This window comes from Planomicrobium sp. MB-3u-38 (assembly GCF_002836425.1).
Taxonomy (GTDB): domain Bacteria; phylum Bacillota; class Bacilli; order Bacillales_A; family Planococcaceae; genus Planococcus; species Planococcus okeanokoites.
The window spans coordinates 1-115343 of the sequence record NZ_PJBO01000081.1; the positions used below are offsets into that span (position 1 = coordinate 1).

Below are 115343 nucleotides of genomic sequence, written 5' to 3' on the forward strand. Positions count from 1 at the left end.
GGTGTCTATTGGCCGCACCATTTTTTCAATCCGCTCACGCTGTGCTTCGAGGAACGGCGGCAAGCTCAGTTTTTCCCCTAAAGTTTCGTAAGGTTCATCTCCCAGAAAGCCAGGACCGTCTGTCGCCCATTCAAAGAGGATTCCTGGTGCTACTCTTGCGTACAGAGATTCGAAGAAGAAGCGGTCGACATAGCCGGAAGTGCCGAAGCCAGCAGACTGCATATGATCGATCCATTCATTCAGTACTGCGGTATCATGGACGCGGAACGCTGTATGGTGCACCGTGCCGAACCCTTGCTGTCCGGCTGGCAGAATGGCATTGTACTCGACGATGACCTGTGCTCCGTTTCCGCCCTGTCCCATTTCGAACAAATGCAGTGGACCTTCTATGGCGGTTTCGCGCATCATCATCACTTTTTCCAGCACTTCTTTCAAATAATCAAATTGGGCAATCCGGATATGGATCGGTCCCAAGCCAGTGATGGCGAATTCCAGTGGCACAGGACCATTCTGCCACGGCGTACCCGACTCCACTCCTTCGTTCAGTTCATCTGATACCAGCATATATTGCTGGTCGTCAAAATCGGAAAAGGATAAAGTTTTCTTGCCGAACAACCCCTTGATGCCTGTGTGTTTCACTTCATATTTATCAAAACGTTTTACCCAATAATCCAAAGCGTCATCAGTAGGCACGCGGAAAGAGGTCTTATAGATTTCATTCGTTCCGTGAGTTCCTTTAGGAATGCCCGGGAAATCGAAAAACGTCATGTCGGTTCCTGCAGAACCTTTATCGTCGGCAAAGAATAGGTGATAAGTCTGGATGTCATCCTGATTGACAGTTTTCTTCACCAGTCGCATGCCCAATACGTAAGTGAAAAACTCATAATTTTTTTCAGCACTGCTTGTGATAGCTGTTACATGGTGGATTCCTTTTAATTCATTCATAGATTTATCTCTCCTCATATTTTTATACCGGACTGCAGATAATAAAGTTAGCTTCTTAACGCCTGGTAGCCTACTTTTTTCAAGTCGTTTATGATCGCTTCAGTTTCATCCGTATCCAATTCTTCAAACAAGCCATTTACTTTTGTTTCGTGCTCTGGCCAGATCCGTTCCATCAATGCCATTCCTTCTTGGGTCAATTCAGCGTAAGTGACGCGCCGGTCTTCAGAGCACTCGGAACGACGCACATATTTCTTCACTTCCAATTTATCTATAACATAAGTGATGCTGCTGCTGGCGATCAACACTTTTTTGCCGATTGATTGAATCGGCTGTCTGCCCTGATGGTACAGCAATTCAAGAACAGAGAACTCAGTCGGGTTCATGCCGTTATCGGCAGCATCGCTTTTAATGACTTCTTTTATGGCATCTGCCGCGCGAATGATGACGGTAACCGCCTTAAGATTGCGATTGGTGACTTCCACGTTTTTCACCTCTTTTAAATGTAATTCATATATCTTTAATTCGAGATAATCATACCATGTGGTTTTACCGACGTCAACTACATCGCTTGCTCGCAATGTTCGTTTTTATCCTAAAAATATACAAAGCAGCTTCACTTTCACTTCAAGCCGATTCTGTGTATACTTTTAAATAATCATATAGAAAACAAAGTTTTCTAGGGTTCCGCAAGTATCCGCTTGGTCTGGTCCGAGAGAAAACGCACAGCTTGCTGTGACACGGAAGGACAAAAGCCTGGGAGAAACTGTTTATCAGTTGCTCCCAGGCTTTTTTAATTGGAAATGGAGGTCGTTAAATTGAATGTTGAATGGATCAAAGTTTATATTGCCGCTTTTTTTGAAGTTTTTTGGGTGATCGGATTGAAGCACGCGGAAAGTTTTTGGCCATGGACAGGAACAGTTATTGCCATCGTCATCAGCTTCTATCTCATGATCATGGCCGGCAGAAAACTTCCAGTAGGATCGGTTTACGCTGTATTTGTCGGAATGGGCACCGCAGGTACAGTGCTCGCGGATATCATTCTTTTTGGAGAACCGCTCCAATTGCCCAAAATCCTGTTGATAGCTGTTTTGCTGGCTGGAGTCATCGGTTTGAAGCTGATCACTGATGACCATTCTGAAAAAGGAGTTGAATCATAATGGCCTGGCTTTCACTGCTCGCCGCCGGTTTATTCGAAATGGCAGGTGTCGCAATGATTAACAAATGGCATAATGACCGGCAATGGCAAAGCTTTTTATTGCTGCTGTCCGGTTTCGGGCTAAGCTTTGCCTTTTTATCATTTGCCATGGAGACGCTGCCGATGAGTACAGCCTATGCTGTATGGACCGGGATTGGCGCATCGGGTGGCGCGATTCTCGGTATGCTTTTTTATAATGAAGCGAAAGACTGGAAACGGATACTCTTTATTTCAATGGTCCTTGGATCAGCCGTCGGTTTAAAACTTGTATCATAAATTCCAAAGGATCAGAAAAGGAAGGTCGCCATCTCTTCGGGCGCCTTCCTTTTTTTATTTCTTTTAAAATCCACCGGATTGCAACGTTGCATACAGCTCATCAGGCGTCGATGCTCCCACATAATCCAAAGCATTCATACCGTCAGGACCTGTAAGATATGGATCAGCGCCATATTCCATCAGGATCATCGCTGTCTGAGTGTCCTCATACATAATCGCATTGGTCAATGCGGTGGCGTAGTCATCAGCGGTATTGGCATTTGCTCCAGCCTCCAGCAGATAGGCCACGGTATCAGGTTGGCTTGAATACACCGCGTACATCAGTGCGTCAGATCCTTCAGAATCACGAGCCAGGATGTCGTCTCCAGCATCCAGGGCATTGTCGATGCCTGCAAGATCTCCCGCTGAAGCAGCTGACATCAAATCCGTCTGCCCTTCTAATGCATAATCCTCATCATAATAAGGTTCGTCCATGAAACTCGGTTCTGGGAATTCATTGGCAAATTGAGAAAATACAAGCGTGCCCCCAGCCAGCAACAGGATACTGATAAAGTAAACAGCCAGCCCCGCTCCTCCGATCAGCATCATGCCAAAGATGATTTTCCCGTGGTCTGGTGTATAGAGGCGTTCACCACTGCCTTCAAACTGTTGAATCGCTTGAATACGCTTTGGCAGCCGTGGATGAGAAGAAAGCACTTCGCTCAGCCAAACAAAACCATTTGATTCTGTGTGGATCTGTTCACGGTAAGCATCGTCGTTCACTTCCACATACATTTTTTTACCGATGCCAAGAAGTGTCAATGCACGTTTGGCTGCCGGTGCATTTTGTATAAGATATGCTGCATGGCGGTCGCATGTGTATTCACATGAACGGCTGTAAGCCTGACTCAGAAACGGAATAAAGCCGGCTGGCATAAGAAGGATATTTTTCCAGACATGGCGGCGTTTAATGTGCGCCAATTCATGGGCAATGATAAAATCCAATTCCTCTTTCCCTTGTTCTCTTGCCAATTCAAAAACTTCCGAATACAACACCACCATATTTCTTCCGAAAAAGCGTGTCGCAAAAGCATTCAATGCCCCTTCTGATTGAATGACAAAAACGTCCGGCACAGTTTTCAATCCGATTTGTTTGGAAAGTGACTGTACGCTTTCGTAGACATCCGGAAATTGCCGTTCGTGTACGCGGATGCCATTGCCTCGGATAGACCCGAGCATAAGTGCATTCGCAAATAAAAGAAAAGCAAAAATGCCCAATGCAATGGCAATTCCGATCACTGATATGAGAACCAGAACGTAGACAAGAATGCTGAATACTAAACTAATGATGAAATAAGCTGTCTCTCTGTTTGACTGAATAGCTGAATGATTCATCTCTTTCTCCCCTTCAACATGAAATATCTTACATATAATAGCACAATATGCCTAAAAAGAAACTAAAAGTTTGATGAAATGATTTTAGTATAAATAGGGCCGCGCATCATTGGCAACAGCGTCTTATCAATATGGAAAAAGCAATATCCTTCCGATTTTTTGGAAGGATATTGCTTTTCGACTCTCTGTATATAATTGTTTTTCTGTTTTGTCTTTATTTCATCGACGGATAGCAGGATCAATATTCAACAAACTGTAAATCACTCTGCTTAACAAAGATTTTGATCAATTGTCCCACTTCCATATTCTCAGCTTGGTCACGGGTTACCATGCATTCCAGCATTTCGTCTCCAGCTTGCACCAATGCCTGATAAGTCCCTTGATTGAATTTCAGTTTACTCACTTTTCCAGTGAATTGAATGGACGGTCCAGTTGCTTGATTGCCGAAAGTCGCCGGCATCAATGTTTCAGGCCGAAAAATCAGGCAATACCTGCCATCGGCAAGTTCTTGGCCGGTATTGATGCTAATATGCCCGTCATGTGATTCAAAGTTACGGGAATGGACCGTCCCTTCAACAATATTTTTCAGGCCCAGAAAAGAAGCGACCGTTGTACTTTCTGGCCGTTTATATAAATCCACAGGTGTTCCGACTTGGAGGAGTTGTCCCCCGCTCATGATGCCGATGCGGTCGGATAATTCAAAAGCTTCCTGGCGGTCATGAGTGACAAAAAGCACCGTGACACCGAGTTCATGCTGAATCGTGCCCAGCAGTTCCCTCATCTCTTCGCGGAGGCCGGGATCAAGCGCACTGAACGGTTCATCCATCAGCAGCAAGCGGGGCTTGGCAACCAATGCCCTGGCCAATGCTACCCGCTGCTGTTGTCCGCCGCTCAGTTCATCGGGGTATCGGTGTTCAAATCCGCTGAGCCCTGTCATCGCCAGCATGCGCCTTGCTTCAAGAAGACGTTCTTTTTTGTCGATTTTCTGCATTTTCAAACCAAAAGCCGCATTTTCTTCAATCGTCATATGCGGAAACAATAATGGCTGCTGAAAAATCATGGAGAACCTTCTGGCTTCAGGTGCCACTTTTGTAAGATCGTTGTCACCGAACAGGATGTTTCCGGCATCCGCTTCAGTTAAGCCTGCAACGAGCTTGAGCAGCGTCGTTTTACCGCAGCCTGAAGGGCCCAATAATGAGAAGAACTCCCCTTCACGAATAGTGAGGTCGATTGGTCCAAGAGCGAAAGGCGCTTGCTGACCGGTTTTGGACGGTGCAAACTTTTTCTCAATCTGATTGATATGTAGACTTGCCATTTATTCGCCTCCTTCCCCGTTCAATCTGACGCTTTTTTTCTTATATTAATTCTTCAATGCCACGTCCAATGACAATAAAGCCAAAATGGCCATTCCTGCAAACATCAATGAATAAGCCGAACCAATAGCCGGATCCCCGCCGCTGATGAATGGAAACAACAGAATCGGCAGCGTTACAACCTGTCCTGAACCGATGATGAAAGTGATGAGGTATTGGCTTAAGGAAATCAGAATGCTCAAGCTTGCTCCCGCTGCGATGCCAGGCAGCAAATGGGGCAAAACGATATAGTAGAAGCGGAGCAAAGGTCCTGCTCCCAGCATTCGCGCCTGATTTTCCCTCTCCGTTGATAAGGTGCTGTAACTGATCACCACCGCTCGGACCATATAAGGAAGTGTGGGTGATAAATGCGCCAGCACTACACCCAGGATGGTTTCAGTCAGGCCGAACCGCAGGAAAGTCAGATGTATACCCATGACTGCTACAAACGGCGGGATGATAATAGGCGCGAATAGAATAGCCTCCGCCAGCCATTTCCCTCTGAATTGAAAGCGGACCAATGCATTGGCGGCCGGTACCGCAAGGACCACATTCACTATCGTCACAATCAATGCAATCAATAAACTGGTTCCGATGGACTGCCACGTTCCGGCACTGCCGAAAAGGATATAATCCCATGCGCGAAAACTGAAAGACGCTGGAAACAAATCCGGCCATCGCCAACCTGCTGCCAGGCTTGAGAGCAATAACGCGATAAACGGCAACCCGATGATTACAAATCCCAAAAGAAATAAAATTATTTTTAAAGGGGAGATTGTGGTATTCATTATTCCCACCCCTTCATGACATTCCAGCGCTTGTTGAAATAATAGGTGGCCAATCCGAGGCAAATAGTCATCAATGCCAGAATAATATTCACAGCCAAAGCTTCAGGACGGTCTGACAATGAGCCATCTGTATAAAGCTGGAACGAATAGACCGGCAGCATACCCGGATAAGTGACCCCCAGTAAAAAAGGGATTTCAAAAGCGGAAAATGTAAAAACGAAGACGATGAATACCGCAATGATCCAGGATGGCATCATGATAGGCAAGGCAATTTCCCGGATAAAATTCCAGTTTCCTGCCCCGTAGACGCGGGATACCTCACGCCACGATTTTTGGATTCTAGCCAGCACAGGGTACACCATCAGCAAGACGAAAGGGACTTCTTTCCATGTATAGGCAAGTATGATCCCCCAGCCGAACGGATCGTTGACCAGTACGGGAAAGTCCGTCATTTCATCGATCATTCCGACAGACGCCAGCAACTTGGAAATGACACCGCTCTGCGTGAATAACAAGACAATGACATAACCAGCAACCAGATGTGGGATAGTCAAAGGCAGCTGAAACAGGCGGTGCCACAACCTGGAATTTCCAGCTTCCGAATACTGGTTCAGCAGGAAAAGCGCAATTGCCAATAGACCGCCAAGCAGTCCTGTTAATAATGAAGAAATCGCCGCCACCCGTACAGTCAATTCCAGGGAATCCCAAAAGCTGTCTGAAGCCAAAAGATTCGTATAAGCATCCAAGTTCAACTGGCGCTCACCTATCGCTGGAAAATACCCAAGACTTTTCAGCAGACCGTCAAAAAGCCCTCCAAAAAAAAGGAGGACAATCGCGCCGGTGGCTGGAAGCAGCAAAAGGTATGGTTTACTCTTTCGCCACATTTTCCATCCACCCTTTTTCCAATATTTCTATATAATCCGCAGAAAGTTCAGGCAGCCGGTTGTTTTCCAGTTCTTCCAACGGAAGCGTCGCTTCTCCGAGCTCCACATTATTCATCGCCTCTTGCTGTTCAGGCGATAATTTCTCCAGATCCAGCGCTGATAGATCGCCCCAGTTTTCAGGCGATAATTTAGCGGTCTGCGCTTCCGGCGACATCATTTCATTGATGGCCACCATCGCCCCCGCTTTATCGGACGAGTTGAATGGAATGGATAGAAAATGGGTGTTGGACAGTGTGCCCGCATCCAACAGGAAAGTACGGGTAGACTCCGGGAAACGCCCTTTGAGCACTTCGCTGGCGGCAAGGGCGGGATCGTAACTCATCGTCATGGCCACTTCCCCGCTCGCATAAAGCTGGTCCAGTTTTGACAAGCTCTCCGGGTAGGTCTCCCCATTGCGCCATAAATAAGGTTCAATATCATTCAAATAATCCCACATCGGCTCCAATCGCGATTCCAGGTCTTCGATTTGGGCTGCCGGCCGTTCGTATTGTTCGTGTCCGCCGGTTGTTTCATACAGCACATGGCGGATAAAAGCACTGCCGGTAAAGTCAGGTAGCGCCGGGTAGGTGAACTGTCCCCGATTCTCTTCAACCCATTCCGCCAGTTCTTCCATTGATTTCGGCGGAGTCCCGACTTTTTGTTCGTCATGTACGAAAACGAATTGGGCTTTCCCCCATGGCGCCTCAAGGCCATCAACCGGCTCCCCGAAATCGTGGGAAATCTCAGGTGCCTCTGGATTTATGTACGAATTGAAATTAGGCAATTGTCCTGAAAAATCGCCAAACAGGAGTTCATTGTCTTTAGCGGCTTTGAAATTTTCACCGTTGATCCAAATGATATCCATGCTGCCGGCAGTCTTGCCGGCTGTTTTTTCATCGAGCAATTGATTGATGAAATCCTGAGCGTCGCTCACCGGAACCCGTGAAAGTTCTATATCATGCATTTCTTTCAGCCGTGGAGCCACCCAATCGTCCAAATACCGATTGATATTGTCATTTCCGCCCCACATATACATATTCACTTCCTGCCCTTCGGCTTTATCTGTAATTTCTTGCCAGTCGGCGGAGAGGAGATTTTCCCCCTCCCGCTCCGCTTCCTCACTGGACTGCGCCGAGCATGCCGCCAGCGTTAATCCCAGCAGTACAGGCGCTGTCACTTTTCTTATCATCATAGCTGTCACTTCCTAAACCGTTTAGTGAATGTTTACTCGAGTTCATCTTGCCGTTTATCGATCCAGCGCTTCCGGATGTATACAGGGATGATCGTCAGCAGAATAAAAACACTGGCCGCCAGCAGAATCATTCGCGGGCTTCCGCTGCCTGCGCTGCTGCCCAGAAAATTATAGGCGAATGTTCCGGGGATGATGCCGATCAATGTCGCAGATGCGAATGAAACGAAGCGTACTTTAGCAAAAGCTGCGAGGTAACTGATCAGATCAAAATTGATGACTGGAATCAGCCGGAAGATCAATACATACAGGAAACCGTTCTGTTCCATCTGCAATTGGATTTTCGCGGCTTTGCCATCCCACTCCTTCTGGATGATTTTCTTGCCGAGCCCTTTGGCAACCGCGTATGATAGCATTGCTCCACTGACCGCTCCGATGATTGTGTACAAAGTACCCAGCCATACACCGAAAACCAGTCCGCCGGCAAGCGACAGCAGCGATGCGGGGAAAAAGATCAAAGGCCTGACGGTATAAGCGATGATATAGATCACTGGCGCCCAAATGCCGAAAGATTCAATCCACATCCGCAATTGATCCGCATCCATATCAAATACCGAACGGCCCAGCCAGACAGCGACAATAATACCGCTAAGCAACAGCAGCCATTTCAGGAAAGGCAATACCGTTTTTCTGCTCACCGGCGGTTATTATGTGACGCGATGCTTAAATATCTTCTTCTCATCTCTTCATACCGTTTCCGGTTCACGCCAGCGTCCGAAGTACCCACTCTGGAAGCCGAACGGAACTCAATTTGCTGGGCGACATCGTTGAAGTAGAATTCCAGATCATCTTTGAATTTGAACACTTTTGATTTGGCGACTGCGTGTATATAATTATCCTCGTTTTGCATTATTTTGACGCCCTGGTAACCTTTGAGCATACCGATCAGGCATTTTTTTGCTTGCTGTCTGCTGTCGATATACGGGAATGCCTGGACGTATTTACCTTTTGATTTGGTCTGGGAGGACACTGCATTCGGAGTTATGGGCATTTCTTTCAGACGTCCATTCTTCACTCCAAGTTTCGGCTTCACATTGTTTTTGATGGCCATATTGGCAATTCCGATCCCTGCGGCCGCAGCGGCTCCATATATACCGATTTTTTCCGCCGGCAATTCACCGGCTCTTGCTTTATTGAACGTTTTGACCACGGGTTGATTCAAAAGATTATCGACATATACTTTCTTGCCGATCTTCACAAGAACCTCACTGTAAGTCGGATATGGGTGAATGACACCAGACAGTTTCCCCATGTTGATATGAAGGGCTTTGATGGTTTGAATCTGGCTGATGATTTCTCCGGCACGGTCCCCCAGTATGCTGGCGCCCAAAATATAGCCTTTTTTGTCCAATATGATTTTCACGCTGCCGATGCTGCCTTTTTTCGTGTTGGCGCGGTCGATTTCAGCGTAGTCGTGTTCATAGACACGAATATCGTTTCCGTATTTTTCACGTGCTTCTTCTTCCGATAAACCGGATCGGCCAAGTTCGGGATCCGTATACGTGCACCAAGTGAGATTTTCGTAATCGATTTTTTTATTGATCGGCAAAATGGCGTTCTGCGTCGCAGTTATGCCCTGGTAATTTGCCATGTGGGACAGCTGATAAGGTCCTGTAACATCTCCGATGGCATAGATTCCTTTAGCGGCAGTTTCCATATGTTCATCTACATGGATACTTTTCGAATCATACTTCACACCAGCTTTTTCAAGGTCATAGCCTTCTACATTCGCTTTACGTCCAAGTGCCACTAACAGCCCTTCGCTGGTGATTGTTGTTTCCCGGCCTTCTTTTTCGATGGCCAAATCAATCCCGCCGTCTTGCTGCGACGCTTTGACTGCAGTTGCTGATGTATGGATGATCACCCCTTCGTCAATGAGGCGCTGTTGGATCATGAGGACTTGATCCTTTTCATCTTTCGGCAATATCCGTTCGAATTTTTCCACAAGCGTCACTTTGACCCCGAGGCGGTTCAAGGCTTGGCTCAATTCGACCCCTATGGCACCTCCGCCAAGAATGGTCATCGTTTCAGGGAAAGAATCCAAGTTGAAAATGGTTTCATTCGTCAAATAAGAAACTTGATCCAGCCCTTCAATCGGCGGAACCATCGGTGATGAGCCGGTGGAAAGAATGATTTTTTGGGCTTCGATCCGTTCACCTTCCACTTCCACTGCATGTGGCCCGACGAATTTGGCATAGCCGTTGACGAAATCGATGCCGGATTTTTTCAGCACTTCGGGGGATTCACCTGCATAGACTTTTTGGATGACATCCTGGATATCTTTCAGAACGGCTGACGTGTCCACTTGCAGGTCCGGGGTGTATTTTTTCGCATGGTGAACTTCTTCGGCAATGTTGATCAGCGATTTGCTTGGTATGCAGCCGGACCATGTGCATTCTCCGCCCGGCAGATTTTTATCGATCAATACAACTTTTTTCGAAAATCCAGCTGCTGTAAATGCTGCAGTCAGTCCAGCTGCACCTGCTCCGATTATTGCAATATCGTACATTTTTGCCATCTCAACCATTTCCTTTCTTTTCCTGGAATAAATTCAGTTTAGCAATAAAGGCTGAACTTTTGCTCTTATTTACCCTTGGCCACTTTTTCTAGCGGCTCCGGCTTCAAAAGTGAAATTGCGGGTTTGAAGTCAGGAGATATACTATACTGAAATCAACCCGACAATGAAAAGGTGATTCTATGCTTGATACACATGCGCGAAAACATGTTCAGCCTATGGTTGAAAAAACGGCTGATTATTTACTGAAACGCGGCTTGACTGCCGATTCTGTTACCAAAATCGCTTTTATCATCGGATTGTCCACGGGTATTTTCATCTACCTGGACCAGCCATTGATAGCAATAGCCGCCCTATGGCTGTCCGGCTATCTCGATGTCGTAGACGGAACGATGGCCCGAAAAACGAAGCCCTCCGCCTGGGGGACCCTGCTTGACATCAGTTTTGACCGGATGGTGGAAATCAGCGTGATCCTTGGATTGGCATTCCGGTTTCCCGAATCGATGTGGGCATTGCTGCTGTTGAGTGTGTCCATCATAATCGCGATGACTGTTTTTCTTACAGTGGGTGCCTTATCGGATAAGCAGGGCATGAAATCCTTCTATTATCAGGCGGGGTTAGCTGAAAGAACAGAAGGTTTTATTCTGTTTACCCTAATGATTGCCTTTTCAACATATTTAACTGTTATTACTATGATATTTTTGGCGATGCAAATCATTACAATCTTTCAGCGGATGGCCGAAGCCCGCAAAATATTGAAATAGAATGGAGGCGATAAGATGAAAACCCTGGTTTTGGCTGGCGGCGGACATGCCCATCTGCATTGTCTTCAGCAGCTGGCAACTGACTTCCCTTCAAACTGCCGCGTCCTTTTAATTTCCCCATCAAAGCATCAATACTACTCAGGCATGTTTTCCGGATTCACTGAAGACGTCTACAGCGAGGAAGAAATCCGCATCGATTTGAAACGGCTCTGTGAAAAAGTCGGAGCAGAATTTGTAACTGATCAGGTAGTTGCCGTGAATGCAATTGCCAAACAGCTTACCGGTGCCAACGGAGCGGTTTATGACTATGATCTGGTGTCGTTCGATGTCGGTTCCACTTCGGCAGCGCCGTCAGATATGAAACCGTATATAACAGCCATAAAACCGAATTTCCTGTTTCCTGATCAATTGCGACGCATACGTGAAACTGAAACTCCGGCAATAGTGGGCGGCGGTGCATCTGGGGTTGAATTGGCTTTTTCCATCAATGCCTGGAGAAAGCAGCAGCAGTTGCCGGCCAACACACTATTATTCAGTGCAACACCACTCCTTGCAGGATTACATAAACGGATTTCCAAAAAAATTGAATCCATTGCCGGACAGAAAGATTTGTCTTTTTTCACAAATGAATCTGTGGAGACAATTACTCCTGAAGAAATTATCACGAGTTCCGGACAGCTTTTTCCCCAAACCGAAATCCTATGGCTAACAGGGCCTAAAAGTTTCCCGGTCTTCCGGGATTCAGGACTGGACACAGATCACGCAGGATTTCTTCTAGTAAACGAATGTTTGCAGAATGTCAGCTATCCTGAGATTTTCGGTGCAGGCGACTGCATAACGATCCAACGCTATCCGAACTTGCCGAAAAATGGCGTTTACGCGGTAAGACAAGGACCCATCCTCTGGCGTAATCTGAAAAGCCAAATCGCTTCTGTTGGACTGGAGCCATTCATTCCCCAGGAACGTTATGTCTCCATTCTGTCGACAGGAGGCGGAGAAGCTTTTCTGACTTATGGAGATTTTTCTGCCCATGGAAAAGTCCCCTGGCTGCTGAAAAAGCGGATTGACCGAATTTTTATGGAGCAGTACAAAAAGCTTTATGAATAAACCGGCAAATCGAAAAGGTCATTTATGTTAATTCGGCGGGAATTAGGGGTATAGAATGAACAATACACGAACATATTAGAGGAGGAATCTTAATGGACTCAACAATTTGGTGGTGGATTGCGCTCGGAATTCTCGTGGTGGGACTGATTATTGCAATCATCGGAGTAGTATTGTTCATCAAAGGCATGAAGGAACCAATGAAAAAGATAAAAGGTTCAACAGATAATCTGAAAGAACGCGTCGACGGTCTGAATTTGGAGGTCTCCAACCTTACCCACACAACAACCGAACTGAAAGAGGAAATTGCCGTGAAATCAGAAAAAGTCAGCGTCCTTGTCGATGCTGCGAAAGGTACCGTTAATTCTGTGGTTGATATGAACGCGGCTGTGCGAGCCATAACGGACAGAATCGTAACACGCTCTGAACATGATCCGCAGAACAAGCGCCAGGTGAAACGTTTGACGAACACTGCAGACAGCATCATCCATCTGCCTCAGGATCTGCAGACAATCAATCCGGATGCTGAACATGAAAATTACGATACATTATATTTCGGGAAAGTACGCTGACCTCTTTATAAAAGCAACCCTTATAAGGTTGCTTTTTTTCATGTCAAAAGCTGAACATGTATTTAAAGCCGACTCTCCCCCTTCTGGATCCGTGAGCTTACAATAAATAAATCAAATATTTTTGATTTATTCGTTGCGCTGCAAACTGAATAGATATATAATCAATTCATCAAATAATTTTGATCCAATCGGAAGGATGATCGCATTATGAATGTCAGATCTGTTTCAGCTGAAACTGAAAAAGACGCTTTTGAAAACCTCGCTCTCCAATATAAGGCGTTGGCTGATCCAAAACGCCTTGAAATCCTGAATACAATATGCCGGAAGAATTCCGCTTGTGTCTGCGATCTGACAGAAGTATTGGATCTTCCGCAGTCGAAACTGTCTTATCATCTGAAGATTTTATTGAACGCGCGCTTACTGAATAAAGAAACCAAAGGCACCTGGAGCTTCTATTCGATCAATCAGAAAGAGATGAACCGCTTGATTTCAAATCAGATTTGCAACGTCATCACTCCATCCTGTTAAAGGATGGATACTATTTTACTTAATAAATCAAAATAAATTGATTAAGGAGTGTTGAAAATGAAAAAGAGCGATTTACCGGTAGCGATCATTGGCGGCGGACCGGTCGGTTTAGCAGCCGCCGCCCAGCTGGTGGTCAGAGGAGAAAATTTCGTCCTTTTTGAATCCGGTTCAAGTTTAGGTACGAATTTTCTCGATTATGGCCATGTGAAACTGTTCTCTGCATGGCGCTATAACATGGATGCTGCTGCCAAGGAACTGCTATTGAAGAATGGCTTTGCCCTGCCGGATGCAGACACGCTGCCTTTTGCTTCGGAAATTGCAGAGAACTATCTGCAGCCATTGGGACAGTTGCCGGAACTCGCACCTTTTATACATCTGAACAGCCGTGTACACCATATCCAGAAGCGCGGCTTGGATAAAATGCGTGATCAAGGCCGCGAAGCTATGCCGTTTCAGGTTACCGTGGAGAATTCAGGACAATATTTGCACTTTGAAGCTAAAGCAGTCATCGACGCGACAGGAACCTGGCAGCAGCCGAATCCGTTGATCTCCGGTGGATTTTCATCGACTGACGATTCCATCCATACCCGCCTGCCGGACATTTTGGATAATGACCGGCCCGTTTTTGCCGGAAAGAATGTGGCAGTCGTCGGGAGCGGACATTCGGCATTTAACTCGGTACTCGATTTGCTTGAATTGAAAAAAGAATATCCCGGCACTCAGATTACCTGGCTATTGCGCAGAAAAATCAAAAACTCATTGTTTGGCGGAGGCGATACAGATCAACTTGCAGCCAGAGGGGAACTTGGCAGTAAAATGAAACAGAGTGTGACAGCTGGACTGCTTAACATTGAAGAAGAAAGTTTTATCAGTCAAATCTCCCCAAATGCGTTCAATCAATTGCAGCTGACAATTATTCAGGAAGAAAATCAAAGAATCCTTGGACCATTCGATGAAATCATTGCCAATACAGGGTCCCGGCCAGATTTCTCTTTTTTGCGCGAAATTCGGTATCAATCCGACGCTTCTCTTGAAAGTGTCTCGGCCATCGCGCCGCTTATCAATCCGAATATCCATAGCTGCGGTACTGTCAGACCACATGGTGAAAAAGAATTGCGGCAGCCAGAAAAGGATTTTTATATTGTCGGGGCGAAAAGCTATGGCCGGGCTCCCACTTTCCTGTTGGCTACTGGCTACGAACAAGTGAGGTCTATTATCGCCTACCTTACTGGAGATATAGAAGCTTCGGAAAGAGTAGAGCTGTCATTGCCGGAAACTGGCGTCTGCAGTTCCCGCCTTTCAGCATTTAATATTCTTAATAATGCCGATTCAGTGTGCTGCTGAATTACATGAAGAAGGCTCCTGAAAAGGAGTCTTTTTCTCCTTTTATAAGTTTACATAATAAAAATATTATAACATTAGTATTTACTTATATAATATATTTCAGCAGAACTCATAAAAAACGCCTCCCTTAAAGGGAGACGCTTCCGCATTTTCTTATTCTTTATTAGGTACCAGATAAACATCCTGCACTTTTCCGTCAGAAGACTCGTCCAGGACAAATGAACCGTTGGAATAACGGTCTACCGGTTTGAGGTTCGTCGCTGGTAATGTCAGTCGAATATTTTTTGTTGTTTCCAAAATAATTTCTTCATTGCCTGTCACACCATGTACTGCAATGACACGATGCGGATTAGATTTCAATTCACGCAGCATGACGACTCCGCGTTTTGCTCGGCTGCCTGTTTCGAATTCTGTGCTGCGCATCTTTTTGGCTGCTCCCCGCTGCGTTACAACAACAAGATCCTGTCTGACATCTGGATTCAGAAGAACCGCAGACACGGCAAAGTCTTTGTCTTTAAGGTTTACCCCTTTCACCCCGCCTGTACGGAGTCCAGTCAATGGAACTTCATCCAGAGGGAAACGAACGCCATAAGCATGGTTTGTGCCTATGAACAGTTCGGTTTCTTTCGTAACCAAAGCTGCGTAGATCATTGAATCATCTTTTTTCAGATTCATCGTTTTGATTGCCCGTGAATAACGCTGGACCTGATAGTCCTTCAATGCTGACCGTTTTACTTGGCCAAGTTTCGATACTGTAAGTATGCTTGCATCCGCGTCAAAGTTCTCAAACGGATATACCGCAAGTACTGATTCATCGGATTCCAATTGGACAATACTGGATAAATGCTGACCAAGATCTTTCCATTTGATATCAGGCAATTCATTGATTGGCTGGTAGACGAAATTCCCTTTTGTCGTAAAGATCAGGATGGTGTGCTGGGTATTCAGGTTTCCTTCAAACAGCAGATGATCGGATTCCTTCATAGCGAAATCACGTCCATTGGAAGCGGCGTGTGATCTGGTGCTCGTCCGTTTCACATAGCCCTCTTTCGTCACAGTAACTACCACTTCTTCACTTGGAATCATGACTTCACGGGTGATTGTAATTTCCTCGATCTTATCTTCGATAACTGAGCGGCGCGGTTCTGCGAATTGTTTGCGCACACCGGCAAGTTCTTTTTTGATGACATTTTTCAATTTGGTGGCGCTTGTCAAAATGCCCGTCAATTCTTCGATCAATTTCTTAAGCGATGCTTCCTCTTTCTGCAGCTCCGTAATATCCGTATTGGTCAGTCTGTAAAGCTGCAAAGATACAATGGCTTCAGCTTGCGCTTCGGAAAATGAAAATGACTCGATCAAATTGTTCTTTGCATCCCGTTTGTCTTTGGATGCGCGGATGGTTTTAATGACTTTATCCAGAATGGACAAAGCTTTCATCAGACCTTCGACAATATGCATGCGGTCTTTTGCCTTATGCAGATCGAACTCTGAGCGTTTTGTGACAATCTCTTTTTGGTGCGCAATATAGGCATCAAGCAGAGTCTGCAAAGTCATCATCGTCGGGCGCCGTTTGTAGATGGCGACCATATTGAAGTTATAGCTCACCTGCAGATCCGTATTCTTATAGAGATAATTAAGGATTCCTGCAGCCTGGACGTCTTTCTTCAATTCGATGACGATGCGCAGGCCGCTTCTGTCGGATTCATCACGCACTTCTGAAATCCCGTCGAGTTTGCGGTCAAAGCGCTGGTCATCAATTTTTTTGATCATGGTCGCTTTATTGACTTCGAATGGAATTTCAGTGATGACGATCTGTTCCTTGCCACCCTTCAATGGTTCAATAGCCGCTTTGGAACGGACGATGATTTTTCCTTTGCCGGTTTCATATGCTTTTTTGATTCCATCGACGCCCTGGATGATTCCGCCTGTCGGGAAATCCGGCCCTTTGATGACTTTCATCAATTCATCAACAGTTGCCTCCGGATTATCCATCCGCATGAGAACAGCATCCAGCACTTCGTGCAAGGCATGTGGCGGTATATCGGTTGCGTAACCGGCAGAGATACCGGTCGAACCGTTCACCAGTAAATTGGGGAAACGGGCTGGCAATACAGTCGGTTCCATATCGGAATCATCAAAGTTCGGAATGAATTCAACAGTCCGTTTGTCGATATCGCGAAGCAATTCACCTGAAATCGCAGAGAGGCGCGCTTCTGTATAACGCATGGCAGCTGGTGAATCGCCGTCCATGGAACCATTATTACCGTGCATTTCCACAAGCATATGACGAATTTTCCAGTCCTGGCTTAAACGGACCATGGCTTCGTAGACTGAACTGTCACCGTGAGGGTGATAATTCCCGATTACGTTACCGACCGTTTTCGCGGATTTACGGAATGCTTTCTCATTGGTGTTGCCTTCGTGGTACATGGCGTAAAGAATCCGGCGCTGAACGGGTTTCAGCCCGTCACGGGCATCCGGCAATGCGCGGTCCTGGATAATGTATTTACTGTAACGCCCAAACCGATCGCCGATGACTTCTTCTAATGGCAGATCCTGATAACGTTCGATTTGCGTCATACGAGTTCCTCCTCAGCGTGGATCAGGTCGTTCTCCAGAATATTGCTGTCTTCTTCCATTCCAAAGTCGACGTTATTCTCTATCCACTTTCTTCTTGGTTCAACTTTATCGCCCATCAACGTCGTAATGCGGCGTTCTGCTCGGGCTCCGTCTTCAATCGTCACCCGGATCAATGTGCGGGTATCCGGATTCATCGTCGTTTCCCACAATTGGTCGGCATTCATCTCGCCGAGACCTTTATAACGCTGGAGCATATAGCCTTTGCCGACTTTTTTCGTGGACGCCTCAAGGTCCGCTTCGGTCCAGGCATAATCGACGACTTCTTTTTTGCCGATCCCTTTGGAAACCTTGTAAAGCGGTGGCAGCGCGATAAACACTTTGCCCGCTTCAATCAGCGGCTTCATATACCGGTAGAAGAACGTCAAAAGCAATACCTGGATATGCGCTCCGTCCGTATCGGCATCCGTCATGATGATGACTTTATTGTAGGCGATGTCATCTATCGAGAAATCCGATGACACCCCTCCGCCGATTGCGTGGATGATCGTCGAGATTTCTTCGTTTTTCATAATTTCCTCAAGCTTCGCTTTTTCCGTGTTGACGACTTTACCCCGAAGAGGCAAAATGGCCTGGAATGTGCGGTCACGCCCTTGTTTGGCGGATCCTCCGGCAGAGTCACCTTCCACCAGATACAATTCGTTTTTAGCGGCGTTCCGCGATTGCGCGGGTGTCAGTTTGCCGGATAATAACATATCGGACTTCTTGCGTTTTTTGCCGTTCCGCGCATCTTCACGCGCTTTACGGGCAGCTAATCTTGCCTGTGACGCACGGATCGCTTTGCGCACCAGAGATGCACTGAGGTCAGCATTCTCCTCCAGGAAATACATCAACTTCTGTGACACGACAGCATCAACGATACTGCGTGCTTCGCTTGTACCAAGTTTACTCTTTGTCTGCCCTTCAAATTGCAAAAGCCCTTCCGGAATCCGGACAGAAACAATCGCCGCTATCCCTTCCCGGATATCGGAACCTTCCAGATTTTTATCTTTATCTTTCAAGAGGTTGATTTTGCGTGCGTAATCATTGAATACGCGTGTCATCGCCGCTTTAGCGCCGGTTTCATGTGTACCGCCGTCACGTGTGCGGACGTTATTGACGAACGACAGGATCGTTTCAGAATAGCCATCGTTGAACTGGAATGAAAACTCGACTTCCAGTTCCTCCTGCTTGCCTTCGATATAGGCGACCTTGTGCAAAGTATCTTTTTCTTCGTTCAAATATTCAACAAATGCTTCGATGCCCGTTTCAAAGAAAAACTCTTCGTACTGTTCCTCTTCACTTCGTTTATCAGTCAATTCGATTTTCAGGCCTTTTAATAAAAATGCAGACTCACGCAGGCGTTCGCTCAAGGTTTCATAATTATATTTAGTGGCTGAAAAAATTGAAGGATCCGGACGGAAATGGATATTCGTTCCGCTTTCCTTTGTGGAGCCGATCTCTTCAAGCGTCGTTGCTGGCTTTCCGCCATTTTCGAATCGCTGGCGGTATTTCTTGCCGTCCCTGTGAATCGTTACTTCCAGGTACTCGGATAATGCGTTTACAACCGAAGCACCTACGCCGTGCAGGCCGCCGCTTGTTTTATAGCCGCCCTGTCCGAATTTCCCGCCAGCATGAAGGACAGTCAAGATGACTTCAGGCGTCGGTTTCCCGCTGCGGTGCATGCCAGTCGGCATGCCACGCCCATAATCCCGTACGCTGATGCTGTTATCTTCGTGTATGGTAACGCTGATTTTGTCGCCAAAACCAGCTAAAGCTTCATCTACCGAGTTATCGACGATTTCATAGACCAAATGGTGAAGGCCCCGTGTATCCGTCGAACCGATATACATACCAGGCCGTTTTCTGACGGCATCCAAGCCTTCGAGTACCTGGATCGCTTCTTCGTTATATGCCGTATTCTTCGTTTTAGCCATCTAATTCCCTCCAACAAACATCTGTTCGCATATCTCTATCTTTTAATCGTATCGATAAGTCGGGCATCTGTCAATAACCATAGAAAAAGAGCGCCAGGCGCCCTTTTCCTTTAACCGCTTATTTAAGGATGGCGTGTTCGACTTTGATGCAGCGGTCCATAATGACCGTATAGCCTTCTTCTTGTAACCGTTTAAATACTTTGTCATCCACTACATTTAATTGCGTCCAAAAAACAGGGCAATCGATTTCGGTAAATTCTTCAGCCAGCTCTTCTAAAAACTCACTGCGTCTGAAAACATTGACGATGTCCACTGGCTCAGGGACGTCCTTCAGGGACGCATAACTTTTCTCACCCAACACTTCATCGGCAACCGGGTTGACCGGGATGATCCGATAGCCCGCTTTTTGCATCGCCTCAGAAACCATATAGGATGTTCTGTTCGGATTCGGACTGAGACCGACGACAGCGATGGTTTTGGCACTATCCAAAACTTCTTTGATTTCTTCTCTGCTTGGATTATTCAAGAGAATCACCTGTCCTTTTTATTCTATCATACATGATATTCTCGCTGTTTCATAAAAATCCTGCAAGGATTGTTTTAAGATCTTTTCGCGTGTTAAACTTAGAATACCAAATAGAGAGATTAAAAGGAGTCTACAATGGAAATATTGCTACCCGTTTTATTGGCTTATTTACTTGGTTCGATCCCTTCCGCATTATGGATCGGCAAAATTTTCTACAATACCGATGTCCGTACCAAAGGCAGCGGCAACCTTGGCGCAACCAATACATTCCGGGTCCTGGGTTCAACTGCCGGCCTGATCGTCACTGTACTTGATATTTTAAAAGGGACTGCCGCTACGCTTATACCCCTGTATATCGATACGAACATCCATCCACTTGTATTCGGACTGATTGCGGTTGTGGGACATATGTATCCGGTATTCGCCAAATTTAAAGGCGGGAAAGCCGTGGCGACTTCCGGGGGCATTCTGCTCGGCTATCAATGGCCATTGTTCATTGTAGCTGTTGCTGTGCTGCTGCTCGCGCTGAAAATTACGAAAATGGTTTCATTGTCTTCCATGATACTCGCTGTAGTTGCTGTAATTTACGCCATCATTTATGCTGTTAATACAGGAGATTATCCTTTCCTCGCCGTGATTTTGGTTTTGGCGGCATTCATCTTCTATCGCCACCGGGCCAATATCGCTCGTATCCGGGCAGGCACAGAGCCAAAAATCAAGTTTATGTGACCCTAAAGCCGAAAGGACGTGTGCTTGATGGACATTAAAATCAGTGATGATGCTTTCAAATGGTTCCATGATGAAATGGAAGTCTCATCCGGAGAGACCGTTCGATTTTTTGTACGATATGGCGGCTCCGGACTCCAGCCAGGCTTTTCGCTTGGTGTCACGAAAGATCAGCCAAATGAGGCAGCCGTTGAAGTTGAAAATGACGACGTACTTTATTTCATTGAACAGAATGATCTCTGGTATTTCGACGGACACGATTTGACTGTAAGCGTAAATGACGATCTTCAGGAATTGGATTACTCATACGAATAAAGATTAAAAAGCCGGAACGGAAGAATAATTCTTCCATTCCGGCTCTTCTACTTTTTCTCCAACTTAATCAGTTGTTCCAACCTGTCTTCTGCTTCAAGAATTGCCTTTTGGCGGTCGCCAAACAAATCAAAATGCGGGTAATTGCCGCGCAAATCAAGCCATTCAGGCCGCAGCCCATATTGTTTGCCCCATTTTTTCAACTTCTCAAGGTCGCTGCAGCCCACTTTCGTAACCGTGCTGCACCCCGGAAATCGATCATCTACCCAATAATGAGTCAAAAACGCGATGTTCCCTGCATCAACTTCCTGCTTCCAATGGTCTAGCTCCGCCCTTTTAATTCCGAACGCCATGCTCTTCCCTCTTTTTTATTTCTTCATATTTTTCATGCCATTCAGGATAGATTTTCTGCAAAGAAACGGGACGGAAACTATCTTTCTTTACCACTACATGTTCAGATGTGGCTTTTGCTGCCAGTGTGCCGTCTTCGTGCAGGATTTCGTAGCCATATGTGGTTCGCAGGCGGCCGTGTTCTTCAACCCATGTACGGACGGTCGCTTTCTGGCCATAGCGCATCGCTGCTTTATACTGAATCGAAATGTCAGTCACAGGTGACAGATAACCCTGTTTTTCCATTTCCGCGTATGTAAAACCTACATCTTCAATCAGCTTTGTGCGGCCAATCTCGAGCCAGATGATATAGTTCGCATGATAAACGACACCCATCTGGTCTGTTTCCGCATAGCGGATTTCTATTTCTTTTTCACTGATATGCATTCCAGTTTCACCTCTATGTCAGTATACAGAAATTGTTATTGAAATTCTAAGAGAAAGAGATTTGTAAAACGATATTCTGCAAAACAGCTTCGCTTTCCTGGGGGCTTGCGCTGAGCTAACTCGGACTCGGTTCCCTTCGTCCGAGTGGATCTCAGCACTTCGCTCGAAACAGAGTTGGATACCCAACTCTGTTTCTAATCCCCTGGGAGTCTTCGCTGCTTTGCTCCATATCTTAGAAACCCTTCTCGTACTGAAGTTGTTTCGTTTCCATATGCTAACTCGGACCTTCGTCCGAGTGGGTGCTCAACACTATGCTGAGACTGTAGGGATTCTTTGCTGCTTCACTTCAACTCTAAAAGCGGACCTAAGCAAAGGCGCGGCTCAGGACTGGGTGGAGCAATAAGACGAGTGTTCTTCTCGGCTTATTGTGTGAACCCGGTCCATAGCGCCAAAGCGGTATATAAATGTCATTTCTATAATTCAGCGTATATAAAAAGGCTGCCCGAGGGCAGCCTTTTGTTTGTTTCATTTTATTCAGAAATTATACTTAAAGCAATTTGTTGCGAAGCACCATTTGCAGGATACCACCGTGGCGGTAGTAATCTACTTCAACTTCAGAATCGAAGCGTGCAAGGACATCGAACTCAGTCACTTTGCCGTCTTCAGCAGTTGCAGTGACTTTCAGGATGTCGCGTGGTTTCACATCATCCGTCAAGTTGACTGAGATTGATTCGCGGCCAGTAAGACCCAGTGAATCTGCGTTTTGGCCGTTCAGGAATTGAAGCGGCAGAACGCCCATCATGACAAGGTTCGAACGGTGGATACGCTCATAGCTTTCCGCGATGACAGTTTTGATGCCTAATAGGAAGGTACCTTTTGCTGCCCAGTCACGGGAAGAGCCCATGCCGTAGTCTTTGCCAGTCAAGATAGCAAGGCCAGTGCCTTGTTCCTGGTATTTCATGGCTGCATCATAGATAGCCATCGTTTCACCCGTTGGCCAGTAAGTAGTGTAACCGCCAGTCGTGCCTGGAGCTACCTGGTTACGGATGCGGATGTTGGCGAATGTTCCGCGCATCATAACTTCGTGGTTACCGCGACGGGAACCATAAGAGTTAAAGTTGCGGGGTTCAACACCGTTTTCACGCAAGTACTTGCCTGCAGGAGTATCTTTACCGATCGCACCGGCTGGTGAGATGTGGTCAGTTGTAATCGAGTCAGCAAATTTCGCAACAACGCGTAAGTCAGCCAATGGCTGGATCGGCGCTGGTTCTGTCGACATGTTTTCGAAGAACGGCGGGTTTTGGATATAAGTTGAATTGTCGTCGAAATCATAAAGCGCATCGTCATTTGTTTCAATTGCGTTCCATGCTTCGTTCTCGCTGAATACGTGCTCGTATTCTTTACGGAACAATTCAGGTGTAACTGTGTTATGCACAGCTTCCTTGATTTCGCTTGTTGATGGCCAGATATCTTTAAAGAAGACATCATTTCCATCTTTGTCCTGTCCGATTGGATCCACTTCGAAATCGATATCCACTGTTCCAGCAAGAGCATAAGCAACAACCAGCATTGGTGATGCAAGGTAGTTCGCTTTTACCAACGGGTGGATGCGTCCTTCAAAGTTACGGTTGCCGGAAAGTACTGAAGAAACAAGCAAGTCATTGTCCAAAATCGCATCTTCGATTTCCGGAAGCAATGGACCAGAGTTACCGATACATGTCGTACAGCCGTAACCTACAAGGTTGAAGCCGATTTGGTTCATGTAATCCAGTAAACCGGAATCCTGCAAGTAGCCAGTAACTACTTTAGAACCTGGTGCAAGGGAAGTTTTCACGTAAGCAGGTGGAGTCAAGCCTCTTTCAACCGCTTTTTTCGCTACAAGTCCCGCACCAAGCATTACGTATGGGTTTGATGTATTTGTACAAGATGTAATGGCTGCAATTGCCAAAGAACCGGTCTTCATTTCAACGGAACGTCCGTCTTTGAAGTTTACAGTTGCTGTCTTGGCGATTTCAGCTTCATCAAGCGCAAAGCCATGCGGGCCTTCAGGCGCTGTTACAGCTTTGTTGAATTCTGTTTTCATTTGAGACAACGGAATCAAATCCTGTGGACGTTTTGGTCCTGCAAGGTTTGGTTCAATTTCAGAAAGGTTGATTTCAACAAGATCCGTGTAGATCGGGTCTTCATTTTCAACAGTGAAGAACATATCGTTCGCTTTTAAGTATTCTTTCGTGATGGCGATTTGCTCTTCTGTGCGGGCAGTCAGACGCATATAGTTCAATGCTTCTTCATCTACCGGGAAGAATCCGCAAGTAGCGCCGTATTCAGGAGCCATATTGGCAATTGTCGCACGGTCAGCAAGCGGCAATGTTGTAACACCTGTGCCGAAGAACTCGACGAATTTACCTACAACACCTTTTTTACGCAATGTTTCAGTGACTTTAAGCGCCAAATCAGTTGCAGTAGCACCGTTTGGCAATTCTCCAGTCATTTTCACACCGATAACTTCAGGAATCGGGAAATAAGAAGGTTGTCCAAGCATACCGGCTTCCGCCTCGATGCCGCCGACTCCCCATCCAAGAACGCCGATTCCGTTGATCATTGTCGTGTGGGAGTCAGTTCCCACCAATGTATCAGGGAAAGCTTCGAATGTTCCATCAGCGTTTTCAACTGCATGAACAACATTCGCCAGATACTCAAGGTTAACTTGGTGAACGATACCTGTAGCAGGTGGAACTGCGCGGTAATTATCGTAAGCTTTTTGAGCCCAGTTAAGGAATTGGTAACGCTCCGCGTTGCGGTCAAATTCCAGTTCCATGTTGATGCGAAGCGCGTCTTGGGAACCATAGTTATCTACTTGTACGGAGTGGTCAATTACAAGGTCAACCGGAATTTCAGGGTTGATCTTATCTGGATCTCCACCAAGTTTGGACATTGCTGAACGCAACGCTGCCAAGTCGACGACTACTGGTACACCCGTGAAATCCTGCAAAATTACGCGGGAAGGCTTGAATGGAACTTCTGCTTCTTTATTGGCATTTTTGCCCCATTTCGCCAATTCTTCAACGTGCTCATCTTTGATCACATATCCGTCATGCTGGCGCAATACGGATTCCAATAGAACTTTTACTGAGTAAGGAAGGCGTGATACTTTCGCGATTCCTGCTTCTTCAAGTGCAGCCAGACGGTAATAATTATACGTTTTACCATTTAGCTCAAAAGAAGTGCGGCTGTTGTGCAAACTGCTTTTTGCCATGTCGTGTTCCTCCTTTGAATCTTCTGAAAAGGCTTTGAGTAGCTTCTTTTCTCCTATACCATCATAACGAAATCCCAAGCATAAGTAAATTACATTAAAATTATGGAATGTGATAAGTTTTTCTAATAGCTGTTATCGTTTGCCATCCAATTCGCTTAAGGTATTTTCCAGCTGCTTTAAATGTCTTTTTTCATGGAGACCGATAAACGGAAACCACTGGACCAAAGGCACATTGCCGAATACAGGATGCGGCATGGATTTATTTTTCAGCAATTCTTCCGGAGCATTGTCATAGAGTGAATTCAAGTTTGCACGGGAGGAAGCCAATTTTTCTGTCATATCCACAAGTCTGATGAAATCTTCCGATGGTTCTGTATAGGTTGGTGCATCCACTTTTATGGTTCTGCTGACAGTCAGCTGAATCGGCTTTTTCATTGCTTTCTTGCTATTGCCCCGTTCCAGCTCCTTCGAAATATTCCTGGCAATGACATTTTCCATCAACTGCAGATGGTCCAGTATTTGCATGGGCGACCATTTCCCTTCTGCCGGCTTTTCGTTCAGCTTCTCGTCAGATAACCCTTTCACCGCTTTAAAAATATCCTGCCGAATCGCTTCGTTCTTCTCTTTAAACATTTTTTCTCCCCTTTCAGCTTTTGTAGCCAGCGCTATTCTTTCCATACCCTATTATTTCCCTGTCAACGCCAACTTTTTGTTTTGAATTTCCTTTATAATTATGAGCGAATCTTTTTTTCTTGTCGACTTGTTTTGAACTTTATGCTATAGCCTTATGTATCAAAATATTCAAGGAAAATTACTTTTTAAATAACTTCCTGCGATTCCACTTCTCATAATTCCCATGATACTATTCTCTTTTCGCCTACACGAAAGTACGTTCGCTTCAGTGCTGAATGTGGTATAATATTCAGTAAATAAAGACGCAGAGGTGAGCAGAATGCCTTATGGTTACGAAAAATATCGTTTGGAAAACGGCATCAGCCCGAATACTGTGATCCATGAAGTGCAATTGATCCATTCCCTTCTCGCTTTCCTGGCCAAAACTTATAAGAAGTCGGTCGAACCACATGAAATACGGCCGGCCGACATACAAAACTTTCTTCATGAACAACGTAAAACCGGCATCAAAGACAGTACGTTGAACAGAAAAATCATTTTTATACGCCAATGGTTCGATTATATGTGGAGAATCGGCCGGATTCCGGTCGATTTCATGCCGAAATTCAAATACTCGGAGAAACTTGATCTGACCCCGCCGGATATTCACCTTAATTATGCGGAGCTGCTGGCAAAAAAAGACGCGGTCCTTGAAACCGAACAACTTTCCTTGAACGCGAAAATTTTATATATCCTTTACTTGCGAGGTCTTCGGCTTAGGGATATGGCTGCGATCGATATCAGCCATTTCGAAGACAAAGGACATAAATTGACACTATCCTTTGAAAAGAAAGATGGATATATGAGCCGTATCGATTTTACTGGAAAAGAAATTACTGTTCTGCTCGAGGGAATTGAACGGGCCATTTTCAGGGGGACCCCATATCTTCTATCCTCTAAAGTGAATAATGAATTTACGATGTTCCAGATGGGGTCCCTTTCCGACTATACCGAAGCACTTTCCTCATTCATCGGCATGCCGATGCGTTCGGGTGATATCCGGTTTGCATATGTCCATTATCTTTACTCGGAAGAACAGAAAAACCTGGAAGAAATACAGGAAATTTTAGGAGTATCCCTCGATTCGGCTTCCCGGATCCTTAAGGATTCCCTTCAAAGATTAAAAAAATAGAATACCATAGCGAAGAAGCCGGCAAAGGTAAATCCTTTGCCGGCTTCTTCGCTAATGATTGATACTTGTTTTAAACCTGCCTGTCTGCCTAGGAGAAGAAACCGAAATTCAACGCTAAATTGAAGACAATCACCGTGTGGATGATTACAAACCACATCCCTTGTCTGTTCAATTTTTCAATATTTTCGTATTGCATGCGGTTTCACCCTTCCTTTTCTTTATATTATACCGAATATTCAGTCAACTATCAATAGACTTATCTTTCCTATCTGCAGTTCAATATGGTTGAATAGAATAAACTACCGACAGGAGGAATTTACATGAAAAAAGCGTTGCTGGTTGTGGACTACACAGTGGACTTTGTGGCTGATGACGGCAGATTGACTTGCGGTAAACCGGGACAGGCTATCGAAGGAGCTATATGCAAGTTAACAGAAAAATTTTTGGAGAATGATGATTTCATCGTTTTCCCAGTCGATTTACATGAAGAAGGAGATACATTGCATCCTGAGCATAAACTATTTCCTCCCCATAATATCCGTGGAACTGAAGGAAGAAAGTTGTATGGACAATTGAATTCGCTGTACGAAGCAAATAAAGATAAAATACTGTGGATGGATAAAACCCGTTATAGTGCATTTGCCGGAACCAACCTTGAAATACTCCTGCGTGAAAGAAGTATTGAGGAACTTCATATCGTTGGCGTATGCACGGATATTTGCGTCCTTCACACGGCAGTGGATGCTTATAATAAAGGATTTGCTATTGCAATCCATCAGGATGCGGTGGCCAGCTTTGACCCTGAAGGGCATTACTGGGCTTTGAGGCACTTTGCCAATACCTTGGGCGCACAGGTTTTATAAATTTTTCCTAGTCGATGTTTTAAATTTCCCGAATGAGGTTATATCAGTAGTGTAGCAATCATAACTACTAAAAAAGGAGTTGGAACACGATGGGATTCATTTTATTTTTAATCATGGGCGGTATCATCGGTTGGCTAGCAGGACTTATTTTAGGTAAAGATGTACCCGGTGGTATCATCGGCAACATTATCGCAGGTATTATCGGCGCATGGCTGGGAAGCCTGTTGCTTGGAGACTGGGGACCTGAAATTTGGGGCGTATTCATCATCCCTGCATTGATCGGTGCTTTGATCTTAGTATTCGTATTGAGCCTGATCCTTGGTTCAATGGGTAGAAACAGACGCAACCGAGCATAATTTAATCAGTAAAAAAAGAGCGGACACCTTGTCCGCTCTTTTTTAGACTGTCGAGAAACTTCAACCTATTCAATCATTTCGCTGCATATCTTTTAATGTCTCGGACCTAGCGAAGCGATGCAGGAGCACATCTTTGATCTTCACCGGTTGCTGCTACATTTTATATACGTAAAAACAGATGAATATTTTTCTCGGCAAAATAGTTAAACTACTACTTTATAGTAAGTAATTCTGAGATATGGAGCAAAACAGCGAGACTCCCAAGGGAGTAGAAACGGAGATGGGTTTCCAACTCCGTTTCGAGCGAAGTGCTGAGATCCACTCGGACGAAGGGGACCGAGACCGAGTTAGCTCAGTGCAAGCCCCTAGGAAAGCGAAGCTGTTTTGCGCAATATCGATTGCTTGCATCTATCTTTTCTCAATAAGCTGAAAAAGAGCGGACACCTTGTCCGCTCTTTTTTCTATTCAGCAAATTCCTCATTATACAAATTGTAATAATGCAATACGTCTTCTACATATTCATCGCTGTGGTTATACTGGAAAATCGCTTTCTCCAAATCACCATCCGCTGCCCCGTTTTTCGCCAAATAATTTGCTGCGCTGTAAACTGCATCCGTCAGATCATATGGATCAGCCACACCGTCGTCGTTCCCATCTATTCCATATCCCCCGAATGCCTCGATAATCGCCGGATCAGTTTTTTCGTCCTCGGGTATGTCCCCTTCGCCCAGTCCTGAACAGGTCGGATGGCTCCACCCTACAAATGTGCAAGGCATGAACTGCATATGCCCTTCCGCACCGACAGGAGACAATAAGGGATCCATCGTAGAAAATCTTGTTTCCACCCGATGGTGCGCTGCAAGCAAAGTCCATGGGATGCCATATTCTTCCCCAGTTTCTTTATACAAAGGTATATATTCTTCAGGAACTTCCATTTCCCGGAATAAATTCGGCGTTTCCTTTAAAGCAGTCATTACAGTATCGGGATTGAAAAAATAATATACGATTATTAATAACGTCAAACTGACCAAAAGTGCTGGCAATAACGTGATCAGAAATAGAAGTTTCAACATGCCGCCTTTTTTCAGTTTTCTTTTTTTCTTCTTCATTTCTTCACGCCCAACTGCTTATTTTCTCTAGTTTAGCATAAAAAGCTCCTTAGTTCTGTCGCCACAAGTACTATCTTTTCCCGATTTCTTAATGTAAAGTAATATACGGAGGTGAATCAAATGTGGAATGATTTTAAAGCATTTGCTTTAAAAGGCAATGTATTGGATTTAGCGATCGCTGTTGTGATCGGCGCTGCATTCGGTAAGGTCGTGACATCACTGGTGGAAGATTTGATCATGCCTGCAGTTGGAATGCTGCTGGGAGGTTTCAGCATAGCTGACGCAGTGTATAAAGTCGGAGATGCCACGCTTAAATATGGAGCGTTTTTACAGTCTGTTTTGGATTTCCTGATTATATCTTTTTCCATTTTCATGGTCATCCGCCTATTTATGAAGTTCCGGCGCAAAGAAGAGATGCCGGCTGAAGAAGTTGTACCTGAACTGGATAAGAAAGAAGAATTGCTCGTCGAGATTCGGGAATTGCTAAAAAAACAACAGCTTTGATATAAAAAAGACTCATTCCCGGTCGGAAGGAGTCTTTTTTATATCCATTCTATTCGCTTTCATCCAATAACTCTTTTAAATCTTCAACAATTTCTTCGACCGGTACATCTCCATAACCGTCGTAATTATTTGCGACCTCGCCATTTTTATCCATCAGATAAAAACTGGTGCCGTGCACCACCTGATCACTGGAAGGATCTTTTTTGACAAACGATTTGAAGTTATCCTTAGCGTACTCAGCGATATAGTCCTGGGAATAACCGGTCAGAAGATGCCATTTCGATTCATCGGGTACATTGAATTTTTTCAGATAGTCATTCAATACTTCAGGATCATCCACAGCGGGATCCACTGAAAAAGCGACAATTTTATATTGGTCTATTCCCTGTGCAGCCAATTCTTCCTGAATTGACGCCATATTGAAAGTCATGGGTGGACAAACGGTCGTGCAATTAGTGAATACAAAAGTGGACAGCCACGGAGTCCCTTTCAGGTTCTCGAGTGATAGCTCTTCTCCACGCTGGTCGGTGTGCGAAAAATCTTCAATTGCAGAATTGCCGCAAGCTGTCAGCAGCAAGACCAGGCTGACTATCCCGAATGCCATTATTTTTTTCATCATGCCGCCTCCACAAAACATACTGCCTTCATCTTAAATGAAGAAAGCGGTCCAGACAACTCACATCCGGCACTGTTTGTCACGAATTTGTGAAATCACAGCCTGATGGCGATCAACGCTTCATGTATCGCCACAAGCTTGGTTTCAACCCGGTGCATCAGATAAAATGACACAAAAATCGGAAAACCCACTTCCTGGATCAATCGCATCCAATCTTCCATTAGTTTGTCTCCTCTCTGTCAAAAATAAGATAAAAAGCCCTCCATTTCAGGAGGGCTCCAGTTCTTAGACTTCGTAGTCGACGACGTTCCGTTCAACTACCCGTGCACCTTTGGCGATCGCAAATGGCGACCCTTCAACTTCAAAGATATTCTGCGTAATGATGGTCTGCATGCCAGTCGCGAGTTCCAGAGCCGTCAGGTCTTCTCGCGGTTCTTCCACAGACAGCACCACGTCTTTGCCTGCCCCTGTTTCAAATATCAATTCCAATGTTTTAGCCATTCCCTATTCCCCCTTAGTGTAATTATGCGTAGATTGAAAGACTAGACTGCTTTTCCAAATCCATCAGCGGTTTGTTTCCGAATTCCGTCAATACGCGGGCTGATTCGAAAATCCCGGTTGCTGATGCCAGATCGGATACATTGTGGTACGCTTTCACTTTCTTCCTCGGTTTGCCTAATGCATCAAAGCCATTATCAAATGTCAGGCGGATGCTCGCCTTTTTGAAGTTGCTGTTTGCCATTTTGTTTCACCTCCTCTCACCCGCTATATAGACAGTTAAAGCAAAAAGGGATACATTTTTAATGAATTTTTTTTATTTTGCTCTTATAATGGAGATATCGGAAGGTATGAGGTGAATAAAGTGGCGTTAGAAGGTTGGTTTTTATGGTTCATCCTGTTTTGGGTAGTGGTCCTTGTCGGTCTATTTGCGATTGGCGGCTATTTTATGTTCAGGAAATTTTTGAAGTCCATTCCGAAAAAAGACGGATTGTCTGATTTGAATTGGGAAGAATATTATGTCGGCAAAACCATCCATTTATGGGGAGACCGTGAAAAGGAATTATTGAATGAATTGGTGCAGCCTGTACCTGACTTGTTTCGGCCAGTTGCCAAACAAAAGATAGCGGGCAGAATCGGCCAGATTCTATTGGAAGAAAAAGTTTCAAAAATGGAACACGAACATATTATCAGGGGCTATATCCAGGCCACGCCAAAACGCGACCATAAATTTTTGCGTAAAAAGCTGGACGAACTCAATATCGATGTCGCTCCGTATGAAAATTATTTTGAGAAATAAAGAAAAAGAAAAGCGACGGCGCCCGTTAAGCTCTGAAAGGCGTAAGACGATCTGGCGAAGCGGCGTTTTTCCAGCCGCACAGCCAGAGTGGCTTACGACCCGAAGAGCTGGGGCGCCGGAGTCTAGACATAGAAAAGCAGACAAACAAAAACGCAGTACCCATTAACCGGGTACTGCGCTTTTGTTTTTATCTGCAAGTTTTTTAAATTGAACATACATAGCAATCCGCCAAGGAATGATCATTCCGAATGCCAGTATCCAGAACATACCGGCGAGTTCACCGATATCAATCGTAGAGCTGAGAATCACTTTGGCGAGCAACCGGACCAGTAATAATCCGATCAGTATGAAGATGAATGCCTTCGATTGCTTTAAATAGATTTCTCCTTCTTTTTCCTCAAATTTGGATGTCCAGATCAGCACAACCGAAAAAATGATGCCTGCGGCCAGCGCTTCGGCAATTTGTGGAGGCGCAACCCGGAAGAAAGGAAAAATGAACATCAATGCGCCAGTAGACATAAATAAAGGCGGCAATAGAATTTTTTTCACGGAAGCCGGTTTCTTGGCTGAGCGCGACCTTACAAAGATTGCAAAAACCCCCATAAAGACCGCTCCAACAGTTGTTATCGCCAAGTAGACTGCCGGAGGAATCTGATCAAACATTCAATCCCTCCTTAAACTCTTCATATTGTGAAAGCAACCTCTCGAATATGGGACAACTTTCTGTTTTGGCAAACAGCATAAAAAAGGCTGCACTGTTGATTGTTTGCCGGTATTCATTCATGTAATCGATGTTTTTCAATGGTGTCACCTGCTTTGTGATCAATTAGAATCCCTGGAAATCGCCGAAAATCGGACTCAGGATACGGATAAGATAAGTCATTCCATCAAAGAACAGTAAAATTCCGATTGCAATCATGATGAATCCGCCGACTTTCATAATCGTGTTATTATGCTTGCGCAGCCAGCCGAGGCGCGTCACGAAGAATGACAGCACAAAGAACGGAATGGCAAAGCCGAGGACATATGCGAGCATATACCATACACCTGAACCAGGATTCGCTGCAGCCAGCGTATAAATGGCGGCTGTAATGGGCCCGGTACATGGTGTCCACCCCGCGGCAAACGCCAGGCCAATGATGAAAGTTCCAAGAAAACCGGATGGACGGTTCTTAAATGAGAACTTTTTATCTGCCATCAGGAATTTTGGCTGGAACACACCGACGATCATCAGACCGAATATGACAATGAAAATGGCGCCGACCTGGCGGATCAATTCATCATAGCGGACAAACCATTCATAGAAGAATGAAGTACTGAAACCGAGTGCGATAAAAATGGTTGAAAATCCGAGCAGGAAGAAAAGCGTATGGAACATGCCTCTGCGCTGCATGACTTTCTTGTCGTTTTTAATTTCATCAAGCGACATGCCTGTAATATAAGATAAAAATGCCGGATATAAAGGCAAAGTGCATGGTGAAATGAAACTGAGGAATCCTGCACCGAAGGCCAGGAATAGATTAATGTCACTTGCCACTGTTTCCACTCCTTCATTATACTCTCCCCATCTTATCAAATTCAGCAAAAGAAAACTGCCCTTTTGCCTGTGAACTCTTTGTGAATGAGCTTAATGTGACAATGGTAATTATACAGAACCATCTGGTCAAAAGCTGTTTCTTCTATATATAAAGAAAAACAGGAGCGAAGATCATTGGCTTCAATCATATTTGTCGCATATCTTTAATGTTGTGAAACTAGTGAAGCGATTCTGAGATATGGAGCAAAACAGCGAGACTCCCAGGGGATTAGAACCGGAGTTGGAACCCAACTCCGGTTCGAGCGAAGTGCTGAGATCCACTCGGGCGAAGGGGACCGAGGCCGAGTTAGCTAAGAGTTGGCCGTAGCTTGCAAGGCCGGCTCTTTGCGACGAAGCTAGCGCAGCGATGCAGGAGCACGGGTTTTTGCAAGCCCCCAGGAAAGCGAAGCTGTTTTGCGCAATATCGATTGCTAATATTATCTTTTTTCACAAAGGAAAACAGGAAGAAAAAGTTTTTACCTTTCCCTCCTGCCTTTAGCAGAGCCTATATCAATTCCGTCGATCTTTTCGTCTGGCATAAAGAATAATCAAGGTCATAATTGCAAGAATTATCCCCATTAGAATGCGTTGGTCCAATAGAAGATTCATGAAATGAAACATGGATTCTTGTCGGTAATCGGCTCTTAAATATTCGCCTTCCGTTTCCACGGCAATAGTTGCTTCGGAATTTCTTCCCTTAATTGCGTAATAGACAGTGCCAATTGGGTAATAGTTCGAAGCGTTGCCATAATATGCACCTGACATATCATCCGCCATGGTCACGACTCTGCCTATTGGCCCAGCTATCGCACTTTGAGGCAGCGGCTCCTCTTCTGCTACTTCATACAGTCTTCCTTCCCAAACCACAAATGGGTATGCCCATGACAAAGCGTGTGCAGTACTACAAAAGACCAAGACCATCAGCAACGCAAACGGAATGATATTCTTCATAAGCTCCTCCATTGATCAAAATGACTTTTTAATTTCCGACATTCTCCACGATTCCATTTTGCAGCAGATACATTTTATGATAGAGGCCGCGCGCTGCCAACAGCTGCTGGTGGGTACCCTGTTCGACAATTTCCCCTTGGTGCAGCACAAGAATCAGTTCAGCGTCCTGTATCGTGCTCAATCTATGGGCAATCGCAATGGTTGTGCGGCCTTTGCGCATTTTTTCCAGGCTCGTCTGGATGGCGACTTCTGTTTCGGTATCAATATTGGCCGTCGCTTCATCCAGCACCAGAATCTTCGGATCAGCCGCCATTGTTCTGGCAAAAGCCAATAACTGGCGCTGTCCGCTCGAGAATGTAGACCCTCTCTCCGTCACTTTATGATCATAGCCATCCGGTAATTGCGCAATGAATTTATCAGCCTGCACAAATTCAGCGGCTGCCCTGATTTCTGAAAACGGCATATCTTGGTTAAAGAGCCTTATATTGCTTTCAATCGTGCCATAAAACAGGAAGGGATCCTGAAGGACAAGCCCCATTTTTCTCCTTAACTCACTGGCGCGATAATCTTTTACATCCACTCCGTCTATCAGGATATGTCCATTTTCGTAGTCATAGAACCGCATCAGCAAATTGATGATGGAACTTTTTCCGCTCCCCGTATGGCCGACAAGCGCTACCGTCTGTCCGGGCTCGGCAGTAAATGAAATGTTTTTCAAAACTTCCGCCTTGCCGTCATAGGAAAAGCTGACATTCCTGAATTCAATGCGGCCTTCCGCAATTTCAGCTGCCGCTCCTTTTTGGGCAGGCGCTTCGTCTGTTTCATCCAATAAATCGAAGACACGCGACGCAGCCACAATCGCCTGCTGGAAAATGGACAGCCGCTGCATCACCTGGTTGATCGGCTCGAAGAATCTGTCTATATAGGTCACAAATGCATAAATGACGCCTACTTCAATCGTCGAATTGAATGAAGTGATGCCGAAATAGCTGAGCAGCATGATCAATGCGAGTGTGTAAACGAGATCGATCGCGGGACGCAGCAGCAATCCATCGATTTTAATATTGCGTTTACCCGCTTTCCAATGTTTTTCATTGATTTCATTGAATTCGTCCTGCATCCTGCCTTCCTGGCTGAATGCCTGGATCATGCCCATCCCTTGGACAGATTCGGAAATTTTAGCATTCAGCTGACCAAGCCTTTCACGCAGGTCCTGATAGAAAATCGAACTGTATTTACGGTAGATATACATGATCCAGAACAGGATCGGCAGCAGGATCAATGTAATGAGTGCCAGTCGCACATTCAGGAAGAACATTGCGATGTAAACACCGATAATCAGGAATATGCTCTGGATAAAACCGATGAGTACAGTGACGAACATTTCCTTGATCGCTTCTGTGTCATTGGTGACCCTGGAAACGATGCCGCCAGCGGGTGTGCGATCGAAATAGCGCATGCCTAGGCTCTGCACTTTCGAAAAGACATCAATTCGCATCTGCTGAATGATTTTCAAGGCAGCTTCCTGGAATTTCAGCAATTGAAAATAACTGATGATGACGTTTGAAACCTGAATGAATAAGTAGCCAAGCGCCAGGCCGGTTACCGGACCTGTCGGGAAATTACCCGGAGTCAGATAGCCATCGATGAAGCTTTTGATGATCAGCGGTCCGAGTACATCGCCAAGTACTGTCAATATCAGCAGCAACATGGCAACAGAGAGCATCTTTTTATGGGGGATCAAGTAAACGAGCAGGCGTTTGAATACGACCCACTGGTCACTGCCGGTCAGTTCTTTTTGTTTTTCATTCATTGTGTCTCGCCTCCCTGCTCGACGAGTGCTTCAAGTTGCTGCAGCTCATACATTTCATAGTAAATCCCTTTTTTCTTCATCAATTCATCATGAGAACCGATTTCCGCCACTGTACCGGCTTCCATCACTACTATTTGATGGGCGTGCTGGATGGCGCTGAGCCGGTGGGATGTGATGATTGTCGTTTCTCCTGTCCGCGTCCGCTTCAGTGATTCTAAAATCGCTTCTTCCGTTTTCGCGTCAACCGCGGACAACGAATCGTCCAGTATCAGCAATTCAGGCCTCATCATCAATGCACGGGCAATCGAAATCCGCTGCTTTTGTCCACCGGATAACGAAACACCACGTTCGCCGACTACTGTATTATATCCTTCTGTGAAATTCAAAATGTCCTGATGGATATGCGCCAGCTGAGCCGCCTGGTGGATTTCCTCTTCCGTGGCGTCCGGTCTCGCGAATGCGATATTGCCGGCGACTGTTGTCGAAAACAGGAAATGATCCTGCGGCACATAACCGATTGCCTCCCTGAGTTTTTTCTTTTTATAATCGTTGATGGAACGACCGCCAAAAAGAATGTCGCCGCTGTAGTTCTCAAATTCACGCAGCAATAAACGGAGAATGGCAGATTTTCCGGAGCCTGTCTTGCCCACAATCCCCAAAGTTTCTCCCCGCTTCAGCGTAAAACGGACATCCCGGAGAGCTGCCCGGTCATCATCTGTAAATTTAAATTCTTCAAGTTCGAATACGATATTGCCTTCAGGATGAATATCGAGCGCCCCTTTTCGGTCGTCAATATCGACAGGTTCCGCAAGCAATTGCCGGATCCGGTCATATGAAGCCCGTCCCCGCTCCACTATATTGAATAACCATCCAAAAGCCAGCATTGGCCATACCAACAGGCCCAAATAAGCAGTGAATGCAACCAAGTCTCCAATCGACATATCGCCGTTGGTTACAAAGTAAGAACCGAAACCGATCGCGAGAAAATAACAGACGCCGATAATAGCTGAAATTGTCGGATCGAATAAAGAATCCACTCTGGCGACACGGATGTTTTCATCTACTACCCGCTTCGAAAGCGACCGGAAATCTTCAACGTCCTCTTTTTCCTGTCCGAAAGTCTTAATCACTTTCATGCCGGAAATGCTTTCCTGGGTTTTATCATTCAACCCTGAGAAAGCTGCCTGTGCATCGTGGAAACGCAGATGCATCAGACGGCCATAATAATTGGTCATATAAGCCATCAATGGCAATGGGATCAAGACAATCAAAGTCAGTTTCCAATCGATTGTAATGGCCATCGCCGCGATGACAAAACCGCCTGTCGCGATCGAGTCAAACAGCGTCAGGACACCTGCACCGGCAGTCATCTGAACAGCCTGTAAATCATTGGTGGCATGAGCCATCAAGTCCCCAACCCGTCTTTTCTGATAGAACGAAGGAGACATTTGAGTAAAATGGTGAAACAGCTGCCGCCTCAAATTTCGCGCTAAAATGATCGAAGAACCGAAAATCATTAAGCGCCATGCATAACGAAGTACGTACATGACCAATGCAGACGCCGCAAGGACTCCTAGCCATTTCATCAGGTAGGCGGGCGTCAATGTGCCTTTGCTGATTTCATCAACCACAAATCCGATGATGCGCGGCGGCAGTACGCCAAGCAAGGCAACGATCATCAAAAGAAAGATGCCGATAGCGTACTGCTTCTTCCTTTCTTTAAAAAACCAGCTCAATTCCAAAAAAACGCGCATTCCATTCTTCTCCCTGCTGTAATTTAATGTATGTAGTGAACTTTTTAAGTTTATCAAATGTTTCGATAAAATAGGAAGAAGTATTTCGTAAAATGAAATAAATCAGCCTTCCGCTGTAGAATTCGGCAAAAAAGAAACCAAAGCAAAAAATAATTTCTGCTTTGGTTCCTTTTATAGTGAACATTAATTTCATTGATCAACAAGCGTTTTCGCCAATTCCAATTGCTTGCGCACCTGCTCGAATCCGGTGCCGCCCAATGAATTCCGTCGTTCAACAGCCGTACGGGGCTCAAGGGTCATGTAGATATCTTCACCGATCAACGGACTCGCCGCTTTCATATCTTCAAACGGCAGATCTTTCAAATAATATCCTCGTTGGATACAGGTAAACACCAGTTTTCCGGTGACGTCATGTGCTTCCCTGAAAGGCATTCCTTTCGCCGCAAGGTAGTCGGCCAGTTCAGTGGCATTGGAAAAATCTGCGGATACCGCCCCTTCCATGGAATCTGTGCGCACTGTCATCGTGCGGATCATCCCTTCGAAAATCGGCAATGATCCCGTCAAAGTATGAACGGTATCGAACATCCCTTCCTTATCTTCCTGCATATCTTTATTGTATGCCAGCGGCAATCCTTTTAAGGTGGTCAATAATCCAAACAGGTTGCCGTAAACGCGCCCTGTTTTGCCGCGGATCAATTCGGCCATATCAGGATTCTTTTTCTGGGGCATGATGCTCGACCCGGTCGAGAATGCGTCATCCAGCTCGATGAACCGGAATTCTTCACTTGACCATAAAATGATCTCTTCGGCGAAGCGGGACATATGCATCATCAGCATTGAAGCGTTCGACAGGAATTCCACGATGAAATCCCGGTCACTGACTGCGTCGATGCTATTGGCATAGACACCTGCAAAACCAAGATATTCAGCCGCCATTTCGCGGTCGATCGGGAATGTCGTCCCGGACATTGCACCTGCTCCAAGCGGTGAGATATCAATGCGCTTCAAGGATTCACGTAAGCGCTCTTTGTCACGCTGCAGCATCCAGAAATATGTCATCAGATGATGGCCGAATGATATAGGCTGTGCACGCTGAAGATGTGTATAACCTGGAACCACGGTTTCGACATGGCTTTCGGCTTGTTCCACGATGGCCTGCTGAAAATGATCGACAGCTTCAATTATTTCACCGACCCGGTTTTTCAGGTATAGATGCATATCAGTCGCTACCTGATCATTACGGCTTCTCCCTGTATGAAGTTTCCCTCCGACTGGACCGATTTCATCAATCAGGAATTTTTCAAGATTCAAATGGATGTCTTCGTTTGCTGAACTGTATTCTAGTTCACCGGCATCCGCTTTCTGCTTCAATGTTTCCAGTCCGGAAAGGATCAGTGAAGACTCATCCTCCGTCAAGATTCCGCAATTTCCGAGCATTTTTACATGTGCTTTGCTGCCTTCGATATCTTCCATCACCAGTTTTTGGTCAAAACCGATCGAAGCACCGAACTCATCCACCCATTGTTCAGCCGACTTTTGAAAACGGCCGCCCCAGAGCTTGGTCATGATTTCACCTCTTCTTTTACCTGTTCCGTGACAGGCACCGGTTTTTTATTGACCATTGAGTTGACGACTGTCGGAAGACCCCATAATTCGATAAAGCCGACAGCCGACTGGTGATTGAACGTGTCATCCGTTGAGTAAGTCGCCAATTGTTCGCTGTATAATGAATTCGGGGACTTGCGCCCTTCAATGATTGAATGGCCTTTGAATAATTTGACGCGAACTGTCCCATTGACGAACTCCTGTGTTTCTTTCAGGAATGCTTCAAGCGCTGTACGCAGCGGCGAGAACCATAAGCCTTCATAGATAAGTTCCGTCATCTTCTTCTCGATGACCGGTTTGAAATGCGCCATTTCTTTTACCAGCGTGATGTCTTCCAGTTCTTTATGCGCCGCAATCAATGTCATGGCTGCTGGAGCTTCATAGATCTCACGGGATTTGATGCCGACAAGGCGGTTTTCCACATGATCGATCCGTCCGACGCCATGCTTGCCGGCCAAATGGTTCAATTCGAATATCAATTCTTTGAATGTATAGGCGATGCCATCAAGTTTCACCGGTTTTCCTTGCACGAATTCGATTTCGACGATATCCGGCGTGTCCGGTGTGTCTTCCAGTGCGTTGGTCAATTCATAGGCATCTGCAGGCGGTGTCGCCCACGGATCTTCAAGGATTCCGCATTCATTGGCGCGGCCCCATAGATTCATATCGATTGAAAAAGGACTGTCCAAGTTAACCGGAATCGGTACATCATGCTGCTTTGCATAAGCGATTTCTTCATCACGCGACCAACCCCATTGTCTGACAGGAGCCACAACTTCAAGCCCCGGATTAAGGGATTTGATCGATACTTCGAAACGCACCTGGTCGTTGCCTTTTCCTGTGCATCCGTGCGCCACTGCTGTCGCGCCGCATTGTTCAGCGATTTCTACCAGCTTCTTCGAAATCAAGGGACGGGAAAGCGCTGAGACTAGTGGATACTTACCTTCATACAACGTATGCGCCTGCATGGATATTAATGCATAATTATCCGCGAATTCATCTCTGGCATCCACCATATAACTTTCGACCGCTCCAACCTGAAGCGCTTTTTGTTTAATGAATTCAAGATCCTTTCCTTCACCGATGTCCAGGCACACAGCCACGACATCATATCCTTCTGCTTTCAGCCATGGAATAGCCACCGATGTATCAAGTCCGCCAGAATAGGCAAGTACGATTTTTTTATTCAATAGAATAACCACCTTTGTATTTTTATACATTAATTAAAATTAATATACATACAATAACACGCATAAATATTTCATGCAAGTGGTAACGGTTGAAAAATCACATAAAAAAATACGGTGGAACCGGGTTCCACCGTACTGCTTTAACTTGCGTCTTCTGTTTCCGCGTCTTCTTCGTTGCCTTCTGTATATTCATGCGTATCCAGATCGATGCGGACTTCCTGCATTTTGCCGGTATCCATATTATTGAAGAGGAATCCGATTTCGTTATCCCTTACAATCGGCTGCCCCAGTATAAGCAGGCTGGCAAGTTGTTCTTTATTGATATAGGCCTGTAAAGCTTCGGATTGCTTGACTGATTCAGTATCGTTCAGTATTGTGATGCTTTCAGCTTCCGCTTGCAGCGGAAAAGCTTGCTCCAATGGCCCTTTATAATCGATTTCGACTTTCATGCCTGTACGGATGTCACTAAGAACAGCTTCAGTGCTGTCAGAACCATTTCCTGAATCCACTGTGACTTCTTCGTCCACCGCGAAATAGATATTATTGACCAACACTTTATCATTACGGATCTGGGTGATGAACCCGCTTTCCGTCATTTCAACTTGTTCCTGCTCTGCCGCCGTTTCTTCTTTTTCTTCGGTTTCAGCAGGTTTTGCTTCTTCTTCCGAACACGCTGACAAGAATAACATCCCAGCTAATAATAAACCCCATTTTTTCAAATCGATTCATTCCTTTTCCTGTTAATCGTGATGGCATAAACTTAGTTACTGACGCGTTTATTTTACACGCTCAACCGAATAGTTGCAATAAAAACAATTAGCAGTAAATTTAGGCTTCTTTATAATGGAAGATTCCCTGTTCATCCATCCGTTCTGTAATCAGGCCATCCTCAAGCAGATAATCGATTTGTCCGATCGTTTCCGACAAGGTCAACCCCAGTTCTTTCTCGTATGCGCGGGGGAATAACTCCACGGTCAATTCATAGACCGTTTTTTCATCGCCGCCTAGCATCGCGAGAACTTTCATCGCCCGTTCATGCTGCTTAGCAAGGCGTTCAGAAATCAATTTATGGCTGTTCCGCACTTCTTCACCGTGGCCGCTGTAAATGACTTCGACCGGCATTTTCAAAAGCCTTGCCAGCGAAGCGTTATATTGCAGCAGTGATTTTGGTCTGCCCATTGAGGGATCAAGCGGCGGTTCAATCAATGGGTTTGAGGAAACTTTTGCGATTACATGATCGCCGCCGATCATTTCACCGCTCTCTTTATTCCAGAAAGACAGATGGCTCTGGGCGTGCCCTAATGTCTCCATGACTTCCCAGCCGGGATGGCCCGGCAAAACGTCGCCTTCGTTGATCGTCATATCAAGCGGACGGCTGCCCATCAGGCTGAGCGGACGCTTCATGCGCTTGATCCAGAAAAGCTGATCTTCCGGTACTCCCTCTTCTTTCAGGCGTTCAAGATAGAAAGCATCGTGAAAATCAAAAAATGCCTGATCTCTTCTCAACCAGAGGTCGTTATAAGGATGGCCGAATAATTTTGCATTCTCAAAACCATCTATCCAGCCTGCATGATCGGGATGGTGATGTGTCAGAATCACTTGTTCGATATCTTCCGGACCGTAGCCCGCTTCATTTAAACCGTATTTGATCGCTTCCCATGCTTCAGGCGTTTTAGGTCCAGCATCGATGAGAGTCAATGCATCCCCTTTCAGTAGATAGGAATTGACATCCCCGACCGCAAAAGGCGTCGGGATGATGATTCTATGCAGATGGTCATTTATATTCACGATAGATCTCCCCTTAAAAATGAATGAGTATTCATCCATCATACCGCTAAAAACCCATCACGTCACCCCGAATCGCTATTTGACAATCAAAATAGGTGTCCGTATAATTGATATACATATGTGAGCGATGATGAAGATCAGTAAAAAAGGTGACGGTGTAAAGAGAGTGCAGCTGATGCTGAAATGCGCACCTCCCTCTCCCTTTTTGAACCTGCTTTTGAGCTGCCGTGGAAACACGGCCGTAGATCCGCGTTAAGGATATCGAGTGGTGTCTTAATTGACAAAGCTAGGTGGTACCGCGGAAACACAGCGTTTTCGTCCTTGATGAACAGGGATGATTGCGCTTTTTATTTTGAGAAAAGGAAGTGGAGAAAGATGAAAATTGTATGTGTAGGAGCCGGATCAATGGCTGAATCCATGATTCATGGGTGGATCAATAAACGGATTATGAAACCTGAAGAAATTTCGGTGATGAACAGATCGGATTATGAACGCCTGGAATTTTTGCATGACGAATACGGCGTCAATATCGTCGACGAAGACAAGACAGAGTTAAAAGACGCGAATTTCATCTTATTAGCAATGAAACCGAAAGATGTTGCTGCTGCGCTTGCCGGCATCAAAAAGAAATTGACAGGCAATACAGTGATTGTTTCCGTAGCTGCGGGAGTGTCGATTGACACGATCCAGCGCCATGTCGGGAACTTCCCGGTTGCACGGGCGATGCCGAACACCTCGGCTCAAGTCGGAAAATCCGCAACAGGCGTAGCCTGGAGCAAATATGTGACGAAAGAACAGCAGCACGAACTTCGCAATCTGCTATCATCCATCGGCAGCGTGACTGTGGTTGAAGAAGATCAATTGCACGCGCTGACAGGCGTGGCCGGAAGCGGGCCTGCATACCTGTATTACTTCGCGGAAGCGATGCGAGAAGCGGGTGTGGCAAACGGACTGTCGGCTGCAGATTCAAAAAAATTGGTGCGCCAGACTTTCTTAGGTGCAGCCGAGATGATGCAGCAGGAAGATTTTGCGGAATTGCGCCGGAAAGTGACCAGCCCGAACGGTACAACAGCGGCAGGACTGGATTCACTTGCCGAGAATAATTTCAAGGACATCGTGGAGCAATGTGTCAGCGCTGCAGCAGCAAGGTCCCGAGAGCTTGGCAAGGAATTCAAATAATTCTTCCGGTATACTGTAATGTATGTATAGAGGAGGATTATTCATGGCGAAACTTTTTGAACCTTTAACTATAAAAAATGTGACTTTCAAAAACAGGATCGTAATGGCACCCATGTGCATGTATGAAAGCGATGGGGAGGATGGCCGCGTCACTGACTGGCACCGGATCCATTACCCGAGCCGCGCAGTGGGCGGTTCCGGTCTGATCATGCTTGAAGCGACCGCGGTTCAGCCGCAAGGCCGCATTTCTGCCCGCGACCTCGGCATATGGGAAGACTCACATGTTGAGGGGCTGACCGAACTTGTGCGACTGATAAAAATTTCAGGCGCCAAAACCGCCATCCAATTGGCGCATGCCGGGAGAAAAGCGACGGTCGAAGGTGAAATCCAGGCCCCATCACCCCTGCCTTTCAATGAAAATTATAAGACTCCTGTTGAAATGGCAAAGCAGGAAATTAAAGAGACTGTCAATGCCTTTAAACAGGGCGCCATCCGGTCGGATCAAGCCGGCTTTGATGTCATCGAACTGCATGCGGCACACGGATATTTGATCAACGAGTTCCTCTCACCCCTGACAAATAAGCGGACGGATGAATACGGAGGCAGTGCCGAAAACCGGTACCGCTTTCTGCGGGAAATCATTGATGCGGTCAACGAGGTATGGCAGAAACCCCTTTTCGTCAGAATTTCAGCCCACGATTATACAGATGGCGGCATGACTCCTGAGCTGTATATTGAAATGGCGAGCTGGATGAAACAACAAGGCGTGGATCTGATCGATGTCAGCTCCGGCGCTCTGGTGCTTGCCAATATTCCCGTTTATCCAGGTTATCAGGTCAAATTTGCCGAAACAATCCGACAAGGAGCAAATATACCGACCGGCGCAGTCGGCTTGATCACAAGTCCCCTGCAGGCTGAAGAAATCCTTCAGAATGACCGGGCGGATATGGTGTTCCTTGCCCGCGAACTGCTCCGCGACCCTTACTGGCCTTACCGTGCATCCAAAGAGCTTGGAGCTGAAATAGAAGCTCCTGTGCCTTATAAACGGGGATGGGTATAAGTCAGTTGCAAAATAGAGTAGATTTAGTATAATAAGTATATAATGAGTACTATATAAGTAACGCAAAAAACCGAATGCTTTCGCATTCGGCCAGCTGTATGCCGCGATCTTAGAGCGGTTGGCTGGAATTCAAGGCATTAAATAACCGTCATTCCACGCCACATGGGACGGTTATTTTTTTTTATTTGCGACTAAAATCATTGAAATGATCAGGCTCAAGCCGCTGATCGTCAGCCCGATGCTCGTAAAGACCAATCCAAATGATTCATAAACCGTCATATCACCACCCCCTTTCCTTGGGGAATGGCCAAACCGCCCTCATACAGCTGTAACCTCATTTTATCACAAACCGAACGTTTGTTCTATTAATTAACTGAAAATAAATCGAAATATCCATAATAATGAATTATTTTTTATTTGAACTGGGAATAATTCCTACAAATCTCTTTAGCTCATTATATATTTTGCTTTATTCGCATAGTAATCTCTTTTCCATAAAAAAAGAAGTCTTGTGATTTACAAGACTTCCGCATCCGTCACTTATAGTTTTTTCAAACTCCGCTCATGGATCTTCCATTCAAACTCATCGAAATCATGTGCAATAAAGGATTGTTCATGTACATTTCGCATTTCTTTCACCAGCTGCTTTTCGTCTTCCGGCAGGAATCGGGAGCTCATATGATTGACGAGCAGCGTAACGGCATCCGCTTGTTTCGCAGTTTCTGCCGCTTCCTTTATCGTTGAGTGCCCATACTCGCCTGCCAATTTTTCTGTAGTCGCATCAAAAGTGCCTTCGTGGACGAGCACATCCGCATTCCGGCCAAGTTCAATCGCTGCTTGGCAAAATCGGGTATCACCGAGTATGGTGACTATAAAACCCTTTTGTCCTGGTTCTGTGACATCGACACTTTTGATGATGGAACCGTCGTCCAAAGTAACATCTTCCCCGCTTTTCAGTTTTGCCAACAGCGGCCCTTTTGGAACCCCTTTTTCCTTCGCCTGGTCAATCAGCAGTCTCGGCGGCAGCGGTTTTTGTTCGATCCTGAAACCATAGGACGGGATGACATGATCGAGTTTTGCAGTTGTGACCTTCATTGATTCGTCTTCAAAAATGTTCCCCTCCAAGTCCTCAATAAAACGAATCGTATAATTGAGATGCGTTCTGCTGATACGCAGAACACTTTCCACAAACTCTTTTATCCCCGGCGGCCCGTAGATTTCAACCGGTTCATCGCCGCCCTGGAACGACCGGGATCCCAGGAGTCCCGGCAAACCATAAATGTGATCCCCATGAAGATGTGTGATAAAAATCTTCTCGATCTTCCGTGGTTTTAATGTTGTGTGGAGAATCTGGTGCTGCGTCGCCTCCCCGCAATCAAATAGCCAAACAGCCCCCCTCTCCTCCAGGAGTTTTAGCGCTAAAGCCGAAGTATTGCGTTGTTTGGATGGCATGCCCGCTCCTGTCCCCAAAAATAATAATTGCATACATTTCCTACTTTCTTTCGTGATCATCCAGAAAATCTTTGCTGAAACTGGTTTTGGAATCGTAATTACTTTTTTTCGATTTAGTGCCTTTTGATAAAACAGATTTGCCGAATTTTTTTTCCAGCTTGGACATCAGATCAAGAATCGGTTCATCTTTTACATGTTCCTGAAAATTGAACAGCGATAATTGTTCGGTCATTTCACCTTTGTCCACAACATTCGATACCGTCACGCCGACCAGGCGGAGCGGTTCCCCGTTCCAATGCTTCGTAAATAAACTCCAGGCATTACGGTTGATATCATCCGCTTTCCAGACAGTATTCTTTAAAGTCAGACTCCGGGTACGGTTTTGCCAATCGGAACTGCGTGTCTGTATACTGACAGTCGGACCTGCCAATTCTTTGGCTTCAAGCCGGCTGGCCACTTTATCGCTTAATTGCCGAAAAATCTTTTTCAGGTTTTCTTCATCGGTTTCATCGATCGGCAAAGTTGTGGAAGTGCCGACACTTTTCGTGTCATATATCGAATCGGGATCCACTTCACGGCTGTCGATGCCATTAGCGCGAGCTTGCAGCCTGATGCCGTTTTTTCCCATTTTCTCTTTAATAAGTCCTGGATTGGCCGTGGCCAGATCCCCTATTGTCAAAATTCCCAGCCGCTTCAATTTTTCGGCCGTACTATCCCCGATTCCATGCATTTCAATCACCGGCAGCGGCCACAGCATTTTTTGGATATCCCTCTTGCGCAGAATCGTGACACCCATCGGCTTTTTCATATCGGAAGCTGTTTTTGCCAGGAATTTATTCGGTGCAATGCCGATTGAACAAGGCAGATCCAGTTCAGCTTTGATACGCATCTGCAGTTCTTCCGCCAGTCCCGGCGCTGTGCGTTCTTCAAGCAGATCCGTTACATCCAGATAAGCTTCATCTATTGAGACAGGTTCAACCTGAAGTGTATACGAACGAAGAATATCGAACATCGCTTTTGAAGCAGCCCGATAACGCTCAAAATTCGGAGGCAATAGAATCAATTCCGGAAATTTCCTTTTTGCTTCATGGACCTGCATTGTGGTGTAGATGCCATGTGCTCTCGCTTCGTAGGAACAAGTGACAATGATGCCTCGCCTTTCCTTCGGATTACCGGCAATGGCAAGGGCTTTTCCTTTTAATGTGGGGTCATGCGACTGCTCAACAGAGGCATAGAAACTATTCATATCGATATGGAATATTACTCGGCCAGCCATTGCAATCGCTCCAATTGATTTTCTTTTATTTTAACAAAAAAAGAGAGAACATACATCCTGTTCTCTCTTCCTTCTATCCGGATATAATTAAACCCGAGAAGTTTCCTTGATGATTTCGACCAGCATTTCTGCCAGTTTTTCAAGCTCTTCAATCGGCATCCGTTCATTTTTTGTATGGATTTCTTCATATCCGACACAAAGATTGACTGTCGGAATCCCGAAACCATTGAATATATTGGCGTCACTTCCGCCACCGCTTGTTAAAACAGGGGATGGCCGGCCGATTTTTTCGGCAGCGCGTTTCGCAATTTCAACAACAGGTTCATCTTCTTCAAAATGGAAGCCAGGATACATCAATTTCACTTCAGTTTTAGCTGAACAGCCGAAACTTGCAGCAGTATCCTCAAAGACGCTTTCCATATGGGCAGTTTGGGCAGCCAGTTTATCTTCCCGGATTGAGCGAGCTTCCGACAGGATATTCACTTCTTCACAAACGATGTTGGTTGCTTTGCCGCCTTCAAAACGGCCGATGTTTGCAGTTGTTTCATCGTCTATGCGGCCAAGCTTCATGGAAGAGATGGCTTTCGCTGCAATATTGATGGCTGAAACGCCTTTTTCAGGCGCCACACCTGCATGAGCCGTCTTACCATATATGGTCGTCCAAAGTTTTGCCTGGTTCGGAGCCGATGTAACGATGCCCCCGACTTTGCCATCGCTGTCGACCGCGTAGCCGAATTTTGCGAACAGAAGGGAAGAATCGAATTCCTTGGCGCCTGCAAGTCCACTTTCTTCACCCGCTGTTATGACCAATTGGATATCACCGTGTTCGATCTGTTCTTCCTGGATCGAACGTATCATTTCAAATAACGCCGCAATACCGGCTTTGTCGTCTGCGCCAAGAATGGTTGTGCCATCCGAATAGACATAGCCGTCGCGAATTTGCGGTTTAACGCCATTGCCCGGCACTACTGTATCCATATGCACGGTGAAATAGATGGCAGGCACATTCGATGCCGCCCCTCGAAGTGTCGCAACAAGATTGTTGGCTCCGTGGCCATTGCGGAGCGAGGAATCATCTTCTGCAATATGGAAGCCCATTTCTTCCAGTTTCACTTTCAATACTTCAGCAATATGGCCTTCATTTTTCGTTTCAGAATCGATTTGAACCAATTCCAGAAATTCGTTCAACAATCTTTCTTTTTGCATTTGGTCCTCATCCTTTCCTTAAAGCGGCATATTGCCATGTTTTTTCGCCGGTCTTGAGTCTTTCTTATGGCGCATCATTTCCAACGCCTGGATCAGCTTGATGCGCGTCTCGCGCGGATCGATGACATCATCCACCATACCGCGGGCAGCGGCTACATATGGATTCGCGAATTTCACACGGTATTCCTCAATCTTCGCGGCACGCGTCGCTTCCGGATCATCACTAGCGGCAATTTCACGTGCAAAGATGATATTTGCAGCCCCTTGCGGTCCCATTACAGCAATTTCAGCATTCGGCCATGAATAAACCAGATCGGCACCGATCGATTTTGAATTGAGTGCCACGTATGCCCCGCCGTATGCTTTACGTAAAATGACAGTCATTTTAGGCACCGTCGCTTCCGAATAAGCGTACAGGATCTTCGCTCCGTGACGGATGATGCCGCCGTGTTCCTGTTTGATGCCCGGGAAAAATCCGGTAACATCTTCAAAAGTGATCAACGGTATATTGAACGAATCACAGAACCGGATAAAGCGCGCTGCTTTATCTGAAGAATCGATATCCAGTCCACCTGCCATGACTTTCGGCTGGTTGCAGACAAGCCCGACGGTTTCGCCTTTGATGCGCGCAAGGCCAATGACAATATTACGTGCGAATTCCGGCTGAACTTCCATGAAGCTGTCTTTATCAACCACCTGCTCAACGACTTTTCGAACATCATATGGACGGATGGCTTCGTAAGGAACGACGTCAGCAAGATCCGGACGGTAATCGTCATCTTCACCTGTTTCAAGACGTGGCGGCAATTCCTGATTATTTTGAGGCAAATAGGCAATCAAGCGGCGCACCATTTTCAATACTTCTTCTTCCGAATCAGACCGGAAATGGGCGTTGCCGCTGATGGCAGTATGTACTCGTGATCCTCCGAGATCTTCTGATGAAATCTTTTCGCCTGTTACAGTTTCGATCACCTTTGGTCCGGTAATGAACATCTGGCTGGTTTTATCGACCATAAACACAAAATCAGTTATGGCAGGCGAATAGACCGCTCCGCCGGCAGAAGGCCCTAAAATTACTGAAATCTGTGGAATGACCCCCGAATAGATGGAATTGCGATAGAAAATCTTGCCATAACCATCAAGTGACAGGACACCTTCCTGAATACGTGCACCACCTGAATCGTTCAGGCCGATAAACGGTGCGCCATTTTTTGCGGCAAGATCCATGACATTCGCTATTTTCATCGCATGCATTTCACCCAATGCGCCGCCAAAAACAGTGAAATCCTGTGAAAACAGATAGATCGGTCGGCCGTCGACTTTACCGTATCCGGTGACAACGCCTTCACCTGGACCTTCCGCCATATCGAAATCTACTGTACGGTGTTCAACAAATGGGTTCAATTCGACAAAAGACCCTTCGTCAACCAGCAAATCGATGCGCTCACGAGCAGTCAATTTGCCTTTTTCATGCTGCTTGTCAATTCTGTCTTCTCCGCCGCCAAGTTCAATCTTGCGTTTGCGGTCGTATAATTCATTAATTCTTTCATAGATATCCATACTAGACTAACACCCCTTATCTACTGTTTCTGACACAATTCATAAAGCACGCCGTTTGACGATTTAGGATGCATGAAAGCGACTAAAGCTCCGCCTGCTCCTTGTTTTGGCTGTTCATTTAATAAACGGACGCCTTTCTCTTTCAACTCATCCATGCGCTGTTCGATATTTTCGACACCGAAAGCGATGTGGTGGATGCCTTCGCCTTTTTTCTCAAGGAATTTATGGATTGCACTGCTGTCGTCCATCGGTTCCAGCAATTCCAGTTTGATGTTGCCCGCATCGATAAATGCCACACGCACGCGTTCAGATTCGACTTCCTCGATTTTCAATAATGGACAGCCGAGCGTTTCCGTGTAATAGGGAAGAACGTCATCCAGGTTTCGCACGGCGATGCCGATATGATCAACTTTCTTCATCGATTATCCCACCTTCTTTTTGCTTCCTTCTTATTGTACCGATTCGCAGTGAAAAACTCTAGTTGTTGAAGAATATTTGGCGTATAGCGCTTGCCTCTTCAAAATTACAGAGAATTATGTTATTCTACCTACAAGTTCAAATGCACATAAAGGAGATTATCGATTAATGAGAAATCAAACATTCCGCAAAGTCATTGTCTACGCTATGGTTGCCTTGATGCTTCTTTCCAGCTTAATGATGGGATTAAGCTTTGTACTTTAATAAATCCTGAACACAAAAAACGGCCGGGGAGATTACTCCTCGGCCGTCTTCTTGTTTGTAAATCCTCTATAGGATTGTTTGATTTCCAGATAGGCATCCAGTTCTTCGATGACCTGGTATAAAACGGCCATCGACTGGAATTCTTGATGGCTTTCGGGCAGCGGAAGCAGTGAAAATTCCTTCTTCACAACTTCCAGCTTATCAAGGTAATGGTAAGCGGTATTGCCGGCATGGACATGATCCGCCAGATCGTTCAGAAAATCGGCGATCAATTGGGCATGTTTAACAAGGACGGGCAATGTGGATATTTTCGGCAGAATGCGTTCGATGATTTCAAATTGATCCTGGCGCATATCAAAATACCGGTAATATTTATTTTCAAGCCGCGTTACGTGGTTCTCAACATCCTGATATGCCAGAGCTTTTGCTTTTTTCAATAATTCTTCAGTCTGTATCAGTTCTTTGCCATCCCAGTCGCTCTTGCCGTCTTTAAGATATCCAGCCATTTCATGCAGGATCTTCGCGTAAAGCACTTCTGTCTGATAACGGTAATCGTCGAGTTTTTTCTCTATGCTTGGCATGTACATATTGACCAATAACGCTGTACCAAAACCGACTACCATAAGAAGAATTTCATTTAGGATCAGGCTTCCTGTCAAATTACCCACGCTGTAGATATGAAAAATGATGACGGAACTTGATACGAAACCATCTGCAAACCGAAGGCTAACAAGCACCGGTATGAACAATAGAATCATTAAACCGACAACAACGGGATGATAAGCGATTCCTTCCAGAAAAATAGAGGCATAGCCGATTGCTATCAGGCTGGCGATGAATCTGGAAAGAGCTGCACGGATGGAACGCTTCTTTGTCGGCTGAATGCAAAGGATGGTCAGAATGCCTGCAGAAACAAAAAAATCGAGCTGCAGCAATTGCGCCAGTGAAATCGCGATAATGACTCCGACAGCAGTTTTCAATGTACGGTAGCCGATCGACAATCGTTTCATTTTCAGATTCCTCACCCCTTTTTATCCCGGCATAAAAAAACGCCCCTTTTTGAGGGGCATTTTCTTTTTAGATTTCGTTGCAATGCTCTTCAAACAACGCCTGAATATGCGTGATGACCGACATTGGATCATGGCCTTCAATTTCATGGCGTCCGATTTCATCCACCATTTTCCCGTCTTTGACGATTGCAAAAGATGGAGATGACGGCAAATGGTCGTCGCCGAAGATTGCGCGTGCCTGGGCAGTCGCTTCTTTGTCCTGCCCCGCAAAAACCGTGTAAAGGTTATCCGGGCGTTTGTCGTAATGGACCGCGTGAAGTGCTGCAGGTCTAGCGATGCCGCCTGCGCAGCCGCAGACCGAGTTGATCATGACAAGGCTAGTACCAGATTGAGTCAGCGCCTCATTGACTTCTTCAGGTGTTGTCAGTTCTTTATAGCCACCGTCTGTCAATTCTTTGCGGGCTTGTGTTGCTATATCATTCATAAGGAAATTAAAATCCATACTCAACGCTATCACTCCTTCTATTATCTGTAATAATCATAGCAGGTGTCAGCGAGTTCTGCAAAAAAGCTTACTCGAATAATTGATGAATTGCCTGCGCAACTGTAAGTTCTTCATCCAGTATTTGCTGTTCCAATTCCTTGACCATCCTGCGTTTGTCCGGGTCTTCAAAAAACCTGCCATATAATTCATCTGTAATCATCGAACGGAACCAATCCTTGGTCTGGGTTTGCCTGCGTTTATTGAAAATGCCGTTATCTTTGGCAGTCGCCTCGAATTCCTTTGCCATATCCCAGACATCCTGGATTCCATTATTTTCAAGGGAAGAAACAGCGAGAGCCCGTGTTTTCCAGTTTTCGGTCGCCGGCTGCAGGAAATAAAGCATCCCTTTATATTCGCGCACCGTCTTTTCAGCCAAAGGCAGATTTCCGCTGTCGGCTTTATGGACCAGGATGACATCCGCCAGCTCCAGTATCCCTTTTTTCATACCCTGCAACTCATCTCCTGCACCGGTCAGTACAAGCAGCATGAACATGTCCACCATCCCACGCACCAATGTTTCACTCTGACCGACACCTACTGTTTCCACCAAAATGACGTCATAACCAGCAGCTTCACAAAGCAGCATCGTTTCACGTGTTTTTTTATGGACGCCGCCAAGCGTTCCGGCTGTCGGTGATGGACGAATAAAGGCTTTCGGATTTTTGGCAAGTTGCTCCATCCTGGTTTTGTCACCCAGGATGCTGCCGCCAGTAATGGATGAACTTGGGTCTATCGCTAATACTGCTACACGTAAGCCAAAACCGGTGATCATCTCACCGAAGGTTTCGATAAACGTGCTCTTCCCGGCACCCGGCACACCCGTAATACCGATACGAAGACTTTTGCCGGTGAAGGGCAGGAGCCTGTTCAGCAAGGCCTGCCCATCCTTTTTATCGGATGGATTCGAACTTTCCAGCAAGGTGATGGCTTTACCGAGATGCAGACGCGAACCGCTTTTGACACCTTCAGCGATTTCTTCGGTATCCAGCATCTTCTGTTCAGGTTTTTTAAACTTTTTCCGCGGCGCCGGCGCCATGCCATCATGCGCAGCATTCACACCGTCCATGACACGTCTAGAGCCGTTGTCGCGCTCCATCAGTCCGCCACTTCCTCATATCCGAGGCGCACGTAAATTTCTTCGATCACTTTTTGGGCAGCGACGGGAATTACGGTGCCTGGTCCAAAGATGGCACTCGCGCCGTTATTCCGTAAGAATTCATAATCCTGAGCAGGAATTACGCCCCCGACTACAATCAGAATATCTTCACGTCCCAATTTTTGCAGTTCTGCTGCAAGATCCGGCACCAATGTACGGTGTCCTGCCGCGAGAGAACTTACACCGATCACATGGACATCATTTTCAGCCGCCTGCTGGGCAGTTTCCGAAGGAGTCTGGAACAGCGGTCCGATATCCACATCAAAGCCCAGGTCAGCGAAAGCGGTGGCAATAATCTTGGCACCGCGATCATGGCCGTCCTGTCCCATTTTAGCGACCAGGATACGAGGTCTCCGGCCTTCATTTTCAATAAAGTCTTCCGTCATTTCCTTGACGGTTTCAATTTCTTGCTGGTTCGAGAAGTTTGAACTGTATACACCACTCACTGAACGGATCACCGCCTTATGTCTGCCGGATGCGAGTTCGATTGCATCGGAAATTTCACCGAGTGTCGCCCGTTCGCGGGCGGCTCTTACAGCACAATCGAGAATATTTTCTCTTCCTTCTTTAGCTGCGGCTGCGAGTTCGTCGAGTGCCTGTTTCACTCGATCGCTGTCTCTTTTCGCTTTCGCCAATTCAATGCGTTCAATCTGCTTTTTGCGCACCATCGTATTATCGATATTCAAGATATCAATTGGGTCTTCCTGATCCAGACGATAGCGGTTGACGCCGATGATCGACTCTTCACCGGAATCGATCTGCGCCTGCTTTTTCGCTGCAGCTTCTTCAATCCGCATTTTCGGCAGACCTGTTTCAATCGCTTTTGCCATGCCTCCGAGTTCTTCGACTTCTTCTATCAATTCCCATGCCTTATCGGTCAATTGCTTTGTCAGGCTCTCTACATAGAAAGAACCGCCCCATGGATCGATGACATCGGTCATTCCTGTTTCTTCCTGCAGGAACAGCTGCGTATTGCGGGCAATGCGGGCAGAGAAATCTGTCGGCAGCGCTATCGCTTCATCAAGTGCATTGGTGTGAAGCGATTGGGTATGCCCCATTGCGGCAGCATTCGCTTCAAGCAAAGTACGCGTTACATTATTGAAAGGATCCTGTTCGGTCAGACTCCACCCTGAAGTTTGGGAATGCGTGCGCAGCGCCAAGGATTTCGGGTTCTGTGGATCAAACGATTTCATCATTTTGGCCCAGATTTCGCGGGCAGCTCGCATTTTCGCCACTTCCATGAAATAATTCATGCCGATTCCCCAGAAGAACGATAAGCGGGGAGCGAATGAATCGATGCCGATACCAGCTTTCAAACCTGTCCGTACATATTCCAACCCGTCAGCAAGCGTATAGGCCAGTTCAATATCCGCCGTCGCCCCCGCTTCCTGAATGTGGTAGCCGGAAATAGAGATGGAATTGAATTTCGGCATTTTCTTCGACGTGTATTCAAAAATATCGGCAATGATCTTCATCGACATTGCAGGTGGATAAATATACGTATTGCGCACCATATACTCTTTCAAAATGTCATTCTGAATCGTGCCAGCCAATTGGTCTGGAGTGACTCCCTGTTCTTCCGCCGCTACGATGAAAAATGCCATAATCGGCAGAACTGCTCCGTTCATTGTCATGGAAACCGACATTTTATCGAGCGGTATGCCGTCGAACAGAATTTTCATATCTTCAACACTGTCGATTGCCACGCCTGCTTTTCCGACGTCTCCTACTACGCGGGGATGGTCTGAATCGTAACCGCGGTGAGTAGCAAGGTCAAATGCGACGGACAATCCTTTTTGCCCCATCGCCAGATTGCGGCGGTAAAAGGCATTGCTTTCCTCGGCTGTTGAAAATCCAGCATATTGGCGGACAGTCCATGGTCTGGAAGCATACATTGTCGGATACGGTCCACGTATGTAAGGAGCATATCCGGGCAATGTATCTTCGACTCCGGCAGCATCGTCTGGAGAATATGCCGGTTTGATGGTTATTCCTTCATTTGTCAGGAAATCTTCACCTGCAACGGATCCATGTCTATTGGAGGTGAATTTTTTCATATTGACTTTGGAAAAATCGGGTTTGGTCATATTAAAGCGCCTTCTTTCCTAAGTTCAGAATCTGTTCCAGCTTCTCGACTATATTCTGCCCTGAATAGACAGCATCAGATAACGAAGCTGACTTCCAGGTTTCCATCAGTTCCGCCGGGTATTTTCCGGCCACATCAAGTACAGTATTGCTGTTGATAGCAGGAATAACCATCTCCAGTTTTTCCTGAAGCCCACAAAGAACTGCATAATCGATATGGTGATCAGTAAGATAATTGTTAAGTGCCTCGGCATCATCAAGCTCGGGGCTGATTTCCGGTTCAATGCCGCCGACTGCCAATAGACCTTCCACGAAATCGGATTTTGCTTTGACATCTTTTAATGGACCCAGATGGATGATGGCCGTCTTCAATTCCACTTCCCGGCTTCTGGCACGAAGCTTTTCGAACGGTGTCGCCAATCGCTTGGCAGTTATATATTCCAAATGGCTTGCATCTATGGAATGATCTTTTACCGCTTCCTGCGGATTTGCATAGATATTGGTGCCAATCAATGAAATTTTGCGTTCGGCTGCGAGGTTTTTGCGCTCAAGCCATTTCCCTTGGATGTCGTCAGCCAGCCAGCCTGATTTGATTACTTCAGAATAGCCGCCGGCTTCTTCAATCTCAAGGAAGTAATTCCAAGAAGCATCAATATACTCATTTGTAAGGTGTTCGATAAAATACGACCCCGCTGAAGCATCCAGCACACGTGAAGCATGGCTTTCTTCTTTAATGACCAATTGTACATTGCGCGCAATCCTGCGGCTGGAAGGCTGTGACACCGTCAAAAAATCATGCGGATGTACCGTATGGGCATCCGTGCCGCCCAATACTGCTGCAAAACTGGCATTTCCTGCACGCAGCAAATTCACATACGGATCAAGTTTTGAATAGGAACGGACAGAAGTTTCCGTATACACAGGCATGCTCACCGCTTCCTCGCCATAAGCTTCACTGAATGCTTTCCATAGTCCGCGGAATGCGCGAAGTTTAGCAATTTCCTGGAAGAACTGAGTGTCCACAGCAAAACGGACCCACGTCTTCGCGGCCGTTTCCTTATAATTGCCATCTTTAATCGTTTCAGCAAGTATACTCAGAGCCACTCCCAATTCATGGATGATCGTTCCGCCAGCGTGGTGAACTGGAATGGTATCAACCAGACGTGTTCTGACATTCCCCGGGGCGGCAGTTTCTTCTTCTGAGAAAATCACCCCTCTTAATCCGCTGTGCTGTGTTTCCTCGATGAAATCAAAGACCCGCAATATATCCGTATCTTCACTTGTCAATTTAAAATAAAAAGGGTGTTTGATCAAAAGTTCCGCCAATTGCGCGAGTTCCTGGTCAGTCCAGTTGAATTCCTGTGAACTGGTGTAAACCACCATATCATTGCCCTTCAAAAGATCTTCTTTGGTTTTCACCAGAAAATCCGAGGGTGATTCAGAAAGAACTTCCTGCGCTATCAGCCATCCTGCCTCTTTCTTACCATTTCTTACTGCGTCCTGTTGGAAAGCGGGAAGGTCTCCCAAAGTTTCAAGCATCTCTTTCGTATATAAGGGTTCTAATTCAACGCCTTCAATTGTCTGTGTTTTAAGTGTCGGATCGACCGGCTTGCCGCCAATAGCTTTTTCAGCAGCCTGCAGCCAATCTTCGTATGTACGTTTCGGAAATTTTGTTTGTTTCATCGAATCGATCGTCAAAATATTCCCTCCCTTATCTATCTCTTCTCCATTTTACCTGAGAACGCCGGTCTATTAAAGCCAAAAAAGCTTGAAGTCCGGAGACTTCAAGCTTTTTTTTGATTGTCCAGACTCCAGCGGCCCAACTCTTCGGGTCATAAGCCGACTCAGCTGCGCGGTCAGGACCGCTGCGCTGATTCGTCTTATGCCTTTCAGAGCTGAACGGGCGCTTTCGCATTTCTGTTGTCCAGACTCCAGCGGCCCAACTCTTCGGGTCATAAGCCAACTCAGCTGTGCGGTCAGGACCGCTGCACTGATTCGTCTTATGCCTTTCGGAGCTGAACGGGCACTTGCGCATTTCTTAATATACTGAAGTATTTTCTTTTGACATGTTCTCAAGTATTTCTTTGACACGTCCAAGGAATTGGCCGCAAACTAGTCCGTCCAGTACACGGTGGTCAAGAGAAAGACACAGGTTAACCATGTCGCGGGCTGCGATCATGCCGTTATCCATGATCATCGGACGTTTAACAATCGATTCCACTTGGACGATTGCCGCCTGTGGATGGTTGATGATCCCCATCGACTGGACAGAACCGAACGACCCTGTGTTATTGACTGTAAATGTGCCGCCCTGCATTTCAGCTGAACCGAGTTTGCCGGAACGCGCTTTTAAAGCCAGCTCGTTGATTTCCTTGCCGATGCCTTTAACGGATTTTTCATCCGCGTCTTTAATGACTGGAACGAATAAAGCGTTATCTGAAGCAACAGCAATTGAAATATTGATGTCTTTTTTCTGGATGATCTTATCGCCAGCCCACATTGAATTCATCATCGGGAATTCTTTCAACGCCTGGGAGATCGCTTTTACGAAGAAAGCGAAATAAGTGATATTGAATCCTTCTTTTTTCTTGAAATCGCCTTTGATCGAGTCACGGTATTGAACCAGGTTCGTAACGTCGACTTCAATCATCATCCATGCATGCGGAGCTTCGTGTTTGCTCTTCAGCATGTTTGCAGCGATTGCACGGCGAACGCCGGTAACCGGAATTTCAACATCTCCAGGAGCACTTTGGATTGGTGCTGATGGAGCTTTCTGTGCAGGTGCAGATGGAGTTGATGCTGCTGGCTGCTCTTGAGTTGTTTCTTCAGTTTGCTGTGAAGAAGCAGCTGGAGCATCACCAGCTTTTGGAATATTTCCGCTTTCAATAAGAGCCATGATATCTTTACGCGTAATACGTCCTTCATTGCCGGAACCTTCAACCTGAGTCAAATCGATATCATTCTCCTGAGCCAAACGCATGACCGCAGGTGAATAACGAGCTTTTGAACCACTGGCCTTGGCCGGTTGTGAAGAACCTTTTTCGCCTTTCAGGCCTTCTGTCGGTTTTGCGCCGGCAGCTGGCATCTCATTGGCTTTTTCATCTGCAGCCGGTTTCGCTTCTTCCACCGGTTCAGAATCTCCGCCTTCAGTTTCGATTGTGCAGACAATCTCACCAACAGACAGCGTATCACCTTCAGAAGCGACCAGTTCCTTGATCGTCCCAGTAAATGAAGAAGGCACTTCCGCAGTTACTTTATCAGTATTCACTTCAGCAAGTGCATCGTACTTGTTGACGTGGTCGCCGGGAGCAACGAGCCATTTTTCAATCGTTCCTTCAGTGACACTTTCGCCAAGTTGAGGCATTTTGATATTTTCAATAGCCAAAGGGGTTCCTCCTTTATAGTTGTTCTTTTTGAATGTCCGGTGTCCAGACTCCAACCGCCCAGCTCTTCGGGTCATAAGCCAGCCCAGCTGCCGTGCCAAAGAACGCCACTCTGCTGTTCCGTCTTATGCCTGTCAGAGCTTAACGGGCGTTGTCGCTTTTCTTCTGTCCAGACTCCAACCGCCCAGCTCTTCGGGTCATAAGCCAGCCCAGCTGCCGTGCCAAAGAACGCCACTCTGCTGTTCCGTCTTATGCCTGTCAGAGCTTAACGGGCGTTGTCGCTTTTCTTCTGTCCAGACTCCAACCGCCCAGCTCTTCGGGTCATAAGCCAGCCCAGCTGCCGTGGCAAAGAACGCCACTCTGCTGTTCCGTCTTATGCCTGTCAGAGCTTAACGGGCGTTGTCGCTTTTCTTAGTATTCAGCAAGCTCACGCATCGCTTTTTCCACTTTATCCGGGTTGATCATGAAGAATTTCTCCATGGTCGGGGCATATGGCATTGCCGGAACATCAGGTCCTGCAAGACGCATAATTGGCGCATCCAGATCGAACAGGCAGTTTTCGGCAATGATCGCCGCCACTTCACCGATGATGCTTCCTTCTTTATTGTCTTCAGTTACAAGAAGCACTTTACCAGTTTTCTTTGCAGCTTCAATGATAGCTTCTTTATCCAAAGGATAGATGGTGCGGAGGTCAAGGATGTGCGCAGAATAGCCATCTTCAGCAAGACGTTCAGCAGCCTGCAATGCGAAATGGACAGCCAGACCATAAGTGATGACGGTAATGTCTTCACCTTCACGTTTAACATCGGCTTTTCCGATTTCAATCGTGTAATCGTCTTCCGGCACTTCGCCTTTGATAAGGCGGTAAGCACGTTTATGCTCAAAGAACATGACCGGATCTTCATCGCGGATAGCCGCTTTCAAAAGACCTTTTGCGTCGTATGGTGTTGACGGGATGACAATTTTTAAACCGGGCTGGTTGGCGAATACCGCTTCCACTGATTGGGAATGGTAAAGCGCACCGTGGACGCCCCCGCCGAATGGAGCACGGAAAACGATCGGGCATGACCAGTCATTGTTTGAACGGTAACGGATACGTGAAGCCTCGGAAATGATCTGGTTCACCGCAGGCATGATGAAATCGGCAAATTGCATTTCTGCAATCGGACGAAGGCCATACATGGCTGCACCGATTCCTACACCGGCAATAGCGGATTCAGCAAGAGGCGTATCAAGAACGCGGTCTTCGCCGAATTGATCGTAAAGACCGGCAGTCGCTTTGAAGACGCCGCCTTTTTTACCGACATCTTCTCCGAGAACGAATACGTTCTCGTCACGTTCCATCTCTTCTTTCATGGCGAGCGTTATGGCGTCAATATAATTCATTACTGCCATTATTCGTTCCCTCCTTTTTCTGCATAGACATATTTCATTGCATCTTCAGGTGCTGCGTAAGGCGCATTTTCAGCATAGTCAGTTGCTTCGTTTACTACAGCCATGATGCGGTCGTTGATTTCTTTTTCAAGTTCATCATTCAGGATGCCGTTTTCTTTCAGGTAAGCACCGAAAGTAAGGATTGGATCCTGTTCTTTTTGTGCAGCCAGTTCATCTGCTGAACGGTATTGTCTGTGATCATCATCTGATGAGTGGGCAGTCATACGTTCTGAAACAGTTTCGATCAGGCTCGGCCCTTCGCCGCGGCGAGCGCGGTCAGCAGCTTCTTTAACGTGTTTGTATACTTCAATCGGGTCGTTGCCGTCGATTGTAACGCCTGGCATACCGTATCCGATTGCACGATCAGAAACGTTTTTGCTCGCAATTTGACGTTCGAAAGGAACGGATATCGCGTATTTATTGTTTTCCACCATAATGATGACCGGCAATTTATGGACGCCGGCAAAGTTCATGCCTTCATGGAAATCTCCCTGGTTGGATGAACCTTCACCAAGAGTCGTGAAAGTGATGAAATCCTGTTTTTTCATTTTCCCAGCCAAAGCAACGCCGACAGCATGAGGAAGCTGAGTCGTTACTGGCGAAGAGCCTGTCAGGATACGGTTTTTCTTCTGGCCGAAGTGGCCAGGCATTTGGCGGCCGCCTGAGTTCGGGTCTTCCGCTTTCGCAAATGCGGAAAGCATCAAATCTTTTGGCGTCATGCCGAAATGCAGGACTACCCCCATATCGCGGTAATAAGGAGCAATATAATCTTTTTCATTATCAAGTGCGAAAGCTGCGCCTACTTGAGCTGCTTCCTGGCCTTGGCATGAAATTACGAACGGGATTTTACCCGCGCGGTTCAAAAGCCACATACGCTCATCGACACGGCGTGCCATCAGCATCGTTTCATACATTTTCAGTACATCGTCATTCGACAAACCAATTTCTTCGTGTTTAGCTGACATTCAAATTTCCTCCTTTAACTGTGGATTGCTTTGCCGTCAACGGCAAGAGCAGCTTCACCCATGACTTCGGACAAAGTCGGGTGAGGGTGGATCGTATCTGCAATTTCCCATGGAGTTGCATCGAGGACCATTGCCAGACCTGCTTCGGAAATCATATCCGTCACATGCGGTCCAATCATATGGACGCCAAGGACGTCATTTGTTTCTTTATCAGCGATGATTTTGACAAAACCGTCACTTTCACCATAGACGAGCGCTTTTCCGATCGCTTTGAATGAAAATTTGCCGACTTTAACGTCATGGCCTTTTTCTTTTGCCTGCTCTTCAGTAATGCCTACGCTTGCAGCTTCCGGATTAGAATAGATGCACCGGGAAACTTTGTCATAATCGATGGCATGCGGGTTATTGCCTTTAATATGTTCAATAGCGGTGATGCCTTCATGGGATGCAACATGTGCCAATTGAAGACCGCCGATTACGTCGCCGATTGCATAGATATGGGACTCTTTAGTCTGGAAAGTGTTTTTCACTTGAATAAACCCTTTGTCCACAATGATGTCCGTATTTTCGATCCCGATATTTTCAACATTTGCCTGGCGCCCAACGGACACAAGCATTTTTTCAGCAGAGAAGCTTTGGTTTTTACCATTGATTTCTGCTTGGATCGTAACGCCGTTATCGCCTTTTTCAAGAGTATCAGCCATCACTTTAGCACTTGTTGCAAAAGTGATCCCTTTTTTCTTCAATAATTTAAGCATCTCTTTTGAGATATCTTTATCTTCAGTTGGAATAATGCGGTCAGCATATTCGATGACCGTCACTTCAACACCGAAGTCGTTGAGCATTGAGGCCCATTCGATGCCGATGACACCGCCGCCGACAATCAGTATTGACTTAGGCAATTCCGTCATGGCAAGCGCTTCGTCTGAACTCATCACGAAGTCACCGTCAATTTCAAGGCCAGGCAGGCTGCGCGGCCGTGAACCGGTTGCGATGATGACGTTATGCGGAATCAGCATTTCGTTTTCTTCGCCATTATTCATTTCAACAGAAATCGTACCAGGATTCGGAGAAAAGATGGAAGGTCCCAGAATACGTCCGATGCCTTCATAAACATCGATCTTCCCTTTTTTCATCAATCCTTGAACACCAGCGTGCAATTGGTCGACGATTCCTTGTTTACGCTGCTGCACTCTGGAAAAATCAAGGCTGACTTCACCTGTATTGACTCCAAAATCAGCCGCGTGGTTTTTTGCAGTCGAGTATACTTCTGCGCTTCGGAGCAATGCTTTGCTCGGAATGCATCCTCTGTGAAGGCAAGTTCCGCCAAGTTCGCCTTTTTCAACGATTGCCGTTTTCAAGCCTAATTGTGCTGAACGGATAGCGGCAACATAACCGCCGGTTCCGCCGCCAAGGATGACTACATCATAATTCTGTGCCATGTAAATGTCCTCCTTCTATTATAAAGCCGGATAAATTTTAGCTTCTTCTTCTTTATTCAAAACCCTTACCGCACCTTCAGCAAGAGCCTGTAATTCATTTTCCCCCGGATGAACAGCAACATCTGCAATCCAGTTGATGCGGTCGGAAATCGCTTTCACAAAGCCTTTTCCGTAAGCAAGTCCACCGGTCAGAATGATGGCATCAACTTTGCCGTGCAGCACAGCACTTGCCGAACCGATTTCCTTTGCCACTTGGTAAGCCATGGCATCATAGACCATCTCTGCCTGTTGATCACCTTTTTGTATACGCTTTTCAACAGTCACGGCATCATTCGTGCCCAAGTAACTGACAAGTCCACCCTGACCTACGAGCCGCTTCATGATTTCATGGCGATAATATTGTCCGGAAAAACACAATTCAACCAAATCACCGGCCGGAACGGTACCTGCCCGTTCAGGGCTGAAAGGGCCGTCTCCATGTAATCCGTTATTGACTTCGACCACTCGCCCCTCTTTATGGACGCCGACAGTTATACCGCCCCCCATATGGGTGACGATAAGCCTGAGATTTTCATATCTCCGGCCTTTTTCTTTTGCATATCTTCTGGCTACTGCTTTCTGGTTGAGCGCATGGAAAATCGATTTCCGCTCGATCAGGGAAAAACCTGATATGCGGGCAATCGGATCCAGTTCATCCACGACTACCGGATCCACTATGAAAGCAGGGATATTCAGCCCTTCGGCAATTTCGTTGGCAATGATGCCACCCAGATTGGAAGCGTGCTGACCTGAAACCCCTTTTCTGAGATCCGCCAGCATCGCTTCATTCACCGAATAGGTGCCGCCTTCGATCGGTCGCAGCAATCCACCACGGCCGCAGACAGCCGAAAGTTTGGAAATATTCATGCCTTCTTCATCCAGAGCTTCGAGAATGGTCTGTTTACGAAATGCGAACTGGTCGATGATCGATGGAAATTCATTGATCGCTTCAGTCGAATGGCGGATCGTTTTTTCCATGATCAGAGTATCATTGTCAAAAACGCCTATTTTCGTAGATGTAGATCCCGGGTTAATGACCAATATGCGATAAGTCTGTTCCTGCAAAGCGATCCCTCCATTTCAAATTAGCGTCTGCTGATGATATTGTGTTCATTGCGCAGGAATTGGCTGCGTGATTTGCGTACGCGCTCGATGCGTTCTTCTGCCATACGGTCTGCAGCTTGGTAGCTAGGGATTCCATCACGTTTCGAAATTTCGAAAATGCGTGAAATGCTGTCGTAGATCGTTTCTACGCGCTTCATCGCACGTTCGTTATTGTATCCGTAAAGTTCATCGGCTACGTTGATTACCCCGCCAGAATTGATGACAAAATCAGGTGCATAGACAATGCCGCGTGATTCCAGTTCATCACCGTGACGTTCTTCTTTTAACTGGTTGTTTGCTGAACCAGCGACAACTTTCACTTTCAATTGCGGAATTGTATCGTCATTGATGATTGCGCCCATTGCACATGGAGCGAATATATCCGCTTCCTGTGAATAGATTTCGTTCGGTTCAACCGCTGTAGCACCGAAGTTATCTACCGCACGCTGAACTGCGTCTTTGTTAATATCTGTAACGATCAGGTTTGCGCCTTCTTTGTGCAGGTATTCGCATAGTGTATAAGCCACGTTTCCTACGCCTTGTACAGTTACAGTTTTGCCTTCAAGAGAATCATCTCCGAAAGCTTCAAGAGCAGCTGCTTTCATTCCGATGTAGCAACCGTAGGCTGTAACCGGTGAAGGGTTGCCTGAAGAACCGAACGCAGGGGAAATCCCTGTTACGAAATCTGTTTCTTCGTGGATCAAATCCATATCTGCAACAGTTGTTCCTACATCTTCAGCCGTGATATAACGTCCATTCAAACCTTGGATGAAACGTCCGAATGCACGGAACATTTCTTCGTTCTTATCTTTCAATGGATCCCCGATGATAACGGTTTTACCGCCGCCAAGGTTTAAGCCAGCCGCAGCATTTTTGTATGTCATTCCGCGTCCCAGACGGATTGCGTCTTCGATCGCTTCTTCTTCTGTTTCGTAATTCCACATGCGCGTTCCACCAAGAGCAGGCCCTAATGTAGTGTCATGGATGCAAATGATCGCTTTTAATCCGGAATTCTTGTCCTGGCAAAATACCAATTGCTCATAATCATGTTCTTCCATTTTTTTGAATATTTCCATTTTAAATTCCTCCTAATGATTTATTCAATGGCGGATGATTTTATCGCCAATGCTAGTGAATATAATTTACTTTCGGCGCTGTCTGCCCGTGAAGTCAGCACTATCGGTGCCTTTGCACCCGCGATGACTCCGCCGACTTTCGCTTTCGCGAAATAGACCAGCGATTTGTAAAGGATATTGCCGGATTCGATGTTAGGAACCACTAATATATCTGCATTTCCTGCGGTAGTACCGGTGATGCCCTTATGCTCAGCAGCAATGGCCGATATTGCGTTGTCTAAAGCCAGCGGGCCATCGACGATGCAATCAGTGATTTGCCCCCTCTTGTTCATAGCAGTCAAGGCTGCGGAATCAAGAGTCGCCTGCATTGCCGGATTAACCACTTCAACGGCTGCCAGCGGTGCCACAACAGGAGTATCGACTCCAACAGACCGCGCAACTTGCACTGCGTTCCGAATAATCTGCGCTTTTTGCATGAGATCAGGAGTGATATTCATACCGGCATCCGTAATGAAGATCAGCCGGTCAAAACCAGCAACTTCGAAAGCCGCAACATGCGACAGAATATTTCCTGTGCGCAAACCATATTCATCATTCAGCACGGCCTTCAACAGCACAGCTGTAGGAATATGCCCTTTCATCAGAACATTGGAATCCTTGACGAAAACCGATTTCACCGCGGCATTTGCTGCTTGCGCAGCCCCTTTTACATTTATCAGCCTGACTTTAGGATGATTCAGCAGATGAGGGAAATGTTCACTCATCATCGCATTGAGTTTCGCTTCTTCATCAAAGAGGCTAAAACTGGCTATATTGCGTGAGATCGCCATGTTGACTGCCTCTAATACTTCCATATCAGCAGCAGCGGCAACCGCCACATCATTTTGTTTCACTTCTGAAGAAATTTGTTCGACTATTTCATTTAATGTGGTCATCAATTATCACCTCATTCTACTTAATTAAAACAGAAAGAACCTTGCAATATAAGGGATGTAAGCGTTTTATCGGGCAAAAACAGCGTATCTCTTTGCAAATTATTGCAAAATCGTGCAATAAGCTGCAAAATTAATCTAATCCAAACTTTTCTAACTTGTAATAGAGTGTTCTTAAAGATACATCCAAGGCTTTTGCCGTCTTCGATTTATTTCCTTTATGCTGCTCCAGAGCCCGTTGCAGTATCCCCCGTTCAACCGTGTCAAGCTGCTCCTGGAGCGGACTGCCGCTTTCAATCGCCACTTCGTTCTTCGTTTCGGTCGCTTTGATCATATTCAAGGGGATATTTTTTTCGGTCAGAATTTTTTCATTGATATTCATGAAGATCATCGCTCTGCTTATGACATTCTCCAACTCTCGCACATTACCAGGCCAATCGTATAAACGTAATAGCTGCAGTGCTTTGTCAGTAATGCTTTCCACGTTTCTACCGTATTCCTGATTCAATTTCATCAGAAGCCGGTCCACGATACGGGGTATGTCCTGTTTCCTGCTCCGTAGAGGCGGAATGAGGATTGGCATCCGGTTCAACCGGTAATACAAGTCTTCCCTGAAAGTCCCATCCAACAGCGCTTTTTCCATATTGGCGTTTGTGGAGGCTATGACCCGTACATTCACGGGGACCGGTGTCGCCCCTCCTATCCGCAGTGTTTCATGTTCCTGCAGAACCCTCAATAATTTACTTTGAATAGCAGGTGACAATTCACCGATCTCATCTATGAAAATGCTGCCATTGTTAGCCTCTTCGAACAGCCCTTTCTTTTCACCGCTTTTGACTCCGGGCATTGCACCTTCTTCATAACCGAAGAGTTCGCTTTCCAGTAATTCTTCTGACAACGCGGCACAGTTTACCCTGACAAATTTATTGTATTTGCGGTCGCTTGCACTGTGGATTGCATGTGCGAATAATTCTTTTCCGGTTCCTGATTCGCCCCGCAGCAATACAGTGACTGGCGTCTGCGCCGCCAATTTCGCCTGTTGCAGCGATAATTGCATTTCCGGAGACAGGCCGATGATATCATCAAATGTATATTTGGATTCCAATGTCCGGATGATGCTTCTTGCGCGGTCCAGTTCTTTCATGAGCGATCTGATTTCCGTTGTGTCATGGATGACGCCTACACTGCCTTTCAGAATATTATCCACAATGATCGGCGCCACATTGACAATCACTTCCCGGTTTGCCGGTCCCACTTTAAGATTCACGCCGCGCACCGGTTTTCTTGTTTGGAGCGCCCTCAAATGCATGCTTTCACCTTCTGAAATATCCGCTGAGGCAGGCTGGCCGATTACATCGTCCATGTGCAAACCGGTAATTCTTGTATAGGCTGGATTAACCAGAAGACCGTAGCCGTTTTCATCCACCACTGAAATGGCATCATCACTCGACTGGATAATTGCTTGCAGCATCGTTTGGATTTCTTTCAGATCCGTAATTTCCTCAGCCAGCGAAACCACTTCAGTGATATCCTGGAACACTGCGAATGCACCGATGATTTCACCGTTTTCATCAATCATGGGAAATCTGGAAGTGACGATTTTCAAGCCATTTTTTAACTGCAGTTCCCTGTTCAATTCGACTCTTCCCGTTTCGTATATCCTCGGAAGTTCACTCGTGGAGATTAATTCATGGATATGTTTCCCAATAACTTCACGGGAATCCTTTTCCAGCATCCTTGAAGCAGAACGGTTCATGAAAATGATATGGCTGGATCGGTCAATGCCGATCATCCCTTCTTCAATTGAATTGAAAATGATATTCTGTTTGTGGCTTTCGCCGCTGAGTTTTTTGATGAAATGTTCTTTTTCGTTTATCAGCTTTACAATAAAATTCGCAATGCTCCCGGGAATGATGACAGTGCTGACCGGAAAATAGTTTTCCAATTGCCGCTGCACTTCATTGCTGCCGGAGACATTGATCACAATATCAAAATCGTTTTTTTGAAAGTCCGTATAACTCTTTCTGATGCTGATCCCTAATTCTTTCGCCAGTTCCAAAGCCGGTGCAGCCGGATTGATATCCGCGATACCGACCATCTCCAGATTCTCGGAATCACGGAGCATTTCAAGCAAAGCAGAACCGCCTGCACCGCCGCCTATTATCAGTACTTTTTGCAAGATAATTCAAACTCCTTTGCTTACTATGCAATAGATTGCAATCTTATTTAAGGTTACATCAGGCAGGAATTCTTGACAACTTTAACGGAAATCTGAACAATAGACAAAGAAGGAGTGGAAACATGGGACGTTTAATAGCATTCATCATTCTTTTAATTCCTGGAGTCATGGCCGCTTATGGCATAAAACTTATGAGAGATTCCGTATTCAATAAATTGCTCGAACCTTATCCAGTGCTTTGGCTTCAATTTTCATTGGGACTGCTGTTCACTGTTCTCGGCATCGGATTCTTCGCAGGGTTCCTGTTGAATCGCGACCGGAAAAAAGGAACGGTATCGAAGAGATTCCAGAAGTAAGGAAAAGCGGAAATGGCCGTTTAAATCTTAAATGCAAAAGACAGGTTAACAAATTGCCACAGTGATGCAAGTACACATCTGTGCTCTTCACCGACTCTTGATGCATTTTAAATTGTCAGGTACTTCTTAATTGAGAGTAATTTTGAGATATGGAGCAAATCAGCAAGACTCCCAGGGGATTAGAACCGGAGTTGGGTTCCAACTCCGGTTCGAGTGAAGTGCTGAGATCCACTCGGGTGAAGGGGACCGAGACCGAGTTAGCTCAGTGCAAGCCCCCAGGAAAGCGAAGCTGTTTTGCGCAATATCGGTTGCTTAGATTTCACTATTTCTCAACAAACTAAAAAAATGCGTCTGCCTCAATCGGGCAGACGCATTTTTTCTTTTATTTTACCGGGATAATCCGTGATGATTCCAGACAGGTGTCGCGAAGGCTGTTTTACCACTTTTTCCGATCCCACGATTCCGTAAATCCTTATCTTCTTTTTCATGTCATTCAACCGGATCAGAAGTTTTTCTGAATATAGCCTTTTATGCAGATGGATGCCGTCGACCCAGGTCAACTTGTCCAAGAATTGCAGTTTGTGTTTTTTCTTGATGACCAAAGCAGTTTCAATTTCTGGTTTAAGCTGTTTCATTTCCTTCAAAATTTCAGCATTAAAGGAAGACAGATGAATATTTTTAAGCCCTTCGAGCATAGCCGCCAGAATTTCCGGTCCCTCGGAATGAACTGCAAATGATTCTTTTATTTCAATATTCAAAGGCACCGACTTCTCCTTTGCCCAGTGAAAAACTTCATAGGCCAAAGGGATGCGGTCGGCCGAAAATTTCCGCCGCCCCCGTTTGCCTATCCTCAGATCCTTGATTTTTTCATAGTCGATTTCTTCAATCCTCAGGTTCCTGCCACCGAGCCTTTTAAGATCATCATCATGAAATACCAGCACTACTCCATCTTTAGTTATCTGAACATCCAGCTCGATGCCCACTCCCAGCTCACAGGCCTTGCGAAAAGAAGGCCATGTATTCTCGAGCGCTGCGGATGATGCTCCCCGATGGCTGTAGATTTCTATATTTTGCATGAATACCACGCTTTCTGCTTATGGATTTTCAAGTTTAGGAAAATTTTTCATTCGGTGTCCATTTTACCACGCTGAGGAAAGATGTACAGTTATCCGAATAGCAAAAAGACACCGGATCCTACAGATCCGATGTCTTTGGTGAAATAATATCCGATTGTGCACTATTCGTTACTCGGAATCCTGGTTTTCATTTTCCATATTCCGATTGACTGTTTCATGAAGCATGGCAATAAATTCCGAATTAGCCGGCCGATTCTTCAAATAATCCTCACTGTAGCCGAAAGTCTGAGCTATCGCTTTAATATCTCCCCGGTTCCACACAAGTTCTATTGCATGGCGTATTGAACGTTCCACACGGGTCGATGTTGTGTCGAATCTTTCGGCAATCCCCGGATATAATGACTTCGTCACTTTGTGGATTATATTAGGATCTTCCAGCACGAGATGGACTGCTTCTTTCAGATAAATATAGCCATTGATGTGTGCCGGAATGCCGATCTCTTTTATGACCGCAGTTACGGGGTCATCCTTCACTTCAGGTTCCGCGTTCTTTTCTTCCATTATATGTTCAATCTGCTTTGCCAGACGATCGAGTTCAAACGGTTTCATGATGAAATAGGATGCTCCGTTTTGAGCAGCCTGGCTCATCAGGGTATCCTGGCCAAATGCTGACAGCATGATCACTCGGACGTTTTTTAAGTCTTCTTCCCCTTTGATGGCATCCAATACACCGATCCCATCCAAAAAAGGCATGATATTATCCAGCAATAAGATATCAACTTTCTGCTTTTTCAGCATTTCTATGCATTCTTTTCCGTTATGGACAACTGCCACCACTTCCATATTCGGCTGTAAGTTCAGATACTCCACCATCATATCCGCTAATTGCCGATTATCATCGGCAATCGCGACATTTATCTTTTCCATAATTCCACGTCCTCCTGTACCTGCTCTTTGAAGATTATCTCATCGCAAGTTTGCGGTCTTTGGCGAGCTTCAGCAATTCGTCAGCATGCTGTAAGGTCAATTCTGTAATTTCCGCTCCGGAAAGCATCCTGCTCATCTCTTCTGTCCGTTCACGGCCATCCAATTCATGTACAGCTGTAATGGTCCGTTTCTTTTCAATCCGCTTTTCGATGAAAAGATGCTGATCCGCCATAGCCGCAACTTGCGGCAGATGCGAAATGCATAATACCTGGGAATGTACAGATATCGCCGCAATTTTTTCCGCGATTGCTTGAGCTACACGGCCGCTGACTCCCGTATCGACTTCATCGAAAATAATGGAAGTGATTCCCTGATGCTTCGAGAAGATTGTTTTCAAAGCCAGCATCATACGGGAAAGCTCACCACCTGAAGCGACTTTAGTCAACGGCTTTAAAGGTTCACCGAGATTGGTAGAAATATGGAAAGCGATGGAATCTCCGCCATTCCGGTCGAATTTACCGGGTGCAAAAGGTTCGAAGACCACTTCAAATGATGCTTTTCCCATATGCAGCTCCCGCAGCTGCTCCATGATATCTTTGCTGAGTCGGCTGGCTGCTTTTTTTCTCAATAAAGTCAGCTCTTCCGCATCGATTTTCAGGTCCTCTTTCAACTCTTTCAGTTTCTGCTGATCCAATTGGAGCCGCTGATCACGATTCAGCAATTTATCCAACTCATCCGTCTGGGTTTCCTGATAGATGAGAATATCTTCGACGGATGCACCGTACTTTCTTTTAAGTGACTGGATGGCGGCTAAACGCTGTTCGATTTCATTGAGTCTGGCTGGGTCGAATTCCATGTCATCCAGCATGCGCTTTATCTCTGTAGCCGTATCCTGTAATTGATAGAACGCACCGCTGACCATTTCTGAATGGCTTTGATATGTTTCATCTACAGAAGCGGCATGCTCCAGCTCAGACATTGCAGAGCCCACCCAGTCCAAACCTTTGGATTCTCCTTGAATCGCTTCATGCGCAGCAGAAACCGATTCATATATCTTATTGAAATTCTGGAGTTTTTTCCGTTCAAGCGCAAGCTCTTCTTCCTCACCGGCGATAAGTTCAGCCGCTTCGATTTCCCGGAGCTGGAAAGTCAGCAGATCGATCCGCTGGGCAATTTGCTGCTCATTTTCGTTATAGGAAGAAAATTCACGTTTTAATTTCGTGTACTTTTCATAAGTATTGGCATAACTTGCCTTCGCTTTCGAAAGGCTCTTTCCGGCATATTGATCCAATAAATGCAGATGGCGTTTTTCATCCATCAGCTCCTGGGTCTCATGCTGGCCATGTATATCGATTAACGCGCCGCCTACTTCACGCAGAATAGAAATCGTCACCAGTTTGCCGTTGATCCGGCAGACATTTTTCCCTTTATCGTTCAACTCGCGCCGCAATAATACATCGCCTTCAGAAAAATCTATTCCAAGTTCTTCCATTTTACGGAAAACCGGATGTTTAGGGTCATCAATAGAGAAAAGCCCTTCTATTTCAGCTTTACTGGCACCGTGCCGGATAAATTCCTGGCTCCCTCTGCCGCCCGCCAAAAGATTGACCGCGTCGATGATGATCGATTTTCCGGCTCCAGTTTCCCCGGTCAACACGGTAAGCCCTTCGGTAAAACTGACTGTCAGATTATCTATGATAGCAAAATTCTTAATATCCAATTCACGAAGCATCAGTATTCACCTCTTCATCAAAGCATTTCAATCAAGCGCTGTTTAAGTATGTCCCGATGTTCTGTATCCCTGCATATGATCAAACAGGTATCATCACCGCAAATTGTTCCAAGTATTTCAGGCCAATCCAGATGGTCTATCAACGAACCTATGGCATGAGCATTTCCCGGCAGGGTCTTCATGACAAGAAAATGGCTGGCGCCGTCGATGCTGACAAACGCATCAGTTAGCGCACGGTGCAATTTCTGCATCGGATTGAAGCGCTGATCCGCAGGCAAACTGTATTTATAGCGTCCGTCCTGCAATGGCACTTTGACAAGATGCAATTCTTTTATATCTCTTGAAACCGTAGCTTGAGTGACTTCGTATCCACCTGCTTTTAAAATATCCACCAATTCATCCTGCGTTTCAATCTCACGGTTCGAGATGAGGTCACGAATTTTTATATGGCGTTGTCCTTTATTCATAATGTGCCCCCTGAATGAATAATTATTCTAATTCTTTTATATCGTAACCTTAAATGTGGTTAAAAACAAGAAAACACATGCCCGAAGGAATGTGTTTGCCTGCTAAAGATTTTCATGTGCTGATGCGACTGTCTGAACAGCATCCGCTTCAGAAATGGAGGAAACTTCTTCCCCGTCAAAAGCCGATTGAAGATGAAAGAGGAACTCGATGTTGCCTTCTCCTCCAGTTATGGGGGAGTATGACATATTCCTGATATGAAAACCGGCTTCAGATGCGAAACCGCCGACTTTCATCAGTACATCCTTATGGATTTTGGGATCGCGGATAATACCTTTTTTGCCTACATTTTCCCTGCCTGCCTCAAATTGCGGTTTCACGAGGGCAATCACATCGCCCCCCGGCACCAGGATCGTTCTCAAGACCGGCAGGATGATTTTCAATGAAATGAATGATACGTCAATACTGGCGAATTCAGGCAGACCTTCCGTAAAATCTTCAGGTTTGGAATGACGGAAATTCGTCCGTTCCATAACTGTCACCCGAGTGTCCTGCCTGATTTTCCAAGCCAGCTGATTATAACCGACGTCCAAGGCGTAGCAATGGGCAGCACCGTTCTGCAAGGCGCAATCCGTAAAGCCGCCGGTGGAAGAACCGATGTCGAGCATCAGTTTGCCATCGACGGACAGGTCGAATTCAGCCAAGGCTTTTTCAAGTTTCAAGCCCCCCCTGCTGACATATTTCAGATCATTGCCCTTCATTTGCAATGGAGCATCCGAAAGGATTTTCTCTCCCGGTTTGTTCAGCCGTTCAGAACCGGAATAGATGATTCCAGCCATGATGGCGCGTTTCGCTTTCTCACGTGTTTCACAGATTCCCCGATCTACAAGGAGAACATCCACACGTTCTTTTTTGATTTTGTTCATAGGGCCTTGTAGCCTGCCTGTGATTTTTCTGGAATCAGATTCTGAATGGTGCTGACAACTTGGTCGCTGTTCATATGGATTTCATCCATCAACTCGGCAACATCACCGTGTTCAATGAATTGATCCGGAATCCCCATACGGTCGATTGTTGCATCATGGTAACCATGATCATGGGCAAACTCAAGCACCGCGCTGCCGAAACCACCCTGAAGAATCGCTTCTTCAATGGTCATCACAGGTAAATTGCGTTTGAAAATGGAGTGAAGCATTTCTTCATCCATCGGTTTGATGAAACGGGCGTTCACAACTTCTGCATTGATGCCTTTTTCAGAAAGTTTTTTTGCAGCATCCATCGCCATCGGTATTGTGGTACCGAAAGTCAGGATGACGGCATCTGTACCTTTTTTCAAGACTTCCCAGCTGCCGATCGGCAATGCCTGAAGCTCGGCATCCATCTCTACACCCAGTCCGTTGCCCCTCGGATAGCGCAAGGCAATCGGACCTCCATTATAGTCGATGGCAGTTTTGACCATATGCTGGCCTTCATTTTCATCTTTCGGCATCATAACAACCATATTCGGCAAGTTGCGGAGGAATGCGACATCAAATACACCCTGATGCGTTTCGCCGTCCGCCCCTACTAAACCGGAGCGGTCAATGCCGATGAAAACATTCAGGTTTTGGCGGCAGATATCATGGACCACCTGGTCATATGCGCGTTGAAGGAATGTCGAATAAATGGCCAGGAAAGGTTTCATATCCTGTGTAGCAAGTCCGGCAGACATCGTGGTGGCATGCTGTTCTGCTATGCCCACGTCATAAAAACGGTTCGGAAATTCAGAAGCGAAGCCTTCCAGCTTGGATCCAACCGGCATCGCAGGCGTAATCGCCACAATGCGTTCGTCTGTACGTGCCAGCTTGCGGACGGTTTCAGCTACCAAGCCGCTCCAGGAAGGTGCTTTCGATGATGATTTCACGAGATCCCCGGTATCGATTTTATAAGGGCCAGTTCCGTGCCATGTACCGATTTTATCCTGTTCCGCAGGCAAAAAGCCTTTACCTTTTTTAGTGACGACATGCAATAGGACAGGTCCGCCAACTTTTTTTGCGTATTGCAGATTGTCTTCCAGTTCTTCCAGGTCATGGCCGTCAATCGGGCCAAGGTAAGTGAATCCCAGCTCTTCAAAGAACATGCCTGATACGAGAAGATATTTGAGGCTGTCTTTTACACGTTCAGCCGTGGTGGCAAGTTTGCCTCCGACAGCCGGCACCTTTTTAAGAAGGTATTCGAGATCGTCTTTAACTTTATTGTATTTACCGGCAGTACGCATACGCCCGAGCACAGAATGCAAAGCACCAACATTAGGTGCAATCGACATCTCGTTGTCATTCAGGATGACAACCATATCCGTGTTGGCGTGGCCGATATGGTTAAGAGCTTCCAAGGCCATGCCGCCAGTCAATGCGCCGTCGCCGATAATCGGGATGACATGATTTTTGGCGCCTTTGATATCACGTGCGGCAGCCATCCCCATTGCTGCGGATAAAGAAGTGGAGCTATGTCCTGTCTCCCATACATCATGATCGCTTTCATTGCGTTTAGGGAAACCGCAAAGTCCTTTGAACTGACGCAGCGTGTCAAATTGCGACGCTCTTCCGGTAAGAATTTTATGGACATAAGATTGATGCCCGACATCCCAGATCAATTTGTCCGATGGGCTGTCGAATACGCGATGAAGCGCAATCGTCAATTCAACCACACCAAGATTGGGGCCGATGTGTCCACCGGTTTTTGATAAGTTCTCTATTAAAAATCGTCTGATATCTTCACTTAAGTCAACAAGCTGATCATTGCTCAGCTGTTTTAAGAAAGATGGACTAGTAATCGTATGAAGATCCATTCCATCACACACCTTTTTAAAAATTTTTCCGTCTTTATTTCTCTCTACATTATATCAATTGTCAGCGAATGTACAAACGGGAGCAACTATTGTCAGTTTTTTCTTTTGACGATCATGGCCGTCAATTCTTTCAATAATGCCGCTTCCCCGTCCAGTCCTTCGATAGCAGCCAATGCTTCCGCTGCATGATGATCCAGTTTTTCCTTGGCTTTCGGAAGTGTCAGGATGCCTGGATAAGTGCTTTTTTCGCTGTTTTCATCTTTTCCGGCCGTTTTGCCAAGTTCTTCGGATGTTCCTGTAACGTCCAAAATATCGTCCTGAATCTGGAAAGCGAGTCCAAGATGCTCCCCAAAACGGGTCAATGACACCATGGTATCGGGTTTCGCCTGCGCAAGTATCGCCCCTGCCAGGATACTGAAAGTCAGCAGCGCCCCTGTTTTTAAGCGATGCACTTGTTCAAGTTCCTGTAATTCCAATTTCTTTTCTTCGCCTTCAATATCCAGGATCTGGCCGCCGACCATGCCTTCCGCACCGGCTGACACACTCATAAGATCGATCAATTGCACTTTATCATCGCTCGAGACATTTTCTAAGCGCGCGATCAAACCAAAGCTGTACGTAAGTAAAGCGTCACCCGCCAGGATGGCGACTGCCTCACCGTAAACTTTATGGTTCGTCGGCATGCCTCTTCTCAGATCGTCATCGTCCATACTCGGCAGATCGTCATGGATCAGCGAATAGGTATGGATCATTTCAATTGCAGCCGCAACTTTTAGAGCATCCGGATGGTTATGGCCAAGTTCATGCATGACCGCAAGCAGAAGGATCGGGCGAATGCGCTTGCCGCCTGCCTGGAGGGAATAATTCATTGATTCCTTTAATGAAGCCGGAATCGATAATGAAGAGATCTGACCCAGTAACTCCTGCTGGATCAACGGTTCGTAATAGCTGCGGAACTCGTTCAACTTCATTTCGGCGTCCCGTCCTTTCCGATATCGACGGATGTTTCTTTGCCGTCTTTCATCATCGTCACTAATTGTTCTTCAGCATTCTGTAATTTATCGTGGCACACTTTTGATAATTCCATGCCCTTTTGATATAGGGTTAATGCTTCCTCCAAAGGCACATCCCCTTGTTCCAGTTGGCGGACGATTTCCTCCAATTGCTGCATCGCGTCATTGAACATGATTTTCTTTTCAGCCATCTGTATGCTCCCCTTTTGTAATTGGAATAGTTTTGGTGACGGTTGTTTCCACAGTTCCGTCCTGCATGGTCACTTTCAGTTCATCTCCGGCTCTCACCTGCTGGATGCTCTTCACCACATCACCGTCCTTGTAAGGAATAGTGTAGCCGCGCTCCATAAGTTTTAATGGGCTCAAAGCATCAAGAGTGCGCATTGCCGAACTTAATTTCATTTTATTGGTGTTCATCGATTGAAGGGCGGATTGCTCCAGCCGTTTTTGTAATTGGCTGATATCCGCCTGCGACTGGCGGATCCGCTGTGTGGGAATCCGGTTGGCCAGCTGGCGGTCCATATTGGCATGCCGCTCCCGCGACCGGTTCAGATGCTGGAAAACTTCCCGCTGCAGTGAATCGGTGGCGCGTTCCACCCTTTCTATGAACGGCCGATACAATCGGTCCGGATATGCAAATGGCATCGAAGTCGTCAGCTTTCTTAAAGCTGTCTTTTCCCTTTCGAGCAGATTCGTAATGACACGGTACATGCCGCTCTGCTGATTTATCACCCTGTCCAGCAATTCAGTGCGGCTTGGAACTGCGAGTTCAGCAGCGGCCGTCGGTGTGGCAGCGCGAAGATCTGCCACAAAATCCGCAATTGTTGTGTCGGTTTCATGGCCCACAGCGGAAATGATAGGAATCCGCGAATCAAAAATGGCTCTGGCGACAGCCTCTTCATTAAAAGCCCACAGATCTTCTATTGAACCGCCGCCACGGCCAACAATCATGACATCAAAATCTGTTTTATTGGCTGCCTGTATCGACTGGACAATGGATCTGGTCGCTTGCTCACCCTGCACTAACGTGGGAAATATCGTAACCTTTGCCAGCGGGTAGCGCCGGTTCAAAGTAATGACAATATCTCTGACGGCTGCTCCTGTGGGTGCGGTGACTACTGCGATTTTGTCAGGGAATCTGGGCAATTGCTTCTTATGGGAAGGATTAAAGAAACCTTCTTCATAAAGCTTCTTCTTCAATTGTTCGAATGCCAGATAATAATCACCTATGCCGTCGGGCTGCATCGATTGCGCATATAATTGGTATTGTCCTGAAGCTTCATAAACGGAAACATCGCCTCGGATCAGCACTGTCATACCGCTCTCCGGTTTAAATTTCACGGCACGGGCATTAGCGGCAAACATCACTGCAGGCAATCGCGCAGAACTGTCTTTCAAGGTGAAATAAATATGGCCGCTCGTATGGATCTTCACATTCGAAAGTTCCCCTTTTACATAAACATCCCGTAGATGAGGGTCGGCATCAAATTTCTTTTTTATGTATTTCGTTAACGCTTTTACACTTAAGTATGGGTCGGACGTCAAGTTTTCAGCCCCTATCTTCCATATTAAAAAGCTGTCTTTCTTTCGAAAAACAGCTTTGTTTCTTATTATTTTACATGGTCAAGCTCATTTTGTCTCCGCTAATCCTCTTTCAGCCGACAGGAGTGTATTTTCCATCAGCATAGCGATGGTCATAGGACCGACACCGCCTGGCACGGGTGTAACATAAGAAGCAGTTTCAAGGACGTCGTCAAAATTCACGTCGCCGCATAACTTGCCGTTTTCATCCCGGTTCATGCCGACATCGATGACTACAGCTCCAGGTTTTATATAATCTTTGCTGAGAAACTTCGCCTGTCCGACTGCAGATACAAGAATATCCGCAGTTCGGGTATAAGCTGCCAAATCAACAGTTCTGGAATGGCAATATGTCACTGTAGCGTCCTTTTGCAATAGAAGCTGCCCCGCCGGCTTTCCGACGATATTGCTTCTGCCGATGACTACCGCATGCTTGCCTGCCGGATCGATTTGATATTCTTCCAGCAGTTTCATGATGCCGTGTGGCGTACATGGCAAAAAAGCGTCCCTGCCAATCATCATATTTCCGACTGACACAGGATGGAATCCGTCGACATCTTTTTCCGGATCAATCGCCAGTATCACTTTAAATTCATCGATATGTCCCGGAAGCGGCAATTGTACGAGTATGCCATGAATTTCAGGGTCATTGTTCAAGTTGTGGATCACTGCCAGTAATTCGTCTTCACCGAAAGTCTCCGGGAACTGCAATAAATCAGAACGCATGCCAAGTGCTTCGCATGTCCTCTTTTTATTTTTTACATATGTATGGGACGCCGGGTTGTCACCGATCAGGACGACCGCTAATCCCGGTATGATTCCTTTTGATGCTAATTGTTCCACGCGAAGTGCTATTTCGTTTTTGATTTTCTGGCTGGTTGCTTTTCCATCGATTAAAGTGGCTGACAAGTGAATCCCCCCAAATTAATTTTCTAGTTCGTCTGTAAATTTAGATAGAACCCCATTGACGAAGCGGCTCGATTTTTCATCACCGAACGTTTTACTGAGTTCAATCGCTTCATTCATGATGACACGGGATGGCGCATCTTCCATATATGTCAGTTCGAAGACAGCCATACGCAGGATAGTGCGTTCAATTTTCGGCAATCTCTCCAACGACCAATTTTCCAAATGTCCTTTTAATTTTTCGTCGATGTCAGCCATATTCGTATATGTACCTTCGACAAGGAGTGTGTAGAAATTATCGTTCTCTCCATCCATTACATGGTCGATCGCTTCCACCATCGTCAGTTCGGTGCCCTCCAATTGAAATAAGGTCTGGAGTGCTTTTTCACGTGCTTCATGTCGTTTCATAATAAACCCGGTCTCCTTTTCACTGCTAATTACCCCTCATTATACAGATAATCCACCGGAACTTCCATGTTTGAAATGTTCGGAAAATAAGAGGGTCAGTCCTCAAAGCATTCCACAAAAACTCAAAAGATGCATGCAAATTTAAAAAACCGCCCATCACCATCTGGTGACTGGGCAGTCTCTCTAATCAATCGATATTCTGTTGGGACTCAAATTGGATTCCGGTAATATGGACATTCACTTCCTGAGTCTGCAGGGATGTCATGTTTTCAAGTGTCTGGCGAACCTGTTCCTGGATTTTCTGGGCAGTCTGTGGAATCGAAACGCCATAATTGATGACACAATAGACATCAATCATCAAGCCGTCAGCCGCAAGTTCGGTTTTGACGCCTTTGCCATGGACTTTCTTGCCAAGACGTTCAACTACGCCAGATGCAAAATTCCCTCGCATACTGGCAACTCCCTCGATATCCGAAGCCGCGATGCTTGCGATGATTTCAAGAACTTCGGGAGCCACTTCAATATTTCCGAGATCCTGTTTGTTCGTCGGTTTCATTTTTACATATGGAATCGTTTTTTCTGCCATTGTGACATTCCTCCCTAGGAATTCAATACATCGTATTTCTCAAGGAATTTCGTGTTGAAATCACCTGATTTGAAAACTTCGTGATCCATCAGTTTCAAATGGAACGGGATTGTCGTGAAAACGCCTTCGATGACAAATTCACCAAGTGCGCGTTTCATTTTCGCAACCGCCTCTTCACGTGTATCAGCAAATGTGATCAATTTCGCGACCATGGAATCATAGTACGGCGGAATGCTGTAGCCTGAATACATCGCAGAGTCGATGCGGACGCCAAGGCCGCCCGGCGGAAGATACATATCCACGCGTCCCGCTGAAGGCATAAAATTCTTCGCAGGGTTTTCAGCGTTGATGCGGCACTCAATCGACCAGCCTTTAAACGTGATGTCTTCCTGGCCAAAGCTTAATGTTTCACCGGAAGCCACACGCAATTGCTGTTGGATCAGATCCACTCCGGTGATCATTTCAGTTACCGGATGTTCCACCTGAATACGTGTATTCATCTCCATGAAATAGAACTTTTGATTGACGGCATCAAAGATGAATTCCACCGTACCTGCTCCGCGATAAGCCACTGCAAGAGCCGCTTTGACTGCCGCTTCGCCCATTTCGGCGCGAAGTTCTGGTGACAAGGCAGGTGATGGAGCTTCTTCCACCAATTTCTGCATGCGGCGCTGAATTGAACAGTCACGCTCGCCCAAATGGACAGCGTTGCCATGTGAATCAGCCAATACCTGAATCTCGATATGACGGAAATCTTCGATGAATTTCTCAATATAAACACCTGGGTTACCGAATGCGGCAGCCGCTTCTTTTTGGGTCATCCGGAGGCCAGTAATGAAATCTTCACGTGTTCTAGCCACACGGATCCCTTTTCCTCCACCGCCCGCAGTAGCTTTGATAATGACCGGGAAGCCGATTTTTTCAGCAATCTCAAGGCCATCTTCTTCGCTCGCCACGATTCCTGTAGAGCCTGGAACTACCGGTACACCAGCCTTACGCATGGTTTCCCGCGCAACATCCTTCGTACCCATTTTCGATATGGCATCCGATGTTGGCCCGATGAACATGATATCGCATTCTTCACAAAGTTCAGCGAAACTGGCATTTTCTGCCAAGAATCCGTATCCTGGATGGATGCCATCACAGTTGGTCAGTTTAGCCACACTGATGATATTGGAAAAGTTCAAATAGCTGTCTTTTGATAATTTGGGGCCGATGCAGTATGCTTCGTCCGCCAATTCAACGTGCAACGCCTCTTTATCCGCTTCAGAATAGACAGCGACAGTTTCGATATCCATTTCTTTGCATGCGCGGATAATACGGACGGCAATTTCACCGCGGTTGGCTATTAATACTTTTTTCATCGTCATTGGTCAGATCCCCTTCCTCAGTTTGTTTTAACGAGGAATAAAGGCTGGCCATATTCGACGAGTTGTCCGTCTTTTACAAGAATTTCAGCAATTTCCCCATCCACTTCCGCTTCAATTTCATTGAAGAGTTTCATGGCTTCTACGATGCATACGACCTGTTCAGCGGAAACTTTCGTGCCGACCTGCACATATGCAGCTTCTTCAGGTGAAGGTGACTGATAGAACGTCCCGACCATCGGCGACAGGATTTTGTGCGTGTTTGCATCTGAAGCTTCAGTTGCAGATGGCTGTTCAGCCTTCTCTTCTTTTGCCGGTGCTTCTGGAGCAGCTGGAGCGGCTTGGGCTGCAGGTGCTTGAGGAGCCTGTGGCGCCGCAAGAGCTGACTGCATTGGCGCTGCTGAATTATCAGCTGATACCCCGCCATTTTTCTTGAGCTTGATTTTTGTGCCTTCTGTTTCATATGTGAATTCGTTAATGGACGAACTGTCGACCAATTTTATAATTTCGCGGATTTCTTGAATTTTCAAATTACCCTACTCCCCTTATGTACAAAATTTAATTGAATATTAATGAAATGCCATTTTTAGAAAAACGGCCCCCGGCAAAGGGGGCCCTTATTCATTATTTTCTAAACTCCGGCTGCCCAGCTCTTCGAGATATAAGCCAAATTGTCTCATACCTTTCAGAGCTTAACGGGTGCCGTCGCTTTTCTTTATTGTCCAGACTCCGGCGACCCAGCTCTTCGGGTCATAAGCCACTTTGGCTGTGCGGCTGAAAAGACGCCGCTTCGCCCAATCGTCTTATGCCTTTCAGAGCTTAACGGGTGCCGTCGCTTTTCTTTATTGCGCGCGTGAAACGTATGACGCATCAGTCGTATTGATGATCAATTGATCGCCTTCGTTCACAAAGAATGGCACCTGAACAGTCAAACCTGTCGAAAGATGCGCAGGCTTTGTACCGCCGCTTGCCGTATCCCCTTTAATCCCCGGATCTGTTTCAGTTACGGTAAGAACCACTGTATTCGGCAATTCGACCCCAAGAACTTCTCCTTGGAATTGAATGACTTGAACTTCCATATTCTCTTGAAGGAATTTCAATTCATACTCGATGCTTTTTTCAGGAAGCTCGATCTGGTCATAAGTTTCAGTATCCATGAATGCGTGGACATCGCCATTTGCATATAGATATTGCATTTTTTTATTGTCGATCTGTGCTTTGGCAACTTTTTCGCCGGCACGGAAAGTCTTTTCAGTCACACTTCCAGTACGCAGATTACGCAATTTCGAACGGACGAATGCCGCCCCTTTGCCTGGTTTGACATGCTGGAATTCCATTACGCGCCAGATGCCGCCGTCTACTTCAATTGTTACACCTGTTTTAAAATCGTTTACAGAAATCATTTAATTTCCTCCGTTTTTATAAAATGCGAAGCTCTTTTGAAGACTTGGTCAGTCTTTCGTTTCCGGACTCGGTAATCAGTATATCATCTTCAATGCGCACTCCGCCAATACCCGGCAAATAAATCCCCGGTTCAACTGTCACAGCCATGCCCGGTTCAAGAACTGTTTGTGACTTGAATGAAAGAGCTGGCCCTTCATGGACTTCCAGTCCGATTCCGTGTCCAGTCGAATGCCCAAATGCATCGCCATATCCTTTTGACTTGATATGGTCCCGGCCAATGGCATCAGCATCGAATCCTGTCATTCCAGGTCCGATTTTTTCAACGCCCATTTCCTGTGCTTCCAGAACAACCTGATAGATTTCTTTCAGTTTGTCGGAAGGTTCCCCGACCGAAACCGTGCGAGTGATATCAGAAATATAGCCTTTATATAAAGCGCCGAAATCCATTGTGACGAAATCTCCGGATTCGATCACTTTTTCGGATGCTACTCCATGCGGCAACGCTGAACGGTAACCCGAGGCGACGATGATGTCAAAAGACGATGAAGTGGCGCCCTGTTTACGCATGAAGAATTCCAGTTCATTTGAGACTTCAAGCTCGGTCATACCCGGTTTGATGAACGTGCAGATATATTCAAAAGTATCGTCTGCAATCTTCGCAGCAGCTTTCAGGATTTCAACTTCCTCAGCTGTCTTGATCAAACGGATTTTTTCGATAATTCCGCTCACCGGTTTTAATTCGGCATCCATTTTTTCACTATATTGTTCGAATGATGAATAAGTAACAAAATCTTTTTCGAAGCTTAGTGTTTCCACACCTAATTTCTTCACTTGTTCGGCAGCTTCTTCCAATAGATTGGTTTTCGCCTGGATTATTTCAAAATCCTTGATTTGGTCCGCTGCCTGTTCGGTGTAACGGAAATCCGTAATGAAAAGCGCGTTGTCTTTAGTTACGATCGCCAATCCCGAAGATCCGGTGAATTCAGTAATATAGCGAAGATTGAATTCGCTTGTGATCAGGAAAGCTTCAATTTCGTTTTGTGCCATTTCGTTGCGAAGTTTTTGCAGTTTCAAAATAGTCATCCTCTCTGATTTCGTAAAAGCAAGGCGTGCAGACCAAGGAAATAGGAATCTTTGCCGAATCCGGTGATCTGCCCTTCCACTACCGGCGCCAAATAGGAATGGTGGCGGAATTCTTCTCGTTTGTGAACATTTGAAATATGTACTTCTATAACGGGTACTTGGATGGAAGCGATGGCATCACGGATAGCAATGCTGGTATGTGTATAAGCCCCGGCATTCAGAACGACGCCGTCAAAATTCTGGCGTTCAGCCTGTTGAAGCCAATCGATGATTTCCCCTTCATGATTGGACTGGCTGCAGGTCAATTCAATGCCATTGGCAAATGCGAACTGTTCCAGTTCATGTTCCAGTTCAGCAAGTGTAAACGTGCCGTATGCATCCGGTTCCCTTTTGCCGAGCCGGTTCAAATTCGGCCCATTTAAAACTAAAGCGCGCATCTTCTTCACTCCCCGTCAATAACTTCTTCATTATTTTATCATACGAGCAGAATCGAGCAACTGTAAGCGGGAAATTGAACGTACGTAGATCACAAGATTTATCTCCATATGAAAAAGCGGAAGCCGAGGCTTCCGCTTTCCATTGTTAAATTTACAGTCCGCATTTGAGTTGCGCTGCGCAATTCGTGCAGGTATTGCAGCCGCCCATTTCCTCGACTGTCCCTTTTCGGCAGACCGGGCAAGTATCGCCCACTTCTGAACCGATGGTTACATTTGTTGAACGAAGATCCTGGATGGTATCGATCAAAACGATTGGACGTTTTGTCTGAACTTCTTCCGGCGCATCATCTTCAAATGTATTTTCTTCAGCTTTCAAAGTCAGCACCTGGGAATCACGGCTGCCGTCGACGTAGACCGTTCCGCCTTTGGCACCGCCTTTGTAAAGACGCTCGTAGACGCCTTCCACTTGTTCGACAGTATATCCACGCGGTGCGTTGACTGTTTTCGAAATGGAGGAATCAATCCAGCGCTGTATGATGCACTGTACATCAGCATGTGCTTCCGGCGCCAAATCCATTGATGTCACGAATGCTTTCGGAAGGTTTTCTTCATCAGCTTCAGGATTGTTCTTCAAGTATTCACGGACGATATCCGCTTTCACTTCGATGAACTTGCCCAGGCGTCCACTGCGGTAGTATGTGAATGAATAATATGGCTCAAGCCCTGTCGAGACACCTACCATCGTTCCAGTCGAACCAGTTGGCGCAACCGTCAGTAAATGCGAATTGCGGATGCCGTTTGCCAGGATGCCTTCGCGGATTTCTTCCGGCATGCCCTGCATAAATCCTGTTTCTGTGAATGCTTTGCGAAGAGCAGCTGTCTGTTCTTCAGTTTCGCCTTCAAGGAACGGGAAGCTTCCGCGTTCAGCAGCCAGTTCAGTCGAAACTTCATAAGCTGCTACAGCTATTGTTTTGAAAATCCGATCAACGAGTTCATTGCCTTCAGGCGAACCGTATTCTTTGTCGCAGTAGATCAATAGATCGGCAAGCCCCATGACACCTAGTCCGACGCGGCGTTCGCCGAGTGCCTGGATGCGGTTCTCTTCCAGGAAATAAGGAGTTGCATCGATAACATTGTCCTGCATGCGGACACCGACACGCACTGTTTCTTTCAACGATTCAAAATCGACTTCTTTTGTTTTTGGATCGGCGAATTGCGCCAGGTTTACTGCAGCGAGGTTGCATACTGAATAAGGCGCCAGTGGCTGTTCGCCGCAAGGGTTGGTAGCAACGACTTTTTGGCCATATGCTTTGGCATTCGTCTTTTCATTTGCGTTATCGATGAAGAATATTCCCGGTTCCGCTGAGTACGTGGCGCAAACATTGATAAGGTTCCAAAGATCGCGCGCTTTCATTGTGCGATATGTGCGCACTTTATGGCCCATCCGTTCCCACTCGCGTACATCTCCAACTTCCTGCCATTGTTCATTGTATATAGCCATTTCTTCTTTAGAATAGGATTCGACAGCCGGGAACCGCAAATCGAAATTCTCATTATTTTCAACAGCTGTCATGAAGTCGCTGGTCAATGTAACTGAAATATTAGCGCCTGTCAGGAATTCTTCATTGTGTACAGAATAAGTTCCGCCGTCGCGGAGCTTTGTTTCAGCATCCCGCATGATTTTTTCATTGAAACCGCCCATCCCTGGAATCGCACGGTAATTTAAGACGCCTTGGTACATAGCCTCTTCCTGCTCCGTCAACGGTTTAAATTTCAATTTATCTTTAGCCAATTTCTTGATCGTTTCGTCTTCCGTATTTTCAATCAGGTATCTGAGAATACGAGGGTTCTGCATTTTGGAAATAATGAACTCCGCAATATCCGGATGCCAGTCGGCGAGCATGATCATCTGCGCACCGCGCCGTGAACCGCCCTGTTCAACAAGGTGCGTCAATTTAGCGATATCGTCCAGCCAAGATACTGAACCGGATGACTTGCCGTTGACTCCGCGGGCTAATGTATTGCGCGGACGCAATGTCGATCCATTCGTCCCAACGCCTCCTCCGCGGCTCATGATTTCCATCACTTGTTTGCGGTGGTCGGAAATGCCTTCGCGTGAATCTGCGACAAACGGCATTACATAGCAATTGAAGTAAGTGACATCCGTATCTGCTCCTGCTCCATAAAGGACCCGGCCTGCAGGTATGAACTTCAGGCCAACGAGCTGTTCATAAAATTTATCGAACCATTCCTGGCGTTTTTCTTCTGTTTCTTCAACAGAAGAAAGACCTGCTGCATTCCGTTTGGCGATCTGTTCGTAATAAACCTCAAGAGGCTTTTCAATAACGTCCAGCGACCTTACAACAATTCCGTTTTCAAGATCATCCTGGTTATCGATTGCACTGCGGTAGTCTTCTTCAATCCAAACTTCAGCCTGATTCGCCGCGCGATTGACCGAAACGATAAATCCTAATCCGCGCGCAGGGAATTTTGGATCCTCTTTAACCGTCAGAACTACGAAATCTCCAGCTTTCAAAGTTTTCTTTTCCGTATCCTTGAATGAATACCGGTCGATCATAACCAGCCTTGACACGCCTTTATGAGTTGTCGTCATATCCGGCGTAATCGGAAACACTTGTTGAAACTGTTCGATGTCCTTGTTTAAAGCCTCAGGATTTAACGTATAAACAGAATTAGTTGCAGAAACCATTTGACAATTCCTCCTTTATATTATAAGAGCAAACACTATATATAGTATTAATACTTTTCCCATGATACTAGATATTGAAACTCTATTCCATAACAAAATTTTGATTCCCATATTCATTTCTTCAAAACCTCCATCACAACAAGGTTCTGAGCAGGCGTGAAAATTAAAATGAGTCGAAAGTGATATTTTTTGCACCAATTTGCATTTATTCAACTTTTAACACATAACAACGCTCGACTACCCGCCCTGTCTGCTTTCTCTCTTGGATGAGCTGATAAGTCTAAATATTGTATCCATTCCGGACTGAGACTCAGGCAGGTTTCATCTTCATGGCAATGATAAATTTTCATGATTGAGTAAATATACGTAATCTCCAAAATTTCACAGCATCGCCTCTTTTTCTCTTACATACATGAATATTGCCATTGAATTAAAAGACCTTTATCTTTTATAATGAAGAAAGAATAGAAAGGGGAAAGACCATTGGAATTCTTGTATTTTATCGCAGCGATTTTATTCGCTATAATCGCTTACGCGGTGGTGTCATATTTCCGCATGAAAAAAGCAGTCACTACTTTGACGCAGGACCAGTTCATCGAAGGCTATAGGAAAGCCCAGCTGATCGACGTGCGTGAACCGAAAGATTTCGCCGCCGGCCATATACTTGGGGCGCGCAACATTCCGCAGACTCAATTGCGCCAGCGCCATAAAGAAATACGGTCAGATAAACCTGTATATTTATATGATCAGAACGGCGCTCGGGCAGGACGTGTAGCCATCTATTTGAAAAAACAGGGTTATGACCAATTGTATCAATTGCAAGGCGGGTTCAAGCAATGGACCGGCAAGATCAAATCTAAATCCTGACAGACAGCTCTTCCATCCGGAAGAGCTTTTTTTACAAAAATCCGCATTTTACGGAGGCCTGAAATGACAGAAAACATCCTTTTCCCCCACAACCCTAGCCTAAAGGACTCTTTGCCTGTATACGCAAACATAGCTGAAGTTTCAAACAGGATCTTCAATTGCCTCAATGAAGTTTCGAGCGGCCCGTGGAAGCATATCGATGTCGCAGAACCTTTTATGCAATTGCATACCCACCTTCTGGACATGATGAAAAAAGGACAGCTGGAGTATGATACCCTCGCTTTCATTTATGAAGCACGTCCTCAAGGAAAAATCACAAATGCCGCTGAAGACATTCACAGCACGAATCTTTCAATCGATACGACATTTGAGAATCGGATCATTTATTTTCCCGGACACGATGTCGCTGTCACCCAATTGACTTTCTATACACATGCGGAAACAAGCTGGCCGGAATTCCAATGCTATGCCAAATCCGTCGAAGCCGCCCATAGTTTCCTGCAAGCGATAGACGAATTGCTAAGGCAGATGCTGATGAACAATATCACTTTCCTGGTCGATACAGACGACGGCGTCCGTCGCCGGAATTTCAGCACTCACGCCATCATTGAACGGTCTGATGTAATCTTGGACGAATCGGTCAAGAAAGATATTTTCAGATCCATCGATGAATTCTTCAAAGACGATGGGCAGTTTTTCAGAAACTATGGAATCCCTTATAAACGGGGCATCCTTCTATATGGTTCACCCGGCAACGGCAAAACGACTCTCGTCAAATCGATCACCGGATCGACAGAAGCACCTGTCGTCTATTGGCAGATTACAGAGTACACGAACAGTTCCACTATCCAGGAAGTGTTCAGCATCGTTTCACGGCTAGCTCCTGCCATCCTGGTCATCGAAGACATCGATTCGATGCCGGAATACACACGCTCCGTCTTCTTGAATACGCTGGACGGCACTCAGGCCCGCGAAGGACTATTTGTAATCGGAACAACCAATTACCCCGAAAAAATCGATCCGGCGCTGATTAACCGTGCGGGACGGTTCGACCGGGCCTATGAAATACCTTCACCATCCCAACGGCTAAGGAAGACCTACCTGCAGAAATTAGACATCAATCATATATTCACCGAAGCACAATTATCGGATATGGCAAGCCGGACCAAAGGACTGTCAATTTCCCAGCTGAACGAGCTCTATATGTCCAGTGCGCTGAACTGGCATTACGATGGAGATTCCGCTTATGAAAAACGCATCGAAGAACTCCTGCAGCAAAATAAAAGAGCTGACCGCAATAATTGGCAAGAAGCTGATTCCTTTATCGGATTTTAATTGAAATGAAAAAAGCCTGGAAGCAAATTTGCTCCCAGGCTTTTTTGTATCCTATTCAGCTTTGTGGTAACGAAGAACCGGTTTCCGCGCAGCTTTTGTTTCATCAAGGCGTTTGATGACTGTGGTATGAGGCGCATCCTGAACAATTTCAGGATTCTCTTCCACTTCACGCGCAATCTGGATCATTGCGTCGATGAAAGCATCAAGCGTTTCTTTCGATTCAGTTTCAGTCGGTTCGATCATCATGCCTTCTTCTACATTCAACGGGAAGTAGATTGTCGGCGGATGATAGCCGAAGTCAAGCAGGCGCTTAGCCATATCCAGCGTGCGGACACCCAATTTCTTCTGGCGGCGGCCGCTCAGCACAAATTCGTGTTTGCAATGGCGGTCATACGGCAGGTCGAAATGCTCCTGCAATCTGCGCATCATATAGTTCGCGTTCAATACAGCATATTCCGTCACGGCTTTTAAGCCATCCGGCCCCATTGAACGGATATAAGTGTATGCACGCACGTTGATGCCGAAGTTTCCGTAAAACGGCTTAACTCGACCGATTGACTGTGGACGGTCGTAATCAAATGCGAACACGCCGTCTTTTTTGACAAGAATCGGTTTTGGCAGGAATGGCAATAAATCTTTATTGACGCCTACCGGACCTGATCCCGGTCCACCGCCTCCGTGAGGTCCGGTGAATGTTTTATGAAGATTCAAGTGGACAACATCGAAGCCCATATCGCCAGGACGCGCTTTGGACATAACGGCGTTCAAGTTCGCGCCGTCATAATAAAGCTTGCCGCCGACTTCGTGGATGATAGCCGCCATCTCCAGGATCTGCTCTTCGAAAAGACCCAATGTATTCGGGTTAGTCAGCATCAAAGCGGCTGTGTCTTCTCCCACGACGCGCTTCAAATCTTCCAGATCCACAAGTCCGTGTTCATTTGACTTGACTGTAACGGTTTCAAATCCTGCTACGGTTGCAGATGCGGGGTTTGTACCGTGGGCCGAATCAGGAACGATGACTTTTGTGCGTTTCATATCCCCGTTTGCTTCGTGGAAAGCGCGGATCATCATCAATCCTGTCCATTCCCCGTGCGCACCGGCTGCCGGCTGAAGGGTCACTTCATCCATTCCGGTGATTTCCTTCAAGTGTTCCTGAAGGTCATACATCAATTCCATGGCACCCTGCACTGTGGATTCGTCCTGCAACGGATGGATATTAGCGAAGCCGGAGTATCTTGCTACGGATTCGTTGATTTTCGGATTGTACTTCATTGTGCATGAGCCCAGTGGATAGAAACCGGAATCGACGCCGTGATTACGTTTTGACAATGCCGTGTAATGGCGCATGATATCAAGTTCTGAAACCTCCGGCAGATCAGCAGCCTCATCACGGACCAGGCCTTCCGGCAATAACTCAGCAAGATCGATTTCAGGTACATCGAGTTCCGGCAGGCTGTAGCCTACGCGACCTTCTTTAGTCATTTCAAAAATGAGCGGTTGATTGTCTTTATGCATGAGTAGCCCCCATTTCCTGCACGAATGCATCGATTTCTTCTTTAGTGCGCTGTTCCGTAACGGCGATCAGCATATGGTTATCGAACTCATCATAGCTCAAGCCCAGGTCATACCCGCCGATCATCCCTTTTTGCAGCAGGGAGGCATTCAGCTCTTTGACCGGTGAATCTGTTTTTACGACGATTTCATTGAAATGTGCGCCATCAAAAGCGATTTCAAAACCGGCTGCTTTCAATTGCTGTTTCATATAGTAGGTTTTCGTAATGTTTTGGATGGCCATTTCCTTGGTGCCTTCCTTGCCGAGAGCAGTCATGGCAACAGATGCAGCAAGAGCGTTCAGCGCTTGGTTCGAACAGATATTCGAAGTGGCTTTGTCGCGGCGGATATGCTGCTCACGCGCTTGTAAAGTCAATACAAATCCACGGCGCCCGTCTTCGTCGGTCGTTTCACCAACAAGACGTCCCGGCACTTTTCTCATCAGCGCTTTAGTCACGGCAAAATAACCGCAATGAGGTCCGCCGAATGCTTCAGGAATACCGAATGGCTGGGCGTCTCCCACTGTAATATCAGCGCCCAATTTACCTGGAGGCGTCAAAGCCCCAAGCGCTAGCGGGTTCGATGAAACTGTGAATAATGCACCTGCTTCATGGACGATCGGCTCAATTTCCTTCAAGTTCTCAACCTGTCCGAAGAAGTTCGGATACTGAATCATGACAGCAGCTGTATTATCGTCGATCATCTCTTTCAAAGCATCAAGGTCCGTATGGCCATCTTTCAATGGAATTTCTTCTACCGCGATAGACTGTCCAAGTGCATACGACCGCACGACATCACGGGATTCAGGATGCACAGCGCGTGAAACCAGGATTTTTTTGCGGCGCGTATGCCCGGCAGCGAGCATCCCCGCTTCTGCCAGTGACGTTCCACCGTCGTACATTGAAGAGTTTGCAATTTCCATACCCGTCAATTCACTGATCTTTGTCTGGAATTCGAAAATCGCCTGCAATTCACCCTGTGAAATCTCAGGCTGATATGGTGTATAGGCTGTATAGAATTCGGAGCGTGAAATGACGTGGTCTACAATGATCGGTTTGTAGTGGTCATAAACCCCCGCTCCAAGGAAAGAAGCGTACGTATTGGAATCGGCATTTTTTGCAGCCAATTGCGATAATTCTTTTGTCAATGAACTTTCTGATTTTGCGGGTTTGATATTATATTTGCCTTTGAACCTTACTTTCTCCGGAATATCGGCAAATAATTCATCAATCGACTGGATGCCGATTGTATCGAGCATTGCTTTTTCGTCTTGAGGCGTCATTGGTAAATAGCGATGTTTCATCGATAGCTGTCCCCTTTTCAATTGAAATTAATTGCTGCGTTTATAAAACGGTGTTTCTACAGTAATAGCTTTCATGCGTTTATTGCGGATTTCCACTTCAAGTTCCTTGCCAAGTTCTGCATGTTCCGCGGAAATTAGAGCGAGTCCGATATTTTTCTTTAAGGTAGGTGATTGAGTTCCCGTGGTCACTTCACCGATTTTTTCATCATTCAAGTAGACTGCATAACCGTGGCGCGGAATTCCTTTGTCGATCATTTCAATGCCGACAAGTTTACGTGGAACGCCATTTTCCTTCTGCTCTGCAAGAGCCTCTTTTCCGACAAAATCATCTTTAGCCAATTTGACGACAAAATTGATGCCTGCTTCCAACGGTGAAATATCTTTTGTAAGTTCCTGGCCATAAAGAGCAAGACAAGCTTCAAAGCGCAAGGTATCACGCGCACCAAGACCTGCTGGAATGACACCGTCATTTTTGCCCTCTTTTAATAAATCGTCCCATAACGCTATGGATGCTTCAGGAGAAGCATATATTTCAAAACCGTTTTCACCGGTATACCCAGTACGGGAAATAAGGACCGGGTAACCGCCGATCAGAACGTCTTTCTTAAAGCGGAAAGGTTTGATGTCCGCCAAGCTTTCTTCAGTCAGGCGTTGGAGAACCTGTTCGCCAAGCGGGCCTTGTAATGCGAGTAATCCGTATTGATCAGAAACATTTTTCAACTCGACACCGTCGATCGATTGTTTTTGCATCCATTCAAAATCTTTTTCGATATTCGAGGCATTGACTACCAGCATATAATTTTCTTCATCAAAACGGTAAGTCAATAGATCGTCGACAGTCCCGCCGTCCGGATAACACATAGCCGTGTATTGGGCTTGTCCATCCTTGATTTTTGAAATATCATTTGTCAGCAGCTTCTGAAGAAATTCCAGGCTGTTCGAACCTGATACAAGAATTTCCCCCATATGTGAAACATCGAAAAGCCCAGCCTTTGTTCTTACAGCCTCATGTTCATCTTTGATGCTTGAAAATTGCACAGGCAATTCCCAGCCCCCGAAATCGATTGTCTTACCGCCGTATTGTGAATATGACTCGAATAGCGGTGTACGTTTTAACTCTCCCATTCAACTTCCTCCTCTTTGATCAAATTCCACAAAAAAAGGACAGAGATTCCCCTGTTAAGGGAAATCTCTGTCCTGGAACCTGAAAGTTTACCGTTACGGTTTTCCTCTTTGGTAGTTGCAGAGCAACACTCTCCAGAGATGCGTCCGGCACGAGTCTTTTTGCCTGAGAGATTCACGGCTGCTGCCATTTGCTCCTTCGGCGACGCTTTCGCGTACTCTCCCCGTGCTTTCATCCGCCCAAATCAAAATGATTGGTCCATAGCGCTATACAGAATCGTATAACTTCGTCTATATCCTAACATTATTGAAGGGTAAGCGCAATCTTTTTTAATGAGTGAGTCAAAACACGAACGTTATACTTTTTTTCACCTTAATCATCCGCCTTTTAATCGATTCACTTGGAAGGCTGCATATTGCGTAATCTGTCTTAACGTCCGGAATTCAGTGCGGATGGTGATATGAGCAACGGCTTTATATTGAGGATAACGGGTTTTATATAAAGCTTCTATCTGCTCTTTCGTCGAATTTACAACAATCGGGCGTTTAGGATCTTTGTGGATCCTTCGCCAAATTTCCCTGAAAGGCGCATCCAGAAACAAGACAAGGCCAGTCTGCCGCATTATTCTTCTGTTGATATCACGCATTGCCACACCGCCTCCTGTGGAGACAATGCAATCTTCATCTTTCAGAGTTCGGAGAAATTGTGTTTCCAGCTCCCTGAAATAAGCTTCTCCGCGGCTCTCGAATATAGCTGCTACGGTCATCCCCATCTGTCTTGCAATTTCCTTATCCATATCATAGTAAGGCATTTTCAGCAGAAAACTGAGTCGCCTGCCGACAGCACTTTTTCCACATCCCATAAATCCGACCAAATAAATTCTTTTCATCCAACCACCCGATACTACCCAAATCATTCAGGTATTTTATTTTTCTCGATTTCTGCCAGTAGTTGTATAGTAGCATGCCGGTGCATATTTTCCAATCCATCATATATTTTATAATGTTGCGCATAGAGCGCGGCAGCATGCGACATGACAATCAAAGCTGAAAGGAAAAAAATGATTGATACAGGGTAAGCAGCGGCTTTTTCGGATTTAAGGACCTGTAATGGCATATTCGGAGCTCTCCTCTTTTCCATTTGAACGCACGGCAGATATCTTCAGTGTTTCTTCCTCGATACTGAACGTGCATCCGCTTATGCCAGTCAGCATTATTTCATGTCCCTGATTGAATTTTTGTTTACGGAGTATAGACCCGTAAACTTCGATATCATATTCGACACCGGCTTGAATTACACGAAAGCCTGTTCCGCCATTGATGACTTCTATGGAATCGATTCCTGTCAAATAATTCTGCATTTCAGTTGTAAACAGCCGCCACTCCATTTCGCCGGCATCCAGATCTTTCATATATTCTGTTGTGTACAAATAGAACAGGACGATAAGAGGCAGGATTGCCGCTGTCAGAACCAAATCAATCAATGCATCGAAATAGATGAACCCTGCCTCTGAACGAAGTTTCCATTTTTTTATTCCAGGCATATGGTCTCCTGCATTGACCGGTAATTTTTATACCGGACACATAACTCGCTGTGATAGTCCCAGGAAAAGATGACGCCATTAACGGTTCGCACTCCCTGTATTTCACCATAAGCCTTTATGATTTTCGCCGCTTCATGGAGAGTCTCAAAAGCTGTAGCGCGCAGTTGCTTATCATCAAGTGTCTGCTGCATTTTTTGCATAGTCGGCAAAAGGGTTCCGAACAGCATAAAGATGATCAGCAGGCTAAGCATCGTTTCCGCCCATGACAGGCCCTTTTCATCCAGAGAAAACCACCCTTCCTTTACCAAGATGGACTACGATCGTTCTTTCACCTGTGCTCGTCAAAAACCTTAAAGTGCCGGAAGCGATCACCGATCCGTTTGACCAGTAACCGATCGAACTCAAATTGCTTGTCTTCTGCAAAATGACGGAATCAGGAAACTCACGTGATGAAATGGGGCTGAATTGATTTTGCACCAAATCGTATCGCCCGACTTCCCTGAACATGACGGAAACAGATAATCCAGAACGATAAGCTTCCGTTTGGGCAAAATAGATATCGTTTTTAAGGAGTTGAAAAAATCGCTCTTCTTCTTTTTGGACCGCAATCTGGTTATACGCCGGCAAACCGATGCCGATGGTTGCCATCAGGAGTGCCAAGACGATCACCACTTCCAGCAGCGAGAATCCCTTATTCGTTACACAGCCGGTTTGGACGATGACACTACACCATCTGTTGAAATGTTTACAATGTCTCCATTCGGACAATCGGTTTCATCAGCTTTCAGATAGCCTTCTGTCACGAGGTCAGCGATAGTCGGCACTTTCTTTTCATCCATCCTGAAAGACTCCACTTGCCCTTGGACCATCTGGACAAATGCTTTACACCCTTTTTCATCCACTGCTGTCGTCTGTTTTGAGACATTCGGAATTGCGATAGCTATTAAAACCGTGATGATCAACATGACAATCAGCATTTCAATCAGCGTAAAGCCTTTTTGATTTTTCAATTTCGTCATATATTTCTCCTCCTTAAATTGTGTGGACTAAATTATACATCGGCAGTAAAATCGCCAGATAAGCGGCGACAATACATGCGGCTATGATGATAAAGAATGTCGGCTGGATGATCCGCAGCCATTTTTGGGTGTGCTGCTCAATTTGTTCCATCTGGACGTCGCTGTACAGGATCAGCTCTTTACCGAGAAAACCCGTGAGCTCGCCGTGCTTCAAAAATGCCGGCATGTCGGTTGACAGAATAGCCATCCGCTCAACAGCTGTCGATAACGGCTGCCCTTGAATGATTTCTGATTTAATATTCCCCGCGATAAAACGGACGATCCCATGATGGTTCTGTTCAGTCAAAACCTTCACTGACTCCTGCAGTGAAATTCCACTGTGGACCAATGTACCGAGTTCCCTGGCAATCAAATGTGACCAATAGAGCCGGATATATTGTTTTACGACAGGTATGCGCAGCAGCCAATTGATCTGGACGCGGACCTTCCGGGCTTTTAAAATCTTCCAAAAAACAAATGCGCTAATCAGGCTGACAGCTATGCCCGTTATAAAAAAATCCGGCAGTTTGAGTAAATAGCCCGGGACGCCGCTGTTCCCCTCTCCGCTTTGTAAAGAAGCCATCAACTCGGTCAGGTTCGGCACATAATTCAATCTGAAAAACAGGAACAGCAACGAAGTGAAGCCAAGCAGGGACACCGGATAAACCAATATATTCCTTAATTTTGTCCGGACCTGTTCAGTTCTTCCGTAACTCTTAGCGATACTCTGCAATGATTCGGACAACCTCCCATGATGTTCGGCTATCTCTACCGGAAACAGCACACTGTCCTTAAAACCAAGGAATTTCAACAACTCCGCTGCATTGCCTCCACTTTTTAATATCGAATCCAATCCTGCTTCCGCAGCTTCGAGCGTCCTGCAGTGGATCGGTAAAAGAAGTTTCAATGCAGTGGGCAATAAATAGCCTTCCGTTAACAGCACGGACAACCTTTCAAGAAATCGGCTGCGGTCACGCAGATGGATCTTCCGGGATTCTTTCCTGACGTTCAAATGCACCAATCGCCACCCCTTCCCGTATTTGGCCCACGAAGGAAAGACGCTCAGGCAGAAGGTATGTTTTATTGTCCTTCGCAGCTTCCAGCGCTTCTTCCAGACGGTTGCCGTGCAGGATTTCGTATAGTGCGCGGTAGGATGGCCGATCATCACCCATTTCAGCGAAAACCGGCATGATGCGTTGAGCGGAAACCGCTATCAGGGTCTGTGACATATCTTCATATGAAATACCAAGGTCTCGCAGACGGTGAAGACAGCCAACAGAATGCCTCGCATGGATTGTCGAAAATACAAGATGGCCTGTCAACGCTGCACGCACAGCAATATGGGCTGTTTCGGCATCACGGATTTCACCGATCATGATAATATCGGGATCATGTCTTAAAATGGCTCTTAAGCCGGCTGCATAATCCAGACCCGCTTTTTCATTGACTTGAATCTGGAGGATTGCCTGATTTTTCCGCTCTACTGGATCTTCAAGGGTTATGATATTGCGGTTCAGTTTATCAGCACAATGTTTCAACAGCGAATAGAGGGTTGTCGATTTACCGCAGCCTGTCGGTCCAGTAAGCAAAATCAATCCTTGGCCTGATTCGGATAATTTTTCAAGCAGTCTGGCAGAATCCCGAAAAGCCGCCAGTTCATGGATGGGCTTGGCTGCTTCGTCCGGCATTATGCGGATTACGATGCTTTCTTTCGTCAAGACAGAAGGCAAAGTCGATATGCGAAAATAAAAGGATTTGTTTTCAATGGGAAGATGGAAGGAGCCAGTTTGAGGTTTTCTTTTTTCACTCATGTCTAAAAGGGATAGATATTTGAAATAGGCAATCATCCGATCGCCAAAATCAAAGGGGATTTGTGTTACTTGCCGCAATCCTTCGAATGAGCGGAAAGAAACATTATAGCAAGAAGGTGCGGGTTGGATATGGATATCAGTCGTGTCACAGTCAGCTGCTTTTTGCAGCAGCTCGGTGCATTTCCGTTCGATGATTTCCTGCATGATTCCCTCCTGTACGGTTTTGAACAGCGCCGCCACACTGTTCCCCCATAGTATAACCACGACTATTTCCAAGCGCTATAGTTTATGCCATAATAATTTTTTACCCCCCGCTTTTCGGGGCAAAAATGATTTTTGACACATGATCCGCTTCCGGTCGCTTCCGGTCGCTTCCTGCCTATATATTTTTTATTGCCATATTACACCGGTTTGTCACAAAGAAAGGGGAACTCGCGGTTTACACAACGACTCGCTTTCCTATATAATAAATATGAGATTATTGTGTTGTGGCAAAGGAGGGATTACCCATGGATAACATGTTTAAATTAATGGGATGGTGGACTGGGATTTTCGCAGTTCTGTTTTATGTAGGCGATATGGTGGAAGTTTCTTTATTGATGGTTGCCAACACCGGATTTTTTGTACTTCTAGGATTTTTAAATATTTCTGAGCGTATGTATATGTATATCTTCGCGGCTTACCTAACAGTATTCTTCGTCGGCTTCACATACTACTCAACTTTCATCCATATTCCGGGTGGATGACATTAATCAAAATATTAACCAAAAAAAGCGGCCAGCATTGGCCGCTTTTTTAATTTGATTGCAGAACTCGAAATTTTACAGGAACGGATTGCTTCCGGCTTCTTCAGCCGGAGTCGTATCAGGGCCATGTCCCGGAAACAGGACCGTATCCGGCGCCAGTGTCAATAAGGAGGTGCGGATCGAATGGAGAAGTTTTGTTTCAGAGCCATCGATCAGGTCAGTCCTTCCTATGCTCCCCCGGAATAATGTATCACCGACAATAGCGAATCTTTCTTCCGGAAATGAAAAACTGACACTTCCAGGGGAATGCCCCGGTGTATGTAATAAATCCATCCTGAAAGATCCCAGCACAAGTTCGGTTTCCTCATTGATCAAAACATCCGCATCCTTTACCCGGTAATCCGGCAATGCAGCATATTTTCCAGAGCCATTCAGATTAGGTCGGCCAAGCCACTCCCTTTCGAGTTGATGCAGATAGACAGGCACTCCATAGGAATCCCGCAGTGCATCGACAGCTCCAATGTGATCGAAGTGTGCGTGTGTCAGTAAGATTGCCAAAGGCTTAAGATCGCGTTTTTTCAAAAGGGCTATGACTCGTTTTTCTTCCTCGCCCGGATCAAATATAAGACATTCCTTTTCCTCATTTGAAACGATGTAACAATTCGTCTGAACTGGGCCTAATTCCAATTGTTCAATTTTCAGCATTATTTTCACCTCTGCTTCAATTATATCACGGACCCTTTTCAAGTGACTGTTCAATAGATTGCCACTTTTCACGCTCGACAAAACAAGATAAATTCTTTACAATAGTATAGAACACGACGGCACTGGCTGTTAATGTTGAAGGGAGTGTCATATATATGGAATCAGGTTGGATATTAATACTCATTTTTGGCCTCATTGCAGTTTTAGCCGCAATAGGCACTGTACAGACATTGAAAAACAAAGAAGTATTAGGATTTTTATTTAATTTCGGAACTTTTGCCATTTTTGGAGCCTTTGCAGTAGCTACAGCAATCACACAAGGCTTTCCACCATCATTGAATTAATATGAAAAAGCTGTTGTTGCATCCTATGCAACAACAGCTTTTTTATTTCCTTTAATCATTTAAAAAAACGGACCTTCAAAAGGTCCGTTTTTTTATTGTGTTGCTGCGGGAGCTTCATCAGTCAAAAGCTCGCCGGTTTCTTCGTCATAAAACCTCAATAGGTCACCGTTGATGATGGCTTCCGAATAGTTCAACTGTTGCATAGCACGATCGATGAACGGCTCACAACCTGCCGGATCGTCTATTTCACCTGTTTCCAGATCATAGCATGAGCCTCCGGCATAAACATTTTCCCCGGTAATGAATCGTCCGTCACGGAACACTGTGAACTCTTCACGTTCTTCCGAAAACAGATCATCACCGAACTGGATATCCTCATCCCCTTCGATCCCCATCAAATTCAAGATCGTCGGACGCATATCGATCTGGCCGCCAATCTCTTCATTGACATGGCCTTCACCGTATCCTGGAATGTGCACGAAGAAAGGCACTTTCTGAAGTTGAGCTGTATCATAAGGTGTTATTTCTTTCCCTAGGAACTGGGACATGGCAGCATTATGGTTCTCGGAAATTCCGTAATGATCACCATACATGACAATAATGGAATTTTCATAGAGACCTTTAGCTTTCAATTCTTCGAATAATTCCTTGACAGCTTCATCCAAGTATCTTGCCGTTTGGAAATAACGGTTCAAAGTCCCTGAATTGGAATCGAACTCGGAAATGAATTTATCTTCCTCATCCAAATAGAACGGATGATGATTCGTCAATGTCAAAAGACGACTGTAGAACGGCTGCTGCATCTCAGTCATGTGTTCAACAGACTGCTGCATGAATGGAACATCCTTCATGCCCCAGTTGACCGCCTGGCCTTCTTCGATTGTAAAGCTTTCTATATCCTGGAATTCGTCAATTTCAAGCGCCTGATACATAATATCGCGGTTCCAGAAACTTTTCGTATTGGCATGTTGTACATTCGTGAAATACCCATTCTCTCCAAGCTTTTCAGCCATCGAGTTATAGGTGTTACCACTGTGAGTGAAGAAAACAGCACTTCCTCCACGAGGATAAAGTGAATTTTCAAGAATGAATTCCGAGTCGGACGTTTTCCCAAGTCCTGTTTGATGATAGAAATTCGGGAAGTAGATAGTATCCTTGTCTTTCGTCAATTCATTCATGAATGGTGTGATCGTCTGTCCATTCATCTCATTATTCAAGACGAACGTCTGAAGCGATTCAAGGGTTACCACGATCAAATTGCGATCCTTGGCAATGCCGTGCATTTCATCAGATGGTTCAGCCTGTGTTGAACTTACGTAATTGGTGACTTCAACCAATTCAGAACCGTTTGCCAACGCACGTTGAGCCTGTGACTTCGATTGGATGTAAACATCATACAAGTGGTAATTATACATCCCGATATTCTTCACCAGCATTTCCCGGTCAAAACTCCGCGTCAGCAATTGCGGACGTTCTGCTTCAGCCAACCCCAAATTGAAGAACATTAGAGCGGCTGACAGGATGAAATACGCTTTCCTTTGAACAGAAGATGCTTTTTCTGTGATCTTCATTGTCGGCAGGAACTTGATTGCCAGCAGCACAATCAGGAAATCAGAGAAATAAAAGATATCTGTCCAAAAAATGCTGGCTGCTGCACTGGACTTCAAATCACCGAAGTTCTGGGTTTGAAAAAGCAGCGGCAATGTGATGAAATCACTGAAAAAGCGGTAAAATGCGACGTTACCGTACAAGATGGCCGATGTCACTAATGTCATGATGAGTAAATATCGGTTTTTTGCCTTTTCACTTTTAAAGAACAAGGCTAATCCGTATAGTAATAAAAGCATGCTCAACGGATTAATGAACAAGATGAATTCCTGCAATGCATTATCAATCGTGATTGAAAATGCTGTTTTGTAAACAATGTAGGTTTTTAACCAGGTTGCGATGATTGCGATTGCAAGAATTGAATGTTTAGGCCATTCTCTTTTTAACATCCCAAAACATCCTCCTCTTTTCGATACATTTTGTCATTCATATCAATTCCATTTCTTTTTGAAATTACAGCTTAATTGTTAATCCAATGTTTACTGAAATATTACATAACCACAACATAATATTTACCCTCTTAATAGACGGATGAAACGCTGGAAAGTTTCAAAAAAACGGAAATTCTTTTAGATTTTCTTCTGTTCACTGCGCAAAATCAATAATGTGGAGGAAAATTCCTTTGCTGTTATGAACTGCAATCGATACAGTTCCCTGATTTCTTCTTCCATCAAATGCAGGTCAGCTTTTTTATCTGCTGTGTATATAATCGTGCCATACCTTTTCAGCAGCTGCATCACATCGTATAAGTTATTCATCCATTCACCTGCCCGGCATCCTTGCAGCCATATTCGGTGCAGATGCGCTGAACTGGAATGTCATGCCCTTCGACAGGTACATACTCTTTGATTTGGGCTGCAAATGCAAGGGATATGGTAAATCCTCTATAATTCGTCAGATAGCGGTCATAATAACCTCCGCCAAATCCGATGCGGTAGCCGTCTCGCGAAAAAACTACACCAGGCACAATCAGCAAATCTATTTGATCAGGCTTCACAGGTTCCGTTTGATCAATAATGGGTTCCTGAAGCTTCATATATACTGTTTCCAATTGGTCGAAAGAATCAATATTCCTGAAGTCCATGCTGCGCGAAAGCGGTTCGCATTTCGGCACCACGGTCTTTTTACCGGCTTTCCAGCATTCTTCGATCAGCCTGTGGGTATCGACTTCCGGAAAAGCTGATATTGTGAGGCCGATTACTTCAGCCTGCTGAAATGCTTCTTCTTTTAATAGAAACTGGATGATTGCTTCAGACTTTACCCGATGGTTTTCCGGATCCATTGCCTTCAGTTCATTGATCATTTCTTTACGCTGGCTCGTTTTTCCCATATCAGACACCCCTTTAAAAGAAAAAAGCCAAAACCCAGAGGTTTTGGCGGTCCATTCATTACTTAGTTTCACGGTGTAAAGTCATTTTTCGTTCACGTGAGCAATATTTTTTCATTTCAAGACGCTCAGGGTTGTTGCGCTTATTTTTAACAGTGCTGTAGTTACGTTCGCTACATTCTGTACAAGCTAAAGTGATGTTAACACGCATCGGTTTCCCTCCTAATTCTTTCAAAGATCATTTTTAAATAAGCAAGATCTATACGACTTAATTATTATAGCATATATCACCATAAAGTCTACTGATAATATTCATAAAATATAAGATGGCAAATTGCGAAATTCCAGTCGAAAAAAAGCCGGCGGAATAGTGACCGCCGGACCGTCCTTATTTATTCAGATCGTAATGCCTGCCGCGCACCAAGTAAAATAATTGTTCGGCAATATTGGTGGCATGGTCTGCAGACCGTTCCATATAGCGGCCTATGAACGCCAACTGGGTGATCTGGCTGATTTTCTCCGGATCCTCGCTTCCAGCAAGCATTAATTGTGTCAACACCTGCCCATACAGGTCATCCACCTGGTCATCGAGTTCCGCTATTTCTTTGGCTTTCGCTACGTCTTCTTCCACAAAAGCATCTATGACCTGCATCAGCATGGTCGTTGCGAGCTTATGCATTTTTTCGATTTGTACAATCGGAGCCAGATGCTCTTCTTTGCCCAGACGAATCGTTTCTTTAGCGATATTCACCGCGTAGTCCCCTACCCGCTCCATATCCGTTGCCACTTTAATGATGACAATCAATCTGCGCAGATCGGTTGCAACGGGAGATTGTTTAGCGATCAACAGGATCACGCGGTCATTGATTTCTTCCTCCAGCCTATTGATCTGGACATCATCTTCAATAACTTCCAGTGCAGCATCAATATCATGATTAAGCAATGCACTGACCGATTTTCCAAGCGCATCAACTGCCATCGTACTTAACTGGATCAATTGGTCTTGGGATGAATGCAATTCTGTATCGAATTTTTCACGTACTGACAAAATGGAACGCTCCCTTTCTTAGCCGAACCTGCCGGAAATATAATCTTCTGTGCGTTTATCTGAAGGATTTGAAAAAATTGTATCCGTTTTATCATATTCGATTACTTCACCGTTCAGGAAAAACGCTGTCTTATCCGAAATACGCGCAGCTTGCTGCATATTATGCGTCACAATGATGATGCTGTAATCTTTTTTCAGTTCCTGGACAAGTTCTTCAATTTTGAGCGTCGAAATCGGGTCAAGAGCTGAAGTCGGCTCATCCATTAAAATAACATCCGGTTCAATGGCCAGCGCGCGAGCTATACAAATTCTCTGCTGCTGCCCTCCTGAAACGCTGTATGCATTTTCATGCAGGCGGTCCTTCACTTCATCCCAAATAGCTGCGCCTCGAAGGCTTTTTTCCACGATTTCATCCAGAATTTTTTTGTTTTTAATGCCATGGATACGTGGTCCGTAAGCGATATTATCATAAATGGATTTTGGAAATGGATTCGGTTTCTGGAAAACCATGCCGACACGCGTCCGTAGTTCTTCCACTCCGTAATCCTTGTCAAAAATGTTGCGACCCCGGTAAAGGATCTGCCCTGAAGTCTTAACTGATGGGACAAGCTCCACCATCCGGTTCAAAGTTTTCAGATACGTGGATTTACCGCATCCTGAGGGCCCGATGATTGCAGTGACTTCATTTTGCTTAATATCCAGATCAATATTTTTCAGTGCATGATTATCGCCATACCATAGATTCAATTGTTGCGTATCATAAACAATTTTTGATGCGGAACTGGTTGAATCGTCCTTTACAAGTTCAGCTGTTTTACCGTTGTTGTAGATAGTATTTGTCGTTGACATAGTAGAACCCCTTCCACTCTAGTAGCGTTTCTCGAATTTATTGCGGATGATGACTGCCACTGAATTCATTAACAGCAGGACAACCATCAGAACGATAATGCCTGCAGCTGCGACTTGCTGGAATTCCAGCTGCGGTCGGCTTGACCAATCATAGATTTGCATAGGCAATGCCGTAAATGTATCCATCACTCCCTTAGGAAGAAATTGGATGATCACCGGTATCCCGACTACGATCAATGGTGCGGTTTCACCAATAGCCCGTGATAAGGCCAGGATGCTGCCTGTCAAAATCCCTGGAATTGCTGCAGGCAGGATGATTTTAACGATAGTCTGCCATTTTGTAGCACCCATCCCATAGGAAGCATCGCGCAATTCACCCGGAACGGAACGGATCGCTTCCTGCGAAGCAACGATGATGACCGGAAGAATCAGAAGGCTCATTGTGAAGCCTGCTGCCAGTACGCTGTTGCCGAGTGCCAGCGCGCGGACAAAAATCGTAAGTCCGAGCAAACCGAATACGACAGACGGCACACCCGCCAGATTTGAAATGTTCATCTGGATAAATGTGGTGATACGATTCTTGCCGGCGTATTCTTCAAGATAAATCGCCGATCCCACACCCAGGATGATGGACGTCGGTGCAACCACCAGCATCAGCCAGATCGAACCGACCAATGCGGCTTTGATGCCCGCCTGTTCGGGAAATCTGGAAGCGTAATTGACCAGAAAATCAAACGACAGGTGATTGACCCCTTGGGACACAATCTGGTAAAGCAAAATGACCAGGGCCAATAAAGCAGACAGCGTTGCAAGGAGAAATATCGATTTGAATAATTTATTGACGAGATTTCTTCCATTCATCCGTCTCACGACGTTGTCGTGTTCTATATATCTCATCTCAATACTCCTCTCTGAAACGCTTGGAAACGTAGTTGGCAATAATGTTCATTACCATCGTGAAAATGAACAGGGTGAATCCGACAGCGTAAATTGAATAATAGATGGTTGTGCCGTAACCAGCATCGCCTTTTGATACCTGGACGATATATGCAGTCATTGTCTGAATGGATCCGGTAAAGTCACCATCGAATTGTGGTGTAGATCCGGCGGCGAGGGAAACGATCATCGTTTCTCCGATTGCGCGCGATACTGCCAGCACAACGGAAGCGATGATGCCTGAAATTGCGGCCGGAACTGTGATTTTCATGGCCACTTCGAATTTGGTCGAGCCCATCGCAAGTGCTCCTTCACGGATGCTTTTCGGCACGGACGACATGGCGTCTTCCGACAGCGATGCAATCATCGGAATGATCATGATCCCGACGACAATTCCTGGTGAGATGGCGTTGAAAATCTTTATTTCCGGAAAAAAGCTTTGAAGCAGCGGCGTGACAAAAGTCAGAGCGAAGAACCCGTAAACAATTGTCGGAATGCCGGCCAATACTTCCAGCACCGGCTTTATCACTCTCCGCACATTGTCAGTTGCATATTCACTCAAGTAAATAGCGGCTGCAATACCGATCGGCACTGCGACGATGACAGCTATCAAAGTGACCTTCAAAGTGCCGACAATCAGTGGCAACACGCCGAATTGTGCAGACTTGTTTGAAAAAGGCAGCCATGTGGTGCCGAATATAAATTCACTGATGCTTACTCTTGTAAAAAATGTGACTGTTTCCACGATTAACGTCAACATGATCCCTATGGTTGTCAATACGGATACCGATGCAATCAGGAACAATAGAATCGGTATGAGTTTTTCCACGAATTTCTTATTTTTCTTGCCTTTCGACTGCGCGATCATTTCCTGCACAGATTGCCCCATGACGAAACCCCTTTCACACCCAAAAGGTGAGCAAAGGCTGCTCACCTGAATTCTGGACTATCTTCAAATTATTTTAATGCTTCAAGATCTGCCAAACCTTTTTCATACTCTTCTTTAGGCAGTGCCACGTAACCGACTGCTTCCGCCATTTCACCGGCATTTTCAATTGTATATTGCATGAAATCGTATGCTGCTTCGTTGTCACTCATTGAAGAGTTTTTAGCATAAGTGAACAATGGACGTGATAACGGTGAGTATTCACCTGACGCAATCGTTTCATCATTCGGCTCTATTCCGTCGATTGACACTACTTTCAAAGTTTCCTGGTTCGCTACGTAGTATGCGTAACCGAAGAATCCGATGGCATTCGGATCAGCCTGGATGCCCTGGACCAATGTGTTGTCATCTTCGGAAAGCGTCGCTGCGCTGACGATGTCTTCGTCTTCAAGGATTACTTCATTGAAGTAATCGAATGTTCCTGAAGCCGTACCCGGTGCGTAGAAGACCACTTCTTCGTCCGGCCATTCCGAATTGATGTCAGACCATTTTTTCGTAGTGCCGTCTTCAACCCACAGTTTTTTCAGGTCTTCAACTGTCAGGTCTTCGACCCAGTCGTTTTCCTGGCTTACGACAACCGAAAGGCCGTCATACGCTAACAGCAGTTCTGTGTAATCGATGCCCGCTTCTTCAAGGGCTGCTGCTTCTTCTTCTTTTATAGGACGGGATGCATTGGAGAAGTCCGTTTCACCTTGTATGAATTTTTCAAAGCCGCCGCCTGTTCCGGATACACCGACTGTTACCTGAACGCCTGGTTGTACTCCAGCGTATTCTTCAACGATGCCCTCCATGATCGGTGCTACTGTAGATGATCCATCACCAATAACTGAACCTTCAACTTCTCCGGCTGTTGCTGAGCCGTTCTCTTGTGATTGGCTTCCTTCCTCAGTGCCGCCTCCACATGCTGCCAGCAACATTGTCGAACCTAAGATTGTTGAAGCCATTTTGAATTTCCAGTTTTTCATCAGTTACGCCCCCAAATAGTTTGTTTTGTTTACAGTCTTAACTATAACGACCGATTGTTGAGGACATATAAAGCCATTGTTAAGATATTGTAAATGTGAAGCAATTTAAATCAAAGATAAAAAAAACCCGCTCTGCCTATTTGGCAGAGCGGGCTTCAAACCTTATTCTTCTTCAGCATCTATCGGTTCTTCTTCGCCTTCTTCAATCACTTCATTTGAATATGGAGCTTTGATGACTGAAGGCGACTCTTCAGATTTGGTTTCGCGAAGTTCGAAGTATTTATCAAGCGCTTCACGCACAATCAGATTGCTTGTCGGCGGAACAATACTTGTATTTGTCGTTATATAAGGAATCATCACCGCGTAAGCAACTTCGGGATTTTCATATGGTGCAAAACCGACATGAGTCGTCGTTATTGAATCTTTCGTATAGTAAGGGCTTGTTTTGTCATCATAGAATTGAACTTCTGCTGTACCGGTTTTCCCGGCCGCAGTATAGTCTGTATCCTTGAAATAGGATCTGGCTGATCCTTGGTTTCCAATATAGACATTTCGCATGCCCTTTTTCAAATGATCGATCTCCGCCTGTGTATTACTGATGCGATTCAGTATTTTCGGCTCGATCACTGTTTCTACCGGACCAAGGTTCTTTCCGTCTGTCGATGCGCCTCGTATCTCTTTGACAAGATGCGGCTCCATTCGGTATCCATCATTCGCAATTGTCGAAATATATTGCGCCAATTGCATCGGTGTATAGGTATCATACTGGCCGATAGCAAAATCGAGTATTTTACTTCCATCACTGGAACCGCCATCATAACCTGTTCCTTCAAAAGGAAGGTCAATGCCTGTTTTGATGCCAAGACCAAACTGTGCGAATGAATTTCTCATAGTATCGAAAGAACTGGCTGAAATATCAATCGGCTCTTTATAAGCATAAGTCTCGTTCGCTATTTCCAATGCTATTTTAAACATATAAACGTTGGATGAACGTTCGATTGCTGTAAGATCTGACATCGGTATTCTATTGAATAATGTTTTATTGAAAATGGACCTTTTAAGTGGTGTGTCCTTAATCTGTAAAGGTTCATCAACCAGATACTCGTTCATTTCCACTGCATCTTGCGCATAACCTGTCAAAAGTGTTGCGCCTTTCACCGAGGAACCTGAAGCATAGGCAGCGGTGACTGCAGCATACGAATGATCCTGAATCACCATCTTACCGTTTTCATCCCGGTCAATCCGCTTGCCGACCATGGAAAGGATTTCGCCCGTACGAGGATCCATCATGACCAGATAAGCATCTTTGACGAGCTGGGAATTTGGACCTGCCTTTAATTGACGTAAATGTTTTTCTACTATATCTTCTACGGAAGACTGCAATTCGCTGTCTATCGTCAGCATCAAGTCTTTGCCTGGTTTTCCTTCATCTACCGGAATCGTATCAATAACCCGGCCTCTGCCATCAGTAATATTTTTGACGACCGATTTCTGTCCCTGCAGAACATGTTCATATTCCTGTTCGAGAAAACTTGTACCGACACGGTCATTGCGTGAATAATCGCGGGCCAGATAATACTCGAGTCTGCTTGAAGGAATCCCTTGTTCAGGCGTTGTGGTGCTGCCGAGAATCGTCAAATCGCTGGTTTTTACCCGTTTCCAGTCAGTAATCGTATTGACGCCTTTTAATTTCGGGTCAGTCAGTCTTTCAGATACACGGGCAAACTCTTCCGGTGTCACGCCTTCATTTTTAATGATTTGGGGAGATAGAGCGTAACCCGAAGTCATCTCACGGAAAATAGCAAGCGTTTCAATATCTTCGGCTGTAAGGCTGGCCAGCTCTTCTTCTGTAATCTTTTCCCGGATTAAATCATCCAGCTTGCGCTGCTTTTCTTTTTCAGTGATTTCTTCATTCTGGATGGCTTGTCGTTCTTCATCCGTCACTTTATCCGTTGCTTCCTCAGTATTCAGCATTATATAAAAATCCTGTTTATCCCGTTCGGTAACACGTTTATCATCTTTTTCAATCAGTTTCGCCAATTCTCTAGCGGTATCCAGCATTTCAGAGCGCTTTGTCGTCTGCATTGCCGTATATGTAATGGCGCTGACCGGATCGTTGTCAACAAGGACGCGGCCTTCGCTGTCGAATATGCGGCCTCTTGGCACACTGGTGTTGACAGGCACTTCTTCCGTTCTTGCAAGTGCACGCGCATAATCCTCGCCTTTAACGATTTGCAGATAACCAAGTCTTAGGATCAGCATTGAGAACAGCAGAAAAATGGAGAAGAAAAGGACATTCATGCGAAAGACGGTATGGGATTTCAGCTTCGACTTCGCCTGGCTTACTCTCCTTTTATTGGGTTGGGTCATTTAGTAAAGGTCTCCTTCCGGTGAAATATCCAAAAGCTAGTATATCATCGAACAATAAAAAACACACACTTTTTCAGACGAAAAAGTGTGTGTCAGGTTTCATTTATCGGATATTATTTTGCAGCTTCGTAGCGTTTTGATACTTCGTCCCAGTTTACTACATTCCAGAAAGCAGCCAGATAGTCAGGGCGTTTGTTCTGGTATTTCAAGTAGTAAGCATGTTCCCAGACATCAACTCCAAGAATCGGCGTTTTGCCGTCCATCAATGGAGAATCCTGGTTAGCAGTTGAAGTTACTTCCAACTCTCCGTTAGATACAGTCAGCCAAGCCCAGCCTGAACCGAAGCGAGTTTTTCCTGCATTTTCGAATTTCGTTTTGAATTCGTCAAAGCTTCCGAACTTGCTGTCGATTGCTTCCGCAAGTGCACCTGATGGAGCGCCAGTGCCATTTGGAGTCAACAATTGCCAGAATAATGAATGGTTTGCGTGTCCTCCGCCGTTGTTGCGTACAGCTGTACGGATATCTTCAGGAACAGCGTTCAAATCAGAAATCAATTCTTCTACAGATTTTGAAGAAAGATCGTCGTGGCCTTCCAGGGCAGCGTTTACATTAGTTACATAAGTATTATGGTGTTTCGTGTGGTGAATATTCATCGTCTCTTTGTCGATGTGTGGTTCCAGTGCGTCATACGCGTAAGGTAGTTCCGGTAATTCATAAGCCATGATTAAATTCCTCCTTGAGTCTATTGTTCTACTTTCCTAGCGTATCAAAGTTTACAAGTTGATACAATTAAAATGCATGAACATCCAATTTAATCAGACCTTTGACTGAATCAGACCAATATAAAGAACAGTATCACCATCACCAGCTGAATGATGCCTTTTGTAAATACAGAAGTAATAAAACCGACGACAGAGCCTATACCGGATCTGAATGCCTGTTTGAAATTAGACCGGTTAAAGATGAGTTCCACACCGATCGCACCCAAAAATGGGCCGATGATGATCCCGATAATCGGGATTACAAATGGACCGACAATCAGGCCGAGCATGCTCCCCCAGAATCCCGCTCTCGATCCGCCAAACCGTTTTACCGTATAGGCATTTGATAAGGCGTCTGCGCTGAAAAGCAACCCGACGAACAGTAACTGGATAAGCCAGAACCACCATGGCAGATCAGCAAAATCAAAGAACAAGCCATACATGATGAATCCACCGAAGATAAAAAGAACTGCCGGTATGACGGGATACACGAGACCGATAAATCCGATGACAAAAAACAGCAGAACCACAATCCAGCCGATCACTTCCATTGCTTCCACAGCCATTCCCCCTTTAATAAAATTATTTGCGCCCTTAATTCTCTGACAGGCATAAACTGACTTCATTTTGATTCCTCAAACTTATTAAAACACTTCATTCAAATAATATAAAAAACTCCCTTCCATCGTGCCTTACATTTTTTAAAATGTAAAGAAAGATGAAAGGGAGCCGTTTTTTTAAGCCCGGTTGCCTAAGATGGCTTCAGCGATATTCACTGAATGGTCACCAATCCGCTCAAGGTTGCTGACGATATCCACGAACACGATGCCCGCCTGTGCCGAACATGCTCCTTCATTCAAGCGAAGGATATGTTTTTTACGGAATTTGCGTTCCATCTTATCGATGAGATCTTCCTGCTCCGCAACTTCACGCGCAAGTTCATGGCTTGTCGTATCAAGTGCATCCAAAGATTTCTGGACTGTAGCAATGGTCAAAGTAAACATTTCTCTTAAGTCTTCCATTGCATCTTCTGTGATATTCACACGATTATTAACCTGATAATCGATCAATTCGATGATATTCTCGAAATGATCTCCGATCCGTTCGATATCACGTACAGTTTCCATCAGCATGGTATGGCGTGTTGAATCAGCAGCCGAGATCGACTCTGCAGAAATCAATACAAGATAATCAGTGATTTTACTGTCGAGATTGTTTATTGCATCTTCCAGCTGATAGCCGGTTTCCGCATGTTTTGAACTTTTCGTTTTTAGATATTCATAAGTTTCCTGAAGCCCCTGCACAGAATATTGACCCATGCGAAGAATTTCCTCTTTAGCCTGCCCCAGCGCAATCGAAGGTGACTGTTCGATGAAATGAATATCGAGATGCTTCGGTTTGAACTCGATGGTCACTTCTTCCCCAGGAATCACTTTCGTTACCAGGTAAGCCCAAAGGCCGATCAACGGAAATTGGATTATCGTATTTGCAATGTTGAAAGTTCCGTGCGCAAAGGCTATCTCCATCTTCGGTTCCAATCCTAATGTACTGCCAAGCCAAGCCACATAGGCTGTGAATGGAACAAGCAGAATTAGGAAGATAACAGACCCTATCACGTTGAACAGTACATGGACAGCTGCTGCACGGCGTGCTGCAACGGACGTGCCAAGCGCCGCAAGAACAGCAGTAATGGTCGTTCCGATATTATCGCCGAATAATACAGGAAGGGCAGCTTTCAAATCGACAAGTCCTTCAGAATACAGTCCTTGCAGGATTGCCACAGTACCACTTGAACTTTGTACAATAAGCGTGAAAATTGTTCCTACTGCAACACCTAAAATAGGCATTTCACTCAGGTTAACCGTCATATCGATGAATGCAGGCAATTCGCGCAATGGTTTCATAGCCCCACTCATCGTTTCCATACCGAAGAACAAGCCCCCGAAACCGAAAATAACCTGTCCGATATTCTGTACTTTATTCTTCTTGAAGAAGAAGATCAGGAAAGCACCTACTGCCATAATCGGCAAAGAGTAGGCACCGACATCAAGTCCGATGATGAAGGCCGTAACAGTCGTACCGATGTTTGCCCCCATTATGACACCTATTGCCTGACGCAGGGTCATGAACCCGGCACTTACCAGCCCGACGACGATTACAGTCGTACCTGAACTGGACTGAATGAGAATGGTTACTATTATACCAACCAGAACCCCCATGAATGGATTCGTTGTAAAGCGATCCAATATATCCCGAAGTTTATCCCCTGCCGCTTTCTGCAAAGCATCTCCCATATATTTAATGGAGAAAAGGAATACACCAAGTCCACCAAAAAAGGTGAAGAGTATTTCTTGCCAGTTCATTTCCACGATTAACAATCACTCCTAGATTAGCGTATTGACACCTTGTCTATTATGAATAGTTCTATAGCGAATTGTAAATACCTTTAATAAAAATTTACATTCCCGTAACAAAGCAAAATTTTTTCTGATAAATATCATGGTAGGATAGGATTAAAGTGAGAAAGGAAGATGAATTTGAACATATATCAATTGCTGAAGGCCAGTTTGATGGAACCTAAAAAGCAGGCGGCCGTCAGGATATTGCCGATAGGCAAAATTATGCGTTTTATATTTCTGTTTATCCTGATGCTGACAATTGCGGCTTTCATCGAATTTATCACTGGCCTTAATAATGTTTCTGGAGATTTGGAAGGCTTGCTAGTTTATATAGAAGAAATTGAATGGCTGCTTTACCCTTTGGCATTTATTCTTTTATTTGTTTCCACAACCCTATACCATTTCATAAAGATCAGTTTATTCGCGTGGCTCGGTATGGTTATACTCAAAGCCCGCAAGCGCCGTGGAGAATATAGGCATCTGTGGCGGACAGCCGCACTCAGCGTCACAATTCCGACAATATTGTCTTTTGGCATCGGTTTTTTCACTGACAATGCATGGCTTCCGCTGCTGATTTCCCTGCTTACTTTAGTTTACCTATACATGGCAGTGAAGTATTACCCCAAAATGCCTCCACAGCGCAAATAAAGCCAGTAAAGCTCTTTCTTGTATTTTTCGAGCTGTGACTGCTAAAATAGCAATAGGCATCCCTTAGAACCGGAGAGGAAATAGCTTCCTCCATCAATCCGGCAGAAGAAATCCGGGATCGGCGCTTTAGCCGGAGCATCCCAAAAGGAGAGATAATTGATGAGTGAGATCATTCACCGTTCAAAAACACGCCCCGTTAAAGTTGGAGACATCACAATCGGCGGCAGCAACGAACTTTTCATCCAAAGTATGGCTACAACAAAAACACATGACGTGGAAGCGACAGTCGCTGAGATTCTGCGCCTCGAGGAAGCAGGCTGCCAGGTGGTCCGGGTAGCATGTCCGGACGAACGTGCAGCCTACGCTATAGGCGAAATCAAAAAGCGCATTAACATTCCTCTGGTTGTCGACATCCATTTTGACTATAAATTAGCGCTGATCGCCATCGAGCAAGGCGCTGATAAAATCCGGATCAACCCAGGCAATATCGGTCGACGCGAAAAAGTCGAAGCAGTTGTGAATGCGGCTAAAGCGAAAGGCATTCCGATCCGCATCGGAGTCAACGCAGGTTCTCTGGAAAGAAAAATTCTTGAGAAATACGGTTATCCGACTGCTGACGGAATGGTTGAAAGCGCGCTTCACCACATCAAGATCCTTGAGGACCTTGATTTCCATGACATCATCGTGTCACTAAAAGCATCAGATGTGAGCCTTGCTATTGAAGCATATGAAAAAGCTTCGCAGGCGTTCAATTACCCGCTCCACTTGGGCATCACTGAATCCGGCACCCTCTTCTCTGGTACTGTGAAGTCGGCTGCAGGCCTTGGGGCATTGCTTGCCAAAGGCATCGGCAACACGCTTCGTGTTTCATTGAGTGCTGATCCTGTTGAAGAAGTCAAAGTAGCCCGCGAAATGCTTAAAGTATTCGGCCTTTCTTCAAATGCTGCAACATTGATTTCATGTCCGACATGCGGACGCATCGAAATCGATTTGATCTCGATCGCCAATGAAGTCGAGGAATACATCTCCCATATTAAAGCTCCGCTTAAAGTGGCAGTTCTTGGCTGTGCTGTCAATGGACCAGGAGAAGCTCGCGAAGCGGATATCGGTATTGCCGGCGCACGCGGTGAAGGATTACTGTTCATGCACGGCAAAACTGTCCGCAAAGTACCGGAAGAGACTATGGTGGAAGAACTGAAGATTGAAATCGACAAGCTTGCACAGGAATATTTTGAAAAGCAAGCCGCAGAAAAAGCGGAAGCAGAAAAACAACAAGTTTAAGGTAGTGATGCAATGAGATACCGTTTTGGAATCGATATAGATGGGACAGTGACTTCACCGACTTCGCTGATCCCTCATATTAACAAGCAATTCAACAGTGAGTTGACCTTGGATGATATAAAAGAGTATGACCTTACATCCGCCCTTCCCCATTTGGAGCCTGGAGAATTCTATTCCTGGTTCCGGGAAGCGGAGTCAACCATATACGCTTCTTCCCCGGTGTCGGAAAACGCTAAAAATATTCTGAACCAGTGGAAAGAGCAGTATGAATTATTCTATATTTCTGCTCGTGGTGAGAATGTAATGGACATTACGTTCGAGTGGTTCAAAAAACATGCCATCGCCTATGATCACATAGAATTGATCGGCACCCACAAAAAGATTGCAGCAGCGAAACGCCATAATGTAGACCTCTTTTTCGAGGACAAACATGACAACGCTGTTGAAATCAGTGAAGAGCTCGATATTCCGGTTATTCTGTTCAACACCCCTTATAACCAGGATCCGATTCCCGACAAGGTTATTCGCGTTTATAACTGGCTCGAAGCGGAACAATGGGTGGATAACGAATTCGGCATCCAAAGCGCATTAACAACTCAAAATAAATAGAAAAAAGCCGATTGCTTCTCAGAGCAATCGGCTTTTTATATTTATCATTATTTACAAGCAGGGCATTTCCCGTAGATTTCGAATTTATGGTTATCGATTTCATAGGCTGGCAGCGCGGCACCGAGCATATCCATCGGACAAACCGGTATCTCTTTGATTTTGCCGCAGTCCATGCAAATGAAATGATGATGATGGGAATCACTTTCACAGTGCATGCGGAAATGCCGCTCCCCTGACAATTCCGTCTCTTCCAATATGCCAAGA

Annotated in this window: 117 protein-coding genes and 2 riboswitches (1 of these 119 running past the window's edge); of the genes, 25 read left to right on the forward strand and 92 right to left on the reverse strand. The window is 45.7% G+C overall.

Annotation, left to right across the window (positions count from 1 at the left end; translation table 11 throughout):
* A partial coding sequence (locus CXF70_RS16885) for a ring-cleaving dioxygenase (protein ID WP_101803627.1) occupies positions 1 to 945 on the reverse strand: 945 nt, incomplete at its 3' end.
* Positions 946 to 992: 47 nt separating this feature from the next.
* The gene (locus CXF70_RS16890; protein WP_101803628.1) at positions 993 to 1427 is read right to left on the reverse strand and encodes a MarR family winged helix-turn-helix transcriptional regulator; all 435 of its coding nucleotides are present in this window, start codon (positions 1425 to 1427) and stop codon (positions 993 to 995) included.
* Positions 1428 to 1610: 183 nt separating this feature from the next.
* A riboswitch (guanidine-I (ykkC/yxkD leader) is annotated at positions 1611 to 1707 on the forward strand.
* 53 nt (positions 1708 to 1760) lie between these two features.
* Here CXF70_RS16890 and CXF70_RS16895 point away from each other — a divergent pair.
* Positions 1761 to 2102, forward strand: coding sequence for a DMT family transporter (locus CXF70_RS16895; RefSeq protein WP_101803629.1), 342 nt, complete (start codon positions 1761 to 1763; stop codon positions 2100 to 2102).
* Positions 2102 to 2416, forward strand: coding sequence for a DMT family transporter (locus CXF70_RS16900; protein ID WP_101803630.1), 315 nt, complete (start codon positions 2102 to 2104; stop codon positions 2414 to 2416). Before CXF70_RS16895 ends, CXF70_RS16900 begins: the two co-directional genes overlap by 1 nt.
* Positions 2417 to 2479: 63 nt before the next feature.
* Here CXF70_RS16900 and CXF70_RS16905 read toward each other — a convergent pair whose 3' ends face one another.
* The 7 genes from CXF70_RS16905 to CXF70_RS16940 all read right to left on the reverse strand — a co-directional run bounded on the left by CXF70_RS16905 (position 2480) and on the right by CXF70_RS16940 (position 10653).
* Entirely contained in the window at positions 2480 to 3790 is a 1311-nt protein-coding gene (locus CXF70_RS16905) for a M48 family metallopeptidase (protein WP_101803631.1), read from the reverse strand.
* Between the two features lie 238 nt (positions 3791 to 4028).
* Positions 4029 to 5105, reverse strand: a complete 1077-nt coding sequence (locus tag CXF70_RS16915) for an ABC transporter ATP-binding protein (protein ID WP_101803633.1) — start codon at positions 5103 to 5105, stop codon at positions 4029 to 4031.
* A gap of 45 nt (positions 5106 to 5150) precedes the next feature.
* On the reverse strand, positions 5151 to 5930 hold the full coding sequence (locus CXF70_RS16920) for an ABC transporter permease (protein ID WP_101803634.1): 780 nt from the start codon (positions 5928 to 5930) through the stop codon (positions 5151 to 5153).
* Positions 5930 to 6814 carry an ABC transporter permease gene (locus tag CXF70_RS16925; RefSeq protein WP_101803635.1) on the reverse strand — a complete coding sequence of 295 codons (885 nt, stop codon included), beginning with the start codon at positions 6812 to 6814 and terminating at the stop codon, positions 5930 to 5932. The genes CXF70_RS16920 and CXF70_RS16925 overlap by 1 nt, the downstream gene beginning before the upstream one ends.
* Complete coding sequence (locus CXF70_RS16930; RefSeq protein ID WP_233208674.1) at positions 6798 to 8045, reverse strand: ABC transporter substrate-binding protein; 1248 nt, start codon at positions 8043 to 8045, stop codon at positions 6798 to 6800. The genes CXF70_RS16925 and CXF70_RS16930 overlap by 17 nt, the downstream gene beginning before the upstream one ends.
* Before the next feature lie 32 nt (positions 8046 to 8077).
* The gene (locus CXF70_RS16935; RefSeq protein ID WP_233208675.1) at positions 8078 to 8722 is read right to left on the reverse strand and encodes a TVP38/TMEM64 family protein; all 645 of its coding nucleotides are present in this window, start codon (positions 8720 to 8722) and stop codon (positions 8078 to 8080) included.
* A 14-nt stretch (positions 8723 to 8736) separates the two neighbouring features.
* The gene (locus CXF70_RS16940) at positions 8737 to 10653 is read right to left on the reverse strand and encodes an FAD-dependent oxidoreductase (RefSeq protein WP_304528601.1); all 1917 of its coding nucleotides are present in this window, start codon (positions 10651 to 10653) and stop codon (positions 8737 to 8739) included.
* Positions 10654 to 10799: 146 nt separating this feature from the next.
* Here CXF70_RS16940 and CXF70_RS16945 point away from each other — a divergent pair, with 146 nt between their 5' ends.
* From CXF70_RS16945 to CXF70_RS16965, 5 genes are all read left to right on the forward strand, one after another.
* Entirely contained in the window at positions 10800 to 11381 is a 582-nt protein-coding gene (locus CXF70_RS16945; protein ID WP_101803636.1) for a CDP-alcohol phosphatidyltransferase family protein, read from the forward strand.
* 15 nt (positions 11382 to 11396) lie between these two features.
* A complete protein-coding gene (locus tag CXF70_RS16950; protein ID WP_101803637.1) occupies positions 11397 to 12488 on the forward strand; it encodes an FAD-dependent oxidoreductase in 1092 nt (363 codons plus the stop codon).
* A gap of 92 nt (positions 12489 to 12580) precedes the next feature.
* Entirely contained in the window at positions 12581 to 13057 is a 477-nt protein-coding gene (locus tag CXF70_RS16955) for a DUF948 domain-containing protein (protein WP_084245932.1), read from the forward strand.
* Between the two features lie 207 nt (positions 13058 to 13264).
* The gene (locus tag CXF70_RS16960) at positions 13265 to 13585 is read left to right on the forward strand and encodes an ArsR/SmtB family transcription factor (protein WP_101803638.1); all 321 of its coding nucleotides are present in this window, start codon (positions 13265 to 13267) and stop codon (positions 13583 to 13585) included.
* Between the two features lie 57 nt (positions 13586 to 13642).
* Positions 13643 to 14929 (forward strand): NAD(P)-binding domain-containing protein, encoded by a 1287-nt coding sequence (locus CXF70_RS16965; protein ID WP_101803639.1) that lies wholly within the window; start codon positions 13643 to 13645, stop codon positions 14927 to 14929.
* Positions 14930 to 15082: 153 nt separating this feature from the next.
* Here CXF70_RS16965 and parC read toward each other — a convergent pair whose 3' ends face one another.
* The 3 genes from parC to CXF70_RS16980 all read right to left on the reverse strand — a co-directional run bounded on the left by parC (position 15083) and on the right by CXF70_RS16980 (position 20008).
* Positions 15083 to 17509 (reverse strand): DNA topoisomerase IV subunit A, encoded by a 2427-nt coding sequence (gene parC, locus CXF70_RS16970; RefSeq protein WP_101803640.1) that lies wholly within the window; start codon positions 17507 to 17509, stop codon positions 15083 to 15085.
* On the reverse strand, positions 17506 to 19482 hold the full coding sequence (parE, locus tag CXF70_RS16975) for a DNA topoisomerase IV subunit B (RefSeq protein ID WP_101803641.1): 1977 nt from the start codon (positions 19480 to 19482) through the stop codon (positions 17506 to 17508). The genes parC and parE overlap by 4 nt, the downstream gene beginning before the upstream one ends.
* 118 nt (positions 19483 to 19600) lie before the next feature.
* Positions 19601 to 20008, reverse strand: a complete 408-nt coding sequence (locus tag CXF70_RS16980) for a CoA-binding protein (protein WP_101803642.1) — start codon at positions 20006 to 20008, stop codon at positions 19601 to 19603.
* A 135-nt stretch (positions 20009 to 20143) separates the two neighbouring features.
* On the opposite strand from CXF70_RS16980, the gene plsY reads away from it, so the two are divergent.
* Both plsY and CXF70_RS16990 read left to right on the forward strand, forming a co-directional pair.
* Entirely contained in the window at positions 20144 to 20737 is a 594-nt protein-coding gene (plsY, locus tag CXF70_RS16985) for a glycerol-3-phosphate 1-O-acyltransferase PlsY (RefSeq protein WP_101803643.1), read from the forward strand.
* Between the two features lie 27 nt (positions 20738 to 20764).
* On the forward strand, positions 20765 to 21049 hold the full coding sequence (locus tag CXF70_RS16990; protein WP_101803644.1) for a HesB/YadR/YfhF family protein: 285 nt from the start codon (positions 20765 to 20767) through the stop codon (positions 21047 to 21049).
* Between the two features lie 47 nt (positions 21050 to 21096).
* Here CXF70_RS16990 and CXF70_RS16995 read toward each other — a convergent pair whose 3' ends face one another.
* From CXF70_RS16995 to CXF70_RS17010, 4 genes are all read right to left on the reverse strand, one after another.
* Entirely contained in the window at positions 21097 to 21399 is a 303-nt protein-coding gene (locus CXF70_RS16995; RefSeq protein ID WP_101803645.1) for a hypothetical protein, read from the reverse strand.
* Positions 21383 to 21823, reverse strand: coding sequence for an acyl-CoA thioesterase (locus CXF70_RS17000; protein ID WP_101803646.1), 441 nt, complete (start codon positions 21821 to 21823; stop codon positions 21383 to 21385). Before CXF70_RS17000 ends, CXF70_RS16995 begins: the two co-directional genes overlap by 17 nt.
* A gap of 547 nt (positions 21824 to 22370) precedes the next feature.
* Positions 22371 to 25079 carry an aconitate hydratase AcnA gene (gene acnA, locus CXF70_RS17005; RefSeq protein ID WP_101803647.1) on the reverse strand — a complete coding sequence of 903 codons (2709 nt, stop codon included), beginning with the start codon at positions 25077 to 25079 and terminating at the stop codon, positions 22371 to 22373.
* A gap of 132 nt (positions 25080 to 25211) precedes the next feature.
* Positions 25212 to 25712, reverse strand: coding sequence for a DinB family protein (locus CXF70_RS17010; protein ID WP_101803648.1), 501 nt, complete (start codon positions 25710 to 25712; stop codon positions 25212 to 25214).
* A gap of 319 nt (positions 25713 to 26031) precedes the next feature.
* On the opposite strand from CXF70_RS17010, the gene CXF70_RS17015 reads away from it, so the two are divergent.
* The 3 genes from CXF70_RS17015 (at position 26032) to CXF70_RS17025 (ending at position 28102) form a co-directional block, all read left to right on the forward strand.
* Entirely contained in the window at positions 26032 to 26883 is an 852-nt protein-coding gene (locus CXF70_RS17015) for a site-specific integrase (protein ID WP_101803649.1), read from the forward strand.
* Between the two features lie 320 nt (positions 26884 to 27203).
* Positions 27204 to 27746, forward strand: coding sequence for a cysteine hydrolase family protein (locus CXF70_RS17020; RefSeq protein WP_101803650.1), 543 nt, complete (start codon positions 27204 to 27206; stop codon positions 27744 to 27746).
* 89 nt (positions 27747 to 27835) lie between these two features.
* On the forward strand, positions 27836 to 28102 hold the full coding sequence (locus CXF70_RS17025; protein WP_101803651.1) for a GlsB/YeaQ/YmgE family stress response membrane protein: 267 nt from the start codon (positions 27836 to 27838) through the stop codon (positions 28100 to 28102).
* Positions 28103 to 28563: 461 nt separating this feature from the next.
* Here the strand turns inward: CXF70_RS17025 and CXF70_RS17030 are convergent, their stop codons facing one another.
* Positions 28564 to 29211: a lytic transglycosylase domain-containing protein gene (locus CXF70_RS17030; RefSeq protein ID WP_101803652.1), complete on the reverse strand. Its 648-nt coding sequence runs from the start codon at positions 29209 to 29211 to the stop codon at positions 28564 to 28566.
* A gap of 120 nt (positions 29212 to 29331) precedes the next feature.
* On the opposite strand from CXF70_RS17030, the gene mscL reads away from it, so the two are divergent.
* Positions 29332 to 29715 carry a large conductance mechanosensitive channel protein MscL gene (gene mscL / locus CXF70_RS17035; protein ID WP_101803653.1) on the forward strand — a complete coding sequence of 128 codons (384 nt, stop codon included), beginning with the start codon at positions 29332 to 29334 and terminating at the stop codon, positions 29713 to 29715.
* A gap of 49 nt (positions 29716 to 29764) precedes the next feature.
* On the opposite strand, the gene CXF70_RS17040 is transcribed toward mscL, so the two are convergent.
* The 4 genes from CXF70_RS17040 to CXF70_RS17055 form a co-directional block, all read right to left on the reverse strand.
* Positions 29765 to 30334: an SCO family protein gene (locus CXF70_RS17040; protein ID WP_199172854.1), complete on the reverse strand. Its 570-nt coding sequence runs from the start codon at positions 30332 to 30334 to the stop codon at positions 29765 to 29767.
* A 92-nt stretch (positions 30335 to 30426) separates the two neighbouring features.
* On the reverse strand, positions 30427 to 30552 hold the full coding sequence (locus tag CXF70_RS17045; protein ID WP_084245964.1) for a YvrJ family protein: 126 nt from the start codon (positions 30550 to 30552) through the stop codon (positions 30427 to 30429).
* A 64-nt stretch (positions 30553 to 30616) separates the two neighbouring features.
* Positions 30617 to 30832 (reverse strand): DUF2922 domain-containing protein, encoded by a 216-nt coding sequence (locus tag CXF70_RS17050; RefSeq protein ID WP_101803654.1) that lies wholly within the window; start codon positions 30830 to 30832, stop codon positions 30617 to 30619.
* 22 nt (positions 30833 to 30854) lie between these two features.
* Complete coding sequence (locus CXF70_RS17055; RefSeq protein WP_084245968.1) at positions 30855 to 31073, reverse strand: DUF1659 domain-containing protein; 219 nt, start codon at positions 31071 to 31073, stop codon at positions 30855 to 30857.
* Positions 31074 to 31193: 120 nt separating this feature from the next.
* On the opposite strand from CXF70_RS17055, the gene CXF70_RS17060 reads away from it, so the two are divergent.
* Positions 31194 to 31628: a DUF2621 family protein gene (locus tag CXF70_RS17060; RefSeq protein WP_084245970.1), complete on the forward strand. Its 435-nt coding sequence runs from the start codon at positions 31194 to 31196 to the stop codon at positions 31626 to 31628.
* A gap of 162 nt (positions 31629 to 31790) precedes the next feature.
* Here CXF70_RS17060 and CXF70_RS17065 read toward each other — a convergent pair whose 3' ends face one another.
* The 9 genes from CXF70_RS17065 to CXF70_RS17110 form a co-directional block, all read right to left on the reverse strand.
* The gene (locus CXF70_RS17065; protein ID WP_084245972.1) at positions 31791 to 32291 is read right to left on the reverse strand and encodes a CcdC family protein; all 501 of its coding nucleotides are present in this window, start codon (positions 32289 to 32291) and stop codon (positions 31791 to 31793) included.
* 163 nt (positions 32292 to 32454) lie between these two features.
* Positions 32455 to 33165: a cytochrome c biogenesis CcdA family protein gene (locus CXF70_RS17070; RefSeq protein WP_101803655.1), complete on the reverse strand. Its 711-nt coding sequence runs from the start codon at positions 33163 to 33165 to the stop codon at positions 32455 to 32457.
* A 549-nt stretch (positions 33166 to 33714) separates the two neighbouring features.
* Positions 33715 to 34155: a hypothetical protein gene (locus CXF70_RS17075; protein WP_101803656.1), complete on the reverse strand. Its 441-nt coding sequence runs from the start codon at positions 34153 to 34155 to the stop codon at positions 33715 to 33717.
* Between the two features lie 28 nt (positions 34156 to 34183).
* A complete protein-coding gene (locus CXF70_RS17080) occupies positions 34184 to 35968 on the reverse strand; it encodes an ABC transporter ATP-binding protein (RefSeq protein WP_101803657.1) in 1785 nt (594 codons plus the stop codon).
* A complete protein-coding gene (locus CXF70_RS17085) occupies positions 35965 to 37722 on the reverse strand; it encodes an ABC transporter transmembrane domain-containing protein (RefSeq protein WP_101803658.1) in 1758 nt (585 codons plus the stop codon). The genes CXF70_RS17080 and CXF70_RS17085 overlap by 4 nt, the downstream gene beginning before the upstream one ends.
* Positions 37723 to 37911: 189 nt before the next feature.
* The gene (argH, locus tag CXF70_RS17095) at positions 37912 to 39288 is read right to left on the reverse strand and encodes an argininosuccinate lyase (RefSeq protein WP_101803660.1); all 1377 of its coding nucleotides are present in this window, start codon (positions 39286 to 39288) and stop codon (positions 37912 to 37914) included.
* On the reverse strand, positions 39285 to 40547 hold the full coding sequence (locus CXF70_RS17100; RefSeq protein ID WP_179135773.1) for an argininosuccinate synthase: 1263 nt from the start codon (positions 40545 to 40547) through the stop codon (positions 39285 to 39287). The genes argH and CXF70_RS17100 overlap by 4 nt, the downstream gene beginning before the upstream one ends.
* Positions 40548 to 40657: 110 nt before the next feature.
* Complete coding sequence (locus CXF70_RS17105) at positions 40658 to 41206, reverse strand: hypothetical protein (protein WP_233208681.1); 549 nt, start codon at positions 41204 to 41206, stop codon at positions 40658 to 40660.
* 139 nt (positions 41207 to 41345) lie between these two features.
* Entirely contained in the window at positions 41346 to 42344 is a 999-nt protein-coding gene (locus tag CXF70_RS17110; protein WP_101803784.1) for an MBL fold metallo-hydrolase, read from the reverse strand.
* A gap of 336 nt (positions 42345 to 42680) precedes the next feature.
* Between CXF70_RS17110 and proC the strand changes: the two genes are divergently transcribed.
* Together proC and namA are read left to right on the forward strand one after the other, a co-directional pair.
* Positions 42681 to 43484: a pyrroline-5-carboxylate reductase gene (gene proC / locus CXF70_RS17115; RefSeq protein ID WP_101803662.1), complete on the forward strand. Its 804-nt coding sequence runs from the start codon at positions 42681 to 42683 to the stop codon at positions 43482 to 43484.
* 43 nt (positions 43485 to 43527) lie between these two features.
* On the forward strand, positions 43528 to 44544 hold the full coding sequence (gene namA / locus CXF70_RS17120; protein WP_101803663.1) for an NADPH dehydrogenase NamA: 1017 nt from the start codon (positions 43528 to 43530) through the stop codon (positions 44542 to 44544).
* Positions 44545 to 45084: 540 nt separating this feature from the next.
* Here namA and rnz read toward each other — a convergent pair.
* The 5 genes from rnz to mce form a co-directional block, all read right to left on the reverse strand.
* Positions 45085 to 46029, reverse strand: coding sequence for a ribonuclease Z (gene rnz, locus CXF70_RS17125; protein WP_101803664.1), 945 nt, complete (start codon positions 46027 to 46029; stop codon positions 45085 to 45087).
* Between the two features lie 7 nt (positions 46030 to 46036).
* Entirely contained in the window at positions 46037 to 47272 is a 1236-nt protein-coding gene (locus CXF70_RS17130) for a DNA polymerase IV (protein ID WP_101803665.1), read from the reverse strand.
* A gap of 87 nt (positions 47273 to 47359) precedes the next feature.
* The gene (locus CXF70_RS17135) at positions 47360 to 48478 is read right to left on the reverse strand and encodes a M20/M25/M40 family metallo-hydrolase (protein ID WP_101803666.1); all 1119 of its coding nucleotides are present in this window, start codon (positions 48476 to 48478) and stop codon (positions 47360 to 47362) included.
* Between the two features lie 18 nt (positions 48479 to 48496).
* Entirely contained in the window at positions 48497 to 50038 is a 1542-nt protein-coding gene (locus CXF70_RS17140) for an acyl-CoA carboxylase subunit beta (protein WP_084246000.1), read from the reverse strand.
* Between the two features lie 20 nt (positions 50039 to 50058).
* Complete coding sequence (gene mce / locus CXF70_RS17145; RefSeq protein ID WP_084246002.1) at positions 50059 to 50457, reverse strand: methylmalonyl-CoA epimerase; 399 nt, start codon at positions 50455 to 50457, stop codon at positions 50059 to 50061.
* Positions 50458 to 50623: 166 nt separating this feature from the next.
* Between mce and prli42 the strand changes: the two genes are divergently transcribed.
* Positions 50624 to 50719 carry a stressosome-associated protein Prli42 gene (prli42, locus tag CXF70_RS18280; protein WP_158241215.1) on the forward strand — a complete coding sequence of 32 codons (96 nt, stop codon included), beginning with the start codon at positions 50624 to 50626 and terminating at the stop codon, positions 50717 to 50719.
* A gap of 32 nt (positions 50720 to 50751) precedes the next feature.
* Here prli42 and CXF70_RS17150 read toward each other — a convergent pair whose 3' ends face one another.
* The 13 genes from CXF70_RS17150 to CXF70_RS17215 all read right to left on the reverse strand — a co-directional run bounded on the left by CXF70_RS17150 (position 50752) and on the right by CXF70_RS17215 (position 68068).
* Positions 50752 to 51729 (reverse strand): aromatic acid exporter family protein, encoded by a 978-nt coding sequence (locus CXF70_RS17150; RefSeq protein WP_101803667.1) that lies wholly within the window; start codon positions 51727 to 51729, stop codon positions 50752 to 50754.
* Between the two features lie 67 nt (positions 51730 to 51796).
* Positions 51797 to 52237 (reverse strand): BrxA/BrxB family bacilliredoxin, encoded by a 441-nt coding sequence (locus CXF70_RS17155; protein ID WP_084246007.1) that lies wholly within the window; start codon positions 52235 to 52237, stop codon positions 51797 to 51799.
* Positions 52238 to 52301: 64 nt separating this feature from the next.
* The gene (meaB, locus tag CXF70_RS17160; protein ID WP_101803668.1) at positions 52302 to 53369 is read right to left on the reverse strand and encodes a methylmalonyl Co-A mutase-associated GTPase MeaB; all 1068 of its coding nucleotides are present in this window, start codon (positions 53367 to 53369) and stop codon (positions 52302 to 52304) included.
* Complete coding sequence (scpA, locus tag CXF70_RS17165; RefSeq protein ID WP_101803669.1) at positions 53369 to 55516, reverse strand: methylmalonyl-CoA mutase; 2148 nt, start codon at positions 55514 to 55516, stop codon at positions 53369 to 53371. The genes meaB and scpA overlap by 1 nt, the downstream gene beginning before the upstream one ends.
* A gap of 1 nt (position 55517) precedes the next feature.
* Positions 55518 to 57212 (reverse strand): methylmalonyl-CoA mutase family protein, encoded by a 1695-nt coding sequence (locus CXF70_RS17170; protein ID WP_101803670.1) that lies wholly within the window; start codon positions 57210 to 57212, stop codon positions 55518 to 55520.
* A 340-nt stretch (positions 57213 to 57552) separates the two neighbouring features.
* Entirely contained in the window at positions 57553 to 58899 is a 1347-nt protein-coding gene (locus CXF70_RS17180; protein ID WP_101803672.1) for a dihydrolipoamide acetyltransferase family protein, read from the reverse strand.
* Between the two features lie 409 nt (positions 58900 to 59308).
* Positions 59309 to 60292: an alpha-ketoacid dehydrogenase subunit beta gene (locus CXF70_RS17185; RefSeq protein WP_084246017.1), complete on the reverse strand. Its 984-nt coding sequence runs from the start codon at positions 60290 to 60292 to the stop codon at positions 59309 to 59311.
* Positions 60292 to 61296 (reverse strand): thiamine pyrophosphate-dependent dehydrogenase E1 component subunit alpha, encoded by a 1005-nt coding sequence (locus tag CXF70_RS17190; RefSeq protein ID WP_084246019.1) that lies wholly within the window; start codon positions 61294 to 61296, stop codon positions 60292 to 60294. The genes CXF70_RS17185 and CXF70_RS17190 overlap by 1 nt, the downstream gene beginning before the upstream one ends.
* Positions 61297 to 61310: 14 nt before the next feature.
* Complete coding sequence (gene lpdA / locus CXF70_RS17195) at positions 61311 to 62738, reverse strand: dihydrolipoyl dehydrogenase (RefSeq protein WP_101803673.1); 1428 nt, start codon at positions 62736 to 62738, stop codon at positions 61311 to 61313.
* Between the two features lie 18 nt (positions 62739 to 62756).
* Positions 62757 to 63842 (reverse strand): butyrate kinase, encoded by a 1086-nt coding sequence (buk, locus tag CXF70_RS17200; RefSeq protein WP_101803674.1) that lies wholly within the window; start codon positions 63840 to 63842, stop codon positions 62757 to 62759.
* Positions 63843 to 63862: 20 nt separating this feature from the next.
* Positions 63863 to 64957 carry a Leu/Phe/Val dehydrogenase gene (locus CXF70_RS17205; protein WP_084246025.1) on the reverse strand — a complete coding sequence of 365 codons (1095 nt, stop codon included), beginning with the start codon at positions 64955 to 64957 and terminating at the stop codon, positions 63863 to 63865.
* Positions 64958 to 64977: 20 nt separating this feature from the next.
* Positions 64978 to 65892: a phosphate butyryltransferase gene (yqiS, locus tag CXF70_RS17210; RefSeq protein ID WP_101803675.1), complete on the reverse strand. Its 915-nt coding sequence runs from the start codon at positions 65890 to 65892 to the stop codon at positions 64978 to 64980.
* 130 nt (positions 65893 to 66022) lie between these two features.
* Positions 66023 to 68068 carry a sigma-54 interaction domain-containing protein gene (locus tag CXF70_RS17215; RefSeq protein WP_101803676.1) on the reverse strand — a complete coding sequence of 682 codons (2046 nt, stop codon included), beginning with the start codon at positions 68066 to 68068 and terminating at the stop codon, positions 66023 to 66025.
* 122 nt (positions 68069 to 68190) lie between these two features.
* Here CXF70_RS17215 and CXF70_RS17220 point away from each other — a divergent pair, with 122 nt between their 5' ends.
* Positions 68191 to 68424 carry a DUF2627 domain-containing protein gene (locus CXF70_RS17220; RefSeq protein ID WP_084246031.1) on the forward strand — a complete coding sequence of 78 codons (234 nt, stop codon included), beginning with the start codon at positions 68191 to 68193 and terminating at the stop codon, positions 68422 to 68424.
* 356 nt (positions 68425 to 68780) lie between these two features.
* Here CXF70_RS17220 and CXF70_RS17225 read toward each other — a convergent pair whose 3' ends face one another.
* From CXF70_RS17225 to CXF70_RS17310, 18 genes are all read right to left on the reverse strand, one after another.
* On the reverse strand, positions 68781 to 69500 hold the full coding sequence (locus CXF70_RS17225; RefSeq protein WP_101803677.1) for a glycerophosphodiester phosphodiesterase: 720 nt from the start codon (positions 69498 to 69500) through the stop codon (positions 68781 to 68783).
* A 168-nt stretch (positions 69501 to 69668) separates the two neighbouring features.
* Positions 69669 to 70427: a sporulation transcription factor Spo0A gene (gene spo0A, locus CXF70_RS17230; RefSeq protein ID WP_084246036.1), complete on the reverse strand. Its 759-nt coding sequence runs from the start codon at positions 70425 to 70427 to the stop codon at positions 69669 to 69671.
* Positions 70428 to 70461: 34 nt separating this feature from the next.
* Positions 70462 to 72159, reverse strand: coding sequence for a DNA repair protein RecN (gene recN / locus CXF70_RS17235; RefSeq protein ID WP_101803678.1), 1698 nt, complete (start codon positions 72157 to 72159; stop codon positions 70462 to 70464).
* Positions 72160 to 72176: 17 nt separating this feature from the next.
* Complete coding sequence (gene ahrC, locus CXF70_RS17240; protein ID WP_084246040.1) at positions 72177 to 72626, reverse strand: transcriptional regulator AhrC/ArgR; 450 nt, start codon at positions 72624 to 72626, stop codon at positions 72177 to 72179.
* 102 nt (positions 72627 to 72728) lie between these two features.
* Complete coding sequence (locus CXF70_RS17245; RefSeq protein WP_101803679.1) at positions 72729 to 73550, reverse strand: TlyA family RNA methyltransferase; 822 nt, start codon at positions 73548 to 73550, stop codon at positions 72729 to 72731.
* On the reverse strand, positions 73547 to 75451 hold the full coding sequence (gene dxs, locus CXF70_RS17250) for a 1-deoxy-D-xylulose-5-phosphate synthase (protein ID WP_101803680.1): 1905 nt from the start codon (positions 75449 to 75451) through the stop codon (positions 73547 to 73549). Before dxs ends, CXF70_RS17245 begins: the two co-directional genes overlap by 4 nt.
* A gap of 92 nt (positions 75452 to 75543) precedes the next feature.
* Positions 75544 to 76422 carry a polyprenyl synthetase family protein gene (locus CXF70_RS17255; RefSeq protein ID WP_084246046.1) on the reverse strand — a complete coding sequence of 293 codons (879 nt, stop codon included), beginning with the start codon at positions 76420 to 76422 and terminating at the stop codon, positions 75544 to 75546.
* Entirely contained in the window at positions 76419 to 76655 is a 237-nt protein-coding gene (locus CXF70_RS17260; protein WP_084246048.1) for an exodeoxyribonuclease VII small subunit, read from the reverse strand. Before CXF70_RS17260 ends, CXF70_RS17255 begins: the two co-directional genes overlap by 4 nt.
* Positions 76648 to 78009: an exodeoxyribonuclease VII large subunit gene (xseA, locus tag CXF70_RS17265; protein ID WP_101803681.1), complete on the reverse strand. Its 1362-nt coding sequence runs from the start codon at positions 78007 to 78009 to the stop codon at positions 76648 to 76650. The genes CXF70_RS17260 and xseA overlap by 8 nt, the downstream gene beginning before the upstream one ends.
* Before the next feature lie 84 nt (positions 78010 to 78093).
* On the reverse strand, positions 78094 to 78954 hold the full coding sequence (folD, locus tag CXF70_RS17270) for a bifunctional methylenetetrahydrofolate dehydrogenase/methenyltetrahydrofolate cyclohydrolase FolD (RefSeq protein WP_101803682.1): 861 nt from the start codon (positions 78952 to 78954) through the stop codon (positions 78094 to 78096).
* Between the two features lie 15 nt (positions 78955 to 78969).
* Positions 78970 to 79359: a transcription antitermination factor NusB gene (gene nusB / locus CXF70_RS17275; RefSeq protein WP_084246054.1), complete on the reverse strand. Its 390-nt coding sequence runs from the start codon at positions 79357 to 79359 to the stop codon at positions 78970 to 78972.
* A 187-nt stretch (positions 79360 to 79546) separates the two neighbouring features.
* Complete coding sequence (locus CXF70_RS17280; protein ID WP_084246056.1) at positions 79547 to 79945, reverse strand: Asp23/Gls24 family envelope stress response protein; 399 nt, start codon at positions 79943 to 79945, stop codon at positions 79547 to 79549.
* A gap of 14 nt (positions 79946 to 79959) precedes the next feature.
* On the reverse strand, positions 79960 to 81309 hold the full coding sequence (accC, locus tag CXF70_RS17285) for an acetyl-CoA carboxylase biotin carboxylase subunit (protein WP_084246807.1): 1350 nt from the start codon (positions 81307 to 81309) through the stop codon (positions 79960 to 79962).
* Positions 81310 to 81332: 23 nt separating this feature from the next.
* The gene (gene accB / locus CXF70_RS17290) at positions 81333 to 81842 is read right to left on the reverse strand and encodes an acetyl-CoA carboxylase biotin carboxyl carrier protein (protein WP_101803683.1); all 510 of its coding nucleotides are present in this window, start codon (positions 81840 to 81842) and stop codon (positions 81333 to 81335) included.
* A 312-nt stretch (positions 81843 to 82154) separates the two neighbouring features.
* Positions 82155 to 82715 (reverse strand): elongation factor P, encoded by a 561-nt coding sequence (gene efp, locus CXF70_RS17295; protein WP_084246060.1) that lies wholly within the window; start codon positions 82713 to 82715, stop codon positions 82155 to 82157.
* 16 nt (positions 82716 to 82731) lie between these two features.
* Positions 82732 to 83793 (reverse strand): M24 family metallopeptidase, encoded by a 1062-nt coding sequence (locus CXF70_RS17300; protein ID WP_304528602.1) that lies wholly within the window; start codon positions 83791 to 83793, stop codon positions 82732 to 82734.
* A 2-nt stretch (positions 83794 to 83795) separates the two neighbouring features.
* Positions 83796 to 84236: a type II 3-dehydroquinate dehydratase gene (aroQ, locus tag CXF70_RS17305; RefSeq protein ID WP_084246062.1), complete on the reverse strand. Its 441-nt coding sequence runs from the start codon at positions 84234 to 84236 to the stop codon at positions 83796 to 83798.
* A 151-nt stretch (positions 84237 to 84387) separates the two neighbouring features.
* Complete coding sequence (locus CXF70_RS17310; RefSeq protein WP_101803685.1) at positions 84388 to 86946, reverse strand: vitamin B12-dependent ribonucleotide reductase; 2559 nt, start codon at positions 86944 to 86946, stop codon at positions 84388 to 84390.
* A gap of 483 nt (positions 86947 to 87429) precedes the next feature.
* Between CXF70_RS17310 and CXF70_RS17315 the strand changes: the two genes are divergently transcribed.
* Both CXF70_RS17315 and CXF70_RS17320 read left to right on the forward strand, forming a co-directional pair.
* On the forward strand, positions 87430 to 87813 hold the full coding sequence (locus CXF70_RS17315; protein WP_084246066.1) for a rhodanese-like domain-containing protein: 384 nt from the start codon (positions 87430 to 87432) through the stop codon (positions 87811 to 87813).
* 63 nt (positions 87814 to 87876) lie between these two features.
* Entirely contained in the window at positions 87877 to 89148 is a 1272-nt protein-coding gene (locus CXF70_RS17320) for an ATP-binding protein (protein ID WP_101803686.1), read from the forward strand.
* Positions 89149 to 89199: 51 nt separating this feature from the next.
* On the opposite strand, the gene gcvPB is transcribed toward CXF70_RS17320, so the two are convergent.
* From gcvPB to comGA, 11 genes are all read right to left on the reverse strand, one after another.
* Positions 89200 to 90663, reverse strand: coding sequence for an aminomethyl-transferring glycine dehydrogenase subunit GcvPB (gene gcvPB / locus CXF70_RS17325; protein ID WP_101803687.1), 1464 nt, complete (start codon positions 90661 to 90663; stop codon positions 89200 to 89202).
* Complete coding sequence (gene gcvPA / locus CXF70_RS17330; protein ID WP_101803688.1) at positions 90656 to 92002, reverse strand: aminomethyl-transferring glycine dehydrogenase subunit GcvPA; 1347 nt, start codon at positions 92000 to 92002, stop codon at positions 90656 to 90658. Before gcvPA ends, gcvPB begins: the two co-directional genes overlap by 8 nt.
* A 27-nt stretch (positions 92003 to 92029) precedes the next feature.
* Positions 92030 to 93127: a glycine cleavage system aminomethyltransferase GcvT gene (gene gcvT, locus CXF70_RS17335; RefSeq protein ID WP_101803689.1), complete on the reverse strand. Its 1098-nt coding sequence runs from the start codon at positions 93125 to 93127 to the stop codon at positions 92030 to 92032.
* A gap of 141 nt (positions 93128 to 93268) precedes the next feature.
* Positions 93269 to 93360: riboswitch (glycine riboswitch) on the reverse strand.
* Positions 93361 to 93501: 141 nt separating this feature from the next.
* The gene (locus CXF70_RS17340) at positions 93502 to 94014 is read right to left on the reverse strand and encodes a shikimate kinase (protein WP_101803690.1); all 513 of its coding nucleotides are present in this window, start codon (positions 94012 to 94014) and stop codon (positions 93502 to 93504) included.
* A 23-nt stretch (positions 94015 to 94037) separates the two neighbouring features.
* Complete coding sequence (locus tag CXF70_RS17345; protein ID WP_101803691.1) at positions 94038 to 94241, reverse strand: hypothetical protein; 204 nt, start codon at positions 94239 to 94241, stop codon at positions 94038 to 94040.
* Positions 94222 to 94668, reverse strand: a complete 447-nt coding sequence (locus CXF70_RS17350) for a ComGF family competence protein (protein ID WP_101803692.1) — start codon at positions 94666 to 94668, stop codon at positions 94222 to 94224. Before CXF70_RS17350 ends, CXF70_RS17345 begins: the two co-directional genes overlap by 20 nt.
* Positions 94656 to 94919 carry a hypothetical protein gene (locus CXF70_RS17355; RefSeq protein WP_101803693.1) on the reverse strand — a complete coding sequence of 88 codons (264 nt, stop codon included), beginning with the start codon at positions 94917 to 94919 and terminating at the stop codon, positions 94656 to 94658. The genes CXF70_RS17350 and CXF70_RS17355 overlap by 13 nt, the downstream gene beginning before the upstream one ends.
* Before the next feature lie 25 nt (positions 94920 to 94944).
* Positions 94945 to 95436, reverse strand: a complete 492-nt coding sequence (locus CXF70_RS17360; RefSeq protein ID WP_145990743.1) for a type II secretion system protein — start codon at positions 95434 to 95436, stop codon at positions 94945 to 94947.
* Positions 95367 to 95687: a competence type IV pilus major pilin ComGC gene (gene comGC / locus CXF70_RS17365; protein ID WP_084246084.1), complete on the reverse strand. Its 321-nt coding sequence runs from the start codon at positions 95685 to 95687 to the stop codon at positions 95367 to 95369. Before comGC ends, CXF70_RS17360 begins: the two co-directional genes overlap by 70 nt.
* 13 nt (positions 95688 to 95700) lie before the next feature.
* On the reverse strand, positions 95701 to 96744 hold the full coding sequence (gene comGB, locus CXF70_RS17370) for a competence type IV pilus assembly protein ComGB (RefSeq protein ID WP_101803787.1): 1044 nt from the start codon (positions 96742 to 96744) through the stop codon (positions 95701 to 95703).
* The gene (gene comGA / locus CXF70_RS17375) at positions 96698 to 97741 is read right to left on the reverse strand and encodes a competence type IV pilus ATPase ComGA (RefSeq protein WP_101803786.1); all 1044 of its coding nucleotides are present in this window, start codon (positions 97739 to 97741) and stop codon (positions 96698 to 96700) included. The genes comGB and comGA overlap by 47 nt, the downstream gene beginning before the upstream one ends.
* A 305-nt stretch (positions 97742 to 98046) precedes the next feature.
* On the opposite strand from comGA, the gene CXF70_RS17380 reads away from it, so the two are divergent.
* On the forward strand, positions 98047 to 98283 hold the full coding sequence (locus CXF70_RS17380) for a DUF2626 domain-containing protein (RefSeq protein WP_101803694.1): 237 nt from the start codon (positions 98047 to 98049) through the stop codon (positions 98281 to 98283).
* Positions 98284 to 98358: 75 nt separating this feature from the next.
* Here the strand turns inward: CXF70_RS17380 and CXF70_RS17385 are convergent, their stop codons facing one another.
* Positions 98359 to 98988 (reverse strand): MBL fold metallo-hydrolase, encoded by a 630-nt coding sequence (locus tag CXF70_RS17385; RefSeq protein WP_101803695.1) that lies wholly within the window; start codon positions 98986 to 98988, stop codon positions 98359 to 98361.
* Between the two features lie 155 nt (positions 98989 to 99143).
* Here CXF70_RS17385 and CXF70_RS17390 point away from each other — a divergent pair, with 155 nt between their 5' ends.
* Positions 99144 to 99332, forward strand: coding sequence for a DUF2759 domain-containing protein (locus CXF70_RS17390; RefSeq protein WP_101803696.1), 189 nt, complete (start codon positions 99144 to 99146; stop codon positions 99330 to 99332).
* Between the two features lie 92 nt (positions 99333 to 99424).
* Here the strand turns inward: CXF70_RS17390 and CXF70_RS17395 are convergent, their stop codons facing one another.
* The 13 genes from CXF70_RS17395 to CXF70_RS17455 all read right to left on the reverse strand — a co-directional run bounded on the left by CXF70_RS17395 (position 99425) and on the right by CXF70_RS17455 (position 112511).
* Positions 99425 to 101329 carry an LTA synthase family protein gene (locus tag CXF70_RS17395; RefSeq protein ID WP_101803697.1) on the reverse strand — a complete coding sequence of 635 codons (1905 nt, stop codon included), beginning with the start codon at positions 101327 to 101329 and terminating at the stop codon, positions 99425 to 99427.
* A gap of 180 nt (positions 101330 to 101509) precedes the next feature.
* Entirely contained in the window at positions 101510 to 101698 is a 189-nt protein-coding gene (locus tag CXF70_RS17400; protein ID WP_101803698.1) for a YqgQ family protein, read from the reverse strand.
* Positions 101695 to 102270, reverse strand: a complete 576-nt coding sequence (locus CXF70_RS17405; protein WP_101803699.1) for a 5-formyltetrahydrofolate cyclo-ligase — start codon at positions 102268 to 102270, stop codon at positions 101695 to 101697. Before CXF70_RS17405 ends, CXF70_RS17400 begins: the two co-directional genes overlap by 4 nt.
* 58 nt (positions 102271 to 102328) lie before the next feature.
* Entirely contained in the window at positions 102329 to 102478 is a 150-nt protein-coding gene (gene rpmG, locus CXF70_RS17410; protein WP_081986929.1) for a 50S ribosomal protein L33, read from the reverse strand.
* Between the two features lie 177 nt (positions 102479 to 102655).
* Positions 102656 to 103315: a phosphate signaling complex protein PhoU gene (phoU, locus tag CXF70_RS17415; RefSeq protein WP_084246098.1), complete on the reverse strand. Its 660-nt coding sequence runs from the start codon at positions 103313 to 103315 to the stop codon at positions 102656 to 102658.
* Positions 103316 to 103333: 18 nt separating this feature from the next.
* Positions 103334 to 104164 carry a phosphate ABC transporter ATP-binding protein PstB gene (pstB, locus tag CXF70_RS17420; protein WP_101803700.1) on the reverse strand — a complete coding sequence of 277 codons (831 nt, stop codon included), beginning with the start codon at positions 104162 to 104164 and terminating at the stop codon, positions 103334 to 103336.
* Positions 104165 to 104182: 18 nt separating this feature from the next.
* Positions 104183 to 105061 carry a phosphate ABC transporter permease PstA gene (pstA, locus tag CXF70_RS17425; RefSeq protein WP_101803701.1) on the reverse strand — a complete coding sequence of 293 codons (879 nt, stop codon included), beginning with the start codon at positions 105059 to 105061 and terminating at the stop codon, positions 104183 to 104185.
* Position 105062: 1 nt separating this feature from the next.
* Positions 105063 to 105989: a phosphate ABC transporter permease subunit PstC gene (pstC, locus tag CXF70_RS17430; RefSeq protein ID WP_101803702.1), complete on the reverse strand. Its 927-nt coding sequence runs from the start codon at positions 105987 to 105989 to the stop codon at positions 105063 to 105065.
* Between the two features lie 68 nt (positions 105990 to 106057).
* A complete protein-coding gene (locus tag CXF70_RS17435) occupies positions 106058 to 107011 on the reverse strand; it encodes a PstS family phosphate ABC transporter substrate-binding protein (RefSeq protein WP_101803703.1) in 954 nt (317 codons plus the stop codon).
* Positions 107012 to 107173: 162 nt separating this feature from the next.
* Complete coding sequence (locus tag CXF70_RS17440) at positions 107174 to 109381, reverse strand: peptidoglycan D,D-transpeptidase FtsI family protein (protein ID WP_101803704.1); 2208 nt, start codon at positions 109379 to 109381, stop codon at positions 107174 to 107176.
* Positions 109382 to 109494: 113 nt separating this feature from the next.
* On the reverse strand, positions 109495 to 110103 hold the full coding sequence (locus CXF70_RS17445; RefSeq protein ID WP_084246106.1) for a superoxide dismutase: 609 nt from the start codon (positions 110101 to 110103) through the stop codon (positions 109495 to 109497).
* 110 nt (positions 110104 to 110213) lie between these two features.
* On the reverse strand, positions 110214 to 110693 hold the full coding sequence (locus CXF70_RS17450) for a DUF456 domain-containing protein (protein ID WP_101803788.1): 480 nt from the start codon (positions 110691 to 110693) through the stop codon (positions 110214 to 110216).
* Positions 110694 to 110879: 186 nt separating this feature from the next.
* On the reverse strand, positions 110880 to 112511 hold the full coding sequence (locus tag CXF70_RS17455; protein ID WP_101803705.1) for a Na/Pi cotransporter family protein: 1632 nt from the start codon (positions 112509 to 112511) through the stop codon (positions 110880 to 110882).
* A gap of 162 nt (positions 112512 to 112673) precedes the next feature.
* Here CXF70_RS17455 and CXF70_RS17460 point away from each other — a divergent pair, with 162 nt between their 5' ends.
* From CXF70_RS17460 to CXF70_RS17470, 3 genes are all read left to right on the forward strand, one after another.
* A complete protein-coding gene (locus tag CXF70_RS17460; protein ID WP_233208677.1) occupies positions 112674 to 113189 on the forward strand; it encodes a DUF1189 family protein in 516 nt (171 codons plus the stop codon).
* Positions 113190 to 113348: 159 nt separating this feature from the next.
* Positions 113349 to 114470: a flavodoxin-dependent (E)-4-hydroxy-3-methylbut-2-enyl-diphosphate synthase gene (ispG, locus tag CXF70_RS17465; RefSeq protein ID WP_101803706.1), complete on the forward strand. Its 1122-nt coding sequence runs from the start codon at positions 113349 to 113351 to the stop codon at positions 114468 to 114470.
* A 12-nt stretch (positions 114471 to 114482) separates the two neighbouring features.
* Positions 114483 to 115079 carry a hypothetical protein gene (locus tag CXF70_RS17470; RefSeq protein WP_084246112.1) on the forward strand — a complete coding sequence of 199 codons (597 nt, stop codon included), beginning with the start codon at positions 114483 to 114485 and terminating at the stop codon, positions 115077 to 115079.
* A 47-nt stretch (positions 115080 to 115126) separates the two neighbouring features.
* Here CXF70_RS17470 and CXF70_RS17475 read toward each other — a convergent pair whose 3' ends face one another.
* Positions 115127 to 115343, reverse strand: partial view of a Fur family transcriptional regulator gene (locus tag CXF70_RS17475; protein ID WP_084246114.1) — the 3' portion only. 194 nt of this gene lie beyond the right edge of the window; 217 of the gene's 411 nt are visible here — the last part of the coding sequence; its start codon lies beyond the right edge, outside the window; its stop codon occupies positions 115127 to 115129.

Coding starts and splice junctions, on each gene's coding strand:
- CXF70_RS16900 (WP_101803630.1), top strand. CDS start 2,102: ATGGCCTGGCTTTCACTGCTCGCCGCCGGTTTATTCGAAATGGCAGGT.
- CXF70_RS16905 (WP_101803631.1), bottom strand. CDS start 3,790: ATGAATCATTCAGCTATTCAGTCAAACAGAGAGACAGCTTATTTCATC.
- CXF70_RS16915 (WP_101803633.1), bottom strand. CDS start 5,105: ATGGCAAGTCTACATATCAATCAGATTGAGAAAAAGTTTGCACCGTCC.
- CXF70_RS16920 (WP_101803634.1), bottom strand. CDS start 5,930: ATGAATACCACAATCTCCCCTTTAAAAATAATTTTATTTCTTTTGGGA.
- CXF70_RS16925 (WP_101803635.1), bottom strand. CDS start 6,814: ATGTGGCGAAAGAGTAAACCATACCTTTTGCTGCTTCCAGCCACCGGC.
- CXF70_RS16930 (WP_233208674.1), bottom strand. CDS start 8,045: ATGATGATAAGAAAAGTGACAGCGCCTGTACTGCTGGGATTAACGCTG.
- CXF70_RS16945 (WP_101803636.1), top strand. CDS start 10,800: ATGCTTGATACACATGCGCGAAAACATGTTCAGCCTATGGTTGAAAAA.
- CXF70_RS16950 (WP_101803637.1), top strand. CDS start 11,397: ATGAAAACCCTGGTTTTGGCTGGCGGCGGACATGCCCATCTGCATTGT.
- CXF70_RS16955 (WP_084245932.1), top strand. CDS start 12,581: ATGGACTCAACAATTTGGTGGTGGATTGCGCTCGGAATTCTCGTGGTG.
- CXF70_RS16960 (WP_101803638.1), top strand. CDS start 13,265: ATGAATGTCAGATCTGTTTCAGCTGAAACTGAAAAAGACGCTTTTGAA.
- CXF70_RS16965 (WP_101803639.1), top strand. CDS start 13,643: ATGAAAAAGAGCGATTTACCGGTAGCGATCATTGGCGGCGGACCGGTC.
- parC (WP_101803640.1), bottom strand. CDS start 17,509: ATGACGCAAATCGAACGTTATCAGGATCTGCCATTAGAAGAAGTCATC.
- parE (WP_101803641.1), bottom strand. CDS start 19,482: ATGGCTAAAACGAAGAATACGGCATATAACGAAGAAGCGATCCAGGTA.
- plsY (WP_101803643.1), top strand. CDS start 20,144: ATGGAAATATTGCTACCCGTTTTATTGGCTTATTTACTTGGTTCGATC.
- CXF70_RS16990 (WP_101803644.1), top strand. CDS start 20,765: ATGGACATTAAAATCAGTGATGATGCTTTCAAATGGTTCCATGATGAA.
- CXF70_RS16995 (WP_101803645.1), bottom strand. CDS start 21,399: ATGGCGTTCGGAATTAAAAGGGCGGAGCTAGACCATTGGAAGCAGGAA.
- CXF70_RS17000 (WP_101803646.1), bottom strand. CDS start 21,823: ATGCATATCAGTGAAAAAGAAATAGAAATCCGCTATGCGGAAACAGAC.
- acnA (WP_101803647.1), bottom strand. CDS start 25,079: ATGGCAAAAAGCAGTTTGCACAACAGCCGCACTTCTTTTGAGCTAAAT.
- CXF70_RS17010 (WP_101803648.1), bottom strand. CDS start 25,712: ATGTTTAAAGAGAAGAACGAAGCGATTCGGCAGGATATTTTTAAAGCG.
- CXF70_RS17015 (WP_101803649.1), top strand. CDS start 26,032: ATGCCTTATGGTTACGAAAAATATCGTTTGGAAAACGGCATCAGCCCG.
- CXF70_RS17020 (WP_101803650.1), top strand. CDS start 27,204: ATGAAAAAAGCGTTGCTGGTTGTGGACTACACAGTGGACTTTGTGGCT.
- CXF70_RS17025 (WP_101803651.1), top strand. CDS start 27,836: ATGGGATTCATTTTATTTTTAATCATGGGCGGTATCATCGGTTGGCTA.
- CXF70_RS17030 (WP_101803652.1), bottom strand. CDS start 29,211: ATGAAGAAGAAAAAAAGAAAACTGAAAAAAGGCGGCATGTTGAAACTT.
- mscL (WP_101803653.1), top strand. CDS start 29,332: ATGTGGAATGATTTTAAAGCATTTGCTTTAAAAGGCAATGTATTGGAT.
- CXF70_RS17040 (WP_199172854.1), bottom strand. CDS start 30,334: ATGATGAAAAAAATAATGGCATTCGGGATAGTCAGCCTGGTCTTGCTG.
- CXF70_RS17045 (WP_084245964.1), bottom strand. CDS start 30,552: ATGGAAGATTGGATGCGATTGATCCAGGAAGTGGGTTTTCCGATTTTT.
- CXF70_RS17050 (WP_101803654.1), bottom strand. CDS start 30,832: ATGGCTAAAACATTGGAATTGATATTTGAAACAGGGGCAGGCAAAGAC.
- CXF70_RS17055 (WP_084245968.1), bottom strand. CDS start 31,073: ATGGCAAACAGCAACTTCAAAAAGGCGAGCATCCGCCTGACATTTGAT.
- CXF70_RS17065 (WP_084245972.1), bottom strand. CDS start 32,291: ATGTTTGATCAGATTCCTCCGGCAGTCTACTTGGCGATAACAACTGTT.
- CXF70_RS17075 (WP_101803656.1), bottom strand. CDS start 34,155: ATGAAGAATATCATTCCGTTTGCGTTGCTGATGGTCTTGGTCTTTTGT.
- CXF70_RS17080 (WP_101803657.1), bottom strand. CDS start 35,968: ATGAATGAAAAACAAAAAGAACTGACCGGCAGTGACCAGTGGGTCGTA.
- CXF70_RS17085 (WP_101803658.1), bottom strand. CDS start 37,722: ATGCGCGTTTTTTTGGAATTGAGCTGGTTTTTTAAAGAAAGGAAGAAG.
- argH (WP_101803660.1), bottom strand. CDS start 39,288: ATGACCAAGCTCTGGGGCGGCCGTTTTCAAAAGTCGGCTGAACAATGG.
- CXF70_RS17100 (WP_179135773.1), bottom strand. CDS start 40,547: ATGTATAAAAATACAAAGGTGGTTATTCTATTGAATAAAAAAATCGTA.
- CXF70_RS17105 (WP_233208681.1), bottom strand. CDS start 41,206: ATGTTATTCTTGTCAGCGTGTTCGGAAGAAGAAGCAAAACCTGCTGAA.
- CXF70_RS17110 (WP_101803784.1), bottom strand. CDS start 42,344: ATGGATGAATACTCATTCATTTTTAAGGGGAGATCTATCGTGAATATA.
- proC (WP_101803662.1), top strand. CDS start 42,681: ATGAAAATTGTATGTGTAGGAGCCGGATCAATGGCTGAATCCATGATT.
- namA (WP_101803663.1), top strand. CDS start 43,528: ATGGCGAAACTTTTTGAACCTTTAACTATAAAAAATGTGACTTTCAAA.
- rnz (WP_101803664.1), bottom strand. CDS start 46,029: ATGCAATTATTATTTTTGGGGACAGGAGCGGGCATGCCATCCAAACAA.
- CXF70_RS17130 (WP_101803665.1), bottom strand. CDS start 47,272: ATGGCTGGCCGAGTAATATTCCATATCGATATGAATAGTTTCTATGCC.
- CXF70_RS17135 (WP_101803666.1), bottom strand. CDS start 48,478: ATGCAAAAAGAAAGATTGTTGAACGAATTTCTGGAATTGGTTCAAATC.
- CXF70_RS17140 (WP_084246000.1), bottom strand. CDS start 50,038: ATGGATATCTATGAAAGAATTAATGAATTATACGACCGCAAACGCAAG.
- mce (WP_084246002.1), bottom strand. CDS start 50,457: ATGAAGAAAGTTGATCATATCGGCATCGCCGTGCGAAACCTGGATGAC.
- prli42 (WP_158241215.1), top strand. CDS start 50,624: ATGAGAAATCAAACATTCCGCAAAGTCATTGTCTACGCTATGGTTGCC.
- CXF70_RS17150 (WP_101803667.1), bottom strand. CDS start 51,729: ATGAAACGATTGTCGATCGGCTACCGTACATTGAAAACTGCTGTCGGA.
- meaB (WP_101803668.1), bottom strand. CDS start 53,369: ATGGAGCGCGACAACGGCTCTAGACGTGTCATGGACGGTGTGAATGCT.
- scpA (WP_101803669.1), bottom strand. CDS start 55,516: ATGACCAAACCCGATTTTTCCAAAGTCAATATGAAAAAATTCACCTCC.
- CXF70_RS17185 (WP_084246017.1), bottom strand. CDS start 60,292: ATGGCAGTAATGAATTATATTGACGCCATAACGCTCGCCATGAAAGAA.
- CXF70_RS17190 (WP_084246019.1), bottom strand. CDS start 61,296: ATGTCAGCTAAACACGAAGAAATTGGTTTGTCGAATGACGATGTACTG.
- lpdA (WP_101803673.1), bottom strand. CDS start 62,738: ATGGCACAGAATTATGATGTAGTCATCCTTGGCGGCGGAACCGGCGGT.
- CXF70_RS17205 (WP_084246025.1), bottom strand. CDS start 64,957: ATGGAAATATTCAAAAAAATGGAAGAACATGATTATGAGCAATTGGTA.
- yqiS (WP_101803675.1), bottom strand. CDS start 65,892: ATGACCACATTAAATGAAATAGTCGAACAAATTTCTTCAGAAGTGAAA.
- CXF70_RS17220 (WP_084246031.1), top strand. CDS start 68,191: ATGGGACGTTTAATAGCATTCATCATTCTTTTAATTCCTGGAGTCATG.
- CXF70_RS17225 (WP_101803677.1), bottom strand. CDS start 69,500: ATGCAAAATATAGAAATCTACAGCCATCGGGGAGCATCATCCGCAGCG.
- spo0A (WP_084246036.1), bottom strand. CDS start 70,427: ATGGAAAAGATAAATGTCGCGATTGCCGATGATAATCGGCAATTAGCG.
- recN (WP_101803678.1), bottom strand. CDS start 72,159: ATGCTTCGTGAATTGGATATTAAGAATTTTGCTATCATAGATAATCTG.
- ahrC (WP_084246040.1), bottom strand. CDS start 72,626: ATGAATAAAGGACAACGCCATATAAAAATTCGTGACCTCATCTCGAAC.
- CXF70_RS17245 (WP_101803679.1), bottom strand. CDS start 73,550: ATGAACAAAATCAAAAAAGAACGTGTGGATGTTCTCCTTGTAGATCGG.
- dxs (WP_101803680.1), bottom strand. CDS start 75,451: ATGGATCTTCATACGATTACTAGTCCATCTTTCTTAAAACAGCTGAGC.
- CXF70_RS17255 (WP_084246046.1), bottom strand. CDS start 76,422: ATGAAGTTGAACGAGTTCCGCAGCTATTACGAACCGTTGATCCAGCAG.
- CXF70_RS17260 (WP_084246048.1), bottom strand. CDS start 76,655: ATGGCTGAAAAGAAAATCATGTTCAATGACGCGATGCAGCAATTGGAG.
- nusB (WP_084246054.1), bottom strand. CDS start 79,359: ATGAAACGACATGAAGCACGTGAAAAAGCACTCCAGACCTTATTTCAA.
- CXF70_RS17280 (WP_084246056.1), bottom strand. CDS start 79,945: ATGGCAGAAAAAACGATTCCATATGTAAAAATGAAACCGACGAACAAA.
- accC (WP_084246807.1), bottom strand. CDS start 81,309: ATGAAAAAAGTATTAATAGCCAACCGCGGTGAAATTGCCGTCCGTATT.
- efp (WP_084246060.1), bottom strand. CDS start 82,715: ATGATTTCTGTAAACGATTTTAAAACAGGTGTAACAATTGAAGTAGAC.
- aroQ (WP_084246062.1), bottom strand. CDS start 84,236: ATGCGCGCTTTAGTTTTAAATGGGCCGAATTTGAACCGGCTCGGCAAA.
- CXF70_RS17310 (WP_101803685.1), bottom strand. CDS start 86,946: ATGGTTTCTGCAACTAATTCTGTTTATACGTTAAATCCTGAGGCTTTA.
- CXF70_RS17320 (WP_101803686.1), top strand. CDS start 87,877: ATGACAGAAAACATCCTTTTCCCCCACAACCCTAGCCTAAAGGACTCT.
- gcvPB (WP_101803687.1), bottom strand. CDS start 90,663: ATGCATAAAGACAATCAACCGCTCATTTTTGAAATGACTAAAGAAGGT.
- gcvPA (WP_101803688.1), bottom strand. CDS start 92,002: ATGAAACATCGCTATTTACCAATGACGCCTCAAGACGAAAAAGCAATG.
- gcvT (WP_101803689.1), bottom strand. CDS start 93,127: ATGGGAGAGTTAAAACGTACACCGCTATTCGAGTCATATTCACAATAC.
- CXF70_RS17340 (WP_101803690.1), bottom strand. CDS start 94,014: ATGAAAAGAATTTATTTGGTCGGATTTATGGGATGTGGAAAAAGTGCT.
- CXF70_RS17345 (WP_101803691.1), bottom strand. CDS start 94,241: ATGCCATTACAGGTCCTTAAATCCGAAAAAGCCGCTGCTTACCCTGTA.
- CXF70_RS17350 (WP_101803692.1), bottom strand. CDS start 94,668: ATGCCTGGAATAAAAAAATGGAAACTTCGTTCAGAGGCAGGGTTCATC.
- CXF70_RS17355 (WP_101803693.1), bottom strand. CDS start 94,919: ATGCTTAGCCTGCTGATCATCTTTATGCTGTTCGGAACCCTTTTGCCG.
- comGC (WP_084246084.1), bottom strand. CDS start 95,687: ATGACGAAATTGAAAAATCAAAAAGGCTTTACGCTGATTGAAATGCTG.
- comGA (WP_101803786.1), bottom strand. CDS start 97,741: ATGCAGGAAATCATCGAACGGAAATGCACCGAGCTGCTGCAAAAAGCA.
- CXF70_RS17380 (WP_101803694.1), top strand. CDS start 98,047: ATGGATAACATGTTTAAATTAATGGGATGGTGGACTGGGATTTTCGCA.
- CXF70_RS17385 (WP_101803695.1), bottom strand. CDS start 98,988: ATGCTGAAAATTGAACAATTGGAATTAGGCCCAGTTCAGACGAATTGT.
- CXF70_RS17390 (WP_101803696.1), top strand. CDS start 99,144: ATGGAATCAGGTTGGATATTAATACTCATTTTTGGCCTCATTGCAGTT.
- CXF70_RS17395 (WP_101803697.1), bottom strand. CDS start 101,329: ATGTTAAAAAGAGAATGGCCTAAACATTCAATTCTTGCAATCGCAATC.
- CXF70_RS17400 (WP_101803698.1), bottom strand. CDS start 101,698: ATGAATAACTTATACGATGTGATGCAGCTGCTGAAAAGGTATGGCACG.
- CXF70_RS17405 (WP_101803699.1), bottom strand. CDS start 102,270: ATGGGAAAAACGAGCCAGCGTAAAGAAATGATCAATGAACTGAAGGCA.
- rpmG (WP_081986929.1), bottom strand. CDS start 102,478: ATGCGTGTTAACATCACTTTAGCTTGTACAGAATGTAGCGAACGTAAC.
- pstB (WP_101803700.1), bottom strand. CDS start 104,164: ATGTCAACGACAAATACTATCTACAACAACGGTAAAACAGCTGAACTT.
- pstA (WP_101803701.1), bottom strand. CDS start 105,061: ATGAGATATATAGAACACGACAACGTCGTGAGACGGATGAATGGAAGA.
- pstC (WP_101803702.1), bottom strand. CDS start 105,989: ATGGGGCAATCTGTGCAGGAAATGATCGCGCAGTCGAAAGGCAAGAAA.
- CXF70_RS17435 (WP_101803703.1), bottom strand. CDS start 107,011: ATGAAAAACTGGAAATTCAAAATGGCTTCAACAATCTTAGGTTCGACA.
- CXF70_RS17440 (WP_101803704.1), bottom strand. CDS start 109,381: ATGACCCAACCCAATAAAAGGAGAGTAAGCCAGGCGAAGTCGAAGCTG.
- CXF70_RS17445 (WP_084246106.1), bottom strand. CDS start 110,103: ATGGCTTATGAATTACCGGAACTACCTTACGCGTATGACGCACTGGAA.
- CXF70_RS17450 (WP_101803788.1), bottom strand. CDS start 110,693: ATGGAAGTGATCGGCTGGATTGTGGTTCTGCTGTTTTTTGTCATCGGA.
- CXF70_RS17460 (WP_233208677.1), top strand. CDS start 112,674: ATGAATTTGAACATATATCAATTGCTGAAGGCCAGTTTGATGGAACCT.
- ispG (WP_101803706.1), top strand. CDS start 113,349: ATGAGTGAGATCATTCACCGTTCAAAAACACGCCCCGTTAAAGTTGGA.
- CXF70_RS17470 (WP_084246112.1), top strand. CDS start 114,483: ATGAGATACCGTTTTGGAATCGATATAGATGGGACAGTGACTTCACCG.